80 protein-coding genes, 2 tRNA genes, 4 rRNA genes and 3 pseudogenes (1 of these 89 cut by a window edge) are annotated in these 115,343 nt (G+C 59.5%); 26 read left to right on the top strand and 63 right to left on the bottom strand.

What is annotated here, in order from left to right:
• From NIBR502773_RS31315 to drt3b, 4 genes and pseudogenes are all read left to right on the top strand, one after another.
• Positions 1 to 689 (top strand): annotated as a pseudogene (locus tag NIBR502773_RS31315) (chromosome segregation protein SMC) (it extends 153 nt beyond the left edge of the window).
• 64 nt (positions 690 to 753) lie between these two features.
• Positions 754 to 963 carry a hypothetical protein gene (locus NIBR502773_RS16285; protein WP_257227953.1) on the top strand — a complete coding sequence of 70 codons (210 nt, stop codon included), beginning with the start codon at positions 754 to 756 and terminating at the stop codon, positions 961 to 963.
• Between the two features lie 594 nt (positions 964 to 1,557).
• Positions 1,558 to 2,904, top strand: a complete 1,347-nt coding sequence (drt3a, locus tag NIBR502773_RS16275; RefSeq protein WP_141156448.1) for an antiviral reverse transcriptase Drt3a — start codon at positions 1,558 to 1,560, stop codon at positions 2,902 to 2,904.
• Entirely contained in the window at positions 2,897 to 4,945 is a 2,049-nt protein-coding gene (gene drt3b, locus NIBR502773_RS16270; protein ID WP_141156447.1) for an antiviral reverse transcriptase Drt3b, read from the top strand. Before drt3a ends, drt3b begins: the two co-directional genes overlap by 8 nt.
• 318 nt (positions 4,946 to 5,263) lie before the next feature.
• On the opposite strand, the gene NIBR502773_RS16265 is transcribed toward drt3b, so the two are convergent.
• A complete protein-coding gene (locus tag NIBR502773_RS16265; protein ID WP_141156446.1) occupies positions 5,264 to 9,046 on the bottom strand; it encodes a hypothetical protein in 3,783 nt (1,260 codons plus the stop codon).
• Positions 9,047 to 10,410: 1,364 nt separating this feature from the next.
• Complete coding sequence (locus tag NIBR502773_RS16260; protein WP_130211615.1) at positions 10,411 to 10,653, bottom strand: hypothetical protein; 243 nt, start codon at positions 10,651 to 10,653, stop codon at positions 10,411 to 10,413.
• A gap of 640 nt (positions 10,654 to 11,293) precedes the next feature.
• Between NIBR502773_RS16260 and NIBR502773_RS16255 the strand changes: the two genes are divergently transcribed.
• From NIBR502773_RS16255 to NIBR502773_RS16245, 3 genes are all read left to right on the top strand, one after another.
• Positions 11,294 to 12,070 (top strand): AraC family transcriptional regulator, encoded by a 777-nt coding sequence (locus NIBR502773_RS16255; protein WP_141156445.1) that lies wholly within the window; start codon positions 11,294 to 11,296, stop codon positions 12,068 to 12,070.
• 103 nt (positions 12,071 to 12,173) lie between these two features.
• On the top strand, positions 12,174 to 13,079 hold the full coding sequence (locus tag NIBR502773_RS16250; RefSeq protein WP_141156444.1) for a DMT family transporter: 906 nt from the start codon (positions 12,174 to 12,176) through the stop codon (positions 13,077 to 13,079).
• 130 nt (positions 13,080 to 13,209) lie between these two features.
• Entirely contained in the window at positions 13,210 to 14,907 is a 1,698-nt protein-coding gene (locus tag NIBR502773_RS16245) for a B12-binding domain-containing radical SAM protein (RefSeq protein WP_257227952.1), read from the top strand.
• Positions 14,908 to 15,019: 112 nt separating this feature from the next.
• Here NIBR502773_RS16245 and NIBR502773_RS16240 read toward each other — a convergent pair whose 3' ends face one another.
• Positions 15,020 to 16,084: a 2,3-butanediol dehydrogenase gene (locus tag NIBR502773_RS16240; RefSeq protein WP_227432305.1), complete on the bottom strand. Its 1,065-nt coding sequence runs from the start codon at positions 16,082 to 16,084 to the stop codon at positions 15,020 to 15,022.
• Positions 16,085 to 16,850: 766 nt separating this feature from the next.
• Between NIBR502773_RS16240 and NIBR502773_RS16235 the strand changes: the two genes are divergently transcribed.
• Positions 16,851 to 17,486, top strand: a complete 636-nt coding sequence (locus tag NIBR502773_RS16235; RefSeq protein ID WP_027607878.1) for a LysE family translocator — start codon at positions 16,851 to 16,853, stop codon at positions 17,484 to 17,486.
• Between the two features lie 181 nt (positions 17,487 to 17,667).
• On the opposite strand, the gene NIBR502773_RS16230 is transcribed toward NIBR502773_RS16235, so the two are convergent.
• From NIBR502773_RS16230 to NIBR502773_RS16200, 7 genes are all read right to left on the bottom strand, one after another.
• Positions 17,668 to 18,273 (bottom strand): hypothetical protein, encoded by a 606-nt coding sequence (locus NIBR502773_RS16230; protein ID WP_141156442.1) that lies wholly within the window; start codon positions 18,271 to 18,273, stop codon positions 17,668 to 17,670.
• Positions 18,270 to 18,842 carry an RNA polymerase sigma factor gene (locus tag NIBR502773_RS16225; RefSeq protein ID WP_141156441.1) on the bottom strand — a complete coding sequence of 191 codons (573 nt, stop codon included), beginning with the start codon at positions 18,840 to 18,842 and terminating at the stop codon, positions 18,270 to 18,272. Before NIBR502773_RS16225 ends, NIBR502773_RS16230 begins: the two co-directional genes overlap by 4 nt.
• A gap of 92 nt (positions 18,843 to 18,934) precedes the next feature.
• Positions 18,935 to 20,557 (bottom strand): VWA domain-containing protein, encoded by a 1,623-nt coding sequence (locus NIBR502773_RS16220; protein ID WP_141156440.1) that lies wholly within the window; start codon positions 20,555 to 20,557, stop codon positions 18,935 to 18,937.
• Between the two features lie 145 nt (positions 20,558 to 20,702).
• Complete coding sequence (locus NIBR502773_RS16215) at positions 20,703 to 21,353, bottom strand: DUF799 domain-containing protein (RefSeq protein WP_027608085.1); 651 nt, start codon at positions 21,351 to 21,353, stop codon at positions 20,703 to 20,705.
• On the bottom strand, positions 21,350 to 21,712 hold the full coding sequence (locus tag NIBR502773_RS16210) for a DUF4810 domain-containing protein (RefSeq protein ID WP_027608086.1): 363 nt from the start codon (positions 21,710 to 21,712) through the stop codon (positions 21,350 to 21,352). The genes NIBR502773_RS16215 and NIBR502773_RS16210 overlap by 4 nt, the downstream gene beginning before the upstream one ends.
• A 29-nt stretch (positions 21,713 to 21,741) precedes the next feature.
• Positions 21,742 to 22,422: a CsgG/HfaB family protein gene (locus NIBR502773_RS16205; protein ID WP_027608087.1), complete on the bottom strand. Its 681-nt coding sequence runs from the start codon at positions 22,420 to 22,422 to the stop codon at positions 21,742 to 21,744.
• Positions 22,423 to 22,461: 39 nt separating this feature from the next.
• A complete protein-coding gene (locus NIBR502773_RS16200) occupies positions 22,462 to 23,043 on the bottom strand; it encodes a hypothetical protein (protein ID WP_141156439.1) in 582 nt (193 codons plus the stop codon).
• 173 nt (positions 23,044 to 23,216) lie between these two features.
• On the opposite strand from NIBR502773_RS16200, the gene NIBR502773_RS16195 reads away from it, so the two are divergent.
• Positions 23,217 to 23,828, top strand: coding sequence for a hypothetical protein (locus tag NIBR502773_RS16195; RefSeq protein WP_141156438.1), 612 nt, complete (start codon positions 23,217 to 23,219; stop codon positions 23,826 to 23,828).
• 16 nt (positions 23,829 to 23,844) lie between these two features.
• A complete protein-coding gene (locus tag NIBR502773_RS16190; RefSeq protein ID WP_065941031.1) occupies positions 23,845 to 24,432 on the top strand; it encodes a hypothetical protein in 588 nt (195 codons plus the stop codon).
• Positions 24,433 to 24,523: 91 nt separating this feature from the next.
• Here NIBR502773_RS16190 and NIBR502773_RS16185 read toward each other — a convergent pair whose 3' ends face one another.
• On the bottom strand, positions 24,524 to 25,144 hold the full coding sequence (locus NIBR502773_RS16185; RefSeq protein WP_141156437.1) for a hypothetical protein: 621 nt from the start codon (positions 25,142 to 25,144) through the stop codon (positions 24,524 to 24,526).
• A 212-nt stretch (positions 25,145 to 25,356) separates the two neighbouring features.
• A complete protein-coding gene (locus NIBR502773_RS16180; RefSeq protein ID WP_174562754.1) occupies positions 25,357 to 25,749 on the bottom strand; it encodes a DUF2846 domain-containing protein in 393 nt (130 codons plus the stop codon).
• A gap of 508 nt (positions 25,750 to 26,257) precedes the next feature.
• Here NIBR502773_RS16180 and NIBR502773_RS16175 point away from each other — a divergent pair.
• Positions 26,258 to 26,515: a hypothetical protein gene (locus tag NIBR502773_RS16175; protein WP_065948568.1), complete on the top strand. Its 258-nt coding sequence runs from the start codon at positions 26,258 to 26,260 to the stop codon at positions 26,513 to 26,515.
• Positions 26,516 to 26,548: 33 nt separating this feature from the next.
• Here NIBR502773_RS16175 and NIBR502773_RS16170 read toward each other — a convergent pair whose 3' ends face one another.
• The 27 genes from NIBR502773_RS16170 to NIBR502773_RS16040 form a co-directional block, all read right to left on the bottom strand.
• Complete coding sequence (locus NIBR502773_RS16170) at positions 26,549 to 26,983, bottom strand: RDD family protein (RefSeq protein WP_141156435.1); 435 nt, start codon at positions 26,981 to 26,983, stop codon at positions 26,549 to 26,551.
• Positions 26,984 to 27,073: 90 nt separating this feature from the next.
• A complete protein-coding gene (locus NIBR502773_RS16165; protein WP_141156434.1) occupies positions 27,074 to 27,490 on the bottom strand; it encodes a hypothetical protein in 417 nt (138 codons plus the stop codon).
• Positions 27,487 to 28,272, bottom strand: coding sequence for a signal peptidase I (lepB, locus tag NIBR502773_RS16160; protein ID WP_141156433.1), 786 nt, complete (start codon positions 28,270 to 28,272; stop codon positions 27,487 to 27,489). The genes NIBR502773_RS16165 and lepB overlap by 4 nt, the downstream gene beginning before the upstream one ends.
• A 121-nt stretch (positions 28,273 to 28,393) precedes the next feature.
• Positions 28,394 to 28,936 carry a hypothetical protein gene (locus tag NIBR502773_RS16155; protein ID WP_141156432.1) on the bottom strand — a complete coding sequence of 181 codons (543 nt, stop codon included), beginning with the start codon at positions 28,934 to 28,936 and terminating at the stop codon, positions 28,394 to 28,396.
• A gap of 159 nt (positions 28,937 to 29,095) precedes the next feature.
• The gene (locus NIBR502773_RS16150) at positions 29,096 to 29,494 is read right to left on the bottom strand and encodes a hypothetical protein (protein ID WP_373682349.1); all 399 of its coding nucleotides are present in this window, start codon (positions 29,492 to 29,494) and stop codon (positions 29,096 to 29,098) included.
• A 3-nt stretch (positions 29,495 to 29,497) separates the two neighbouring features.
• On the bottom strand, positions 29,498 to 38,077 hold the full coding sequence (locus NIBR502773_RS16145; protein WP_141156430.1) for a hemagglutinin repeat-containing protein: 8,580 nt from the start codon (positions 38,075 to 38,077) through the stop codon (positions 29,498 to 29,500).
• A 29-nt stretch (positions 38,078 to 38,106) separates the two neighbouring features.
• Positions 38,107 to 39,828 carry a ShlB/FhaC/HecB family hemolysin secretion/activation protein gene (locus NIBR502773_RS16140; protein ID WP_141156429.1) on the bottom strand — a complete coding sequence of 574 codons (1,722 nt, stop codon included), beginning with the start codon at positions 39,826 to 39,828 and terminating at the stop codon, positions 38,107 to 38,109.
• Positions 39,829 to 40,283: 455 nt separating this feature from the next.
• Positions 40,284 to 40,766 (bottom strand): poly-beta-1,6-N-acetyl-D-glucosamine biosynthesis protein PgaD, encoded by a 483-nt coding sequence (pgaD, locus tag NIBR502773_RS16135; RefSeq protein ID WP_108574897.1) that lies wholly within the window; start codon positions 40,764 to 40,766, stop codon positions 40,284 to 40,286.
• 2 nt (positions 40,767 to 40,768) lie between these two features.
• On the bottom strand, positions 40,769 to 42,109 hold the full coding sequence (pgaC, locus tag NIBR502773_RS16130) for a poly-beta-1,6-N-acetyl-D-glucosamine synthase (protein WP_027608081.1): 1,341 nt from the start codon (positions 42,107 to 42,109) through the stop codon (positions 40,769 to 40,771).
• Positions 42,110 to 42,111: 2 nt separating this feature from the next.
• Positions 42,112 to 44,109 carry a poly-beta-1,6-N-acetyl-D-glucosamine N-deacetylase PgaB gene (gene pgaB, locus NIBR502773_RS16125; RefSeq protein ID WP_141156428.1) on the bottom strand — a complete coding sequence of 666 codons (1,998 nt, stop codon included), beginning with the start codon at positions 44,107 to 44,109 and terminating at the stop codon, positions 42,112 to 42,114.
• 12 nt (positions 44,110 to 44,121) lie between these two features.
• Positions 44,122 to 46,602 carry a poly-beta-1,6 N-acetyl-D-glucosamine export porin PgaA gene (pgaA, locus tag NIBR502773_RS16120; protein ID WP_141156427.1) on the bottom strand — a complete coding sequence of 827 codons (2,481 nt, stop codon included), beginning with the start codon at positions 46,600 to 46,602 and terminating at the stop codon, positions 44,122 to 44,124.
• A 300-nt stretch (positions 46,603 to 46,902) separates the two neighbouring features.
• On the bottom strand, positions 46,903 to 48,399 hold the full coding sequence (locus tag NIBR502773_RS16115; RefSeq protein WP_141156426.1) for a YdgA family protein: 1,497 nt from the start codon (positions 48,397 to 48,399) through the stop codon (positions 46,903 to 46,905).
• Between the two features lie 148 nt (positions 48,400 to 48,547).
• Positions 48,548 to 49,180: a hypothetical protein gene (locus NIBR502773_RS16110; RefSeq protein ID WP_027608077.1), complete on the bottom strand. Its 633-nt coding sequence runs from the start codon at positions 49,178 to 49,180 to the stop codon at positions 48,548 to 48,550.
• An 81-nt stretch (positions 49,181 to 49,261) separates the two neighbouring features.
• Positions 49,262 to 50,704: an efflux transporter outer membrane subunit gene (locus NIBR502773_RS16105; protein ID WP_141156425.1), complete on the bottom strand. Its 1,443-nt coding sequence runs from the start codon at positions 50,702 to 50,704 to the stop codon at positions 49,262 to 49,264.
• On the bottom strand, positions 50,701 to 51,591 hold the full coding sequence (locus NIBR502773_RS16100) for an efflux RND transporter periplasmic adaptor subunit (RefSeq protein ID WP_065941017.1): 891 nt from the start codon (positions 51,589 to 51,591) through the stop codon (positions 50,701 to 50,703). The genes NIBR502773_RS16105 and NIBR502773_RS16100 overlap by 4 nt, the downstream gene beginning before the upstream one ends.
• A complete protein-coding gene (locus NIBR502773_RS16095; protein ID WP_012721577.1) occupies positions 51,588 to 51,797 on the bottom strand; it encodes a DUF1656 domain-containing protein in 210 nt (69 codons plus the stop codon). Before NIBR502773_RS16095 ends, NIBR502773_RS16100 begins: the two co-directional genes overlap by 4 nt.
• Positions 51,794 to 53,872: an FUSC family protein gene (locus tag NIBR502773_RS16090; protein WP_141156424.1), complete on the bottom strand. Its 2,079-nt coding sequence runs from the start codon at positions 53,870 to 53,872 to the stop codon at positions 51,794 to 51,796. The genes NIBR502773_RS16095 and NIBR502773_RS16090 overlap by 4 nt, the downstream gene beginning before the upstream one ends.
• Complete coding sequence (locus tag NIBR502773_RS16085; protein WP_065941015.1) at positions 53,869 to 54,279, bottom strand: MarR family winged helix-turn-helix transcriptional regulator; 411 nt, start codon at positions 54,277 to 54,279, stop codon at positions 53,869 to 53,871. Before NIBR502773_RS16085 ends, NIBR502773_RS16090 begins: the two co-directional genes overlap by 4 nt.
• A gap of 516 nt (positions 54,280 to 54,795) precedes the next feature.
• On the bottom strand, positions 54,796 to 55,212 hold the full coding sequence (locus NIBR502773_RS16080; protein WP_141156423.1) for a hypothetical protein: 417 nt from the start codon (positions 55,210 to 55,212) through the stop codon (positions 54,796 to 54,798).
• Positions 55,209 to 55,862 (bottom strand): hypothetical protein, encoded by a 654-nt coding sequence (locus NIBR502773_RS16075; RefSeq protein WP_141156422.1) that lies wholly within the window; start codon positions 55,860 to 55,862, stop codon positions 55,209 to 55,211. The genes NIBR502773_RS16080 and NIBR502773_RS16075 overlap by 4 nt, the downstream gene beginning before the upstream one ends.
• 74 nt (positions 55,863 to 55,936) lie before the next feature.
• A complete protein-coding gene (locus tag NIBR502773_RS16070; RefSeq protein WP_141156421.1) occupies positions 55,937 to 57,430 on the bottom strand; it encodes a Fic family protein in 1,494 nt (497 codons plus the stop codon).
• 100 nt (positions 57,431 to 57,530) lie between these two features.
• Complete coding sequence (locus NIBR502773_RS16065) at positions 57,531 to 57,776, bottom strand: DUF2789 domain-containing protein (RefSeq protein ID WP_141156420.1); 246 nt, start codon at positions 57,774 to 57,776, stop codon at positions 57,531 to 57,533.
• A gap of 9 nt (positions 57,777 to 57,785) precedes the next feature.
• On the bottom strand, positions 57,786 to 57,980 hold the full coding sequence (locus NIBR502773_RS16060; protein WP_373682348.1) for a hypothetical protein: 195 nt from the start codon (positions 57,978 to 57,980) through the stop codon (positions 57,786 to 57,788).
• Positions 57,964 to 59,481 (bottom strand): TolC family protein, encoded by a 1,518-nt coding sequence (locus tag NIBR502773_RS16055; RefSeq protein WP_141156419.1) that lies wholly within the window; start codon positions 59,479 to 59,481, stop codon positions 57,964 to 57,966. Before NIBR502773_RS16055 ends, NIBR502773_RS16060 begins: the two co-directional genes overlap by 17 nt.
• 40 nt (positions 59,482 to 59,521) lie before the next feature.
• Complete coding sequence (locus NIBR502773_RS16050) at positions 59,522 to 66,478, bottom strand: Ig-like domain-containing protein (RefSeq protein WP_141156418.1); 6,957 nt, start codon at positions 66,476 to 66,478, stop codon at positions 59,522 to 59,524.
• Positions 66,479 to 66,525: 47 nt separating this feature from the next.
• Positions 66,526 to 67,371, bottom strand: a complete 846-nt coding sequence (locus NIBR502773_RS16045; RefSeq protein WP_083236473.1) for a sulfotransferase — start codon at positions 67,369 to 67,371, stop codon at positions 66,526 to 66,528.
• Between the two features lie 149 nt (positions 67,372 to 67,520).
• Positions 67,521 to 69,074: a glycosyltransferase family 39 protein gene (locus NIBR502773_RS16040; RefSeq protein ID WP_257227951.1), complete on the bottom strand. Its 1,554-nt coding sequence runs from the start codon at positions 69,072 to 69,074 to the stop codon at positions 67,521 to 67,523.
• Positions 69,075 to 69,317: 243 nt separating this feature from the next.
• On the opposite strand from NIBR502773_RS16040, the pseudogene NIBR502773_RS16035 reads away from it, so the two are divergent.
• Positions 69,318 to 69,907, top strand: a pseudogene (locus tag NIBR502773_RS16035) (phage tail protein).
• A gap of 58 nt (positions 69,908 to 69,965) precedes the next feature.
• Positions 69,966 to 70,277 (top strand): hypothetical protein, encoded by a 312-nt coding sequence (locus tag NIBR502773_RS16030; protein WP_065941008.1) that lies wholly within the window; start codon positions 69,966 to 69,968, stop codon positions 70,275 to 70,277.
• Here the strand turns inward: NIBR502773_RS16030 and NIBR502773_RS16025 are convergent.
• The 4 genes from NIBR502773_RS16025 to NIBR502773_RS16010 are packed head-to-tail and all read right to left on the bottom strand — an operon-like array spanning position 70,270 to position 74,928.
• A complete protein-coding gene (locus NIBR502773_RS16025; RefSeq protein ID WP_115487799.1) occupies positions 70,270 to 70,764 on the bottom strand; it encodes a GNAT family N-acetyltransferase in 495 nt (164 codons plus the stop codon). The genes NIBR502773_RS16030 and NIBR502773_RS16025 overlap by 8 nt on opposite strands.
• A 17-nt stretch (positions 70,765 to 70,781) precedes the next feature.
• The gene (locus NIBR502773_RS16020; RefSeq protein ID WP_141156416.1) at positions 70,782 to 72,878 is read right to left on the bottom strand and encodes an efflux RND transporter periplasmic adaptor subunit; all 2,097 of its coding nucleotides are present in this window, start codon (positions 72,876 to 72,878) and stop codon (positions 70,782 to 70,784) included.
• A complete protein-coding gene (locus NIBR502773_RS16015; protein ID WP_115487797.1) occupies positions 72,878 to 74,200 on the bottom strand; it encodes an efflux RND transporter periplasmic adaptor subunit in 1,323 nt (440 codons plus the stop codon). Before NIBR502773_RS16015 ends, NIBR502773_RS16020 begins: the two co-directional genes overlap by 1 nt.
• Positions 74,197 to 74,928 (bottom strand): efflux RND transporter periplasmic adaptor subunit, encoded by a 732-nt coding sequence (locus NIBR502773_RS16010; RefSeq protein WP_371914634.1) that lies wholly within the window; start codon positions 74,926 to 74,928, stop codon positions 74,197 to 74,199. Before NIBR502773_RS16010 ends, NIBR502773_RS16015 begins: the two co-directional genes overlap by 4 nt.
• Before the next feature lie 205 nt (positions 74,929 to 75,133).
• Here NIBR502773_RS16010 and NIBR502773_RS16005 point away from each other — a divergent pair, with 205 nt between their 5' ends.
• Positions 75,134 to 77,296 carry an outer membrane assembly lipoprotein YfiO gene (locus NIBR502773_RS16005; protein ID WP_141156415.1) on the top strand — a complete coding sequence of 721 codons (2,163 nt, stop codon included), beginning with the start codon at positions 75,134 to 75,136 and terminating at the stop codon, positions 77,294 to 77,296.
• Positions 77,293 to 77,997 (top strand): DUF3142 domain-containing protein, encoded by a 705-nt coding sequence (locus NIBR502773_RS16000; RefSeq protein WP_065941002.1) that lies wholly within the window; start codon positions 77,293 to 77,295, stop codon positions 77,995 to 77,997. Before NIBR502773_RS16005 ends, NIBR502773_RS16000 begins: the two co-directional genes overlap by 4 nt.
• Before the next feature lie 105 nt (positions 77,998 to 78,102).
• On the opposite strand, the gene NIBR502773_RS15995 is transcribed toward NIBR502773_RS16000, so the two are convergent.
• The 11 genes from NIBR502773_RS15995 to NIBR502773_RS15945 all read right to left on the bottom strand — a co-directional run bounded on the left by NIBR502773_RS15995 (position 78,103) and on the right by NIBR502773_RS15945 (position 91,029).
• Positions 78,103 to 80,553, bottom strand: a complete 2,451-nt coding sequence (locus NIBR502773_RS15995) for a TonB-dependent siderophore receptor (RefSeq protein WP_141156414.1) — start codon at positions 80,551 to 80,553, stop codon at positions 78,103 to 78,105.
• A 92-nt stretch (positions 80,554 to 80,645) separates the two neighbouring features.
• On the bottom strand, positions 80,646 to 81,596 hold the full coding sequence (locus tag NIBR502773_RS15990) for a FecR domain-containing protein (protein WP_141156413.1): 951 nt from the start codon (positions 81,594 to 81,596) through the stop codon (positions 80,646 to 80,648).
• Entirely contained in the window at positions 81,593 to 82,102 is a 510-nt protein-coding gene (locus NIBR502773_RS15985) for a sigma-70 family RNA polymerase sigma factor (protein ID WP_027608065.1), read from the bottom strand. The genes NIBR502773_RS15990 and NIBR502773_RS15985 overlap by 4 nt, the downstream gene beginning before the upstream one ends.
• Before the next feature lie 73 nt (positions 82,103 to 82,175).
• Complete coding sequence (locus tag NIBR502773_RS15980; protein ID WP_141156412.1) at positions 82,176 to 83,621, bottom strand: efflux transporter outer membrane subunit; 1,446 nt, start codon at positions 83,619 to 83,621, stop codon at positions 82,176 to 82,178.
• Positions 83,618 to 84,676, bottom strand: a complete 1,059-nt coding sequence (locus NIBR502773_RS15975) for an HlyD family secretion protein (RefSeq protein WP_092358600.1) — start codon at positions 84,674 to 84,676, stop codon at positions 83,618 to 83,620. Before NIBR502773_RS15975 ends, NIBR502773_RS15980 begins: the two co-directional genes overlap by 4 nt.
• Before the next feature lie 15 nt (positions 84,677 to 84,691).
• The gene (locus NIBR502773_RS15970) at positions 84,692 to 86,227 is read right to left on the bottom strand and encodes an MFS transporter (protein WP_141156411.1); all 1,536 of its coding nucleotides are present in this window, start codon (positions 86,225 to 86,227) and stop codon (positions 84,692 to 84,694) included.
• Positions 86,228 to 86,401: 174 nt separating this feature from the next.
• On the bottom strand, positions 86,402 to 87,322 hold the full coding sequence (locus NIBR502773_RS15965) for a LysR family transcriptional regulator (protein ID WP_115487789.1): 921 nt from the start codon (positions 87,320 to 87,322) through the stop codon (positions 86,402 to 86,404).
• 59 nt (positions 87,323 to 87,381) lie between these two features.
• On the bottom strand, positions 87,382 to 88,230 hold the full coding sequence (locus tag NIBR502773_RS15960) for an ABC transporter permease (protein WP_065940996.1): 849 nt from the start codon (positions 88,228 to 88,230) through the stop codon (positions 87,382 to 87,384).
• A gap of 12 nt (positions 88,231 to 88,242) precedes the next feature.
• The gene (locus NIBR502773_RS15955; RefSeq protein ID WP_092490008.1) at positions 88,243 to 89,094 is read right to left on the bottom strand and encodes an ABC transporter ATP-binding protein; all 852 of its coding nucleotides are present in this window, start codon (positions 89,092 to 89,094) and stop codon (positions 88,243 to 88,245) included.
• 1 nt (position 89,095) lies between these two features.
• Positions 89,096 to 90,121, bottom strand: coding sequence for an ABC transporter substrate-binding protein (locus NIBR502773_RS15950; protein ID WP_115487788.1), 1,026 nt, complete (start codon positions 90,119 to 90,121; stop codon positions 89,096 to 89,098).
• A gap of 14 nt (positions 90,122 to 90,135) precedes the next feature.
• Positions 90,136 to 91,029, bottom strand: coding sequence for a TauD/TfdA family dioxygenase (locus NIBR502773_RS15945; RefSeq protein ID WP_065940993.1), 894 nt, complete (start codon positions 91,027 to 91,029; stop codon positions 90,136 to 90,138).
• A 265-nt stretch (positions 91,030 to 91,294) separates the two neighbouring features.
• Between NIBR502773_RS15945 and NIBR502773_RS15940 the strand changes: the two are divergent.
• The 5 genes and pseudogenes from NIBR502773_RS15940 to NIBR502773_RS15920 all read left to right on the top strand — a co-directional run bounded on the left by NIBR502773_RS15940 (position 91,295) and on the right by NIBR502773_RS15920 (position 97,891).
• Positions 91,295 to 92,001 (top strand): annotated as a pseudogene (locus NIBR502773_RS15940) (GntR family transcriptional regulator).
• A gap of 338 nt (positions 92,002 to 92,339) precedes the next feature.
• Positions 92,340 to 93,098, top strand: coding sequence for a DUF3050 domain-containing protein (locus NIBR502773_RS15935; protein WP_141156410.1), 759 nt, complete (start codon positions 92,340 to 92,342; stop codon positions 93,096 to 93,098).
• A complete protein-coding gene (locus NIBR502773_RS15930; protein WP_141156409.1) occupies positions 93,095 to 94,033 on the top strand; it encodes a diiron oxygenase in 939 nt (312 codons plus the stop codon). The genes NIBR502773_RS15935 and NIBR502773_RS15930 overlap by 4 nt, the downstream gene beginning before the upstream one ends.
• Positions 94,030 to 97,407 (top strand): amino acid adenylation domain-containing protein, encoded by a 3,378-nt coding sequence (locus NIBR502773_RS15925; protein ID WP_141156408.1) that lies wholly within the window; start codon positions 94,030 to 94,032, stop codon positions 97,405 to 97,407. Before NIBR502773_RS15930 ends, NIBR502773_RS15925 begins: the two co-directional genes overlap by 4 nt.
• Before the next feature lie 19 nt (positions 97,408 to 97,426).
• Positions 97,427 to 97,891 (top strand): SRPBCC family protein, encoded by a 465-nt coding sequence (locus tag NIBR502773_RS15920; protein WP_065940988.1) that lies wholly within the window; start codon positions 97,427 to 97,429, stop codon positions 97,889 to 97,891.
• A gap of 38 nt (positions 97,892 to 97,929) precedes the next feature.
• Here the strand turns inward: NIBR502773_RS15920 and NIBR502773_RS15915 are convergent, their stop codons facing one another.
• The 9 genes from NIBR502773_RS15915 to NIBR502773_RS15875 form a co-directional block, all read right to left on the bottom strand.
• Positions 97,930 to 99,810 (bottom strand): methyl-accepting chemotaxis protein, encoded by a 1,881-nt coding sequence (locus NIBR502773_RS15915; protein WP_141156407.1) that lies wholly within the window; start codon positions 99,808 to 99,810, stop codon positions 97,930 to 97,932.
• A gap of 377 nt (positions 99,811 to 100,187) precedes the next feature.
• Positions 100,188 to 100,303 (bottom strand): 5S ribosomal RNA (gene rrf, locus NIBR502773_RS15910).
• A 109-nt stretch (positions 100,304 to 100,412) separates the two neighbouring features.
• Positions 100,413 to 100,528, bottom strand: a 5S ribosomal RNA gene (gene rrf / locus NIBR502773_RS15905).
• Between the two features lie 152 nt (positions 100,529 to 100,680).
• Positions 100,681 to 103,572: ribosomal RNA gene (locus tag NIBR502773_RS15900) — 23S ribosomal RNA — on the bottom strand.
• Between the two features lie 249 nt (positions 103,573 to 103,821).
• A tRNA-Ala gene (locus NIBR502773_RS15895) sits at positions 103,822 to 103,897 on the bottom strand.
• Positions 103,898 to 103,927: 30 nt separating this feature from the next.
• Positions 103,928 to 104,004: transfer RNA gene (locus NIBR502773_RS15890), tRNA-Ile, on the bottom strand.
• Between the two features lie 82 nt (positions 104,005 to 104,086).
• Positions 104,087 to 105,623: ribosomal RNA gene (locus NIBR502773_RS15885) — 16S ribosomal RNA — on the bottom strand.
• Together the 16S, 23S and 5S rRNA genes with 2 tRNA genes alongside form the textbook arrangement of a ribosomal RNA operon.
• Before the next feature lie 620 nt (positions 105,624 to 106,243).
• Positions 106,244 to 107,464, bottom strand: coding sequence for a CaiB/BaiF CoA-transferase family protein (locus NIBR502773_RS15880; protein ID WP_141156406.1), 1,221 nt, complete (start codon positions 107,462 to 107,464; stop codon positions 106,244 to 106,246).
• 12 nt (positions 107,465 to 107,476) lie between these two features.
• Positions 107,477 to 108,658 (bottom strand): acyl-CoA dehydrogenase, encoded by a 1,182-nt coding sequence (locus NIBR502773_RS15875; RefSeq protein ID WP_141156405.1) that lies wholly within the window; start codon positions 108,656 to 108,658, stop codon positions 107,477 to 107,479.
• Positions 108,659 to 108,815: 157 nt separating this feature from the next.
• Here NIBR502773_RS15875 and NIBR502773_RS15870 point away from each other — a divergent pair, with 157 nt between their 5' ends.
• From NIBR502773_RS15870 to NIBR502773_RS15845, 6 genes are all read left to right on the top strand, one after another.
• Positions 108,816 to 109,715: a LysR family transcriptional regulator gene (locus NIBR502773_RS15870; protein WP_141156404.1), complete on the top strand. Its 900-nt coding sequence runs from the start codon at positions 108,816 to 108,818 to the stop codon at positions 109,713 to 109,715.
• Positions 109,716 to 110,167: 452 nt separating this feature from the next.
• Positions 110,168 to 111,289, top strand: a complete 1,122-nt coding sequence (locus tag NIBR502773_RS15865) for a Re/Si-specific NAD(P)(+) transhydrogenase subunit alpha (RefSeq protein ID WP_115488281.1) — start codon at positions 110,168 to 110,170, stop codon at positions 111,287 to 111,289.
• Between the two features lie 15 nt (positions 111,290 to 111,304).
• Entirely contained in the window at positions 111,305 to 111,625 is a 321-nt protein-coding gene (locus NIBR502773_RS15860; RefSeq protein WP_003187417.1) for an NAD(P) transhydrogenase subunit alpha, read from the top strand.
• The gene (locus tag NIBR502773_RS15855; protein ID WP_027608003.1) at positions 111,625 to 113,061 is read left to right on the top strand and encodes an NAD(P)(+) transhydrogenase (Re/Si-specific) subunit beta; all 1,437 of its coding nucleotides are present in this window, start codon (positions 111,625 to 111,627) and stop codon (positions 113,059 to 113,061) included. Before NIBR502773_RS15860 ends, NIBR502773_RS15855 begins: the two co-directional genes overlap by 1 nt.
• Before the next feature lie 179 nt (positions 113,062 to 113,240).
• Positions 113,241 to 114,734, top strand: a complete 1,494-nt coding sequence (locus NIBR502773_RS15850; RefSeq protein ID WP_092488073.1) for an acetyl-CoA hydrolase/transferase family protein — start codon at positions 113,241 to 113,243, stop codon at positions 114,732 to 114,734.
• Positions 114,735 to 115,052: 318 nt separating this feature from the next.
• On the top strand, positions 115,053 to 115,268 hold the full coding sequence (locus tag NIBR502773_RS15845) for a DUF1127 domain-containing protein (RefSeq protein WP_003187413.1): 216 nt from the start codon (positions 115,053 to 115,055) through the stop codon (positions 115,266 to 115,268).
• The last annotated feature ends 75 nt before the right edge of the window (positions 115,269 to 115,343 follow it).

Here is a 115,343-nt window from a genome sequence, read left to right as displayed (position 1 = left end):
GATCACAAAAGACGCATCGACTCGCGAGACTTTGAGATCCACCGTCTGAATCAAAAGATTGATCGCCTCGAGGCACTGGCGAACCGTGAGAGCTTGGCTGCGGGCTACATCAGCGCGATGGCGACTTGGAAAGCCGACGAGATGGAACTCAACGAAAAGCGCAGCAGCATCGAGACCCGGTTGCAGCAGGTACGCCAGAGCGATCAGGAAGACATGGCAAAGGCGCGACAAGCTGAAACGGACGCGGCCACCGCTTATGAACAGGCTGTGGCCTGGGGCGATATGGAAGGTGAGAAAGCCGCTAATGCGGAAGCTCAAAAAGCAGCAAAAACCTCACGGCTGCCGTTGAGCATCATCGTCGTCAACAACTGCTGATCACCGCTTTGGAACAAGAGCTGGTGACGATCGATCTGCACATCACCGAGGCGCAAAAAGAACATGCCAAAATTGAAAAAGAAGCAGCACATCTGGCAAACATAGTGCTGGAAGAAAAGTGGAACGCGACCGCGAAAGCGCTGCTGGAAACAGGTGGTAAATTGTGGGCAGCACGCAATCTGATTAGTCGTGACCCGGTTGCACTGATGAAGCTGAATATCCCTGAACAGGGCGAGCACTTTGGAAGCTGGACCTGGCGCGAACTCCTGAAACGCTCACACCAACACAGCCTGCTTGACCTGTTGGCAGCTTAACTCAAACCTTACCCGAAGCAGCCTGAGAAACCCAGGTTGTTTCGGGCCTACCATCGGTCTCAACATGAATACACCACCACAAAACAGCGCTGAGATGCCTGATTACCTAAAAGCCCGGAAGCTGCATTTGAATGGGATAATTACCCTCATGGGCGATATGAAAAAGCTCAACGCAAGAGCAAAAAAAGACGCAAAAATCGAGATGCTCACGATTGATGCAATCGCGGCAGAGCTAGATTTTATTGACCTTCAACTCAAAAGAAAGGGCAGGTGAAGAAGAGGCGGAAGCCTAAATAGCTTCCGCTTCGCTAGATCCCCCATTACAGCCAAGGCATCAGATTTTTCGGCTTCTGATCTGTGGCGGCTGTGGGCTTATGACCGCTTTCGGCCGATTCTGTTGAAAAAGTCGGCTTCGGTTTCCCAGGCACAAAAGTACGTGTCTGAGATTAAAATCTGTGTTTTGCGCAAAAGGTTCAGGACCCGGATTTCACGTAGCTACGTGCAAAAGAGATGTTTTCACCCATCAGTATTCGAGCGTTTCGGGCAAACCGACTTTTTCAACACAATCGGCCAGAAGCAGACATCCCTATCCGACAGCTACCGTCCAATAGCAGCCAATAACGACCGGCAGCAACAGTGGAAAAAGGCCAAAAGCCCCCCTCGGATTACTAGAAAGTCAGAGACTCTTCAACCAATCGCGGATTCGTTCAAAATTTTGCATTGGGAGGGTGAGCTACTCAAACGAGCATTGCCTAGCTAAATCTATCTTAAGACCGGTATTGTGACTCGCAAATCGGGTACAGTCCGTTAGTGAGCATATCGAAATAGACAGTTAGTGAGAATAAATTATGGAAGGGTTGTTTTGTCTATGGATCAGTCTTTTTCAATAAAAAATCTTAATGACTTGCTTAAAGGCGATAGGGAGAAAGGAGGGGATCTTGAAGAACGATATATTCCTGCTGCCTTCGATATAAGAGTTAAACTCTACGAACTGAACAAACTTAAATCATTTTCGAGGTACCGATTCCGCACTGGAAAAATTACGCCAGCGTTCTATGAGAAGCGTATGTCGCGCCTGACCATGGTTATAGACAAGCGCAAAATTCAGCACGGACGTTTAGTTGACTTTGAGCTTGAAAGAGTCTCTAAAATAATTACTGGAAAGGAATTCAGAATAAATGTAGCTCTCCTACCTGCTCTGGTTGGAGGGAAAAAAGTTTACGGAGTCGGGAATAGTTTAGAGCAGGTTCTTGCAATTAGATTTGTTCAGCGAGCACTGAAGGTTCTGTACGAACTCCGCATGCCGCCACGCGATATACTAGTTAGTCAAATAAAGTCATTAGCTTTAGATGGCGTGCCCAAATATATAATAAGGTCGGATGTCGAGTCGTTTTATGAGTCAGTCAGACACAAGGAATTGCTTGATGGAATTCACCAGGCTCCAGAGCTATCGGTACTGATTAAAAGAATTTTAACGCGGCTTATGAAAGATTACGTTGTCGTTTCTGGGGACGAAAACGGATTGCCGCGCGGCATAGGAATAAGTGCATATCTATCTGAGATATATCTGTCGAGTATTGACGCTGAAATTAGACGGCAAGATAATTTATTTTATTACGCCAGATATGTTGATGACATGGTGCTTATGTATGCCCCCCAGCGAAAGGAGCTTGCAGCGAAATATTTAGAAACTCTCAGCGAAATACTTTATGGAAAGGGGCTAAGATTCAACGATAAAACGAAACCTATTGATTTGCTAGAAGAGTTCAAAGGTAAATTTGATTACCTTGGATATACATTTGACGTATCTAGTAGCTCTTTCGGCGTGCAACTGAGCCAAAGAAAAATCAATAAATATAGATCGCGTATCGACAAAGCTTTCTCAGATTACAACTCAAAGTTTACATTCATTCCAAAGAAGTCTGAAGAGGAGTTGATGCTTAGGTGCCTTTTCTTAACCGGAAATATGCGCTTGTTCAATAGGAAAAGCAACGCATTCATCGGTGTTTATTTCAGCAATAAGTATATAACTGATACTAGCCAGCTTTCAGGGTTGGATCACTACTTTCGCAATAAAATCAAAGGCGTAGCTAGTCCATCATTGACGCGAAAGCTCTCGAAGCTATCTTTTGAAAAAGGTTTCAAAGAAAAACTATTTAGGAATTTTGATTCCAAGCAGCTTTCAGAACTTTCGCGAGGTTGGAAGCATGCCTAGAAAAAAAGCATTATCTATAAACTTTCCTGTAGAGCGGGTAGTGTTGTCTGATGTGCTTCCATATGAAGTTCCGATAGTTTTTTCGAATAGATATTTTTATAGATTCCTATGTGAGCACGATATAAAGTTTAACGGAAACAGAATTTCATGGCGCTATAGCGATGAAGTGCTAGACAACCTTGTAAAAATGGTTCTAGGTGTTCAGCCTACTACGGCTGTTCGACATGCTGACGATAACGGCAGACCTGTATCCATAATAGAACTAGACAAATCAGATCTTGTCCATACTGTTCCTTTCATTTTCTCAACTACGCATAAGCAGGATCAGTTGCGCCAGTTGTCCCTAATGCATCCAAAGGGTCAGTTGCTGGTGGTAGATTTCTATGACCAATTTAAAGACCTGATGATTTATTACACTGGTCGAAGTGAATTCAGCCTGCGATCACCAAGGCGAGTTGCTGGGTGTACGTATATTGACTTTCGCTCGCAAATTGAGCGGCAGGATAAATCTGACACTTTGGTAGAAGTAGATGGCGAAAATTATGAGAACTTAAAATCTTTTTTTGTATATGAACGGTTCAGTAATGTTTTCAAATTTTACGAGTCGAGAGAGCACCTCCGTAGCGAGCGCGATTTCAGAACACTTACGAAATTTGATGTTTCAGGGTGTTTTGATAGCATATATACTCACTCGCTAGCATGGGCGATATACGGAAAAGATTTTGCAAAGCAGAATCTTAAAGCTATATTAGGGTCATTTGCGGGTAAGTTTGACTCATTGATGCAAAAGTTGAACCATAACGAAACGAATGGAATACTAATCGGCCCGGAGGTTTCAAGGATTTTCGCTGAAATAATCCTCCAGGCAGTTGATATCGATATCGCAGGCAAGTTGCTTGAAAAGGGATATGTACATAACTCAGACTTTAAGATTTATCGCTACGTAGATGATTACTTCGTCTTCTACAATAGTGATGAAGTCTGTCATCAGATAAAAATGACACTTCAGGAAAGCTTAAAACTATATAAGCTATCATTAAATAAGGGGAAGGAGGAAACTCTAGGGCGCCCTATAATTACGCCTATATCTATCGCAAAAAAGCGTATCTCTGATCTTTTTGATCGTGCGCTAGCTTATGAGGTCGCTTCAGAAATTAAGGAAGGTGAAACATTGCCAAGGGGTCAGATTTATATAGGCAGGTCTTCACTTATAACTGACTTTAAGTCCATTCTTGCAACCTCTGGAGTCAACTATGGCGAAATTCTTAATTACTCTCTTTCAGTAGTCGAGCGAAAAATTGGCTCTTTGATTGAATCTTACAAAAAAATAGAAAAAGTTAGCGGTGTCGATAAAAGCTTTTCAAAATCAATGGAAGCTCTTCTAGGTTTTGTATTTTTTATCTATGCAGTATCGCCAAAAGTCAACACAACGATTAAACTTTGTCGAATATGCCAGCGCGTTCTTTCTTTTTATAAGCTTGAGACCATAGGGCTCAGCTATGAGGCATTAATCTCGCAAGTGATATACGAAAGATGTCGGAGCGTTATGGATCATAATTCAGATGGCAAAAGCGCGAAAATTGAGGTCATGTACCTTCTGGTTTTAATGCGTCAGCTTGGTAAAAACTATCGTATAGATGAAAAAGTGCTTGGCCATAGCTTCGGCTTTGAACTTTTAGACGGGGGTTATCAAGCGAAATCCAATTTGAATTATTTCTCCATAGTAACTCTTCTTTTTTATATAGAGAACAAAGCTCGTTATTCATTGCTAAGAAACGCTTTGGAAAAACATATATTGGAAAGATTTAGGCTGAAGCAGGACTCGTTGGTCGGTGACTCTGAAATGATTCATTTAGCGTTAGATCTTATCGCATGCCCCTTCGTGAGTAACGAGACCAAGATTAGAGTTTTACAGTTGTACGGCGTGCCTGCAAACAACCTGCTAAGAATTCAAAAATATAGCGAATATTGGTTCACCAAATGGGGCGAATTCGACTTTTCTAAAGAGCTAGACGCTAAGGTCAGTCAGGAAGTATATTGATCGGGATGCATCACGCACATAGAAGACCGTTTGCGGTCGCACACACCAGCATCATGGCCCGGTTGTTCTATGCACGAAAACCTTGCCTCGTTGAATCCTCGTGAGTTCTGCGGTCTTGACTCCTTCACTTTCCTCATAGCTTTAGGCCTACCAGGGGAGTGAAGGATGCTCGATTATCTCAGCAATCATCCCGGATGGCTGCATTTGACCGATTGCTGCCCATCACAAACGGCAAAAATCGGCCAGAAGCGGATGTTCACCAGTCATGGCCTCTATGGTTTGGGGTATCTACGAAATCTGGGACGATTCACAGGGCTGCTAGAAGCTCTCCTTTCTGAGATTCGCTTCTATATCTTCACGTTTCCCATGACTTTCGTAGCTTTTAGCGATTCCCTCCAACATTGTTGCTACAAAGGGATGAGAGTATTGAACTCGCCTCGCCTGATCATGGAAGTACGTTGCCAACGTCCGCTCTTGATCGCCCCCATCCCATGGTGATCGGCTGGTGGCTCCCCGCTTATTCAACGTGCCAATGCAGAATCCGCTCCTCATTTCCTCTAGATCAGGACTATCGAGTAGCTCTCTTACGGGAGCAAAAGGCCAAGTACCATCTTCATCTGCGGGGGCATGAGCAAGGATTTGTCCCAGGGTTTGATCACACATGGTTGGTCGATCAGCAACGCGGCACAAGTCACGTACCTCTTTGATGAACTTGTCAAAAATATCAACATTGATACTTTCGTCAGGTTGAGTCCCTGGTAGGCGCTTGCAACAGTGCAGAATGCTCCATGCACGTTCTGCAGCCGCTTTAGATGCTTCAGTCGGCTCTTCTCTGTCTCCATGCTCTGGTTTGTACAATAAACAAATTAACTCTTTGAAGAGTTCTGGCTCTGACATGACTCCTTCGTACAAGGCATTGGCCTTAACTTCTCGCCCGTATCGGAGGAACGGAAACAACCCGAACTCGAGCTGTATTAGTGCCATCCTGTCAATCTCACCAGACTCCTCCAGCCGTCCTAACATTTTCTCTAGGTGCCAAGACTCCAGTTGCAAGCCCTCCTCTACCTCTCCATGTAGTAGCTGCTGAAGAGCTGAAAAGAGCTGAGTAGGGTCGGTTTGCTCGAGAGAGTATTGGCAGTATTGAAGCGCGCTCAGTGGTCGTTTAGCCACCAAGAGACGCTCCAATACAAACTTCAGTTCCTTGTCGTCACCTCGGGCATACAGTCGCACGCCATGCCAATAGGCTGCAGAAACTTCCGGGCCACATGCCTCGACCAGTTGCCAGGTCTCCTGATTTGGTGTTGCCAAAGCCAAGGCCCGGGCCAGCTTTTCAGGTCGTCCTGCGTCCTGTTTACTTAGTCCAATAACCGCTTGAAGAAGCTCGCCCGAAACTGATGCAGGGAGTGTCTGAAGGAACCCTGCAATACACAGACTCATAGGCATACCAGTAGAGAAGTCCTCGCCCTTCGTAGTAATCCACTCAGGCCAGAAAATATCGTCCCAGACAACCCGGGCCAATGTGGCCCCGACAGTACTGGGCTCAGCGCACACCCTGATTAGGTTCTCAATACCAACCATGCATTGAGCTTGATAAATTTCGGTCAATGCCGAAATTCTCCTTTGAGTTATGGCATTACCGCGCTCCCAAGAGTCGTCATCACGATCTCGGCTAGGTAGCTCTAGCCAATGGCTGTCGAAAAGCCAGCGATGGCGAGTGACTAAGCCCTGTGGGGCAAGCAGCTCGTATGATGCCTCTGCGGGCGACAACCATTCATCCAGCTCGTTAGCTGGTGCGTCGTCGTAATTACGATGCCAATGAATAATCTGCCGTAGCGCAATTCGTATTATTTCCCGATCTTCATCTTTCGCAGTTGGCAGGGTGAAGGGCTTAATCAGTGCCAGCACCCTGGATAGCTCCTCTATATCTCTAAGTGTGGTTTTTTGCAGCAAAGAGACGATTCGAGAAGCGTTGCCTTCACTCAGTTGGAGTAGCTTTCTCTTGGCGAAATCCAACATTTCATGCATTTCATCGTAGGTAACGCCACGGCCGGCCCCAGCATCGTCTTCACGCCACTTTGGTCGGTGGGCAGGGAAGGCCGCCTGTTGGCCGCCTGCTGCAATTTTTCTCAATACACGAAAAGCGGCTTCAGCATCCCTATCAATCAGTAAGTTGAGCACTTTGATACGCTCCGGCAAGCTAGCTGCGGTCTGTGGCAGCCAGGAGCGAAAAAGGCCGAACAAACTCCCGCTAGGCTTATTGCCCCAGTTCCCTCTCATGGGAACATGGCTGAGCTGGGCTAGGATGAGGGCTACTGGGGCCAAGCGTCGCGGAGCCCAACTGAGGGTTTCCAATGCCCAAAGCAAGCCGGAGTGCCAGCAGCGCCCCCCAAAACCAGAATCACTGTTTTCGGAAATAAGCCTTGTCACCGGTGCATCCGGCATCCGTAAACTGCTCTGTACAACACGAAGAAAGTCATCTGGCGCGGCCTCTGCTAGGGTGGGCAAATAAGAGGCCAACGAAAGCCAGCGTTGGCCATCTGCCTTATCGAGCAACTCATGGATCAACCTTGATACGCGCTCTTCTATGTCTAGTGCTTTGAGTCCCACTTGTTCTGAGCCACGCACAGCCAGTTTCATAAGTGAGTCGCAGATCGACTCAAACAGCAGTCCTGAATGGGGATGAACCTTGCCATGGACTTGTGCCATCCACCGATGGTCTTCTGGTAATTCCAGCTGAGGATCAGGTGTCGAGAGCATCTCCCGAGCAATGGCTAAAAAACGATCCAGTTGGCCGCTGGTTATTCGGTTTCCACATTGGTCCAGCAGCTCCAATGGCGATTTAGCTTTCCATACCGCGCCGATATTCAGCACTGGGGCATCGTCAAGTTGGGCTAGCTGGCGTAAATCGCGCTCGATTTCTTCATAGGGTCGAGCAGCCAGTCGCTCGGCTACTTGTCGATCCGCAGCTGTGTCTGCAGACCAAGCTCCAAGCAGACAAAGCAGAGGCAGGCTGGCTGATTGTGGGGTAAGCAACCAAGGGGGGTGCTGGATAGCAGGGTTTAAGGCTCTTTGCCGGCGAAGTACGGTCCAAGAGCGTCCAGTGCTTAGGGCATAACGTTTGGCATCGGACTCTTCCATACCGATAGCGATGAGAGCTTTCTCGAACTCGTAGATGTTCGGTCGCTCCAATACAAGTTCATCACCCTCCGGTTTACCGACCAAATCACCTGTGGCGTGGGGCACGATCACACGTAATTTATCGCGAAATATCGGATTAAGGGCTGTTTCAGTTCTTGCCGCGATGGCAATCCGCAGTTGCGGATTCGCTTCCACATAGCGCCACCCCTGAGGCTCGGTCACAACCATGGCATGGTCTTGCAGGTCACGGGAGGCCATTACCATCGCCACCGTAAAGGCTACGGCTTCTTCCACGCTGTCAGCACGTATAACCAACGGATGAGCCGAGCTCGACGAGGTATTTGTCGTCTGGATTTTTTCACCCAGAGCCTCAAACACTTGAGTACGGTCCATGAATAGGGCTTCGGGAGTGATGGGCGGTCTGCATTGCCGCGCCCACGAATCCCAGTAACGGGATAGGCTTACAACACCCCAGCCACTTAAACCCAGCTCTTCGGCAAACTGCAAAGCCACTGCCGGCTTTTGCTCGAGCCACTGCTCCAGGTCGTCTGCATCATAGGCCCGGACACCCGCCCATTCTTCTTTGTTGCACTGCTCCGCTACCCAGTCGAGTTTCTTCGCCCAGCGCCGTGGAGTGACAAAGACAAAGGTGCATGCTGAGCGTTCTGCCTCGCTTATTTGTTCTGTCCGTTTTTGGTAGTCGCCGTTAGCTTTGCCAAGCACATTTTGATCGCATCCGATTTCCCAGCGGGATGCTCCTGACGGCACCCAGGCATTCCCCCTTTCACTGAAAAGAGTACCGTCCCAGCCAGGTACATAGGTGGAGTCACCTGCAGGGAATGAAAGTTGGCGGGTCGTTTCGGGGTCGAAGCAAAGCCGCCTCACCCAGCGCGGCAGATCAGTTTGCGCTTCCTTGGCCTGAGTACTTGCCCAGTTGACGATATGGGAGGCTGTAACCCGCATACTTCACCTCAGAAAATGGAGCTCCCTCATCCCAATCGATTCATGATTGGGGAAAGCCTAATTGACGGCCCATCTATGGAATAAAAACATCGTAAAAAATCACGGCATCGCCAGGAGAAGCTGCCCTCGGTCACGGGGAGCTGAGAGGGGATGTTACAATTCGGATAGCGATTCGCTGTGAGTAACTCTCTGATCAATAAGCATAGAGCTCTCACCATGAGGCATGCGTTACAGGCTTTCACCGCTGATCGCCCCCGCGGAATAGCATGATCAGGGTTAGAGTATCATGGCTGCTTTTGGCCGGTTAACGGCACCTCTAAACGAAAGACCCTAGCTCGATGACGCCTGCCTTAGCCATCACAAACCGCTCCTCCTAGAACATTCATTGATGTAACACCTATTTGCCATGTAACACGCATATCGGCAAACCAGTCACAGCTGTGTAACGCCATATAAATCGTTTAAAATCATAGACCTATCTACTTAAGTAACACCCTTAACACGGTTTTATCAGGGTATCCCCCTAGCCCCATTAGTATTGCTCCTCCAGCGAAGCGAGGCAGGTCATGCTCTTGGCTTTGGTTCGATAGTGGGGACCCTGGGGCATTCTTAAAGGTACGGGGCATAGAACCCACGGGATCGTGTTAGCGGAAACTCACCCAGCTTAGTGAACTGGTGAACCTGGTGAACTCCAGTTCACTTGTGCATATGCCCTACCGTTTTGCAGCTCTACGAGCACCATTACCAATACGGTAACGATGCCCCCTTTTCTTCAAGGTCCTTTCAATTTCAACATTGAAATTTCAGTAAGCTGGCACGGCTGCCGCTAACGCGGTCCCGCGGGTTTCATGCCCCGTGTGAAGCTAAAGCTCTCAGGGTCCCCAGCGTGATTTCCTCTCATCGAAAGGCGTAGCCCGCGAAATTCGCTTGGTAGGCTCGAGCGCAACGCGCCTGCCCACAACACCCGGATGCTGACTTTAGCGTTACACGCAGGGGCAGCGTTACATCGGGGGTACGCTATGTAGCTCAACTGTGTAACAGGCATGAAAGCCAATGAAACCGGGCGTTTGGTGAAGGGCGTTACACTCGTAACACCGGTTACACCAGTTTTGGAGGGGGGCTGGATATGTGCTCTCATGCTGCCTTTCCAAAGCGGCCCTACGCCACATTGTTGGTGGCCTCTAGGGTGGGTAATTGCACTCAACCTGACCACCCATTCGCATTGCACTTGCCCACTCATTTGCATTCGACTTGGCAAGTCGTTCGCATCGGACTTGACCAGCACACTGGCTGGCCCTGATTGGCAGAAGTCGACCCAAAGCGGACGTCGAGGGCGAGCTTCTGAGAATGCTCGCTAAGACGATTTACGCGGCAAAAGTAAGCACTCTTGCCTCTTGAGTGTCCGCTATGAACGCATTGACTTGCTCTTGCGGATGCGGGGAAAGTTCTGGGTATTCATCTGCAAGGTATTCAATGACCGTATCTTCCTCCCAAGGGCCGAGCGAAGTCATGTAGTCAGGGTACTGATTTTGAATTTCTCTCCATGATTGGTAAGGATGCTTGGAGAGCAACATGACTGTTCGGGTGTAGATAATATGAATCTGCACGAATCTATTTCCGTATGTTGACGTCTGGGACACCGCCAGGCGAGTTTATATCCTTTTCAAGATTGCCTTCCTGTTGGCAGCTTCTGCCTGAAGAAAGTGGTGGGCTGGACGTCCGCTTCTGGCCGTTTGTTGCCGACCAAGGCCACTCAGTGTGATGGTCAGATCCGATGCAAACGACTGGTCAAGTCGAATGCCTGGATACCCTGGATGAAAATGCAAGATTCATCACCCTTGCGCTCGCCTCACTGGCGGCAGAAGGTCGAACGAAGAAGTAACTACTCAGCTGCATGGCAACACATCAGCCACCATTGGGTGTTGCTTTACCCTACGGGGACACTTCGAAAAAGAGGCCAGAAGGAAGCGCCGTGTATGCCCACGTGTATGCCTAACCGAAGAAACACCAAGCATACCCAATGAATACTGGGTTCTTACTATCCAGTTCAAACGACGCAGGGACCACATACTAGTTTCTGGCTGTCTCAGACAGTCTACAAAACACCCCAAGAAGCCCGCCCCGTGCGGGCTTTCTTGTTTCTAACGGTTTACCGCTGTCTTCCCCCCACGAATCCCCCCAAATACAGTCTGGCATCCAAACACAACAGTAACGTACGCTAAGCCCCTCACCCCCGGAGACTCACGGATGAGCACCCCCACCCCCCAATCGTTCTCTCTCTCATTGCGCTCCTACTCCGGTCAGGTCGAGCTTCACCAACATGACTTCCATCAAATCGTGCTCCCTCAATCCGGGTCGATGGAGATTGAGGTCGACGGGCGAGGTGGAAAGGTCGATGCGAGCCAGGGGGTGGTGATTTCTGCTGGGGCTCGGCATACGTTCCTGGCCAATACCCATAACCGTTTCCTGGTGCTGGACGTCTCGACCGAGCGTGGCGAGGCGCAGAAGGGTACGGTTGCGTCATTTGACCCGCTCAACGACAAGCGCTTTTTTGCGGTCAGGCCCGATATACGGCATTTGCTCGATTACGCCAGTTGCAACGGGCCACAGTTGGTCGGGTCGCTCGCGATGGCCGAGTCCTGGAGTCGGTTGTTGTTGTGTTCGTTATTGCAGCCCGAGGTTGCGCGGAGCGATCCTGGTCAGTTCATTCTTGCTCGCGCGCTGGCCTACATCGAGCAGCACTTGGGCACGGCCCTGACGGCGCATGATATTGCGCGTTATGCGGGCACCAGTGAGCGGCGTTTGTATGTGCTGTTTGGGCAGCACCTGAACACCACGCCGTTCTCGCATATCGCGAATTTGCGCCTGAATCTGGCCATTGACCTGCTGCGCCAAACGTCTTTGTCGATTATTGATATTGCGCATCGCGCCGGGTACGCCGACCAGAGTGCGTTAACCCATGCCCTGAAGAAAGCCCGCCATCTGACGCCGGCCGTGGTGCGTAAACAAGGGCGCGCGCCCTGAAAAAACAGCAGTCCCGAACAATTCTTTGGCGGGCCTGATCAATACTCGCTCTCTCGACCTTTCTATTGTTCCCGCTTGAGGATTATCCGCAGACGGGGCTTGCATGAGCACTTCCAACCCATCCATCACCCTTGCCAAGGGCGCCGCCAGTGCGACGCTGATCGGGGTGATTGCCGTGTTTTTGTGGGCGTGCCTGGCGCTTCTGACCACCTTGACCGCCGGGATCCCGGCCTTTCAGTTGCTGGCTTCGAGCTTCGCGGTCGCGTTCTTGGCCAGCCTGTGCGTGCTGGGGCTGCGTGGCGCTGCTGGGTTCAGCAGCTGGCGCCAGCCCTGGCCTGTGTGGGCCACGGGTTTTGCCGGGATCTTTGTCTATCACGCGTTGTATTTCTTTGCCCTGAAGGCCGCGCCTGCGGCTGAAGCCAGCCTGATTGCCTACCTGTGGCCGCTGCTGATCGTGCTGCTGTCGAGCCTTGCCACCGGCGAGTCGCTGCGCAAGCGCCAGCTGCTGGGCGCCTTGCTCGGCCTGGCGGGGACGGCCTTCATCATGCAGCTGCGGGCCCGGAGTGACAGTGCGTCGATGCCGGTGGTCGGTTACGCCGCAGCCTTTGCGTGTGCCTGGGTCTGGGCGATGTATTCGGTGTTCAACCGGCGGTTCAGCCATGTTCCGAGCAGCATAGTCGGGGGTATTTGCGGGTTGGTGGCTGTGGCCGGGGGGCTCTGTCACCTGGCTTTCGAAACCACGGTGCGGCCTGAGCCGGGCCAGTGGGCCGCAATCATTGCCCTGGGGCTGGGCCCGGTGGGCCTGGCTTTTTTTGCCTGGGACCACGCGACCAAGCACGGAAACCTCTCGATGCTGGGCGCCCTGTCTTACCTGGCGCCGCTGTTCTCCACGCTGCTGCTGATTGCCGTGGGGCAAAGCGATGCCAAGCCGATCCTGATGATTCCCGCGGTGTTGATCATTACGGGGGCGGTCATCGCCACTTCACGCTCACGCACGACCTCGCGGTGATCTCGACGGGTAAGGAGACAGGGAAATGAACTTGATAGCTTCGCAGGGAACCATGAGGATCGAGAGCGACGGGCCGAGTTTTTCGGTCTCGCCCACGCGGCCCTTACTCAGTCATCTGGGAAAGCCATCGTTGCTGAACAGCCGAACCGGCATCCGTCGTCGCGCCCATGGCGAGGCGCCTCGTGTGCTGCTGTTTGTGCCGCCCTATACACGTCTGATCGAGCCCACGTCCCACGACAGCGCATTTGCCCGCATCGGCATTGATACATTCGAAGTGATGAAGCGTGCCGGTACGCCTATCGGCCTGTTGCGCATCGCCACGGTGGCCCGGCGGGCCGGTTATGACGTGCAGATTGTCGATTCGCCCTTTGCCGGCTGGTCCCAGGAGCACAGCCTGGTCAAGGTCGACCAAGGGCATCTGATCCGCTACGGCCTGACCGATACGCAGATACGCGAGATCATCGAAACCGCGCAGCCCGATATTGTCGGCATCCAGTGCAACTACACCGTGCAATGGGGCAACGCACGAGCGTTGGCCGAGCTGGTGAAAACCCTCGATCCCAACCTGGTGCTGATCACCGGCGGCGCTCACTCCAGTGGTGACTGGAAGAACGCACTGCTGGATTCGGCCTTCGACTTCGCGCTGATCAATGAAGCTGACCGCGCCTTTACCCTGCTGCTCGATGCCTTGACCCACGAAGGCACAGACATCAATGCCGTACCTGGGGTGGCGTACCGCGACAGCCGCGGACAACTGATCCGGCCCACCCAGAAGTCCAGCTACCTGAGCATCATCCCCAAGCGGCAGGACCTCGAAGAGCGGCTCGGCGTCATGCCCTTGCCGGACTTCAGCTTTCTGGACATGAAGCATTACCTGCAGCCTTATCACTCCTCAGGAGCACGCGTACGCAAGCATGGCGCCTGGGCGCAGATATTCTCCACGATTGGCTGCAACGTGAACTGTAACTTCTGCTACATCCCGAAAATCAACGGCCCTTGGCGCGCACTTGGCCTGGACTGGTTTGACTTGCACCTGGCCGATCTGGTGAAACAGGGGGTCACTGAAGTGCTGATCGAGGACGATCACCTGATGCATGACCCGTTGTATGCGATGGAGGTTGGCAAGCTCCTGAAAAAACATGACTTGCCCTGGGTCGAAGAAGGCGGGTTGAGCCTTTTCAACCTGATCCTGCTGCATTTGGGCGAACGCTTCATCGACCAGATGGATGAGAAGGAGCGCAAGAGCCCGCAATATCGCAATGTGATCGAGGCAGTAAAAGGCGGGCTCACGGCAAGGAAGTTCATTCGGTCGATTGCCGAAAATGGCTGCTACAACATCTACCTCGCGGTGGAGAGCGCGAACGAAGACAGCCTGGTCAATTCCAACAAATCCCGACTTAACGCGATCCAGCACTCGACGTTCGAGCTCATCGAGATTTTTACCGAGCACGGCATTCAGGTCACCGGCGGGTTTATGCTGGGGTTCGTCAATCCCCCCGGCGGACCTGGGCAAAAGCCTTTTGTAGAGAGCCTGGAGCTGATCGACCGCACCATCGACTACGCGGTCAACCTCATGGGCGCCGGCATGGCGTACGCCAACCCGTTTATCGTCACGCCGATTCCCGGGACGTCGATGTGGGAATACCAGCAGCAGTATGTGGTGCGTCACTACGACAACGGTTGGTCCCATGAAAAAGCCACGATGGCGACCGACCAATGGAGTGCCGAGGACATCGAGAAAGCACGCATGGAGTTGCTGGTTCGGGCCAACGGGGCTGATCGTGTCCGGGAGATGGTGCGTCGCGGTACCTGGCCTGTGGATGCGTGAGTGAAGGACGCTGGCTGCGAGGATTTTTAGCGCCGTGTTGCCTCCGCTCCTCTCCCCTGTTTTGCTTGGGGAATCAGGAGCGGGGCAAAGACTGCGGCGGTCAGCGTGCGCGTCAGACCCTGGCAGGCGACACAATGATCTTCACATTGTGTTCCTTGTTTTTAACCAGTTCCTCGAAGCCCTGGCCCACGATCTGTTCCAGCTGAATGCGCCCCGTCACCAGTGGCGAGATGTCCAGCCGCCCATCGGCGATAAACGCGATCACGTCGGCGAACTCCCCGTTGTAGGCCAGCGCGCCGAGTACCTGTTTTTCCGTGGCCACCAGCTCGAAGAAGTTGAATTCACTGGGTTCTTCGAAGATGCCCACCAATACGCACTTGCCGGCCTTGCGGATCAGGTCGATGGCGAGTTTGGCCGTGTGTTTGTTGCCGATGCATTCGAAACTGACGTCCGCGCCGAGCCCGCCGGTCAGGCGGCGGACCTCGGCCAGGGCGTCGCATTCATTCGGATCGAGCACATGGGTCGCCCCCACTTCCCGGGCCTTGGCCTTGCGCGCGCCGGACATTTCCAGCGCGATCACCTGGGCCGCGCCCGCCGCCTTGGCGCACATGATGGTGCACAGGCCGATGGTGCCGGCGCCGACCACCACGACGTTTTGCCCGAGCAGGCTTCCGGCTTTTTTCACCGCGTGCATGCCGACGGCCAGCGGCTCGATCAGCGCCCCGGCTTCAGCGGGGAAGTTCGCCGGTAGCTTGTACAGCAGGTTGGCGGGCACGTTGACCAGTTCTGCGAAGGCGCCGTTGTTCATCAGGCCGGTGAAGGCCAGGTTTTCGCAAATGTTGTACAGCCCGTGGGTGCAGTAGTAGCAGGTGCCGCAATGTTGGCAGGCGTCGGCCGCCACAGGCTCGCCGACGCTGAAACCCTGTACGCCGGCACCGAGTTCGACGATCTCGCCACAAAACTCATGACCGAGAATGCACTGGCCCTTGATCCCGGTCAGCGGGTGCGGGGCGTCGACCGGAATGAACACCGGGCCGGCCACGTACTCATGCAGATCGGACCCGCAAATGCCGCACCATTGCACGCGGATCTGCACCCAACCGGCAGGCGGCGAAACGGGCAGCGGCACGTCTTCGACGCGGATGTCGTTACGACCGTGCCAGACAGCGGCACGCATGCTGCGTTGCGAGTTGCTCGAAAGGCTCATAGCGAAGTCTCCTTGAAACGGTTGGCACTGGCGCGCCGGGTGGGTTGCAAGGGGCTAGAGCAAGGCCGGTGCCAGCTGTGCAAAAACGCCTGGACGCCCCTCTCCTAGAGCCACCGAATGAACACCCAAGGGTGGCCGGCATCGAGGTCAAACGAGACGCGCCATGCCAGATCGCGCATGGTAGCGACGAGACCGTGAGACGTTGCGTCTCACTGCAAGCGTTGATGCCAGGGGCGTGCCTGATACACCGCAGTCGTCTTCATTAGGGGCGCTTCGCACCCCAACGCGGGGCAAGCCCGCTCACCACAGCAAGCCCGATCACCACAGCAATTCCGCTCACCACAATAAGCTTGCGCAGGCTCACCCGATAACGCATTCGAGATTGCACCTCCACGCCCCACGTGATCGAGGACTACTCGTAACTTGTGGTGAGCGGGCTTGCCCCGCGCTGGGCTGCGGAGCAGACCCAAAACCAGGCGCTGCGGTTTACCTGACAGAACACAGGGATCCTGATTGGGGCTGCTTCGCAGCCCAGCGCGGGGCAAGCCCGCTCACCACAAGTAGGGTGTTCGCCCTTAACTGACGGGCCCGGCGCCAACCAAGGGTGCTCAAGCGGCCCAAGCCCCTGTATGACGTTTTGTCAGCCGATCTGTATCTAACGCGCGCCCTGCTCCCGCCCTACCATCAAGCGCATCCAACCTGCGCAACGACGCGCTCAACCTACAGGAGTTAACCCATGCCCGAACTGTCGAGCCTGCTGGCGTATGGTCTGATTTCCCTTGGCATGGTGCTGACGCCCGGCCCGAACATGATCTACCTGATTTCGCGCTCGATCTGCCAGGGGCCGCTGGCCGGGTTGATTTCACTGGGCGGCGTGGCGCTGGGTTTCGTCGTGTATATGCTGTGTGCGGCGCTGGGGATTACCGCGTTGCTGATGGCGGTGCCGTATGCGTATGACGCACTCCGGCTCGGCGGTGCGCTTTACCTGTTGTACCTGGCCTGGCAAGCGGTCAAGCCCGGCGGGCGCTCGGCGTTTCATGTGCGCGACTTGCCCAGGGACGGCCCACGCAAGCTGTTCATGATGGGCTTTGTGACCAACCTGTTGAACCCCAAAGTCGCGGTGATGTATCTGTCATTGCTGCCCCAGTTCATCTCCCCCACTGGCCACGGCAGCGTGCTGACACAATCCATCGTGCTGGGGTTTACCCAGATCATGATCAGTGTGAGCGTGAATGCGGTGATCGCCATCATGGCCGGTTCCATCGCGACCTTCCTGGCGGCCAAGCCGGTTTGGCAACTGGTGCAGCGCTGGCTGATGGGGACGGTGCTGGCTGGCCTGGCGGTGCGCATGGTTTTTGATGCGCGGCGTTGAAGACGGGGTTTGAGGGCACTGTGGTGAGCGGGCTTGCCCCGCGTTGGGCTGTGCAGCATCCCCAAAACCAGACGCTGTGCGCTATCGGGTATACCGCATGTGTCTTCATTGGGGGTGCTTCGCACCCCAGCGCGGGGCAAGCCCGCTCACTACAGGTTACCGGTGGCCCATTCTTTCTTGGTCAATGCTTGCGCAGCGCCTCCAGCCGCGCCGGCAGGTCTTCCTCGGGGAAGCGCGCGTGCAACGCCAGCAATTTTTCATCCGCGGCTTTGCTTTCACCCGCTTCACGCAAGCGCACTATCGCCTGTAACTCTTGCTCCAGCGACGGCAACGCTGACGGTGCGCGCTTGCTGAGTCTGGCGCTCGATTCATCTGCCAGCGCACCTGCCATCTCAGCCTGAACCGGCGCACGTTCAGCCTTGGGCGCGGCGTCGATGCGCGCCATCGGCGCCGGTGCGGACAACGCTTGCGGCGCTGGGCGGGCAGCTTGCTCGTGCATGGCGGAGAAGGTCGCCGTGGAGATTTCGGGCTGCGGCACTGGCGAGCGCGTGACCACGCCGATCATCAGCGCCAAGCCGGCCACGGTGGCGAATGCCATTTGCCAGCGCGGGCGTTGGCAGGCGTGCAGCCAGCGTTGCCACAGGCTCGGTTGCGGCGCCGGGGCCTCGCGGCGGGCGGCGCTGAGGATGAAGGCGTCGAGGGACGCGGGCGGCTCGCCGCTGCTGTGTTGACGGTAATGCTGGATCAGCACGTCGTCGGTGTCGGGCGTATGTCGGGAGTCGGTCATGCAAGTATCTCCTCGGCCAGCAGGCGGCGCAGTTTCTGCTGGGCGTAACGCAGGCGGCTTTTGACGGTTTCCAGCGGGGCTTGGGTGAGGGCGGCGATTTGCGGCACGTCGAGGTCGCCGTGCAGGCGCAGCAGGAAGACTTCGCGCTGGTCTTCGGGCAAGCCTTGCAGGGCGGCGTCGAGGCGCGCCTGGTCGCGGCTCAGGCTCAGCTGTTGCTCGGGGCCGGCGCTGTCGTCGGCCTGGGCGTGCAGTTGCTCATCGTAGCTGTCGTGCAGCGGGTTGTGGATGCCGTGCTTGCGCCAGTGGTCTATCAGGCGGTTGCGGGCGATCTGGAACAGCCATGTACGAAAACTCGCCCGGCCTTGTGGCTGGGTGTTGCTGCGGATCAGGCTGAGCCAGGTGTCCTGGTAGATTTCCTCGGCCAGTTCGGCCTTGTTGCTCAGGGACACGAGGAAGCGGTAGAGGCCTTGGCGATGCCGCGCGTACAAGGCTTCGAACGCGGCGGCATCACCGGTGCGGTAACGGGCCAGCAGCGATTCGTCGCTGGATGGATCATCTGGAACAGCCATGCAGGGGGCGAACTCCTTTTATAAATTTAACGCTGTTCAAGTGTGGGAGGGGGCAAGCCCCCTCCCACACTTGATCAGTGTCCTGTTTGAGATCAAGGTTTCAGGCTTTGGGCCAGTTCCACCAGTTGCACGAACTCGTTGCGCAGGCCGAACGGGTCATCGCCCCGGGCCGAGCGGGCCAGTGCGGCGGTGTCCTTCAAACTCATCCTGCCAGTGTAGCGGCCATCGCCCTTGAGCTGTTGGGCGAAGGCGGCCACCGCCGCCGAGAAGCGCAGGTCGTCGCTGGCCTGGGTGGTTTCGTGGCGGATGGGCCGTTCGATCAAGCGGCTGTCACCGCCCGTGGCGGGCTTGTAGCGCACGCGCAGCATCGCCAGTTCATCGGATTTACCTTCGGCCGCAGGCGCAGTGGCGTAGCGCAATGGCTCCAACCAGCCCTTCTGGCCCTTCGGCACAATTTCATACAGCGCGGTCACGGTATGCCCTGCGCCAATCTCACCGGCATCGACTTTGTCGTTGTTGAAATCCTCACGCTTGAGCGCGCGATTTTCATAGCCCAGCAGTCGATACTCGCTGACCTGTGCCGGATTGAATTCCACCTGCACTTTCACATCCCGCGCGACCACCGCCAGGGTTGAACTGAGCTGGTCCACCAGCACCTTGCGGGCTTCGCGCAGGTTGTCGATATAGGCGTAATTGCCATCGCCGGCATCGGCCAGTTGTTCCATCAGGTGTTCGTTGTAGTTATCCACACCGAAGCCGAGGGTGGTCAGGGACACCCCGCTTTTACGCTGCTCGGCGGCCATTTGCTTGAGGCTGTCGAAGTCGCTGACGCCCACATTGAAGTCTCCGTCGGTGGCCAGCAGGATGCGGTTGATGCCCTTGTCGATAAAGCCTTCGCGGGCCATCTGGTAGGCCAGTTCGATACCGGATGCGCCTGCCGTGGAACCGCCGGCGGTGAGTTGATCGATGGCATTGCGGATCCTGGCCTTGTCGCGCCCCGATGTGGGCTTGAGCACTACGCGGGATTCACCGGCGTAGACCACCAATGAAACCCGGTCCTGATCACGCAACTGGTCCACCAGCAATTTCAGGGTGCTTTGCACCAGCGGCAAGCCTTCGCGGCGGTCCATGGAGCCGGACACATCCACCAGGAACACCAGGTTGGCCGGCGCCAGGTCCGCCACGGCGCTGTCGGACGCCTTGAGGCCGATGCGCAGCAGTTGGGTATGCGGGTTCCACGGCGTGGCGGCGACTTCGGTGGTCACGCCAAACGGTGAACCGTCGGTGGGCAGCGCGTAGTTGTAGGGGAAGTAGTTGACCATTTCCTCCAGTCGCACAGCGCCTTCGGGCGGCAGGCTGCCTTGGTTGAGGAAGCGTCTGACGTTGGCGTAGCTGCCTGTGTCGACATCCACACTGAAGGTGGACACCGGCGTTTCGGCCACGCGATGCACCGGGTTGTCCGGCAGGTTGGCGTATTGCTCGCGGGGTTCGCTGCGGTAATCCATCGCCGCTGATTCCTGCATGCGCATTGGCGCGGGCATTGCCATGCGTTTGACCATGGCGCCCTGGGGCGACGCGCGTTGCAACTCGGCAACGGGCTCGGCCGGTTTGGCCAACTCAGGGGATGAGGACAGCCCACAACCGGCCAGCGCCACCACCAGGGTGACGGCAAAGCCTTGGGCGGCAGGACGCAGGAAGAGCAGAGGACGGGACATGGGCTGAACCTCGTGAGTGAATGATCCGTTCACAAGGTCAGACGCACGGTGCGGGATGTTCGGGTTAACCCTGATTCAAATAACACAGACATTCAAATGTGGGAGGGGGCTTGCCCCCTCCCACATTTGAACCGAGGCGATGAACTCAGTCCGTGCCGTACTTCGGGTTACGCGGGCCGTACAGGATCCCCGCGCGTTGGCCCGGCGACAGCAGGCGTGCACTGGTGATGCCGGCAATCGGGTGCGCTGCATCGGTGGAGCTGTTGATCACTTGCTTGACCGCCGCGGTGATCAGCATGCCCACCAGGCCGCCGCTGTTGTTGTTGCCTTCCTCGCTGGAGGCCCGAGCCGAACCGGTCCACAGGGTGGTGCCGGTGCGCAGGTCCACCAGTTTGGCCGAGGCCGTCACGGCGGTGTCGCTGGAGATCAGCATGTACTTGGTGCCGTACTCGCTGACGGTGATGTACAGCGCCGCGTCCGCGCCGAAGATGTCATGCAGCTTGGCCGGTGGCACGCCCTGGATATCGTTGGCGGTGGTCAGGCCGTTCTGGCGGAAGGTTTCGTCCACCAGGGCAATCGGCAGCACGTAGTAGCCGGCTTCGGCCAGCGGGTAGGTCACTTGCGAGACCAGGCTGTACGAGGCCTGCACTTCCGGCGACTCGTTGATCGGCGGCAGTACCAGGATCGACTTGGGCCGCGCCTGCTTGTACGCCGTGTAGTCAATGGTCTTGGGCGCTGCGCAACCGCCGAGCAAAGCCAGGGCCAGCAAGGCACCGGTGAGTTTCAACAGGCTCATTTAGTGGCCACTCCGGTCTTGGCGTTTTTCAGCAGGAAGTCCATGTACGAGGCAGACTCGGGGAACAGCGCCTTCTCGGTGCGGAACTCCTGCACCATCTGGTCATCCTTGCCCATGCTCAGGTACAGCATGCCCAGGTGCGCGTGGTAACCCGGCGGCGCCTTGCGGCCGCTGGCGTTGATCTTTTGCAGATCACGCTCCAGCGCCTCGACCTGCGCTTCCTTGGGCTCGCCCTTGAAGTACTCGTAAACCTGCGGCTGGTAGCTTTCCCATTGATACAGGGGCTGGGGCGCCGTGTGGCACCCGGCGACCGCCGCGATCGCTGTCAGCATCAGCGCCAACTTCACTGCCTTGCTCATCCGTGTACTGCTCCTTGAGGTGCTGTTGATCAGTTGCGCGGGTTCCAGGCGCCGGCGTTGATGCCGTCGACCAGGCGGTTGATGGCTTCGCGCATGGCCAGGTCGAGGACCTTGCCATTGAGGGTGGAGTCGTAGCTGGCGGTGCCGCCGAAGCCGACCACTTCACGGTTGGACAGCGCGTACTCACCGGCGCCCTGGGTGGAATACACCACTTCGGAAGTGCTGATGTTGACGATGTTCAGTGCGACCTTGGCGTAGGCCACTTGGGTCTTGCCACGGCCGAGGATGCCGAACAGCTGGCGGTCGCCGGTCTCTTTGCGGCCGAATTCGGTCACGTCGCCGGTCACCACGTAGTCAGCGCCCTTGAGCTTCTGCGCGGTGCCCTTGATCGCGGCTTCCTGGGAGATTTCGCCCATGTTGTCGCGGTCCAGCACGCTGAAGCGGTTGGTCTGCTGCAGGTGGGTAATCAGGATGGTCTTGGCCTGGCCACCGAGGCGGTCGACGCCGTCGGAGAAGATGCCGCGCATGTAGCTGGAGCGGTTGTCGAACTTGCCCACGGCGATGGGCACACGCACGCCGGAATAGGCGACGTTGGCGCTGGCGACCTGTTCCACCGGCATGGCGCGGTTGCTCTCCGTGGCGCAACCGGCCACGGTCAACAGCGCTGCGGCGGTGAGGCCGGACAGCAGGATTTTGGACAGTGTGTTCACGGGGTGCTCCTGGGGGTGGTAAATCGGTAGTGGGCAACGTTAGCGAGACGGGATGTCGCGCAGATCATCGACGATGTCGCGGCTCAACACGCCGGTATAAAAACGCTCGACGCTCGAGTTACCGGAGTTGGTGATGATCCCGCCCATGGTTTTCCATTTTTGCGCTTCACCCATCACGCCGGCAGGCACAAGGTTGTTTCGCGTCTTGGCAAAATGCAGGACCTCGCCAGCGCCCTTCTTGACCTTGACCCGATAGCTGAAATCGACAGCGGCCAGAATGGTGTTGTCATCAACGATCAACGTCGAGAGACCGCCTTTTGAGTCGGCGATATGGCGCGTGTAGACGATGCTGATATCCAACAGGTAATCGGCTTTTTCCTTGCTGGATGCATAACGCTTGGCGCTGAGCAGGCGGTCGACCAGATCGACACCGAGTTGCTGGCGAACCTTGTCATCCGGCAGGAAGCGCTCATTCTTGCCCACCACCTCAACATCAAACGTGTCGAGCCAGTACGTGGCGTTCTTGGGAATGGTGACCGGTGCCGGCGAGATGTAGTACTCCGGCTTGGAGGCGCAGCCCGCCATCAGGCAGGCGACGAGGAATACGGCAAACATGCGCATGTCTGGATTCGTCCCTGAAAAGTATCGTGCTTTAAACAATCGCGGCATTTTACGGAGTTGAGAGCGGTTCTCAAGGTGTTTCGTCGGTTGCCGTGCGGTGGCGCACATTCCCTCAAGTTATGGGGATACGGGTCGAGACAGTAACTTGGCTTGCTCACTTATAGGGACATTGCGTGCTTAATACTCTGCTTCGGGCTACGGCCCTGATCGCTGCGCTGTCGATGACCGGCTGCGTTTCCTACACCGTCACCGGCCCCATCGCCGCCCCGCTCCACCCGGTCGCTGTCAGCAGCCCGCGCAGTGCGCAAATCGCCGATGTGACGGTGAGCGCCGCCGACGTCAACGAAGCCAACAAGGCCGCCATCAGCAGCTCCCTGACGGCCCAGATCACTCAGTACGTGCGCACCGGGGGTTACTTCAAGCAGGTCACCGACTATCCGGTGCGCCTGGGCGAGCAGGACGTGACGCTCAGATTCAACATGACCGCCCTCAAGGGCCATCGCGCGCCACACCCGGCGTACGTACCCGGCGCGCTGCTGACCCTGACCATCTGGATCTGGGTCAACGGCCCGATCTACGTGGACAGCTTCGAGGTGGCCGGCGACCTGGTGATCGTCGACCGCAACGGCAAGGAACTGGCCAAGGCCAAGGATTCGATCAAATTCGAACACAACGTCGGGCTTTACAGCGGCCAATACTGGGCACCGTCGATGGGCGGCCAACAGCTGACCAAACTGGTCGGGCAACTGCTCGACACCGCCACCGCCAACCTGGCCAAACCGTAATTTCAAGGAGTGATGCATGAAAGGATTGATCAAACACAGCCTGGTACTCGCCGCCGTCCTGCTGACTGGCTGCGTGTCCTATTCGCAGCACGAATTGCCCGCCGTACAGACCTGGCCACCGACCGCCAACGCGCCGGCGCAAAAGCCCACGGCGTACGTGCACACCACCGCGCAGAACCACGTCAACGGCGGCCCTGGCAACGCGGCAGTCGGCGCCCCGGTGGCGCTGTGGGAAAAGGCCGTGGCCGATTCGTTTCGCCAGTCCAACCGTTTCTCGCGAGTAAGCACTGACAAGGTCGACTCGGATATCTACGTCGATGCCACGCTGCACAACAACGAACAGTTCAGCATGGCCTCGGCGATCATCACCGGCGCGACGTTCTTCATCATCCCGAGCACAGCGAAAAACACCTTCACCCTGGAGACAGTGTTCAAGGACAAGGATGGCAAGGAGCTGGGCCGCGTCAAAAAGAGCGAATCAGTGCGCACCTGGATGCATCTGGTACTGATCGTGGGCATCCCGTTCCAGGCGGACACGCGGGAAGTGGTCGAGGCGCTGACGCGCAGTACGCTGGATGAAGCGGTGCAGCGCAAGTTGCTGTAACCCCGCCCTCTGTAGGAGCGAGCTTGCTCGCGAAAAACCGGAGAACACCGCAGGCATTCAGCATGCCCGCGGTATCGCTGCCAGCCTCAGCTCACTTGATCAGGTCAGGTCGAGTGGTCTTGAGCATCGCCGCGCTCACCGTGCCCTGAACCGAGCAGGTGATCATGCCATTGCTGGTCTTGGCCAGGTCACCGGGTGCGGGCTCGACCATCAAGATGCGTTCGGCCGTATCGGTGACCAGCTTGCCCGCGTTGTCATCGCCGCCTTCCGGCACCCAGGCTGATTGCTTGTGCGACCAGATCTGCGCACGCGCGTAGATACCGTTGGCTTTCTCCAACGCCGTACCCGGTACTTTACTCAGCTGTGCGTAAAGCGCGTCGGGCGCCTGTTCGGTGTAGAACCCCCAGTTGATGATGCGCGAGCCCATCAGGTCCTGGTCTTCGGCGAAAAAGCCGGTCAAGGTCATACCGTCAAGCGTCAGTGGCGTGTCGAACATCCAGCGCTGGCCCATATCGGACTTTGTGCCGCCGCTGAGCGTGATCTTGCCGTTCTCCAGCTTATGGGCAACACGCTCCTTGAGCCCTGCCTGGCTTACCACCGCCATGGAGTTCTGGTCGCAGGCGAGAAAACTTTGCAGGGCAGGCGCCGCGGCGAAGCTGCTGGTGCAGGTCGCCAGTGCAGTGAGTGAGATAAACAGACGATGCAGTTTCATTGACAGCTTCCTTGGGTCTAAATAATTGCGGGCCGGAAAGGTCAGGCGCATAGCGGGGGATTTGCGTCCATACGGTGCCACTCCGGCTTATGTCGTGGTCAATCAACGAGAGTTGAAGAATCGCGTGTCAGCCCCTTACCAAGCTAAGTGTGCAGGGCGGATGAACAGCGACAACGGCCGAGCTCGGGCCCGGCCGTCTTAAGCGTTTTTAGTTACTTGCTTTCTTTTGCCACGGTGCCCAAGGACGCATCCTTGACCAGATAACGGCCTTCCAGATCGCTCAGCACTTTGAGACTGTTGCGCGCCACGGCGAAGCCCATTTCGACTTCCTGCTTGAGGTAAACCACCTCACCCGCCTTGACGTCGATTGGCATGTCCGCCCAGTTTTCAGCCTTGGAGCTGATCACGTGCTTGCCCGGCGTCACGAAAAAATAGATGTATTGGTTACCACGGTTGTAACCCATCTCCGAGTCGGCTTCCTTGTCATCCAGGAACACGTTGAACCGTACCAGCATCCCGACGTTGCTAGGGCGTACGACATACACCAGGCCTTTATCGGCCACGGCAGCCTTGGGCAGCGCATAGCTCGCCACGTCAGCCTGCATCTTCTCTACCGACGGCGTCGAAGAACAGCCAAACAGCGTGGCCAGGGACACAACGACAGCGGCTTTGCAGAACAACTTGATCATGTATTTCTTCCTTGTGGGTAGCGGTGGGGCGGTTTCGAAAACGCCGGCGAAGGCCGATTCAGATTTTTGATGCGTCTGGGCATCGCCAGTGTGTCGGCAGTGGATGGCATTGCATGAGGCATTGTGCCACTACCCTGATGCCTTGCGCTGTTTTGGGTGAGGGGCTTATAGTCCGGCCGTCGTCCAAATGGCGATCAGGTTTGGCGACCTGACAACAGAGTGCAAAAGCAATCCGCTTTCATGCAGGTGTTTTTGCACCCGCAAAGCCGTGCCTTTTATGGCGGCTGTGCGCGGGAGACCTTCGGGTCTGCCGGTTTACTCTGTTGCCGGTTCGCCAACCTGCGTACAGCTGCCACCCATTCGTTTGGCGACGATTGAGTGGTGGTCTCAACCACTTAACAGAGTGCCAATTATGAACCGCTACATGCCCCTGACCGGCCACGACTGCACCGTCCCCGCCCTGCTCATCGACACCCAAGCCCCCCTCGACGTCCTCCACGACGCCGCCGTGCACCGCATCCAAGCCGTCACCCAATTGCTGGAAAACCTGGCCTTCCGCGATCAGCTCAGCAGCGATGCCGTGGTGCTGCAGGACTTTGCCCATCTGCTGGCGATTCCGCTGCGCGACGGCTGTGATTTGTTGGATGCGATCAGTCGCAGGCTGAACGCCAATCCGTCCTGAGTTAAACCGGGCGGCCCGTCCAGGCCGCCCTGCTCAGGCATTGATGACAATCGTCTTGGCCAACATATCGCCCAAGCGACGACGCAGGCCGAACAGTACAAAAAGACCGTCCAGCACACTGAACACCATCTTCGGAACATTGCGTAGGAACGACTGGAACAGCGTGCAGTTCGTGGGGTACGGGTAACCCACCACGGCCGTGCGGCACACCCGCTTGCCCAGGCTCTGGCCATTGGGCAAGGCATCGCAAAACAGGTAGTACCCGAAGGCTGAAAACAGCAGCACATAGTGGAGGCCATCAAACAATGCCGGGCCTCCTGCAGAGCCCAGATAGAAATAGGCGTAGTCCAGGTTTCGGTTCAAAAACAGCAGGAAAAGCACCACGGCCATATCGATGAAATAGCCGAGCAGGCGCTTGCCTGGGCTGGCGAGGTTCCAGGTGCCTGCGGCCGATACTGATTCGCTCATACCGTCATTTATCCAAAAGTCGAAGAGATGTCATTGAGGCCGGCACACGTTGTACATGCCCGCTCGCGTCCATACGCGGTGGCTTTAACCTCATGGCGTTTGTGGCTGTTCCGAATGGGAACGGGCGCAGATTTGCTCCCACCCTTTCTCAATCGTGCCCGTGTACTTACCGCACGACGCGCCCTTTAACTGAGCGTCCATAAAGTCCTGCTCCGGCCCGACCCACAGCAGGCCAACCAGATAGGCCACCCCGGCCGCAAACACCAGCAACGCCGATGTCCGAGTCAGCATGAATCGCAGCGTGGCGGCGGCGGTTCGAGACCGTTCAAACACACACGCGAACAACAACCCGATCCCACCCCAGACGAAACCCGCCGCGGCCGTGCCCAACCAAGACGAATCACGATAGAGGTAGGCCCAGGCCAGGATGAACGCGATGGCGCTGACGCACATCAGCAGCAGGCACAGCCACTGGGCGATCCGACAGCCGATACTCGAAAAGCTCATGGAAACGTCGTCCCGATACGCGCTCGTTCATTCGAGAACCAGATGCCGGAGACCTTGCCCACCACATCATCAAGCGCAACCTGCCCCATGAAGCGGCTATCGTTGCTGACATCACGGTTGTCGCCCAACAGGTACACATGCCCCGGCGCTACCTGGAGTGGCGCCAACTCCAGGGAGTAGTCCTTTTTGACGCGCTCAGCCGGTGCGTGAAACAAACCCAGGTTCTCACCGTTGCGGATCAGCTCGCCATGGACGATGGCCAGAGTGTCACCACCGATTCCCGCCACCCGTTTGACCGCCTCGGTGCCATTCCAGCGATACACCACGATATCCCCCACTTTGGGCACGCCAGCCCGCAGGTCAGACATGATGTAGTCGCCAATCGACAACGTCGGAACCATCGACCCCGACGGAATGTAATAGTTTTTGAAGCCCAGCAACGGCACCCGGAAGACGTCGAGCGTCAGCACCAGGATCAGCACCACGCCGACGTAAAGAGCATGGAAGCGTTTACGCGGCACATGGGGCGGACCGCTGTAGCGACGGGCCAACACGGCGGACACGATGGCAGAGGTCAATTTGACCGTGATGACGAAAGCGAAGAATGCATACAGCCCAAGGGGTGTGGTGACCAACCCCAAGGCGCCCATCAGCGCGACCCCGCCGAGCAACAACGCTGCGACCCGGATGCCCCACTGCGTACGGCCTACATACACCAGGCCCCAGCCGGGTATGAGGCAGGCCATCAGGAAGGCCTGGAGGGAGAATTTTGCGGGTTTCATTGATCATCCTTAATAATGCAAATGCTGGCGCCGCGCATATTACTGCTGGGCTCGCCAATCCACATAACCTTTAATCGCTGTTAGCTGGCTAAGGATTGTGACGGTGGTCTGACCCTGATTCTTAAAAAGTTATATACACCCCTTTTTTTTCGTCTATCGCCTGCTCAAGCATTTTTTTAAATTCTCTAACAGCCTCAAACGCATCATCTGAAACTTTTCCTTCGACCTCCAAAACCCTACTTAGGCTTTCGCTCACTTCATGTTGAGCCTGGAAGTAAGAACCCATTTTCCCAGGATCAAAGAAATTTGATCCCGAACCTAACGGCGTACCTAAAAAAGGCGAGAAGCCTAATTTACCTTTATCAGAAAACAGCTCTTGAGAAATACTCCACCATAAGCCAAGCCCTCGGTCATCAGTAGGCGAATAATATTTCGTAAGTGCGAAATCCCCATACTGATGAATGTCCTTGCTTTCAATCATATCTTCCCAGCTATCCTCTAACGCAAAACCCTCATATGGATCAACTAGAGACTGCCTATTAGAAACAATGAAATCCCGCATCTGGTCGATACTTCCCGAGCGCAAACAGCTCTCCAACAACGGCTTAAGTTCACGATTGAAACTATCAATATCAAAAATAAATGCTTTATGCTCATAACTCATAACTACCCCCCTGATTTTATGGCAAAAAATCACTTTGCGAGTGAAAATAGGGGCAGACCACCAATATACATTGGTGCACTAGTCGTGGTCTGCCCCCTATTTTCCGCTGCCATCAGTTCGAAGGTGCGTGCGTGTCGAGAAGCGGAAATCTACTCATAATCAGCCGACAAATAGAAACTGTCCATTACCTTGGTCAAGCAAGTGACCTTTCAAACACAATTCACGCAATAACGATGACACTTGGCTTTCATCCATGTTTACCCCACACGACTCAAAAAAATGAAGTACTCGCCAATTATCGATTATTTTCGGCTCATCAAAGCGTTTATGAACATCCACAACCCAATGGGGTTTACGCGACACTCTTTCAAAACGTATACCTGCACCATGTCTGAGAAATTGCCATTGTTCACCATCAACAAGCATGTCTCCCCTCTTCGGAAAGTCGAGGAGCCAGGTAGAATCTCTTGCATTGGGATATAGCTCCGCGAACGCAAGAACCAACTGACTTTGAAGCGTTGCAAAGAGAAACGCACAATCCACATTAGCTGGCCTCATAAATTAGTACCTCACCCGAGCTTCAGCAGCTTCTCGCATAAGTTGATCAGCCTGTTCCTTGGTCACGCTGTGCACATTGACGGGTACATCTTTAATCCCAGCTTTCGCAGCGGCCTCCGCGCGATGGTGGCCATCAAGGATGATTAACTTCCCGTTCACGTTAGCCACCTCGATAGGGTGATTTACATCAAACCCATTGGCCTTCATGTCCTTTGTCATTCGCTTCACCTGTGACCCGGATATTTCATCTCGGCCCTGCCTTCCAATTAAGGACTTCGGATCTACCACCTGTGGAACGCCGCTAACAACATCCGCCCCAACCGCTCGGGGCTCACTACCTGCATACCGCTGCCAATCCGGATGGTAAGGATTGGCCTTCATCTCGTCCGTAACCGTGGTAAGTCTCGTCGGCTTAGGTGCTTCCGCTGTCGGCTTTTCACCCTGGAAGCTAGCACCATTCGCCGCTGGAGCACCATCACCCACGACTTTCGTTGTCCCAGAGGGCAAATCGCTCGGAGGTCCTTTCGCACCTGTAAGGCTGGTATCACTCGCCGCTGCCTTACCGTCACCCGCGACTTTTGTCTCTCCCGACGGTAAATCGCTGGAATGGCCTTTGCCACCCATTGACGACCATGCGGCCCCCAGCACCATCATCGCGTTGTCTATCAAGTGCTGCGTACCGCTGGCAACCTCTCGCTCGACCGGGTTGTCGTAATCCAAAGGTACCGGAACAACTTCCTTACCCACTTCATCCAGGTGTAGAAACTGCTTCCCGAAGTCGATGATCCCATTCAAGGCATCGCTGGGATAGTTCACAACGCCTTTGCCTAAGCCTCCAAGGGCAGTGCTGCGGGTTGCATCCCATATTTCGCTGTCTTTTTGGGACTGTTTTTTGTTTGAGGCTGCACCCAGCATCGCCTGTTGCTCAGTCGTAAACTGATTCCAGGTATGACCATACATCCCCGCATCTTCGTAGGCGTCTTTACCGCCAGGGGCGAACATCAACATCGTGCGCCCGCTTTCGTCTACAAACGTAGCTGCCTGGGAGCGCAGAAAAGACATCGCACTGAGGTCGACCATCGCATGGTCAGTCGCAAAGTCCTTATCGACATTCTGCTGCGCCTGGGCGAGAAGCCTGGCTTCAGCAGCCTCCAGGGATATACCTTTTTCTTCCGCGAACTTTCCTGCCAGCGCCTTGATTCTATTGATTTCAATGGCGTGTAGCTGGCGGTTATTGAGGTCAACTGCCGCTGCTCCGCTACCGGCTACAACCGAGCCACTGACTCCGTTGGCTGAGCCAATCGAAGCCCCCAAACTCGTAGCAATCAAGGTCGAAAGGGCGCCTTGCTCTTCCTCACTCAACTCGCTTCCTTTCAGAGCCTCACCAATGGACGGCATAAGCGCAGCGGAGGCCCCGACGCCTAGCGCGGCACTTTGTACATTCCCGCTGGACAAGCCAAGCGCCGCACCGGCCAGTGCGTGTAGTAAAACGCGCGCAGCGCCACCTTCTGCCCATGCAGCTCTTGTCGCGTCATCAATACCTTTACGATTTTTTTGCGCATCGGCAAAACTGCCGATTTTGTTGAAAATATCACTGGACGATGTGTTCGCAACGATCCCGACAGCGGTACTCCCAGTCGCGCCACCCAATCCGGCGGCAATCAAACCGGAGGTAATATCTGCCATCAACCGTTTATCACCACCCACCTGCCAACTTTTGGCATCCAGATACGCCGCGTTCGCCGCCAGAGCCGTCCGCTCAGCATCAGGTGAACCAGCCTCTGCCTGTTCGCCTGCTTGCTTACTCAATGCTGCGGCTTTACTCGCCTTGGCTTCGGCAACCTTGTTGATTACGCTGCTCGACAGCTGCGCCGAACTTTGGATCAGGTCAATACGCTCTTGCATGGCCTTCTCATCAGGCCGGTCGAGCAGTTTGTTGGCATTCGCGGTGTCGCGGTTCAGGCCGATCAGATCATTAGCCCCGTCCGCGCTTCTTACGTCGATCGTTCCAGGACTGATCGCGCTGCGAGTCTTGCTGCTATCAGACTCCTTGAGCAACAGCGGAATCGTGCCACCAACCCCTGAGCGAGCTTTTTCGAAACCGGCGGTTGCGCCGGAATAGCTCAGGCTCGCGGACTGGCTTTTGATATCGCTTTTGTTTTTGATGTCGCTGACCAATAGTCGGTCAGTACTCAAGTAGTTCTTGTCGTTGCTGGCTTCGCTGGCGATCACCGCACCTTGAAGGGTGGTGTTCTTGCCGACATTGATGTCGTATCCACCTTTGCCCGCATACAGACCGGACTGTTGGGCGACAGCCTTGTAATCGCTGTTCATTTTGCTGCCAGCAATATTGGCACTACCCGAAACCATGGACCCCAGACAGAAAGGTGGCACGCAAATACTCACGCCCGCGCCGCCACTGGTTTGCTTGTTCTTCTGGCTAGCTTCGTCCTGACGCGAGGCAATATTCAGATTGCCGCCAACCTGCGCCTTTATCGCGTCTGCATGTACCTGCGCGCCTGCCAGGGTAGCGTCCTGACCAGTTTTAAGAACGAGCAGTCCGGTATCCACCGTGCTATTGACTTGCGTGATTTCATGCCCGGTACCCATACCCTTGGCCATCTGAGCACCCAAGTCGAGCACAAAGCCGCTCTGCTCACCGAAGCTGAGGCTGACGCCGACACTGGTCTTGTTATTTTTATTCTGGTTATCCCAGTTTCTCCGATCCTGGGCGCTTTCCAGAATCGCGTTGTTCTTGGCCTGCAACAGTGTGTCTTTAGCCTTGATGCTGCTGCCGATGATATGCAAGTCGCCTGCGGTGCCCTGCGCATTCCCGCTTGCGACGATTGTTAAGCTACCGCCACTGTTCAGGGTCGATTGCTTCACCGTTTCGGCGTTGTATTCGCTGGTGCTTTTTTTCTGCGTAGACGCGAGTTCGGTCCCAATCTTGAACACCGAGCCAGCGCTGTTGGCAGGCTTGCCATCTGACTCATTGGCCGCGTCATTACTGCCACCCAGCGCATCGTAGGTCGACAGTAACGCCTGGGCACCTTTGACGGCCTTCAGACGACTGTCGTCAGCCTGTTGGGCGGCCCGAACGTCATTGCGAATGCTCTTATAGGTATCCACCGCCACGCCACCAATAACCCGGCCTACTGCCAAGCTCCTGGAGCTGTCCTTACTAGTTTGGGTAGCCGTTTCTGTGCCGGCGGCAATGGTGACATTCGAGCCGCTTAACGACATGTCCTTCGTACTCACCAAATCACTGGCGACTACCTTCAGTTCACGTCCGGCGACCAGATTTACATTGCCGGCGCTGGACCCAACCGTACTCCCCAGCAAAGTTGTCTCGTTTGCAGTGCCGTTGTGTTTCGAGCTGTTGATGTACAGCTTCTGGTTGCCGGTCATGTCATCCAGACCGAGCTTGTTGCCGGTCAGCACGCCGGTGAGGTCGCGATTTTTTTCCTTGTGCATGTCGGTGCGGGCGAAGGTGTTCTGTGCCGCGTCGATGGTCAGGTCGCGGCCGGCCTGGACGGCGAGTTCGCCGGTGCTGACCAGGTTGGAACCGGTGACCGTGGCGTCACGTTTGGCGGCGACGGTGACGGTTTCGCCGGAGACCATGCTGCCCAGGGCGGTGGTGCGTTTTTCGTCGACTTTGTCCTGGACTTTGCTCGACTTCAGGCCGCCCCAGCTGCTTTTGCTTTCCTTGCGTTCGTGGCGGGCGCTGTCGGCGTTGCTGACGGCGAGGATGTTCACGTCCTGGCCGGCGACCAGTTGGGTGGCGCCTTTTTCGGCAGTGACGGCACTGCCGGCCAGCAGCAGGTCTGCACCGGCGACGACGGCGCTGTTCGTCCCCGCGCTGACCAGGCTGCCGACGTTATTCACCACGTCGGTTTCATCCAGGCGGAATTTCTTGCCCTGGGAGGTTTTCTTGGTCTTGCTGTAGAAGCTGTAGTCCTGGTTTTCGGCGGCTTTGAGCTCGAGGTTTCTGCCGGATACCAGGTACGCCTCGTTGCCGGCATTAACCTGGCTGGCGACCAGTTGCAGGTTCTGCCCGGCGCTCAGGGTGGCGTCGCCGCCGGCCTTGATCACGCTGGACACTTGCTGCACGTGGTCTTCGATGCTCTTGACCTTTTTCGTGTTGCCCGTGGAGTGTTGCTCGTTGGCTGCCGCGATGGCGTTGAGGTCGCGGGTGGCAATCAGGTTGACGTCGCGCTTGGCTTCGACGTGGCTGGCGATGGCGCTGATATCGCGCCCGGCGATCACATGCAAGTCGCGGCCAGCATCGGCCACCGAGCCCTGTTGGGCGATGGTGGTGAAGCTGGAACGGTTGCCGATGGCGCCGCTGTCGAGGGTTTTCGAGGCGGTGATGTTGACGTCGCCCACGGCTTTGACCGTGGTGTCGGCACCGCTCTTGAGCACGCCGCCGACGTTGTTGACGTTGCCACCGGCTTGCATGGCCAGATCGTTGGCCGATTCGATGCGCGCGGCGCTGTCGACGAAGTCGCTGCGTTCGGTGCGGTAGCTGCTGGCGCTTTCGTGGGTGGTGACGCTGCGTTCGTTGAGCAGGTCGGCGCCGGAGGCGAGGTTGACGTTGCCCGCACTGATCACACCGCCTGCGCGGTTGGTCAGGTTGTTGCCGCTGAGCAGGTCGATGCGACCACCGGCTTCCATCAACCCACTGTTGGTGAGGTTGCTGCCGACGTTCGCCAGCAGGTTGCCGGTGGCGTGCAAGGTGCCGGCGTTGTTGAGGTGGCTGCCGGTGATCAGGTTGACGTCGGTGCCGGAAATCAATGCACCGTTGGGTGCCAGGCGGTTATTCGCCTGGGCCAGGTACAGCACCGGCACCAGCACTTGTTGCCCGGCGACGGTGGCGTTTTCCAGCCACACGATGTCGTGGGTCAGGGCGGCGACTTGTTCGGCGGTGAGGCTCACGCCTACGGACAAATTCAGCGCGCTTTTGCTGCTGATGGCGTTGTCCATCAGGTGCTTGAACAGGTCGGCGTCGCTGGTCTGGCCGTCGATGAAGCGCTGGCCGGTGCGGGCGAGTACGGCTTGCTGGATCAGGCGCTGTTCGTAGAAACCATCGCCCAGGCGCTTTTGCGCGGTGTCGGGGTCATAGCCGAGCTTGGTCAGCATGTAGTCCGAGCCCAGGAACTTGCGCATATCCGTGAACAGCGGGTTAGTTTCGATCAGGTATTTATGCGGGCTGGCCGCGAACTGGCTGGTGGGCAGGCCTTTGGCGCCATCGCTGGCGTTAAGGTGGAACAGGCCGTTCTGGCCGGTGGGCAGGTCGAAGCCGGGCAGGCCAAGCGGGTTGACCTGCTGCTGGGCAACGTCCGGTGGCAGTTGCGCGTTGAGGCTGACCAGGGTCGAGTAGCCCGGCGCCTTGGTATTGGCGCCGCTGCCGACGTAGGTGTAGCCACCTTGCACGACGCTGTTGTCGACGCCGGCCTGGGCTCTCACGTCTACGCTGCCGCCGGCCTGGATGACGGCCGCGTAGCTCTGGTCGGGCACCACCAGTTGGGTGGTTTTGCGCAGGTCGGTCTTTTCGCTCTCCATTTTTCCGATGAACGAGGCCAGGCCCGCTTCGACGCCGCTCATGTCCTGGCCGGCCGAATAGCGCTGGGTGAACGCAGCGGCTTCGCGGTACCAGCCTCCGGGCTTGCGCTCACGGGCGGAGGTGAAGATGCGATCGTACTGAGTGTCGTGGGTCACTACACCGACATTGGTGAGTTGGTTGACGACGGCCGTGAGGTTGCCACCGGCGGCGATGCTACTGCTGCTGTTGAGCAGCTCGCCGCCGGTGAGCAGCATGTTGCCGCCCGAGGTAATGCTGGACGCTGCCGTGGCATCGCTGACGATGAAGTGATCCCGCTGGGTAATCTGGAACGGCCGGTTCTGCTTGCCGCCTTCGCAGTCGCCACCGGTCACGCGAAAGATGCAGGCCGTGGGAGTGATGGAGGCGCTGTAGATGCCGGACTCGGTGGTGAGCACAGTACGGATGTTCTGGATCGTGCTGGCGGCCAGGACCAGGTTGCGCTCACTCTCGATGGTGCCCGAGCTGTTGATGATGCTGGTGACCAAGCCGCCCTGACCGTCGCGGTCGACACGCAGGTTGCCCATGGCGTAGATCGCGGCGCCGAGGTTTTTCAGGCGGTCGACCTTGAGGTTCATGTCGCCGCCGCTGAAGATCAGGCCGTGGTCGTTGAGCAGGTTGCCCACCGAAAGATCCAGGCTGCCCTGGCTGGCGATAGCGCCGCCCACGGTCCAGTCCTGGCCGCTGCCGACCAGGGCGCGGGTGCCGAGCAGTTTGCCGGTGGCGGTCTGTTGCAGGTTATCCACGTTGACGGTCAGGCGCCCGGCCTGGATCGCGGTGCTATTAATCCAACTGGCTTTGTTGAAGGTCAGGTCGCCGTTGGTGGTCAGGCTGCCGCCCACGTCATCAAGGCTGATTTCACTGAGGTCGAGCAGGCCGGTGCCCACATGCAACACCTTGCCACCGGTGTTCTGGAAGCGGGTGGCGGCGAGGCTCAATTGGTCGTTGGCGGTCTCCAGGCTACCGCTGTTGTTGAGCAGGCCACCGATGGCGTAGCGGGTCTTGCCGGTGGTGCCGAGGGCGCGCATCTGGCCGCTGTTGGTGAGGCTGGCAGTGTCGACGTCGAGGGCGGTGGCGCTCTCGATCAGGCCACGGTTAACCAGGGCCCCCGTCAGGCTGACGTCGATCCGGTTGCCGGCGATCTCGCCGCCGTTATCCACATTCATACCGGTCAGGTGCACGCGATCCCGAGCAAACAGCGCGCCGCTGCCGTTGTTGAAATCCGTAGCGTCGATCTGCGCATCACCGGCTTTGGCGGCGATGCGGCCACCGTTGTTGTCGAGGGTGCCGGCGGTGATGGTCACGCCAGACTTTTCACTGTGGATCAGGCCGTTGCCGCCGTTTTGCAGCAGGCCGCTGGTGGTCAGGGTCAGGCCATCGTTGGCGGCCAGGGTACCGGTGTTACGGTTGTCGATGCTGTTGGCGAATACCGTCAGCAAGCCCTGGCTGGCGAGTTTGCCGCCCTGGTTATCGATGTGCGCGACGCGCTGGATCAGCAGCGGCCCGGCGCTGGCCAGCTTGCCGTTGCGGTTGATCAGGTCGCCGATCAGATCCAGGGTGATCGCCCCGCCGGCGGTCAGGTTACCAGCGCTGTTATCCAGGGTATTGCCGTTAAGGGTGAACGCACCGGTGCTGTCGATGATCCCGCCCTGGCTGTTGTCCAGCAGGCCGCTGACGGTGAGGGTCTGTGCGCCATCGCTGAGCAGGCGACCGTTGTTGCGGTTGTCGACGCTGGCGGCGGTGACGTTCAGCGCCTGCTTGGCGCTCAAGGTAGCGCCGTGGTTATCCAGGCTTTGCGCGGTGGCGGTGAGGTTGCGATTGGCGATCACCGTACCGGTGTTGGTGAGGTGCTGGCTGTCGAGGGAGACGTCGCCACCGGCATTGCGCGTGTTGTCGGGGTTGACCCCGGCTTCGATGATGCCGCTGTTGGTCAGCTGGCCGTTGCTGGTCAGTGTGATGCTGTCGCGGGCGGCGAGGGTCTTGCTGTTTTTCAGGGTGCCCTTGGTCTGTGCCTTGAGGGTGGTGCCCGCGTACACGGCGCCCTTGGTCTCCAGGCTCGCGGCCTTGATGTCCACCGCACCGCTGGCGGCGGCCTGGGCCATGCTCAGGTGGCCGTTGGCGTCGAGCTGAATATCGCCACCACTGGCGGCGAGCGTGCCGTCGAGCTTCACACCCACGCCGGCTTCGGTGCCCACCAGTTTGATCGCACCGGCGTACATGCCGCCCAGGGCCGAGGAGTCGATGGCCAGTTCCGGCTTGGTGCTGCCGTCGTCAGCGCGCGCGGTGGTTTTCAGACTTTGGGCGTCGACGTCATTGCGCCCGGCGATCACCGTGAGTTGTTTCGCGTTGATCTGCGCATTGATCCTGGCCGAACGGGTGATGATCTCGAAGTGGTCGACGTTGCTCGCGTTCAGGCCTTTGCCGTCGATGGTCACGGCGCCGCCGTCGACTTGGTAGCTTTTCAGTTGCCCGGTCTGATCAATCACCGGTTTACCGGTGGTCAGGGTGACGTTCGGGGTGTTGATGAACCCGCAACCGTTGCAGCTGATGCCGTAGGGGTTGGCGACGATGACCTTGGCCGACTGGCCCGCCACTTCGGTGTAGCCGCGCAATTGGCTGGGGCTACCGCCTTTGACTTCGTTGAGGATGACGTTCGCCGCGCCGCCCTTGAGGTTCGGGTTGCCGACAATGATCCCGCCCAGTTGCGTGCTTTGCACAATGCCGTTGGCGTTGTTGAGGATCACGCCGTTGGGGCCGACGTTGTAGTCCTTGAACTGGTTGTGGGACAGGCCGCTGCCATTAGGGGTGGCGATATTCACCACCGGCACGCCATTGCCCGCCTGGCCGACCGTGGTGCCCGGGCCACTGACCACGATGCCGTCGGCCTGGGCCAGCAGCGGCTGCCAGAACAACGCGTTGGCCAGGATCAGGGCCAGGCCGCGTTGGCTCAAGCTTTTCAGGGCAGTAACAGGGCGAACGTCCATATTCAAAATCTCAAGGCAGCGGTGTTGAATTACAGGTAGAAATCCAGGCGGAAATAGATCGGCGCTTCGCGCTCAGTCATCACGCCAGGTCGCTCGAGGGAGTGGGCAAAGGTCACGCTGGTGCTGACGTTTTTGCCGCGGGCGAACAGCTCGAGGGAGTTACTCGACACCCTGCCGTGCTGGTCATCGTTGTAGCGATCGTTGCGAATCACGCCTTGGTCGTAGCCGACGCTGGCGCCGTACTCGGCGAAGGCCGGTCGCATCCAGTCGAGGGTCACCGGGCGCGCCCAACGCACTTCGTTGCGCCAGTAGCCGCCACTGTCGCCGGTCAGTTGCTGGTCCTTGAACCCACGCACCGAGTACGAGCCGCCGAGGCTCATGCGTTGCGCCGGATACAGCACGTCTTCACTGCGCTGTCCGGTGGCCAGGCTGGAAAAACTCAACGATTCGCCCCACAGCGTGAAGGGTTGCAGGTAGCTCACTGTGGCGGTGTATTTGCGGTAGCGCGGGGTTGGGGTGAGGTTGCCGCGAATGCGTTCCTGGTCGTCCTTTTGAGCGTCAAAGGCACCGGTGCCGTTCTGCATGCCGACATCCAGGTTGACGAAGGCGCTACCGATGCGGCGCCCGTGGTTGATGCCCACCTGGAACTCGCTGAGGCGGTTACTGCTGACGTCCAGGCGCTCGTCGTTGAAGTAGTTGTTGGTGCGCAGATGAGTCAGGCCGACGTTGACCGAGGTCTTGCTCACGTCATCGCGATGCACCACGCGCTCGGCACGCACCTGGTGGTTCTGGCTGTCGCCCGTTTGCTTGTACTTGTAGCCGTCAAGATCGCCCGGGGTGCGGTAATCGCTCTCACTGTAGGTGTAACTGAAGTTCCACCAGCCCCACGGCACGTTGTAGTAGAGCATGCTGTTTTTCGAGGTTTTCTGGTGGTCGCTGATAGCGTCGTGGCCGCCGCGCAGGATCAGTTGGTCGGCCAGGCCCAGCGGGCTGTCCCATTCCAGGCCCGCGCCCCACTGCTGTTCGCCGGTGCTTTTCTGGCCATCGTTGTTGCGCGACAGGCTGGCGCGCCAGGGTTTTTGCGGCTGGTTTTTGACCAGCACTTCACTGCCGCCGATCTGCGTGCCGGGGGTCAGTTCCATTTGCGCCTGTTTGGACGGCAGGCGGCTCAGTTGATCCACCAGTTGCTCGACCTCACGCAGGTTGAGGGCCTCGCCGACCTTGCCGGGAAACGCCATGGCCAGCTCGCGGTCGGTGACCGTGCTGCCTTGGGCGCCCTTCAGGCCTTCGAGTTTGCCTTCGACCACCAGCACTTGCAGGTGGCCGCTAGAAAGGTCCTGTTGCGGCAGGTAGGCACGGCTGGTGACGCGGCCCTGGGCAATGTAGTAATCGGTGATGACCTTGAGCAGCTCATTGAGCTGCGTAACGCCCAGGCATTGGCCGATATAGGGTTTAAGCAGGCGGTTACGGTCGGCAGCGGAGAGACTGTCGGCGCCCTTGAGTTCGATGTCCTGGATGGGGAAGCAGCGTGAGTCCGCAGGCTGTGCCGGGGCCTGTGGCTGATTGCTCTTGCCGGGCAGGTCCTGGAGCTCTTCCAGGCGCCGACGCTGCTCTTCGAGAAGCCGGTTCTGGCGGTCGCGGATCAGGTCCTGATCCCCCGGCGTAGGGGCGGCCAAGGCACTGTTGCCGCTCAAATAAGCAAGCAGCAAAGTGCATAGCAAATACCGAGTCCGTGGCAATAAAAAAGACATGTTCGGTCCGTCGAAAATCAGGGGCCGCGAAACTAACATCGAACTAGCAGTAACCCAAGAAACAGGGCCAGTTGCATGTTCGTGCTAGTTATTCACGCAACACATTGATTAATAACAATAAAAAATCATCAAAAAGATACACGACCTGAAACTGGAAATATTATTCCGACAGGTGGCAGCTGTTCTGATAGCGATTCGTCGGAGAACTTATAAGTTGCCATTACTTGGCCATCAAGTTCTTCCGAGAGAAGTTAGTACCGAAAAAAGCAGATAAGTTCGCGGGAGTTTTGTGAATTGGATCCCAATAATCGGGATCGGCAGGGTAAGAGTCCCATGTGGGGGGCGGTGCGACGATTCGACTTGCTCCCGATAGGGGGTGTCAGCCAAGTATTCATTAGCTGATCGACCGCAATCGGGGGCAAGCCCCCTCCCACATTGGATTGTGGTTTACACCACTAGCTGGCGTCTTTGTTCTGAGACGCGCCAGGCACGAGGGTCAAGCCTGGTTTTTCCACGTCGCGGGAGACGTGGGCTTTGACTTCCGACACGCCGCCGTCTTCGTCGTTGTGGATCACCAGTACGCCCGGGCGGCGCAGTTGCTCCAGGTCGCCCTCGGCGAGGCTGAAGCTCTCGCTCAGGTTCTTGTCGGTGAGGGCCTTGGCTTCGGCACGGCGCTGGGCGAACTTGCGCCCCTTGCGTTGCTGGTAGCGTGCCCAGGTGACCAGGATCACCGCGTTGAACAGTGCGATCCACAGGTAGATCTGCAAGGTATTGAGCGCCGCGAAAATCGGCGCCTCGATACGCGGGCCGCCGTGGGTTTCAAGCATCGAAGTGATCCCGCGCGCCAGCAGCCAGACCAGTCCGGCCCAGGCCATCAAGGTCAGGATCACGTCGATGATCCACATCACGGTACTTTGGCGAGTTCTGACCAGTTTCATGCTCAGGCCTCCTCTTCAACAGGTTTGATACCGCGATCCGGGCTGACCCAGCGCGCGCGCTTCTGGTGCTGGTTGAACAGCACCTTGGGGAAACTGACCAGGGTGGTGAACAGGCTGACCAGCCAGAACACCATCGGGTACCACACGGTCCAGAACAGGGTTTTCCACAGGTCTTTCTCGTAGCGGCGGTCGATCAGGATGCTCACCGCGAACTGCACCAGGCACACCATCGCCAGCACCAGGCCGGTAAAGGCCGGCGGGACCAGGGAGTCCACCGTGATTGCCGGCGGCAGCACGATGAATTTGCCCAGGCCCCAGAAAATCACCGAGAGCAGGAAGGTGAAGGCCCAACCGGTGGACAGGCAGTATTCGAACAGCAGCGGCCACAGGTAGCGATGGCGCCATTGCCAGATGCCACGAATATTCTTGAACAGCACTTCGGCACCGCCCTGGGCCCAGCGCAGGCGCTGTTTCCACAGGCCGCCGACGGTCTCGGGCATCAGGATCCAGCACAGCGCGCGCGGCTCGTAGAAGATGCTCCAGTGATCGAGCTGCAGCTTCCAACTGACATCGATGTCCTCGGTGATCATGTCGGTGCTCCAGTAGTCGATGCGGTCCAGCGCCTTTTTACGGAACGCCACCACCACACCCGACACCGTGAAGATCCGCCCGAATACGCGCTGGGTGCGCTTGATCAAGCCGATGATCGAGGAGAACTCGCCCACCTGCACGCGGCCGATCAAGGTCGAGCGTGTGCGGATGCGTGGGTTGCCGGTGACGGCGCCCAGGCGCGGGTTGTCGAGCATCGGCGCGACCATGTAGGCCGCCGCGTTTTTATCCAGCAGCGCATCGCCGTCGATGCACACCAGGTATTCGCTGCGCGAGGCCACCGCCCCCATGCGCAAGGCCACGGCCTTGCCCTGGTTCTGCGCCAGGTGCAGCACCCGCAGGCGCGGATGTTCCAGCGCCAGGGCATCGAGGACGGCGGCGGTGTTGTCCTTGGAGCCGTCGTTGACCGCGATCACTTCGATGTTCGGGTACAGCTGGCCCAGCGCCGCATGAATGGTGTCGGCGGCGTTATCGCCCTCGTTGTAGCAAGGGATGATGATCGAGATCAGCGGGTTGCCGGCCAGGGTCGGTGCCGGAGTGTCTTCCTCCCAGGGCCAGTGGCGCTCCCAATGCAGCCAGAAGTACAAGCCACCGGCGATCCACAGCGCCGACATGAACAGCGGGTAGAAAAACACGAAGTCCATCAGGAACTGCCCGGTGACCAGGAAGATCAGGCCCAGGGGCACGCCTAATACGAGTGCCAGCACGAATAACGCCAGGATTCTGTCGAACATGGTCAAGGATTCCATTGGTTGGAAAGGGCCGGACGCACAGTCTTCAGGTCCGGGGAATTTTCCAGGAAGTTGTCCGGGTAGTAGCCAAAACTCGTGACACCCTGGCGCTTGAGCACACCCATCCATTCAGCCATCTGTACAGCGTCGATATCCGGCGCGGCCTTGGTGCGCCAGTCTTTGGCCTGCAGTTCGAATACGGTGCGTTCCATCGCGCCGGGACGCGCCTTGACCGTCGCCACCAGCTTCTCCAGCCAGGCATTGGAGGTCTTGTACTCCTGGCCTTCCATCAGCGGCATGGCCATCGGCGCGGTCCAGTCATAGGTCTGGAGGAAATCATCGAGGTTCTGGGCGAACCAGGCCTCGCTCGCCGGGTTGAGCATCGGCTCGGCGAAGATATTGCGCGCGGTCTGCACCTGCGGCCCGCCGATGGCGTGGACCTTGGCGGTCAGCTCTTTGGTGAAGTCGATCAGGTAGCGGCTCTTGAAGCGCGTCCAGCGTTGCATCACCGCCGGGTCGGCGCGCAGGGCCTGGATGCTGCCCGGCAGGCCGTTGGCGGCATAGGCCTTGAGCGCGGCGGGGCTGGCGTCTTCGAAGTCCGAGAGCACTGCGTCGTCGTGGTACAGCACGCCGTCGATGGCATTGTTGCGCGCCAGGTCTTCATAGATCTCGCCAATGATCTTGCGCACCTGCGGGTCGAATGGCGACAGGCGTTTGTATTGGTCAGGGTCGGTGGCGACCTGGCCGGTTTGCGGGTCCCAGCGCGTCACGCGGGGCAGCTTGGGATCGAGGGCAAAACTCAACACCGGCATCCACGCATACACGGCGGCATGGGCACGGGTGTGCAACTGCCAGGAGACGCGGTTGAACAGGTCGGCGCGCACCGGCAAGTGACGGTTGGGGAAGTACAGTTCGTGCACCAGGCCATCACCCTTGGGATCGGCGAAGGCTTGCAGGAACACCGTACCGGCGCCCATGTCCACCACGCGCTGCACCAGTTGGTCGAGGTTGCGCGCCTGCTGGGCCGGGTCCGGGTCGTAGACGTTGTCCAGGTCCACATGCAGCACCCGCAGCGGTGCCGGGGTTTGCACGGCGACGATGCTGTTGGCGAAATGTTCGCCGTCCGGGTCGGAGGCCACCAGGAAGCGGGGGCTGTTCATCAGGTCACTGGAGCTGTCGAGGCCGTCTTCCAGGGTCAGGGCCATCTGGTAGCCCTGCTCGCTGACGATCGCCAGCGAGGTGCCCTTGGCGGCGCCGTACGGCCACACCCATACCCGTGGTTTCTTGCCGGTCACGGTTTGGATCTTGTTGGAGATCGCCGAGACATCCGCCCGCATCCGCGCCTGGAACTGGGCCTGGCTTTCATAGCGGCCCGTGGCCGGGTCATAGCGCAGCGAGGTCGCCGCCGGCTCGAGGTTGCCCTGGGGGTTGGCGAGGATCCCGGTGTGGCTGGCATCGGTGTGTGCGGCGATTTCCACCAGGCCGGACTGGGACACTTCGCGGATCTGCTGCCAGGTGAGGAACTCGCCGCGCGGCCGTGGCGAGCCGGCGAAGTCCACCGGTTTGTTCATCGGCGTGTCGATCCAGTAGCCCACCGGCGCCAGCAAGGCCGGCCAGCGATAGGCGCGCAGGATCGGCATCACGCGGGTATAGAAGCTCGAATAGCCGTCATCGAAGCTGAGCATGATGGCTTTGGGCGGCAACGCGGGGCCGCCATTGCGGGCGGCCAGGATCTGGTCGACGCTGACCGCCTGGTAGCCGTTCTCCCGCAGCCAGGCCAGCTGTTCGATCAATCGCTCGGTGCGTACCGCCACCACGGCCTGGTCAGGATCACGGTCCGACACGTCATGGTAGGCAATGCCCAGGAAATGGTTTTTCGGCCACGCCGTTTCGTTGGCCGGTGTCGGCCGCTCGGCGGGTGGAGTGAAAGGCGCGGGTTGCTGGGCGCAGGCACTGGCCAGCAATACGCCCAGAACCAACAAGCAACGGCTGAGGAAGGTCATGGTCAGGCTCTTTTAGAAACGGTAAGTGAGGTCGACGAGCAGACGCAGATCGCGTTCGCGATCCCCGTCATAAGGTCGGCTGATCAGGCTCAGGTTGGCGCCGGCGTCCAGCACGTCATTCCAGCGAAAGCGTTGGCCGTAGCCCACCAGACCGATGCCACCGGTGGAATAATCCCGCTGGCTATAGGTACCCGCACCGACCTGGAACTGCTGACTCCACTGGGTCTCGTAGCGGTGATAGAGCACATGGTTGATGTTGAGGACGGGCAGCACGGTGAAATCCGACTTCGGGTTGAAGTACACCGTGTCTTCCTTGCTGTTGCGGCTGGCGCCGACTTCCAGGCCCAGGTCCACTTGCACCTTCGGTGAGCTGTAGAGGCCTTCGCGGCCGCTGAGTAAGGCTTCGAAGCGGTCGTTGCCATCACTGAAATGGGAGGGGCTGAGGGTCAGTTTCCATTCGCGGCTTTCGTTGGCGCGCCAGCGGATAAAGCCGCTGCCACCGTTGGCCGTGACACCGTCATTCAACGCCCGCAGCGGCGTGGTGCTCAGGAGGTAGCCCAGGCTGCCGCCGTATTGCCAGTTGTCGTTGATGTCACGGGCAATCGACACCGCGGCGCCTTGTTTGGAGCCATCGCCGTAGGAGTGGTTGGACACCTCGGCTTCAATGGTCATGTCGCGGGTACGCCGCTCCACGCCCACGACCTGCCAGCGATGCTGGCCCGTGCCTTCGCTGAAATCGGCCTTGGCGTACCCGGCGCCGGCGAATACACGCCAGTCTTCGTCGATGGGCGGCGTGTAGATCCGACTCTCAATGCCCCAATCGCGGCTACCCGCGACGGCACCCGCGTCACTGTCATTGCCGCCGCCAAAGCTTTTGCCGGTGTACGCCTCGACGCGCAGTTCGGCCATGTCATGCACGTCGCGCAGGCGGCTCAGGCGCTGCACCTGGCGGTTGTCCGGGTTGCGGGCGAGCACATCGTCGGTGAGCACGTCGAGCTGGCGCCACTCCTGCAGGTCCATGGCGGTGTAGGCCTGGCTCACTTCCAGGCCGATATCCCGAGGGGCCTGGGCTTCGGTTTCCTTCAGAATGCCTTCGGCACGCCGTGGCAGTTCGCGGGCGCGGTACATGTCAGCCTGGGCCAGGCGCAGGCCGACGTTGCCAGGGGCTTTCGCCACCAGCGCTTCGAGGCCGGCTTCGCTGCCCGGCAGGTCGCCGCCGTAGACGCCGGCCTGGGCCGACAGTTGCTGGGCGTCCATCCACGCATCGTTGGGGTTGCCGATGGGCAAGCCCTTGAGCTCGACCCGCGGGTTCTGGCTGTTGGCGAGGCTCTTGGCGACCTCGTTGGCGTCCTCGGCTTTATCGCTTTCCTGCAAGGCGTAGAACAGCGCAGTGGTGTCTTCGACCCGATCATCGGGCTCGGCGTCGGGGGCGCTCAGGGCCTGGCGATACAGCGGCTCGGCTTTTTCCGGCTGGCGCTGGTCCAGGTAGGCCGCAGCCACCCAACGCACGGCGTAGGTCGGCAGTTGCACGCCTTCGGCCTTAAGCGTCTCGTATTCGCGGATCACCTCGGCGGTACGCGCCCGCGCCTTGAGTGCACCGAGACGGTCGATGCGCCAGCGCACCACATCGTCATGGGCGCTGGCGTCCGGGGTCCAGCGGGCGAGCAGTTTGTCGTAATCCGCCAAGGCGCGGTCGGCAATCACGTAGCGTTCTTTTTCGCTGCGTGTGGCGAACTCGGCCATGCGCACACGCTCGGCAGCGAGGTCGCCTTCCAGGCGGCGCTGGGTCACCGGGTCCAGCAGGCCAGGACGCTGGGCCGACAGGCGCAACGCGGCTTCCGGCAGGCGGGCCTTTTGCAGGGCGACGATGTATTCGCGGGCGACGTCAGGCTTGTCGCCGGCGCGGATAAACGCCTGGTCGAACTCGAACAGCGCGTCGTAGTTCAAGCCGGCGCGGGTCAGTGCATAGCCCAGGGCCATGCGACGGTTGGGGTCATCGGGCTTGGCGGCGACCAATGCGCGGGTACGTTGTACCGCTTCGTCCGCCTTGCCGCCGTCGGCCTGGGTCAGGGCCAGGCCCAGTTGCAGGTCGACGTTATTCGGTTCACGCAGCAACGCCTGGCGATAGACGGCCTCAGCCTGGGCCCATTGCTTCTGGTTGCGATAGGTCCGCGCGACGGTGGCGAGCGCCTGGGTGCTGAGGTTGCGATGTTTACCCTGGGCCTCGTACACCTTCAGCACTTCGGCGTCCTGGCCGGCCCAACCGGCGATCACCACATGATCGCTGACCTGGCCTGGCGTCTGGCGCTCGGCGGACAGTTGGCGCAATTGAGTCAGGGCCGGGGTGAAGTTGCCGTTGCGCGCCTGAATGATCAGCGCGTCATAGGCCGGATCGGCCATGGCGAAGGCGGGCATCAGTAATTGGCTGCATAAGGCGGCCCCGACGAGCAGTCGCAACCGGCCTGATGCACTGAGTGGTAGGTTTCGCAACATATCGTGAGCTTCCTTACACACGGAAAGCTGTAACGATAGGTGGTCCTGAGCGAATTGCCGCAGGGTGCCGGCGTCCAATGACCCGGCCTAGCTTTCCTGTGTGAACTATCTCTCAGGAAAGTAGGGAAAAGACCAATCCGGAACAATTGTTCAGAATTGCGCGGCCCGCCTGAAATGTGAATGTGGGAGCGGACTTGCCTGCGATAACGGGGTGCCAGTCAGTACGTGCGTCGACTGTTTGACCCTTATCGCGGGCACTCCCGCTCCCACATTATTTATTTCCGGGCGATGGCGAACGCTTTACTGGCCGCCGCTGACCGCGCCGAACTTGGCCATCACAAACCCAATGAACTGCTCGACGGTCATCTTCTGGCCGTTGAAGGTCACTTCATTGTTGGCGTAGTGCAACTTGGACACCACATCGCTGCCGACCAGGGTCGCCAACTGAGTGCCGACCGCCATGCCGCTGACCATCTCGGCGGCCATCTGGGACTGCTGCTCGATGGCTTTCGGGTCGGTCACGCCACCGAGTTGCGCCTGCAGGGCAGCCACGTCACCGATCATCGGCTTGGACAGGGTCAGGTTGGCATCCAGCAATGCAATCATCTGCTTGCCCAGCTCAACCGGCGGCAACTCCATGGAGGCCGGCTTGGCCAGGTCCACCAGCAGGTTGAATTTGCTTTCGCCATGGGTGGTTTTCAGCGACAGGTTTTCCACGGCGATCTGCGGCTTGGCGGCCAATACCTGGTTGACGTTGGCTTCGGCCAAGGCCTGCTCGGCTTCGGTCAGTTGCAGCTCAGGCGTGGGCTGGCCCGCTGCGGCAGCGGCTTGCACCGGCTGCATCTTGTCCTGGTACAGCTTGGTCAACACCAGCATGGCCGGGATGTCGACGTTCTTCATGCTCAGGGCCATGGCCGCCGAACCCACGGGTTTGCCCTGGTAACCGATCTCGTCGATCTTGTAGTCGACACGGCCGGCCAGGTTGTTGTCCTTGGTTTCGCTGGAGTCTTTCTGCTCGAAGCCTTTGACCGTCAGCACGGCTTTCTGCGGGCCGAAGGTGAACGTGCTGTCGGTCAGCTCAACGGTGTTTTGCCCGGTGTAGAAGCCAAAGGTGGATTTTTCCAGGTTGCTGGCGATGGTCAGGCCAGCCAGTTCGGCCTCGAAGGCGTCGCCCTTGGCATCTACCGCTGCGATCTTGAGGCTGTTCATGAAGCCGTCGGCCTTGACCTTCTGGCCTTCGGCGGTGCTGTCGAAATTCAGGTTGGCGCCGGAGAAGTTCACCGAAGACGTGTCGTCCTTGAACGCCAAGGGCAGCAATTCGATGTTGCCGTTGACCGAGCGGCTGTAGCCGATATTGGCCACGCCCTTGAGCGGCGACACGTCTTTGGCGGCGGCGAACCACTTCTCGGTGGTGGGGTTCTTTTCCAGTTCGTAGTGACTGGTGGCCATGACCGGCAGCCATTTGAGCGTCACCAGGCGCGAGAACGGCAGCGGGCCGTGCTCGATATGGTCGACGAAGAGCAATTCGGGATTGGGGTTTTCTTCGCCGAACACCGAGCCTTGGCCCTTCAGGCGGTAGTGCGCGGTGCTGCTGAACACGCCACGCTCCAGGGACACCAGCTCCAGGGCCACGGTGCCATCGACGCCGGCCATGGAGGTCTGCAGTTCCTTGTTGGCGTTCTGGATCGCGGTTTGCAGCACCGGTTCCAGTTGTTTACCGGTGTACCAGGCGCCGCCTGCACTGACGACGCCTACGGCGACAACTAAACCCAAAAGAACGACTGCTGGCTTATTCATGAAGTGACCTGATCAAATCCTGTGAGAAGTGGGCTGTCTTCCTTGAACCCCGTAAGGGTTGGCTCAAGCCCGCCGAAAACGGGGGAAGATTAGCACTGGCGGCCGCAAACGGCCCAGCTTTCTCAGAGGGGTCAGGCGTGCAGTTGGTTCACGAATACTCCAACTCGATCTCGTCGAGCTGGTGGTCAAAACTCTTCAGGCGCGCCGTCCAGGTGTACACCAGCACCTCAAACTCGCGGTGTATCACCGCATTGCCGGGCGTGTCGGACTTGGGGTCGCAGAAGTCCAGCTGGTAGCGCTCCCGGGCCATCTGTGTGGCGACGTCGGACAATTCCCGCGCATTATTCAGCCAATGCCGGCCATCGGCGACCTGCCGATCGAGGGCCACACACTGTTTTTTCAGGACTTCGAGGCTTTTTTCCAGGGGCGTGCCGGTAAGGTCGCCCATGACTTCCTGGAAGGTGCGCCCCGGCTGCCAATAGCTGCCCCAGAAATAGCGGTCGAACACGGTTTCGACCCGACGCAGGGCGACCTTGGTGTCCCAGATCGCGACGCGGGTCTTGCCTTGTTCGAGGAGTTTTTTCTTCACGCGCTGGTTCTGGTAGGACGCCCAGGCCACCACGCCGATGGACAGGGAGCCGATCACCAGGCAGGCGCTGTCGAGGAACACCATGGCCTTGTCGAGTTGGTGGGCGAGCATGACGCCGTAGAAATACGCGGCCGATAACAACACCAGTGCGAAGAGCACGCACCAGAAAGCGGGAGCATAAGGGTTTTTCATTATTGGAATCCCCATGAGCAAACGCGAGCAGTGTCAGGCGAGTCGTCACGGCGACCCGCCTGTCCAAGCATAGCTATTCGCTCAGGGTTTGCCGGGCTGTGACGCTTGCGTTCGTCCGCTTCCCCAGCCGCCGCCCAGGGCCAGGAACAGATCGATCTGGCTCATGGCAACCTGGGTATTCGCCGCCGCCAGTTGCGCGCGCATCGCGGTGTAGGTGCGGGTGGCTTGCAGGTCGGCGAGGAACGATTCGCGGCCGGCCTGGAAGAAGCGGTGGGTCTGGTCTGCCGCCTCCTGGGCCGATTGCTCGGCGTCCGCCAGCGCTGCGCGCCGTTGCAGCACGGCGGTGTATTGCGCCAGGCCGGTCTGGGTTTCGCGGATGGCGTTGAGGACCACCCCGTCAAAATGCGCCAGGGCGCCCTGGGTCGCGGCTTCGGCCTCGTGGATGCGTGCACGGGCGCCGTTGGTCGGCACCGTCCAACTGATCATCGGGCCGAAACCCCAGCGGTTGGTCGCGGGCTGGCCGAGGTTGTCGAGCAGGCCCACGGTGCCCACCGTGGCGCCGATGGCGATGTCCGGGTACAAGGCGCCGGTGGCCACGCCGATACGCGCGGTGGCGGCGGCCAGTTGGCGCTCGGCCTGGCGCACGTCGGGGCGACGTTTCAGCAGCGCCGCACCATCGCCCACCGGCAACAGCTGGGCGATGTGCGGCAGCTCGGCGCAGGTGCCGGTGCCCGCCGGCAGTTGGTCCACTGGCTTGGCCAGCAGCATCGACAGGCGAAACAGCCCGGCCTGGCGCGCCGCTTCGTAGCGCGGCATGTCCGCGCGCAGGGATTTGTACTGGGTTTGCGAGCGGGTGACCTGGGTTTCATCGCCACGGCCCGCGTCACGCAGGCGTTGGGTCAGTTTGGTGCTCTGGGCTTGCAGGTCGAGGGACTCGTTGGCAATCGCCAGTTCTTCGTTGGCCGCGCAGACCTGGGTGTAGGAGCGCACCACATCGGCCACCAGGGTGATGCGCGCGGTATCGGCGGCAGCCTGGGCCGCATCGGCGCTGGCCTGGGCGCTTTCGATGCCACGTTGCAAGGTGCCGAACAGGTCGAATTGATACGAGGTGGTAATGCCGACGCTGCCGATGTTATCCACCGGCACTTTGTCCGCCTGCAAAAACGCTTCGCCGGATTCCTGCAGGCGCTGCACTTCGGCCTTGGCGCCGGCACTCCAGCCGCCGGCGGATTCAGCCTGTTGGGTCTGATAACGGGCACGCTGCAGGTTGGCCGCAGCCACCCGCAGGTCGGTGTTGGAGGCCATGGCCTGGCGTACCAGCTCGTCCAGGCGCGGGTCTTTGTACAGCTTCCACCAGTCGGCCGGCACCGGCGCCGACACCACGTCGTTGCCCTTGCCCGCCAGTTGCCCTTGCAGGTCAGCGCGGTTGACGGCAGACGTTTGCGGCAGCTTGTAATCCGGCCCCACCACTTGGCAGGCCGACAGCAACAACCCCAGCGCAGCGGTTGCCCACAACTGCTTCATGGCTTGGCTCCCTCATTGGGTTTGTCGCCAATGATCGACACCGTGGCCGTACGCCCGGCGATCATGCGGAAGTCCGCCGGGACATCGTCAAAGGCAATACGCACCGGAATCCGCTGGGCCAGGCGCACCCAGCTGAACGCCGGGTTGACGTTGGGCAGCAGGTTCGAGCCGCTGCTGCGGTCGCGGTCTTCGATACCGGCGACGATGCTCTGCACATGGCCGTGCAGGCGAGCGTTGTCGCCGATCACACGGATGTCCACGCCCATGCCGACGTGGATGCCGTCGAGCTTGGTCTCTTCGAAGTAGCCGTCGATATGGAAGGAATTGCTGTCCACCACCGACAGCACCGGCCGCCCGGCGGTGACGAACTCCTGGGTACGCGGTGCGCGGTCGTTGACGTAGCCGTCCACCGGGCTGCGGATCACAGAGCGGTCGAGGTTGAGTTGGGCCGAATCCACCGTCACTTGCGCTTCGGCCAGGGCCGATTGGGCGCGGGCAACGCGGGACTGGCTTTCTTCCAGCTGCTCGCTGGGCACCAGGTTGCCGAGGCCACGGTTACGCTTGTACTCGCGGCTTGCCTGGGCCAGGGTTTCCTGGCGGTCGGCCACGGCGGCCTGGGCTTGGCGCAGGGCCAGCTTGAAGCGGTCCTGGTCGACGGCAAACAGTACCTGGCCCTTGGTCACCAGTTGGTTGTCGTGCACATCGACGCGCTGGATCAGCCCGGACACGTCCGGCGCGATCTGCACGATGTCGGCACGGATGTGACCGTCACGGGTCCAGGGCGCAAACATGTAGTACATGACCATGCGCCACACAACGACGACCGCGAAGCTCACGATCAACAACGTCAGGACTACACGGCCGATGGTCAAAAAAGGTTTTTTCATGTCATCAGGTATCGACTGAGTGAGTCCACCGCGCCCAGCAACAGCGCGTAGAGCCCCACATTGAACAATGCCCGGTGCCAGACCAGGCGATAGAAGTGGACGCGGGTCAACAGCCCGTGCACCACCAGGAATAACACGTACGTAATGCCCATCAGCACCAGCAGCGTGGGCAGGAACACCCCGCTGATATCCAGATCACCGATCATAAAGGCGCTCCATCGGGTAGCGGCGCTTCCATCTCCGTGCCGCCAATGAATTCCACACCCGGCAACAACGCCAGGCGCAGGCCGGCCAGCGCGTGCAGCAGGTGCAGGCGAGTATCGTCTTCGTCTTGCAGGCCTTGGCCGTTGAGGGCGCGACGCGTGCGGTCGAGGGTCATCAGCAGACCGCTGGGCGCGGGCAAGCGTTCACCCGCCTTGAGGCAGGCCTTGAAGTAACCGCCCACGCCCTCCACCACCTGGTTGAGCAGCACCCGCGGCACGCCGAGGATGCGCGGCGAATAGGCCAGCAGGTCGAGCAGGTTGAGCGCGACGCGCAGGTCGCGCAGGGCGATGCCGGTGTCCTGGCCGATCATCGCCAGGCGTGGCAGGTGCTGCATCAGGCGGTCAAGCATTTGCACGGCCAGGTAGCGGTGTTCGTTCAGGGTGGCGGGCTCGGTCAGGCCGACGATGTCGCGCCAGCTGAAACGGGTCAGGCGCTTGGCCGCCAGTTCGGCGCCGAAGGGCCGGGCGATCAACGTCCACACAAAGGCGAACAGCAGGCCCACGGGCCCGGCCAGGTTGACGTTGGCGAAGTTAAGAAAGTCCGCGTCGTAGGCGCCCTGGATGCTGATGAACGACGAGGTGTTCACCAGCGTCAGCAGCATGCCCAGGTAAAAACGCGGCTGCACGGTCAGCGTGCCGATGCAGATGAACGGCACCGCGAACGCCAGTACCAGCATCGGGAAATCGTGCAGGTTGGGCAGTACCAGGAACAGGTAGAGGCTGGCGAACAGCACCGACATGGCGGTCCAGAAAAAGAACCGATAGATCTGCGGTGCCGGGTCGTCCATCGAGGCGAAAAAGCTGCAGGCCACGGCTGCCAGGATCACCGCGCTGCCGCCATCGGTCCAGCCCAGCAGGATCCACAGCACTGACGCGACGATGATCGCGGTGACGGTGGAAAACGCCGAATAAAGCATCAGGCCATGGTCGAGGAACGGCGTGAGCCGGCCCAGGCGCCAGTGACGGTACACGGCACGCCAGGTGTCCTGGCTTTCGCACTGGATGGCGGCTTGCAGGCTGCGGCAGTCCTGCCACAGGTCGATCCACTCGCCCAGGCGGTAGAGGGCGTTGGAGAACAACAGCGTGTGGCGCTCGTCCAGGGCTTCGCCTTGGGGTTGCAGGGCGTCGACCTGGTCACGCAGGGCGCGCCAGCGTTCCAGCGGTGCGCTTTCGGTGGTGTTTTCCAGCCACTGCCGGGTGGCTTCCAACAGCGGCGTCAGTTGCTCGAGAAACTGCGGCGCACGCTGTTCGACGGCATACAGCGCATCGTCGAGTTCCTCCACCAACGGCAGCAGGTGGATCATGCGCCCGCGCAATTCCTTGGTATTGCGCACCGTCTGCGGCCGCGCGCCTTCGTGGGGCAACTGGCCGATCATCAATTCAAGGGTATTGAAGGTGGCGACCATGCCGCCGCGCAGGGCGCTGACTTCTTCCGGCTGCACATTGCGGGAAAGAAAACGCTGGCTGTAGACCTGGGCGTCGCCAAACCACTTGGCCACCGCGCCATCGAACACCGGCATCAGCCGCCGCGGCCAGAACATCGCGCCCACCACCGCCGCGACCGCAATGCCGAGGAAGATTTCCTCAGTCCGCGCTTCGGCCACATCCCACACCGCCAGCGGGTTATCCACCACCGGCAGGGCGATCAGCGGCAAGGTGTAGCCGGCCAGCATCAAGGCATAGTTGTTGGCGGTGCGCAGGTGCATGGAGAGGAACAGCAAGGTGCCCGTCCACAGTGCGATCACCACCACCAGGATGTACGGCGACTGCACGAACATCGGCACAAAAAACACCGCCGCCGCCGCCCCCATCAAGGTGCCGATGGCGCGGTACAGGGCCTTGGAACTGGTAGGCCCGACAAACGGGCTGGAGACGATATACACCGTGGCCATCGCCCAGTACGGACGCGGCATTTGCATCAGCATGGCGATGTACAACGCGATCATCGACGCGGCGAAGGTACGAACCCCATAGAACCAGTCACGGGCGGGCGGAAAGCCGGTAAAAAATCCGTTCAAAGCGTCGCCGCCTCAAAGGCCCGCAGTACGCGCAGCGCGGCTTCCATGTCGGCGGTCGGAAGGTCCGCCAGCACTTCGCGGCGCAGGCGCACCAGTTGCACCTCCACCGCCTGCACCAACTCGCGACCACGCTCGGTGAGGCTCAGGGCCTTGGCGCGGCGGTCGTGGATGTCTTCGGTACGGCACACATAGCCGTCATGGCACAGCCGGTCGAGCAGACGCACCAGGGACGGGCTTTCCATCCCCGACGCTTGGGCCACTTTGACCTGGTGCACCCCGTCGCCCAGGCGGCCGATCATCAACAGCGGCACGGCGCAGGCTTCGGAGATGCCATAGCTGACCAGCGTGCTCTGGCAGATTTTGCGCCAGTTACGGGCGCCCACCACCATGCTGCTGCTGAGGTTCATCTGGAGTTGTTCGAGGGATTGAGGCACTGGATAGTTCGCATACAGTTAGTTTGCTAACTATCAATATGGCCGAGGGATCGAATTGCGTCAAGTTTTGAAACAATTTAGCGATGGATGGAGCGATTCAGTGACAACACCGCAGGACGAATGTGGGAGGGGGCTTGTCCTAAGGCCAGTCAGTTAGGCGCACATCGCCTCCTGTAGGAGCGAGCTTGCTCGCGAAAAACGCCAACGATAACGCGGGCTTCCTGAATGAACGCGGCGCCTATGAGTTTTTCGCGAGCAAGTTCGCTCCTACAAAAAGCCTTCACTGACTGGCATTAGGACAAGCCCCCTCCCACAATCGGATCGGTGTCGGCTTCAGGATTGCTGTGCGGCCTGGCCATCCAGGCGGCGCTGGTTTTGGTCCATCACATCGTGCAGGGGGATCCGTGTGGCCGTGACCAAGTGGATGGTTGGGTCTGTGCAACCGGCTTATTGCCCGCTCAGTCTCCTAAGCGGCCCTGCTGGAAAACGTCAGCACCTTTTGCTCCACCGCCAGACGCTCCAGATTTTCACTGCCTCGGACGCAACGACTAACGCAGCCATTAACACCAAGTTGTAGTCAGGAAAAAACTGAGCACCTACCAGCAACAGCGAAACAGAAGGCACAATAAAAGCCAATCGCAAGGGTGTTTGGAGGTAAGTAACCCACCTCACCTGTTCACGTCCAAGAAAGAACAGTAAGCACGAGATTACGATGGAAGCTTGCAGCAGCATGGCAAAGCCGAACATGTATAACTGCACAACACTATGATCACGCAGCACCCATAAAGCACTTTCAAAATCGCTTAAATAAGGAATCCTTCCCTCTATTGCGCTGGCCACCGCATACCGAATCAGATAAATGGCATCCATGACTCCCCAAAACCAAAAAACATGCTTGCGCGTCATCTTCCTGCTTCCTTGTACTCATAGGCCACATCTGGTGTTACAGGCTGCCAATGCCATGACTTACCACCCACCTGCCAGTTGTCATCGCCCTCCAGATAACGTTGTTTTATATGCCGCAGCTCTCCATATCGACGCTCAACTGATCGGTGGGTAAATTGATCATCTCGACTATCATGCCTTACCCACCGTTGAGTCATAACTCTAGTGGTGTTCGCGAGATCTTTCCCATCCGAGAGAAATACTCTTCCCTCATCAGCTGCTGAAACTAACCGATTAGCAGCGAGTATCGCGGTATTTTTAATTCCATCGTAATCGATGCTTACCTTCTCCCATTTGCCAGGCCCAACATACAGTCGGCGTCCCATTAGATGTCCATATTTGACGCGACATTCGCGACTTAAAGGGAGAAAAGGATAGTCCATCACAAACAACCACTCACCGGCTGCCAGTTTATCCAAAACCCGCCGTTGGTCTTTTTCAGCGGAGCAGCAAACGGGAGAAAGACCGCACTCACTGAGCAGTTCACTCAACCCGGGCAGCGCATACGGGGCACGAAAAAACTCTCGGACTTTTAGTCCTGCAAAATAGGGACTCTCGATCTTTGTGAGTTCATAGCTTTCAATTTCGTTGCGTGGGACCAAGCGTTTCATGTTGTGTCCAGAGCAGGGAGTTAGCGCCTGTTAATAGCGAGCTCCTCCCACCGGCCACTATCGTCCACTTCCGCTTAGTCGATAGGAAATTTCCCAATGTCGCGCAGAGCATTCCCCACCTCCTCTTCAATAAACTCAAACACCTCCTCCGATACGCTGTACTGAAACTGCTTGCGTCGGTGCTTGGAAACCTTGCCCTCGTTATCCAGGCACATCATCACCAGCTTCGACAGATCACTGCCGCGCACATCAAAGCGTTGGTTCACGGCCTTGATCACGCGGTCGTAGCGGTCCAGAAATTCGGTTTCTTCGCGCAGTTCCACTTCCAGCGCGCGGCGGGCCATTTGCAGGGTGAATTCGACGCAGTGGGTGGCGTCCCAGTAGCGGTAGATCGAGGGGTGGCCGATGAAGTCGAAGGCCATTTGATCGCCGTCCAGCCACGTGACGTTCCAGAATTCCCGCGTCGGTTGGGAAAAGGCTTTGAGTGCCGCCAGATAGGCTTGCTCTTCGTGTTTCATCGCGACGGACACCGGTAGCAGCAGACCGTTTTCCAGTGCACCGTAATGGCAGAGCGTCTGATGGATCAGGAAGCGCGACAATCGCCCGTTGCCGTCCATAAACGGGTGCAGGAATACGAAGCCGAAGGCAGTGACTGCCGCAGCTACCAGGGGGTCGACTTCACGTAATGGCTGATTGGCGAAAGCCATCAGCTCTTCCATCAGTTCCTGGCAAAGTTCAGGGGCTGGAGGAACATAGCTGACGCCCGCCGCGCCGCGCAGGCCGTTGTGCAGATGATTCTGCTCATGGCGAAACGCGACAGCTTTGTCGAAGGGGTTGGAGACGGTGCTGTTCTGCAGGTCTACCAGGTAGTCCTCGGTCAGCAAGCGGCCTTCGTGGGCCTGGCGTAACAGTTGAACGAAGCGGCGGGATTTTTCTTCGCTGGGTTGTTCTTTTTCGATGGCAAACGAATCACGGGTTTCGTGGAGGTAGGCACACTGGATGGCACGGTCCATCATTTCGGGTGGGAGGGTGGCCATGAAGGATTTGGCGCGGCCCAGCACATTGAGCGCCAACAACGCGTCCAGCTCAGGCGTTCGCTCCACGGTGGCGCAGTAATGCAAAGAACCCAAGCCGTTGAAATCCACGCGCCAGCGGCTGTTGCGGATGCTGGGTCCGGTTACGTAGCGCTCGGGATCGAATAAGGCAACGACGCGGCCTCGAACGGGTTTTGAATAATCCAGGGCCTGCCCAGTAAATCCCTCCCATAGAAAACAAGCTTTGCGAATGAACGCACCATTGGGCGAATCCGCCAAGGCAACCAAAAAGGGCTCAGGACCAAGCCGTTCAAAAACCTGGGCGAGCACGGCCAGGTTCACGCCTTCATGCTTGAGAGCAAATAGCACATGCTCAAATAACGCAGCATGCGCGGGCGCCACAGCGGCCGGCACAGCCAGACAAGTGCCGATTCGAGTGATTCTGGTCACGGGTTTAATCATCGCAACACGGGAGGGCGCAATAATCTTTAGGTCCAGTACTTCACATAGATGGGCATATCCGACTGTTGCCAAGGTGAATCCCCCAAGAAAAAATAACCCAGGCGATTAGAGCCCAGATTTTTTTACTGCTCACCTTTTTTTTTTACAAAAACACAATTTCCAAAAGATTTTTTTACACCCCTCGCCCACCCCGCAACATCAGATTCAACTCATCCACCACTTCCGCCCAATCGGCATCGTCCAAAATTTCCTCGCGCAAAAACGTTTTCTGGCTGTCTGTCCAGAAAAACGCATCTGCCAATTTAAGATCCGGCTTGAGTGGCGAGTGGGTGGTCACAAACTGATCAATACTGACCGGGTCATCCGGCAGTCCAAGCTGTTTGAACAGTGACGGCAAGCTGTGCACGGGCGATTGCATGGCGGGCTCCTAAGAAGAGGATTTCCCAGAGTCTAGTTCAGGCGCCAGCCAGGCCAACAATCGCTCGACACTCTGCGGTGCCGACAGCGCGCCGGTGTCCAGTACCAGCGCAGCGGGAGGGGGTGGCTCGTAGGGCGAACCAATGATCACGATCTGCCCGTTGTCCACCCGCAGCGCCGCTACCCGGTTAGTGGGCGACGGCACGCGGCACCGGTGCGGTAACAATGTTGCCGGCGGCCCAGGCTGACTCACGGCTGGCCAGCGCTGTGGCGATGGTCTGTACGCGGTCGGAGTCCAGTTGTTCCGGCAGCGGGTCGAGCCCGGCGCTGGCGAAGATCTGGCCGTAGGCGTTGCGCAGGTCGGCGTAGGCCAGGTCGCGGCGCAGGTCGGCTTGCAGGGTGTTGAGCTCGCCCTGGATCAGGTCGAGTTCGCCCAGGCCCGCCGCCTGGTGGCGGTTGCGCAGTTGGGTGAGGATCTGCCCGTCGATATTGGCCAGTTGTTCGTTGGTCTTGAACTGGCGTACGGCATCCTGGAAGTTCGCGTTGGCCACGTAGATCTGCGCCAGCACCGCGATGGACATCGCCTGGCGGCGGGCGGTGGCGACCTCTTCCCCGGCCTTGGCGACGTCGATGGCGGCCGGGGCCGAGATCACGTTGAACAGGTTCCAGGTGATCTTGGCGCCGTAGTCGGCCCAGCGGTTGTCCACCAGGAACGAGTTGCTGTCGTAGTGCCCGCCGGCGCTGAATTCCAGGCCCGGAAGCAGGCGCAGCATGGCTTTGCGGGTTTCGGCGGCGCTGATGCGGGTCTGGTAGTCCTGCTCGCGCAGTTCAGGCCGGTTGGCCAGGGCTTCCTGTTCCAGGCTGGCGAGGTTGACCTTCAATTGCGGCACGCTGTAGTCGTCCGGCGTGGCCAGCTTGAGGTCGGTGCCCATCGGCAGGTTGATCAGGGTCGCCAGTTCGGTCTTGGCCAGGGACAAGGCACGGCGCTGCTCCTGCAGCTGGCGCGTGGCTTCGATCAGCGAGCGCTGGTAGCCAAGGGCCTGGACCGGGTCGCCGATGCGTTGTTCGCTCATGCTCTGGCTGTCGGTCTGGGCTTGGTCGACCCGCGCCATCAGGCTGTCGATCTGGCCGAGCAAGCGTTCGGCCGCCACGGCGCGCCAGTAGGCCGAGCGCACGTCCTGAACGATGGTGTTGATCACCTTGCGGCGGCGTTCCTGGATGATCAGGCGCTGATCGCCTTGCTGCTTGGCGCTGATGTAGCTGACGCCAAAGTCGAGCACGTTCCACACCATGGTCAGGTCCGCCACGCGGCGGTCGCGATCCTGGGAGGTGGACGGTTCCAGGGACTGGGTGCCGGTGCGCACGCTCTGGCTGCTGGAGGCGTTGGTGTTGTTGCGCCCGGCGTAACCGGCCGACAGCGCCATGCGCGGCAGCATGTCAAAGCTGGAGAGGTCGGATTGACGCTTGGCCAGCGCCTCTTCCATCACCTTCAAACGACCTTCGAGGTTGTACTTCACCGCACGGGCCATGGCCTCGTGCAGGGTCAGCGGGCCGCTCAGCGGTTCCTGATCCTTGTACATACCCTGCAGGTCACTACGAGCGCGCTGCTCGCTGACGCTGCGCTCAATCGGCTTGCTGGTGACCGCACAACCGCTGATCGCCAGCACCAGCAGGCTGGCGCCGAACAACTTGTGACGTGTATTCATCCTTGTACTGCCCCTGTTCCTGCGCCGAAATTAAGTATATTCAAGCCTGCATTTCGCTGATGCCGACTTGTTGCAGTGCCTGTGCCAGGTCGATCACCTGGCGATGCTCCCTCTCGTTGATCTGTTGCAATTGTTGCCCAAGGGTCGGTGCGCCAAAGACGCCACGCAGGCCCTGGGCCGCATCGCCGCCGCCCTTGATGGACTTGCTGTCGAACGCCTTGAAGCCACTATCGTTGCCACCGGTGTCGCGATTGAACAGGCCCGACAACGTGCTTGAGCCAAACACCCCGCCGTCTCCACCACCGAAGCCGAGGAAGCCATTGCCACTGCCGTCACCACTGCCATCGGTGCTGAACACCTGGGCGATAAAGCTGGGAGACGAGGCACCGTTGCTGATGAAAATGCGGCCGATCGGCGGCAGGCCTGCGCCCATTTCACGTTGCTCAAACAGCGGCGGGAAGCCGATGGATGAACCCAGGTCGCCAGTCGGGCGGCCGAAGATAATGGGCTGCAACGGCGCGTTCGGCGCGCCCTGAGGCGCAACCGGGTCGGTGACGCGAAACAGCGGGTCCCCGGTCAGTGCAAGGGTGTTGACCCCAAAGTTATTGGAGTTGGCAAAACCGCTGCCGGCGTTGCCTGCCAGGTCTGCCACCAGGCTGGTGTCGAGGGTGATGAAATTACTCGGGTCGTTGATATTCGCCGTCGGCGTCAGGGTCGCGGTCCAGGTCTTGCCACCATCGCTGGTGGCCAGGTTGGACAAGGTGCCGTTGGCGACGCTGAGGTCATCCAGGTCGAAGCCGGTGACTTTCTCGCTGAAGGTGAAGGTTACGGTCGTGGTCTGACCGACGACCAGGTTCGGGTTGGCGACCGAAATAGTCGCCGTCGGCAGGTCGCCGTCGATTGCGTAGTTATTGGAGATGGCAATGCCCGAGCCGGCATTGCCTGCGCCATCGCTGACCAGGCTGCCGTCGAGTACCACCAGGTTGGTGGCATCGGTGATGCCGGCGGTGGGGGTGAGGGTCGCGGTCCAGTGGATATTGTCGCTGGTGGTCAGGTTGGACAACACACCGTTGGCCACGCTCAGGTCCGACAGGTCAAAGCCGCTGACCGCCTCGGTGAAGGTGATGCTCACGGTGGTGGTCTGGCCGATCCCCAACAGGCCGTTGGCCACTGTAATAGTCGCGCCTGGACGCTGGGTGTCGATGCTGTAGTTACTGGAGGTTGTGGTGCCGCTGCCAGCGTTGCCGGAGGCGTTGACGACACCGCTGTTGTCCAGGGTGATGACGTTAGTGGTGTCGGTGATATTGCTGGTCGGCGTGAGTGTCGCGGTCCAGGTGATGCCACCGTCGCTGGAGGTGACGTTCGTCAGTGTGCCGTTGCTGAGGCTCAGGTCGGCATTGCTGAAACCGCTCACGGCTTCGCTGAAGGTGATGGTCACCGTCGAGGTTTCGCCAGCCTTGAGAGCCGTATCCGCCACTACGATAGTTGCGGTTGGCCGCACCGTGTCGATGGTGAAGTTGGCCGAGTGGGTCACACCGGTGCCGGTATTGCCTGCCAGGTCGGCGTAGCCGGTGTTGTTCAGGGTGATCAGGTTGGTAGTGTCGTGAACATTGCTGTCCGGGGTAAAGGTCCCGGTCCAGGTGATACCGCCGTCGCTGCTGACCAGGGTGCCCAAGGTGCCGTTGGGCACGCTCAAGTCGCTGCTGTCGAGGCCGGCCACCGCTTCGCTGAAGGTGATGGTCACCGTCGTGGTTTGCCCGACGAGCAGGCTCGCGCTGCCAAGCACAATGCTGGCCGTCGGCGCCACGGTATCGACGCTGTACGCATTGGAAACGGTATTCCCCGCACCGGCATTACCGGCACTGTCGCTGACCAGGCTGTTGTCCAGGCTGATGACGTCGCCGGCATGGGTGGTCGCGGCGTTCGGCGTCAGGGTTGCGGTCCAGGTGATGTTGTCCAGGGTGCTCAGGTTGCTCAGGGTGCCGTTGGGGGCTGTCAGATCGCCCAGGGTGAAGCCGGTCACGGCTTCACTGAAGGTGATGGTCACCACCGATGAACCCGCTGCATTCAGGGCGTCGTTACTGACCACGATGGTCGCCGTCGGCCGCTGGGTGTCGATGCTGAAGTTGTTGGAATCGGTACTGCCGATGCCGGTGTTGCCCGAGGCATTCGCCACGCCGGTATTGTCCAACACGATCAGGTTGCTGATGTCGGTGATGTTGCTGGTCGGCGTTAAGGTCGCCGTCCAGGTGATGCCGCCGTCGCCGCTGGCAAGGTTCGTCAGCGTGCCGTTGCTGATCGTCAGGTCGGCGCTGCTGAAGCCGCTCACCGCCTCGCTGAAGGTGATGGTCACCGTCGAGGTCTCTCCGAGCGCCAGGGCGCTGTCCGCCACCACGATCGTCGCGGTCGGCCGTACCGTATCGATAGTGAAATTACCCGAGGTGGTGGAGCCGGTGCCGGCGTTGCCCGCCAGGTCCGTATAGCCTGCGTTGTTCAGGCTGATGATATTGGTGGTGTCCTTGATGCCGCTGGTCGGCGTGAACGTTGCGGTCCAGGTGATGCCGCCATCGCTGCTGCTCACCGCGCTCAACGTGCCATTGGGCACGGTCAGGTCGCTGTTGTCGAAACCGTTCACCGCCTCGCTGAAGGTGATGGTCACCAGCGAGGTTTCACCCGCCGCGAGCACCGGATCGGCTATCACGATGGTCGCGGTCGGCCGTTGGCTGTCGATGGCATAGTTGTTGGAGTCAGTGGTGCCGGAGCCGCTGTTGCCAGCAATGTCGACCACGCCGGTGTTGTCCAGGGTGATCAGGTTGCTGGCCTGGTTGATGCCCGCCACCGCCGTCAGGGTTGCGGTATAGGTGATGTTGTCGCTGGTGCTCAGGTTGCTGAGGGTACCGTTGCTGACGGTCAGGTCGGACAGGTTAAAGCCGGTCACCGCTTCGTTGAAGGTAATGGTCACCGTTGACGTGCCACCGACGCCCAGGTGCTCGTTGGCCACCACCACGGTGGCGGTCGGGCGTTGGGTGTCGATAGCGAAGTTGTTGGAGTCAGTGGTGCCGCTACCCACATTGCCCGACACCATCGCCTGTACGCCGCTGTTGTCCAGGGTGATCAGGTTGGTGGCGTCGGTGAGATTGTTGCTCGGGGTGAAGGTGGCGGTCCAGGTGATGCCACCGTCGCCCGTGTGCACCGCGCTCAGGGTGCCGTTGGCAATGGTCAGGTCGGCATTGCTGAAACCGGTGACCGCCTCGCTGAACGTGATGGTCACCAGCGACGTGCCACCGATATTCAACGCGGGGCTGGCTACCACGATGCTGGCGGTGGGTAACACGGTGTCGATGGTGAAGTTGGCCGAGGTGGTACTGCCGGCACCCGCGTTGCCGGCAAGGTCAGCGATACCGGCATTGGCCAGGGTAATGGCATTGGTTGCGCTGCTGGTGTTCGTGCCTGGCGTGAAGGTCGCGGTCCAGGTGATGCCGTCAGCGCTGCTCAAGCCGCTCAGGCTCCCGTGGCTGGTACTCAGGTCGCTCAGGCTGAAACCGCTTACCGCTTCGCTGAACGTGATGGTCACCAGCGAGGTTTCCCCGGCCGTCAGTGTCGGATCGGCGACGACGATGGTCGCCGTCGGACGCTGGGTGTCGATGCTGTAGTTATTCGAGCTTGTGGTGCCGGTGCCGGCATTGCCAACAGTGTCACTGTAGGCTGTGTTATCCAGGGTGATCAGGTTGGCGGTGTCGGAGACGCTCGCGCTCGGGGTGAAGGTGGCGGTCCAGGTGATGCCGCCGTCGCTGGTACTCACCGCCGTCAGCGTGCCGTTGGCAACGGTCAGGTCGGCGTTGCTGAATCCGACCACGGCTTCGGAGAAGGTAATAGTAACCAGCGAGGTGTCGCCGATTTTCAGCGAGTCGTTGGCGACCACCACGCTGGCGGTCGGGCGCACGCCATCGATGGCGATGTTGTTGGAGGTGCTGCTGCCGCTGCCGGCGTTGCCCGCCCCATCCTGGACACCGGTATTGTCCAGGGTGATGTGGTTGCTCGCGCTGACGACAGCCGCGGTCGGGGTGAAGGTCGCGGTCCAGGTAATGTTGTCGCTGGTACTCAGGTTGCTCAGGACGCCGTTGCTCACCGTCAGGTCGGCCAGGGTGAAACCGCTCACGGCTTCGCTGAAGGTGATGGTCACCGGGGAGGTCTGGCCGATCCCCAGGTTGGTGTTGCCGAACACGATGGTCGCGGTAGGGCGCTGGGTATCGACGGCATAGGTATTGGAGTTGGTGCTGCCGCTGCCGGCGTTGCCCGCACCGTCGGTAATCAACGTGTTGTTCAGGGTGACCAGATCACCACTGTGGGTAACCCCACTGTTGGGGGTGAGGACGGCCGTCCAGTGGGTGCCATCGACCTGGACCAGGTTGCTCAGTACGCCATTGGATGCGCTCAGGTCGCTCAGGTCCAGATCGTTGACCGTTTCGCTGAAGGTGATGGTCACCTGGGACGAACCGCCAATGTTGAGCGCGGTGTTGGACACCACGATGCCCGCGGTCGGCCGCACGGTATCGATCACGTAGGTGTTGGACGTGCTGGTGCCGGTGCCCGCGTTGCTTGCGGTATCGGTATACAGCGTGTTGTCCAGGGAGATGCTGTTGCCGCTGCTGTCGTTGCCGGCCGCCGGGGTCAGGGTGGCGGTCCAGTGAATGTTGTCGCTGGTGGCCAGGTTGCTCAGGGTGCCGTTGGTTGCCGTCATGTCCGACAGACTGAAACCACTCACTGCCTCGTTGAACGTGATGTGCACCTGGGACGAACCACCGACTTTCAACGCCGGACTGTCGACCACGATGGTCGCGCTCGGGCGTTCGGTGTCGACGGTGTAGCTGTTGGACGCGGTGGTGCCGATGCCTGCCAAACCCAGCGACTGGCTGGTGACACCGGTGTTGTCCAAGGTGATCTGGCCGGCACTGCTGGCGACGTTCGCGTTCGGGGTGAAGGTCGCGGTCCAGGTCTTGTTATCGCTGGTGGTCAGGTTAGTGAGAACCCCGTTGGCAGCTGTCAGGTCAGCCAGGGTGAAACCGTTGACGGCTTCGCTGAAGGTAATGGTCACCTGCGACGTGCTGCCGATATGCTGGGCTGGGGTTGCAACCACGATGGTTGCGGTCGGGTTCGGCACATAGGCATTGTTCGACGTACCGCCGATATCGTTGAACAGGCCATTGACCGCCGTCGGTTTGTTGCCGGCCGTGCCGGCACTGGCCAGGCCTCCATTGCCGCTGGCGCCGGAGTTGGCGCTACCGCCAAGGCTGGCGAAGTTGGCCGCCGTGATCAGCACCGAACCCTTGTTCCAGATTGCGCCGACGCCCAGGCCACCGTCTCCGCCATTGGTGGTGCTGCCGCTGTTCAGGGAGCCACCACCGCCGCCACCGCCGCCGGCACCGATGTTACCGGTAATCGCCGAGGTGCCGATGATGGTCAATTTGGCGCCAGCGGCGTTGTAGATACCGCCCGCAGCACCACCCCCCTTGCCGCCGAGGGCGTTCCAGCCGGCACCGCCGCCACCGCCGCCGATCGATATTCCGCCGACGGACGCAGCGCCGCCGGCGCTGCCGTTGGAGTAGCCGTAGGGGTTGGTCGAGCCGGCTCCGGCGCTGCCCGAGCCGCCCTTGCCGCCCATCACCGCCAGGTTATACCCGCCTCCCGTACCGCCCTGGTTGGCCGAGCCAGCGGCGCCAGCGTAGTTGCCAGTACCACTGCCGGTGCTGCCGCCATGCCCGCCGATGCCGTTGCCCAATGCCCCGCCACCACCCCCGGCGCCGCCGACCGCGCCACCGGTGACACCGCCACCGCCACCGCCACCGGAAGCCGCGTTTGCCGTGACGCTGACGTTTCTCAGCGTCAGGTCGCCGAAGTTGCTGAGCCCCGCGCCCAGCGAGTTGCCCGCGCTGGTACCGCTGCCGCCATTGCCACCGTTACCGGCAATCAGGCCACGGGTAATCACCAGGCCGTCGAAGGTCACGGTGGTACCGCTGTTGACCTGGATCACGCTGGTCTTGTACTGCCCGTCCAGGGTTACCTCGGCAACGCCGTCATTGTTCAGGTCGCCGTCGAGGGTGATGTTCTTGGTGACCACCAACTGGCTGTTCAACAGTACGGTCATGCCGGTGTTGAAGGTCACGATGTCGCCGTTCTGCGAGGACGCCAGCGCCGCGCGCAGGGAGCCGACCCCCGAATCATTGCCGTTGGTCGCGGTCCAGGTCGCCAGGCCCCATTGGTAATCGTTCATTACCTGTTGCGACAGCAGGGGCGTGCTTTCGATGGCGCCGGTTGCGATTTCCAACGTCCAGTCGCCGCCCAGGCCGGTGCGGTTGGTGGAGGCCGCAATGTCACGCCCGGTGTACTGCGCCAGGGAATCGACGAAGCTCACGCCGCGCTCGCCTTCGGCAGTGTTGCAGGCGTAGATCAGGATATCGCCGCCCACGTTCATGTCTTTGCCGATCTGACCCAGCACATCGGCGCGCGCCGCGACGTTGTCCGCCGACAGGTACGTGCTGCCCAGCCACAAATCACCGGTATTGCCGTGGGCAATGATCTCCACGGTGCTCACGCCCTGGTGGCTGCCCAGGTAATCGGCGATCTGTTGCAGGCCGTCCTTGCTGCCGTCCAGCACCACAACCTGAGTGCCGGGAGCGACGCCCTTGAGCAGGCTGTCGAAGTCCTTGACCCGCGAGTCGACAAACACCACGGCCTGGCCGGGCACGGCAACAGGTGCGGTCGCCGGGGCGGCATCCGCCTGGCCATGGGTGTCCTTGGCAGCAGTGGGCTGGTCTGCGGTGGGTGGCTTGGCCGCGTCCACGGTCGAGTGGTTATCGGCCGCCGTCGCCACAGTCGCCGCCACGGCGCCGTCGAACAACATGCGCGGTTCCAGGGACATGATCATGGGCGAACCCAGGGACCGGGCTACGGCTGTTGCCCGCGCTACTCCACGCGACTTCTGTTTATTCCACCACATGAGACTCACCCGGGATCGAACGTCTGAAACTCAGGAAAAAACCGCGGTCAATGACTCGCAGGGTTGTTTTTGATACGAATCACATTGGCGGCGCTGGAGGCACCATCCAGCCAGAACGACAGCTTGGAGTACTGTTCGAACAAGTCCGGCGGCAAAATCGTGGTGCGTGTCTCGAAGGCCACCTTGCGCTTGACCTTATGCAGCCCGGCCACGCCCAGGGCTTCATCGAAGGCCGGGGCGTCATAGGCGAGGTTGTCGAAGTCGTGCTCGAACCAGGGCTCGCCGATGAACTCGTAGACCAGGCGCAGCACACGCTCAGGCGCCTGGCTCAGCAGGTCGTAGTCGATAATCAGCAAAGAGTCGGCCTGTTCGCCGTAATAGGCTTCCTTGAGCGCCGCCCAGGCAAACCCCACTAGGCGATTACGCTGGGCCAAGGTTTCGACCCGGCTGTAGACGGTGTTGCGCTCACCGTCATCATTGAACAGCTTGGTGTTCTCGAAAGGATTGGCGCGGTACAGACGCTCGATGCTGTCCATGACCCAGGCGACATTGCGCACACAAGCGATGACCTTGGCCTGGGGAAACAAGTCGCGAATAGCCGGGAGACGAGCGGACCACTGCCGATTGGTGTCGAACACCACGGACTTGTCGACCTGGTCGGCGTAATAGGCGTCGAACAAACCGCCCAGCAGGCGGCGACGTACATCCGTGTTGATGACCGCGCCAAACTCACTGCCGGCACTGCACTGGCCAAGTACACCGGCAAACAGCGCACCGACAGGGCTGGTCATGCCCGCATGAAAACGCGGATTCTGTAAAAGAATGGCGGACAACAGGGTCGAACCGGAACGCGGCAACCCGGAAATGAAGTGAAAACGGCTCAATCCTTTCACCCTTACTGGCAGTCCTTTGTAGGACAAAGCGTAGCGTAAGGAATCATTTCCAACCAATATTACTTTGCCATCAATTGGTTTAATTCGACATAAATGCCCTTTATTTTCGGGGCTTTGCGATATATCCGACGAACGACAGCTACCGCGTCTCAGGGCCGGGTGCAGGTGAGATGACACACCTCATATAAAACTGCCTGGGTATCCCCCCCTGCATGCTGGTCAATGGCTCGCCAATTCTTCGGAATCGAGGGGAACTCGTCAGGGGCCACCCGGCTCATCACCAGCCATACCCGGCTGTTGCCAATGGGAAGATCGTTCAAGTCGTCCAGATAAACCCCGGCGTCGGGCTCGATCAAGGTACCGAAGCCGTAGGCATTGGGCCGGGTTGACGCACCATTGGCCGCCGGCGGGGTGTAGAGGCGGGGTGCGGTTGCGCTTTTATCGTAATAACCCCAGGTGAGGTACCAGAACATATCCCCCAGGACTACCTGGTCACCGGCCACGGTGTGTTGGTTCATATAGTCGACCATGTTGCTGAATTGATCATCGGGGTCGACCGTGTAGTTGTTCTTCAGCCCCACGACCGAAGCGCCCAGTACCACGGCCAGCAGCACTGCCGCCAAGGTTCTGTGGCGCAGGGCCAGGCGGTCGATGGCCAACGCCAGGGCAATCGGCAAGCCCAGGGCGGGCGCGGTCAAATAGCGGTCGATAAACACCGGCGAAATAAACGATATGGCAAACACCAGCAGCACCGGCAAGGTGCAATAGATCACCACCAGCGTGGCGAAGCGGTAGCGACTGCGGTCGTTCCACAGCACATAACCGAGTACCGCCGTGATCACCGTCGGCAACGTGAGCAACAGCCACGGCGACATGGTTTCTCCATCATCCAGCGCCAACAGCTGCCAGACCATCGACGGCAGTGAACGCCAGGTGACCGGCAACTCCCACCCCACATCGTTGCCGGCCTTCAGCTCGTCCATGTGCAGTACCAGGTCGATCAGCCCGGGCAGCCAGGGCGCAAACAGCAGCACAATCGCGACGTTGGCCAGCCACCAGTCGTGACGGCCGATAAAACGCTGGCGTGCACCAGGCACGGGCCCGAGCAGCGCCACATACAGCCAGTGGGCAAGCACACACAAGGCGGCGAAATAATGGGTGTAGAACGCCGCCGTCATCAGCAACGCGTAGACCACCAGGTAACGCGAACGCTGCGGCGCCTTCACCCAATACACCAGCGCGAGGGTCGCCCCCAACAGCCAGACACCCAGCAACGAATACATGCGGATTTCCTGGCTGTAGCGCACCGCCGTGGGCAGCAGGGCCAGCAGCAGGCAGGCCAGCAACGTGGCCCGGCGCGTGGCGATCAGGTGCACCAGCCAGGTGCCGAGAAACACCGCGGCCACCCCCGGCAGTGCGCTGAGCAGGCGGATCGACAGGATGGAATCGCCAAACACCGCGATCCAGCCGTGCAGCAGCATGAAATACAGCGGCGGGTGCACATCGTGGGCCGCATGGAACCAGATGCCGGGCAACGCGTAATGGGCCAGCAAAAGGCTGGAGCCTTCATCGCCCCAGATCGCCGCCGCCGTCAACTCATAGCAGCGCACCCCCAGGGCCAGCGCCAGGAGCGGCAGTAACCAGGGTTCGCGAAGCAATTGGAAAAGAGAGCGTGCAGGTGGAACAGGCTGACAAGTGCTCATTGTTTCATCACGACTCGGAACGCCCATTACCACCCTCTGGAATCGACAGCAGCACCCGGCTGGGTGCTCGAACGCGCTGATTGTAGGCCGAAAGCAGGCCCAGCGGCCGGTGTAATCCCACCCCTACACCACAGCGAGGCCAAAAAGCGGACGAAGTGCGAACCCGCGTCTAGGCTGTGGGGCGGTGCGCCAGGTTTGCATCGCGCGGCGTATCTCATCCGACACTTGGCAGGAGAGGTTTTCATGGAAGTTTTTCTCGGTACGGTTCAGATGTTCGCTTTCAACTACGCCCCCAGGGATGGGCCTATTGCAATGGCCAGTTGGTATCGATCGCGCAAAACAGCGCACTGTTTGCCTTGTTGGGCACGGTCTATGGCGGTGACGGCCAGAACACTTTTGCCCTACCCAACCTGCAAGGCCGTGCACCGATCCACATGGGCAATGGCGGCGGCCTGACGCCACGGGTCATCGGTGAAGTCGGCGGCACCGAAAAGTCGAGCATCCTGAGCGGCAACCTTCCGACCCAACTGATCCCCACCACCGGCCTGACGGTCACCACCACCATCAACCTGGCCAACGAACCCAGTGCCGCCGCCACCACACCAACCAGCACCAATGCCTACATCGGCGCCTCCAGCACGGGGGGCCCAGGCTCGGCGGCGATCTACTCCGACAAACCCGGCAGCGCACCCGTCGCCCTCAAAGGCGCCAGCAGCACCTTGGGCGGCAACTTGACGGTTCCAGGCGGCAACCAACCGTTGCCAACAATGGCACCGTACCTCGCGCTGAATTTCAGCATCGCCCTGACAGGGATTTTCCCGCCCCGCCCGTAAACCGCTCCAACACCGGGGCAAACACCCCGGTGCCCGCCGCAAACATCGGAGACGCCCCATGCTGCAACAGGTCTGCAACGAACACTTCCAGCCCCTGATCAACCAGTCCTGCCCGCTGCAACTGCCCGATGGCCGAGTGCTGCACGTGCACATCGAGGCCGTCGACCTGCGCCCGCAATCGCGCCTGCCGGACAACCCCCGCACGCCCTTCAACGTTACGCTGCGCAGCCTTGCGCCCACGGATTTCGTCGATGGACTGTGCGCCCTTGCGTTACCGCAACTGGGCACCGTTGAAGCCATTTTTGTCTCACGGGAGCCGGCCATGGGCCGCGACCCGAACCTTGGCTATTTCAACATTGTGTTCAACTGAGCCCCGGGTACCACACCAGCCGCTCGGCCCCCGGCACGGTTTCCTCGACGCGAAACCCCAGCGCCAAGTAATGCTGGCGCGCACCGGGGTTGCTGGCCCACACCACCGTCGCCACCGGACAGCGCACTTGGGCGGCGGCTTTTTGCACGCCTTGCAGCACTGCGCGGCCAAAACCCTGGCCGCGCGCAGCGGGGACAAATGCCAGGTAGAGCACGCGCACTTCATTCGCACCGAAGTCCGCCGTCAACACGCCGATCGGGGTGTCGAGTTTCTCCACCACGTAGTGCATCGCTCCCGGAAAATGCTCGGCGATCCCCTGTTCCTGAACCTGATACTGCTGGGCGACAATCTGCTCGATCACTTCGGGATCGGCGTCGACCCACTGCAACTCCGGCCGTGCGCTGCGGTACAGGTTGTGCAAAAACGGCGCATCGGTGGGCCGTGAAGGGCGCATGGATAAACCTGCGCACGACGAACTGTCCAGCATTGATCATGCTCCTTGGATCAAAAACCACTTTCGCGTACACCCAACGCCGCCATGCGCCGCCAGGCCGTCCCCAGCAATGATTCACTGCGCCCCTGCAAAACCACCACACCGCGCAGTGGATGGGGGGGCGCCGGCGCGTCGTCGAGCAGTTTCAGGCGCGCGCCATACTGCGCCTGCACCGGCTCCGGTCGACGGCTCTCGTCACGGCGTACGGCAATCGGCCCGTGCTGGTCCGACGCCAAGGCTTCCTGGTCGAGGACGGCAACGCCGTTGGCATCCACGTCCAACAGTTCCACCGGCCACGCCGGGCGCATCGGGTCGTCGGCGATAAACCGCCCGCCGGCACCCGGCGCCACGCGCCACAGGTCCGCCTCAGCCAGGTAACCGCGCAGGCGTGTGCCGCCTTCGACAATGCGCGCCAGTGGGTCACGGGTCGACACCCAGCGGCCAGCCACCAGTTGCGGCATCAGGTCACGCACCTGGCCGGCCTCGGGTGCGCGCAGTAGCAGGCGCTCACGCCGGGCCTGCAAGCCGCGGTATTCGGCGACGGCTTCGGCCAGACGTTGCTCCAGAATGCCGACATCTGCCGCCGTTTCGCTGCGTCCGGCCTGGCGGCGCATCTGTAATTGCAGGATGTCGATTTCGCGGCGCACGATCAGCAGCCGCGAATCAATGTCCGGCGACTCCAGTTCCACCAGCACCGCGCCCCGCTCCACGCTTTGGCCATCGACCACATTCACCTGCTTGACCCGCGCCGCCACCGGTGCATGCAACGCCGTGACCCGCGCCGCCTCAAGCATCGCCGGCACCTCCACGCTGCTGCGCCACGGCACCGCCACCAGCAACAACAGCGCCAGCAGCCCCAGACCCGTCACCAGCACACGCGGGGTATGCGCCTGCTCACGCCGGGTCCACCACTCACGACCTTCCTTGAGAATCGGCAGGACGATAAACCAGCCCAACTCCACCACCATCAGAAAGGTCCCCAGCAGCTTGAAGAACAAGTGGTAGACCGCCAGCGCGATCCCGAAGAACAATGCGGCGCGCCACAGCCACGACAAATAGCCCCACCACAACAGGCGCCGGCGCATGGCGGGCGACCACGCCTCCGGCGCGGGTTCGCCGTAGCCGAACAAGGCCTCGCGCAGACGCCAGCGACACAGGGCGAAGGCGCGTCCTTGCAGGTTGTCGACCTCCCATAGATCGCTGATCAGAAAATAACCATCAAAACGCATGAATGGGTTGAGGTTGACCACCAGCGTGGTGATCCACGTCGCGCTGGCGAGCATGAATGCGGCGGTGCGCGCCGGCCCGTCCGGCAGCAACGACCAGGCCAGCAAGGCGATGCAGGCCAGCAGCAATTCGGCCATGACCCCACCGGCACCGATCAGCAGCCTCGCCTTGCGATCGTTGACCCGCCAGGCATCACTCACATCGGTGTAGAACAACGGCAACAGCACCATGAACGCCACGCCCATGCTCTGCACCCGACACCCCGCGCGCTTGGCCATGAACGCATGGCCGAATTCATGGCACAGCTTGGCGAAGAACAACGCCACACCAAACGCGAGGGCACCGCCGAGGCTGAACAGATGGGGAAAGGTCGCCAGGAACCGCTCCCAGTCACGGGACACCAGAAACACACCGAGCCCGAGCGTCGCCGGCAACCCGTAGCGCAACAGGCGCGGGCCAAATCGCTGCAGCCACGGCCAGGCACGATTGAGGAAGGCGTCGGGGCGCCACAGGGGAATGCGGAAAAACAGGTATTGGTGCAACGCTTTTTGCCACAGGCTCTGGCGTGATGCGGCGGACTTCAAGACGTAGCTGGCGCGCTGCTGCGGGTCCAGCGCGGCGATCAGGTCATGGGCGCGCAGAAACGCCAGCAACTCTTCGAGCTCTGTCTCACCCAACTTCAAGCCCGGCTCGCAGTTAGCCGCGTGCAGCACTTGGGCCGCATCCCCCAGCGCCCAATGACGCAGCAGGCGCATGGCCTGGGCGCCCAACTTGAAGTAGCGGCCGCGCAGCGGGTCGGCCAGGGTCCAGCGTGGCGAGCCGTCCAGGGCCGGGGCAGCAGCGGTCAGCTGCAGGTCTTCGCGCAGGCCGGGCAACCCCATTAAAGGCCCACGCTTTGGCGCAGCCCGGCCAAGGGGCGACGCAGCAGGTACAGGGCCAACGGCGCGCGCTGGCCAAACAGCTTGGCGGTACCGCGCAGGCCGATGCGCGGTGGGGGCGATTCGTTGAAGGCTGCGTCGACCCGATAGGCCAACTGCCCGGACGGCGTCGGCTGCGCTTCATAGGCGACGCGCTCGACCCGAGCGGCATAGCGTTGCAGCGGGTCACTGTCGAGAAATAGCGCCACCTCGGCGTCCGTCGCCAGGGCGATGGCGTCACCCACAGCCAACTCGATGCGCAGTTCGGCCTGAGCAGGGTCGGCAATATCCATCAGCCGCTCGCCGGTCTGGATCGGCTTGCCGGTCCAGCGCTCGGCATCGGCGAACACTGCGATGCCATCGCGCTCAGCGCGCACTTCGCTGCGCTTGAGCAACTGTTCGGCATAGTTGCGTTCGGCGCGCTTTTGCTCGACGCGGGCGGCGAGCAAATCGATTTTCGAATTGGACTCGGCATCGGCGAACGCCCGTTGCGCGTTGGCCTTCAATTCGGCTTCCGCCACCCCCAGCGCACGCTGGGCCACATCGGCCTGGGCCTTGAGGGTGGTGCTTTCAAAGCGCACCAGCAGATCGCCACTTTTCACCGCCTGGTTGGGCTTGACCAGAAACTCGGCAATCACCCCATCCAGCGGTGCAGCGACCACCCGCCCCCCCAGCGGCACCACTTGCGCCGGTGCCAGCACTGACTGACGCACCGGAATCAACAGCCCCAGCACGACCGCCGCCGCCAGCAGTAACTGGCGCTTGCGGGTAAACCGCAGGCGCCACGGGCGTCGGGGCTGCAAGGCCAGCCAGGCGTGGCTATAGGTATCGCCCAATTGCGCAAGCAACACCTGCTCCGGTGGGCTCCAGGGCGTATCGCGAGCCAGCCAGACGCCGCCGAACACCTCGCCGTGATGATCGAGCAATGGCAGCCAGAACACGTGGGGCGCCGACAGGCTTTGCCAGTCCTCACGCACTGCCGTACTGAAAGCCTCTATCGGCAGCACGGTCGCAGGTGCAGACCGCCCCTGCTTGAACGCTTCGGCTACGGCATGCTCGACAAACGCCACAAACGGCGCATTCGGCTCGACCATGCTCACCCCGGTCACCGCACGCACTTTGCCGGCGATCAACAGCGCAGCATGGCGAAAGCCGAACAGCGCCTGCCCATCGTTCACCAGACTGTAGGCCAATTGATCGAGGGTGCGAGCGGCGCGGGTGAGGCGTTCAAGGTCAAGGAACCGGGCAAAGAAACGCTCGGCGCTACCCGTCATGGGCGCATTCACTTAAGTGCCTCGAAATGCGCGGTGCCACTCATGCCGGCCAGCAAACCCTCGGCCTTGGGCATGCTCGCTACCAGCAGCAGCGTCTGGCTGCCTTCATCAATGCGCGCACCGAGGCGTTTGACCGTGGCGCTGAACGCTTGGCCGGTTTCGTCGGGGGTGAAACTGAAGGTCTGCCCGGGCTTGAGCTTGCCCATCCAGCGCGACGGCACCAGCAGGTGGATTTCCAGGCTGCGGTTATCGACGATTTCCAGCAGCGGCGCACCGGCCGACACGCTTTCATAGCGCTGGACCTTGCGCTGTACCACCTGGCCGTCATACGGCGCCAGCACGCTGCAGCGCTTGACCTGCACCTGGTAGACCTGGGACTGGGCCTGGGTTTCGGTGAGTTTGGCTTCGGCGCGGGCCACTTCGAAGCGCCCGACGGAGTTCAGCGCAGCCAATTGCTTGTTATGGGCCAGTTCTTCACCAGCACCGCGGCTGGCCGCCGAGGCAGCATTGAGTTGGGCCTGGTAGGCCGAACAATCAAAACGCGCCAGGGTGTCACCCTTCTTGAAGGATTCGCCTTCGCTGAACGGCAGGTCGACGATGCGCCCGGATAATTCGCTGGCCAGCATCGCCTGGTCGCGGGCACGCAATACGCCGCGCGCCTCACTGTCGTTGCTGACGTTCGCCGCAGGCGGATGATCCAGTAATGGGTCGTCAGCCATTACCATCGGCGCCGCAGCCATCAGGCAGGAAAAACTCAATATCCATCCATGCCACTGCTTCATACACAAAGTTCTCCCTAACGATGAGCGCAGTCTAGGGCAGCAAGATTAAATTGCCACTACCCTCAATCGGACAAATCTACGATTTGTGTAGGGCTTCACCGACGCGATTGTCAGATCAAGCTATGATTGCCGCCCTCCAAGGACCCAGGATCAAGGACACGTCATGCGCATCGGTTTTCTCTCCCCCCTGGCACTGGCCCTGCTGGCCGGTATTTCCCAGCAGGCCCAGGCCAGTTCCGACGATTCGTGCTACCCCGATTGGCGTGTCTCGCGTGACAGCCTCGACCCTTGCAACAACGTGCCGTTCCTGAGCCCGGGCAATGACAGCCGGGCCAACCTGCGCCTGTTGCTGGCGGACAAAAAGGCCGCGCCGTTGGCGCCCAAGGCGTTGAGCGAAGATGACCTGGCCCAGGGTTTCGGCCCGGTGCCGTTCCCGGTGTATCGCCTGGCCGCTGCCTCCAGTGCAGAGACCGAGCCCGACTCGGACGATTCGCCTACCGCTGAGCTGGACACCCTGCTGACGCCCCTGGGCATCAAGCGCGAGGCGTACAAAACCGCCGGCGAAGCCTTCCTCAATGGCGAAGGCAGCCGCTGCCGCAGCAACGACGATGACAGCGCCACGGCGTTTATCCGCCAGGTGGTCAAGGCCGACATGCCGGCGGCCGAGCGCGCGCTGCTGGCGAAGGCGCGGCTGCAACTGCTCACCACCTGCACCTGGGATGGCCCGGTGATCGCCGAGCCGCAGCAGATCCAGTCAGCCGACGGCCAACTGTTTCGCACCTACCTGCAAGCCGCCGCCGATTTCTACAGCGGCCGCTTCGCCGAGGCCGCGCAAGGCTTTGCTGGCGTCGGCAGTACACAGTCGCCGTGGCTGAAGGAAACTGCGCTGTACATGACCGCCCGCACAGCGCTCAACCAGGCCCAGGCCGACACCTATGACGAAGACGGCGTGCCGCACCTGGACCGTGTGGATAAACCCGCATTGGCCACGGCCGAGCAGGGCTTCAAGGCCTACCTGAAGACTTATCCACAGGGCGAATACGCGGCCTCGGCCCACGGCCTGCTGCGCCGGGTGTACTGGCTGGCCGACGACAACACCCAGCTCGCCGACGCGTTCGCCTGGGCACTGACGGCCACCGACGAGCAGCGCAATGTGTCTGAGGATGAGCTGGTAGAAGAAGCTGATCTCAAGCTGTTGATGGTCAACAGCGATACCGTCAAGACCCCGATGATCCAACTCGTCAGCGACCTGATGGTGATGCGCGGCGGCAACCAGCCGGCCCTCAGCCGCGCCGACCTCGAGAAGCAAAAAGCCGCGTTCGCCAGCGAGCCGGAGCTCTATGAGTACTTGCTGGCCGTGTGCGCGCTGTACATCGAACATCAACCGGATGCCGCCTTGAAGCAGTTGCCGCAGAGCGTGCCGGCAAGCCTCAACTACTTCGCCTTCAGCCAACAGACCCTGCGCGCCCTGGCCCTGGAAGCCAAGCAGGACTGGAAAGGCGCCGAAGCGCTGTGGCTGCAACTGTTGCCGCTGGCAAAACTGCCGCTGCAACGCGACCAGCTGGAGTTGGCCCTGGCCATGAACTACGAGCGCAGTGGCCAGTTGGCCAAGGTGTTCGCCAGCGATTCGCCGATCAGCGCCAAACAAGTGCGCTACATCCTGCTGCGCAACATCGCCGGGCCTGAACTGCTGCGCCAGCAGATCGCCCAGGCGAGCGATCCGCTGGAACGCCAGACCGCGCAATTCGTGCTGCTCTACAAAGACCTGCTGCACGGCCAGTTCGCCACCTTCGCCGAAGACCTCAAGCAGCTGCCGGCCCAGGCCCCCGAGGACAAGCTGGGCACCAGCCTGGGTTATGTCTACAGCGCCAGCCAGACGCTTAAGCTGTTCCAGTGGAACGGCGACAAGGCCGAGTCCGGCTACGCCTGCCCGAGCATCGCGCAAACCGCAGCGACCTTGCAGACCGACGCGAAGAACCCCCAGGCCCTGAACTGCTTCGGCGAATTCATCCTGCGCAACAACCTGGACGGCATGCCTCTGGAGCAGGCCCGCGCCGCCGGCAGCCTGGGCAGCACCGCTTCGGACTTCAAGGGTGAAACCTTCTCGCGGCTCGACGGTTACCAGCAGGTCATCGGCAACGCCAAGGCGCCGAAAAACGACAAGGCCTACGCCCTGTTCCGCGCCATCAACTGCTACGCGCCGGCCGGCTACAACAGCTGCGGCGGCAAGGACGTCGAACCTGCCGTGCGCAAAGCCTGGTTCCGCCAACTGAAAAGTGGTTTCGCCGACACCCAGTGGGGCAAATCGCTGCAGTACTACTGGTGAAACACCTGTGGCTGGGCATGCTGTTGCTGGCAAGCCCGGCATTCGGTGCCGTCGATGCCCGCGACTACGACGCCTTCTGGCTGTGGAGCGGCGTCACGCCACAGCCGGTACTCAAGCAGGCCAAGACCCTGTACATCCTCCAGGGCCAGATCAACGCCACCCGCCGCGCGCCCCAGCGCGGTGTGCAACTGATCGCCCAAGGCATCAGCGTACCGCGCCTCACCCGCGGCGACGTCTGGGTGGTCTACCGCGCCCACACCCTGCACTGGCCCGAACAGGTCTACACCCAACTGCTCGGCCAGGTACAACGCTGGCGCGACGCAGGCAACCCGGTGGTCGGCATCCAGATCGACTTCGACGCCCGCACCCAATACCTGCACGAATACGCCGACTTCCTGCGCGACCTGCGCCAGCGCCTGCCGGCCGATCTGAAACTGAGTATCACCGGCCTGATGGACTGGAGCAGCAACGCCGACCCCACCGCCATCAGCCAGCTCAAAGGCGTGGTGGATGAGGTGGTGGTGCAGACCTATCAGGGCCGCCAGAGCATCCCGGATTACGCGGCGTATCTGCCACGGATGAACCGGATGGGGCTGCCGTTCAAGATCGGTTTGATTCAGGGTGGAGAGTGGGAGGAGCCAGGGTATTTGCAGGGGAGTGAGTGGTTTCGGGGGTATGTGGTGTTTTTACGCAATCCTTGATGGATGCTTGCTCGCGAAAACCTCAGATTGCCGCGAGCATTCAGAAAGACCCGCGTCATCGTTAACGTTTTTCGCGAGCCAGCTCGCTCCTACATTGGAAGGTGGTTACCAGTCATAGGTCAGGCTGGACACCACCGTACGCCCTTCCCCGTAGTAACAATCCAGGTTGCTGGTGCACTGCGAGACATAGGTCTTGTTGGTGAGGTTCTGCACGTTCATCGCCAGTTTCACGCCCTTGAGCTTGAGCGGCGAAGCGCCCAGGTCGTAGTTCAGGCTGGCGTCATAGACGCTGTACGACGGCACGCTGAACGCGCCTTCGTAGTAATCGCCCAGGCTTTGGCGCGCGTAGCGCACGCCCAGGCCGGCACCGAGGCCGGCGAGCGGGGTGTCGCCGAGTACGGTGTAGTTGACCCACATCGACGCCGTGAGCGGCGAGATGCCAGCGGGGTGGCGGCCTTGGCGGCCTTCTTCGTCCTTGGTGTACTTGATGTCGTTGCGCGCGGCCGAGGCGATGATCTCCCAGGCGTCGCTGAGGGCGGCCTTGGCTTCCAGCTCTACGCCGCGGGAACGCATGGCGCCGCTCTGGGTACTGAAGGTGTCGTTGGGGTTGGTGGTGAGCACGTTTTCCTGGTCGAGCTGGTAGACCGCGACCTGCACGAAACTCTTCTGGCCCGGCGGCTGGTACTTCATGCCCACTTCGTATTGCTTGCCGGTGGAGGGGTCGAACGGTTTGCGCTGGGCGTCGGTACCGGTCAGCGGCAGGAACGATTCGGAATAGCTGACAAAAGGCGCCAGGCCGTTATCGAACAGGTACACCAGGCCCGCACGGCCGGTGAAGGCTTCGTCCTTGCTGGCGAAGCGGGTGCCTTGCAGCGGCTCCTTGTTCACCACGCTGGCCCAGTCATAACGCCCACCGAGCACCAGGGCCCACTTATCCAGTTTGATCTGGTCCTGCACATACAGGCCGGTCTGGCTCAGGGTGCGGTCCCAGCGGTACGGTTGGCCGAAATTCAGGCGCTGGCCGTAGACCGGCTTGAACAGGTCGATTACCGGTGGGTTGCGGTCATACAGGCCATGGAACAGCGAGCCGGAGTGGTAGTAATCCAGGCCGACGATCACCGTATGGGACAACGCACCGGTGTCGAATTCGGCCTGGGCGATGCTGTCCACGCCAAACACTTTGTTGTTCTGCGCCCAGTCCACGCCGAAGCGCTGCAGGTAGCGTTGGTCCTGCACACCGGTGGCCGGGTTGGCGACGAAGCGGTAGCCGTGCAGCGGTGCGGTATAGCGGTCGTCCACTTCGGCGTAGCGCGCGTTCTGCTTGAGGGTCCAGGTGTCGTTGAGGCGATGGGAAATCTCGTAGCCCAGCACGTACTGCTCGCGGTTGTACTGGTTGACGCCGGGCTCGCCGATAAACACATCGCGCTTGATCTTGCCGTTGGGGTTGGCCCACAAGGTGCCGGACGCCGGCAACCCTTGGGCCTCGGGCACGCCCTTGTCCTTCTGGTATTGGGCGAACAGCGTCACACGGGTGTCGTCGTTGGGGCGCCAGGTGAGGCTGGGGGCGATGAACTGGCGTTTGTTCTCGACGTAGTTGATCTCGTCCTGTCCGTCGTTGGCCAGGCCGGTGAGGCGGTAGAGGAATTGCCCCTGTTCATCCAGCGGGCCGCTGAGGTCGATGGCCGCACTCTTGTGCTCGTAGGTGCCGGCTTCCAGCACCACCTGGTGCACCGGGGTTTCGCTGGGGCGCTTGCTGACCATATTGACGATACCGCCCGGCTGGTTCTGCCCATACAGCACTGAGGCCGGGCCCTTGAGCACTTCGATGCGCTCCAGGGAGTAGGGCTCGATCTGCAGCGCTCCACCGGTGCTGCCGCCGCCGTAGGGCAGGTGCAAACCGTCAAGGTACAAGGGCGTGGGGGTGAAGCCGCGCGAGGTGGGTTCGTCGAATAACTTGACCCGGTCGGCAAAGCCACCGGCGGTCATGCCCGGGGTGTAGAGCAACGCCTGGGTGACGCTCTGGGCGCCGCGAGCCTTGATCTCGGCGGCGGTGATCACGTTGATGGTCTGGGGGATTTCCACCAATGCCGAATCGGTCTTGCTGCCGGACGCACTGCGCGTGGCGACAAGGCCGTCCACCGGGCCCCAGGCGCTTTCCTCGGCCTGCTGGGCGCTGATCTGAGTCGCGCCGAGCTGCAACGGCCCGGCGGATGGCATCGCCTGCAACGACCAACCGCCCTGGGCCTGCACCGCCACCAGGCCGCTGCCCGCCAGCAGCCGCTCCAGGCCGGACCCGACGCCATAACTTCCCAGCAGGCCTGTGGTGCGCTTGCCTTGGGTAAGAGAGGCATCGACCGACAACAAGATGCCCGACGCACTGGCGAACTGGTTCAAGGCCTGATCGAGACTGCCCGCCGGAATGTTGTAGGCACGCAGCGCTTCGGTGCTGTCTTCGGCATGCACCTGGGTCGGCAGCAGCGGCACCGTCGCCAGCAGGCTGACAAACAGGCCACGGCGCAAGGCGCGGGCCAAGGGTTGGATTGGGTGGTGCGGCATTGCAGGACTCCCCGTGAGAACGCTTCTTGATTGGCTTTCAAGAGGTATCCCGAACGGGGCGCGCAAACCGACAAGCATCGATAAAAAAATTTTCAGGCCCGTGCCTTGATGGTCACCCAGTAGCGCGTCACCGACTGCACCTGCACCGGCAGCGAACGCTCCAGGGCCGCGAGGATCGCGTCGGTATCGTTCAACGGGAACACTCCCGTCAGCAGCAGGTCAGACACCGCCTGATCACAACGCAACAGGCCTGGACGATAGCGGCTCAGTTGCGCGACAAACTCGCCCAATGGCTGGCGCTCGGCGATCAGCCGATGCTCGGTCCAACTGCTGGCATTGGCACTTACCGCAGGCAACGCCGAGCTTTGGCGCGAGTTGAACCACAGGCTGTCGCCGGCATTCATCTGCACCGCCGGGCCCTGCAACGGGGTGACCCGCACGCGGCCTTCATACAGGTCGACGCGGCTGCCATCGGGCAGTTCGCACACGGCAAAACGGGTGCCCAGCGCCTGCACGTCACCGGCCGGGGTTTCGACGATCAAAGGGCGCACCGGGTCGTGGCCGCTGGTCAACAGGATCTCGCCACGGATCAGGCGAATGCGCCGCTCGCTGGCGCTGAAACGCAGGTCCACTGCACTGTCGCTGTTGAGGTCCAGGCGCGTGCCGTCGCTGAGGGTCATGTGGCGAATCTCGCCGGTGGTGGTGCGGTAGTCGGCAAAGGCTGCCTGCCAGGGTTCGCTGCGCTGCACCAGGTAGCCGCTGCCACCCGCCACCAGCAGCAGGCCGAGCAGTTTCAACGCGGCGCGGCGCTGGGTGTCCGGGGTGTCGCGCAACACCGCACGGGCGCTGTCGATGGGCACGCTGCCAAGGGTTTGTTGCAGGTGCTGCAGACGTTGCCAGGCGCGACGGTGTTCCGGATCCGCCGCCTGCCATTGCACAAACGCCTGGCGTTGCTCGCCTTGCAGCTCGCCGCTCCAATGCAGCATCAGCCATTCGCTGGCTTGCTCGACAATGGCCGGGGCGATGGGGGCGTCGGGCCTCATTCTGCGTACGCCACCTGGTAACAGGCGACGATCGCGCGGGTCATGTACTTCTGCACCGAACTGACCGTGACGCCCAGGCGCTCGGCGATCTGCGCGTAGCTCAGGCCTTCGAACTGCGAGAGCAGGAACGCGCGGCGTACGTTGTCGGGCATGCGGTCGAGCATGGCGTCGATCTGCATCAGGGTTTCAAGGATCAGCGCACGGGTTTCCAGGCTCGGCGACTCGGGCTCGGGCAGGTGCGCGATGCTTTCCAGGTAGGCGCGCTCGATACGCAGGCGGCGCCATTGGTCGATCACCAGGTTGCGCGCGATCTGCACCAGGTAGCTGCGGCTTTCCTTGTCACCGGGGTAGCGACCGGAGACCAGTAGGCGCAGGAAGGTGTCCTGCGCCACATCGGCGGCGTGTTCGCGGTCGCCCAGGCGCTTGCGCAGCCAGCCTTGCAGCCAGCCGTGATGGTCGCGGTACAGGAGGTGAAGCTGTTGCTGGCCGTCAGTCGCGGTGTCCATGAAAAGCTCAGATACATTATTGAGAGCAATTATCATTACACCTTGTTTCGCGGCTGGCAAAACTCTTTGTGGTTCAGCGCTCCGCGGTTTGCAGCGGATACACCGATTCCCACCCCCCGCCCAACGCCTTGTACAAGCCGACCATGGCCAACGACACGCTGGTAGAACTCTCCACCCACTGCTCCTGCGTGGCCAGCAGCGCGCTTTGCACGGTGAGCACGTTGACGAAATCCACCACACCTTCAACGTATTGGTGCTGTGCGGTGGTCAGGGCGATCTGGTTCTGGCGCACAGCTTCGGCGAGGCTGTCACGACGCAGTTGGCTGGCGTTGTAGCGGGTCAGTTGGTCGTCGATTTCATGCCAGGCGCGCAGCACGGTGTGCTGGTAGGCCAGGGCCGCTTCCTGTTGCTGGGCTTCGCGCAGGTCCAGCATGCCTTGCAGGCGGCCGCCGTTGAACAGCGGCAGGCTCACTTGCGGGCCGAAGGCAAACGCGCGGGAGCCCCAGGAGCCGAAATCCGACAGTTGCATGGCCTGGGAGCCGAGGTTGCCGGACAAGGTGATGCGCGGGTAAAAATCGCCCTTGGCCACGCCGATGCTGGCGGTGGCGGCGTGCAGGCGCGCCTCGGCCTGGCGGATATCCGGACGGCGTTCGGCGAGTTCCGACGGCAGGCCGATGGCGACCTGGCGTTGGGTCTGCGGTACGGCGGCGTCCTTGGACAATTGCGCGTGCAGGGCCTGGGGTGGCTCGCCCATCAATAGGCTGAGGGCGTTGATCAACTGGTCCTGGCGTTGCTGCAGATCCGGCAGGCGCGCTTCGATAGCGGCGACCTGGGCGGCGGCTTCGGCGACGTCCAGGTCGGTGGCCACACCGTCAGCCAGGCGCAGTTGCGAGAGCTTGAGGCTGTGGCGGGCGACGTCGAGGTTTTGCTCGGTCACCGCGCGGGTGTTCTGTACGCCACGCAGCTGGATGTAGTCCTGGGCGGTCTCGGCCAGCACGGATAACAACACGGCGCGGCGGTCGTTTTCCGCCACTTGCAGGGTGGCGTCGGCGGCTTCGGTTTCGCGTTTGACCCGTCCCCAGAAGTCCAACTCCCACGACGCCGAGAAGCCCGCGTCCCACTGGTTGAACGCGGAACGGCCGTTTTCGCCGGAGGGGTCGTTCAAGCCTTTGCCGCTGTTGCGTTTGCGCTGGTAGGCACCCGTGGCGTCGACAGTGGGATAGCGCTCGGCGGTGGTCACCTGGCGCACCGCGCGGCTTTGTTGCAGGCGGCTGCTGGCCAGTTTCAGGTCGAGGTTATCGGTCAGCGCGCGGCGCGTGAGGGCCGACAGTTGCTCGTCGTGGAACACGTCCCACCAGCGCTCTTGCAGCGGATCACTCACTGCTCGGCTGGCGGCTTGTCGCCCTTGAGGTTCGCTCCACCGCGTGGCTTGCGGCGTGTGCGGGCGCTGAAAATCCGGCCCTACAGTGCAGGCACTCAGACTGATAACACTCAGGGTGAGCCAGGCAAGGCGTCTCATTGCTGGGCCACCTCACGCTGCGGCGCGACCGGCTGGGTGTCGACGCTGGCCTCGACCGACATGCCGACCCGCAGGCGCTCGGTCAGCGGTTGGTTGGGTTCGAGGACGATTTTCACCGGGATACGCTGCACCACCTTGGTGAAGTTGCCGGTCGCGTTGTCCGGCTTGACCGATGCGAAGGTCACACCCGTGGCAGGTGCGAGGCTCTCCAGGTGGCCGTTGAGCAGCTCCCCGTCGAGGCTGTCGACCCGCACCTGCACGGCCTGGCCGGCGTGCATATGGGACAGCTGGGTTTCCTGGAAATTGGCGACCACGTAGGCCTCGGCCAACGGCACCACCGCGAGGATCTTGCTGCCCGGGGTCACATAGGCACCGACCCGCACCGCGCGCTCACCAACCATGCCATCCACCGGCGCGACGATGCGCGTGTAGGACAGCTGATAACTGGCCATTTCCAACGCGGCCTGGGCACGCTTGAGCCCACCTTCGGCGGCATCGCGCTGGGCCGTGAGGATTTCCACCTGCTTGCGCTCGGCCGCCAGCACCGCCGTGGCGTTAGCCAGGCGCGCGGTGGCCTGGTCGATGCGGGTCTTGGCTTGCTGGGCGTTCTGCACGGTGCCCGCGCCCACGCCGGCGAGGTGGTTGTAGCGGTTCAGTTCATGTTCGGCGAAGGCGACTTCGGCGCGGTCTGCCGCCACGGTGGCCTGGGCCTGGGCGATCACCGAGGTTTGGCGCTCCAGGGTCGCGGTGGCGTTTTTCAGCTGGGCCTGGGCGACCAGGGTGTCGGCGTCGGCGGCCTGGGCGGCGGCGCGAAAATCGCGGTCGTCGATCAGCGCCAACAGTTGGCCGGCCTTGACGCGCTGGTTGTCTTCCACCAGCACTTCCTTGATAAAGCCCGCCACACGTGGCGCCACCAGGGTGAAATCGGCGGCGACGAAGGCGTCGTTGGTGGCCTGGCGCTTGTTGCCCAACAGGCCGGGCGCGACCAGGTAGACCAGCACGCCGACGGCAAACACGGCGATAACGGAGACGGCGATTTTGTCTTTGCGTTTCATGGGAAGTCCTTGTGGCTAGGTCGGTGCGCGAGGCGGAAAAATCCGCGTGGGCATCCAGAAAATCAGCAGGATCAACGCCACCGCGACAGCGGCCATGACGTAATAGAGGTCCGAAGAAGTCAGCACCACGGCCTGCTCGTGCAGGCGGTGGGCCAGGCCCGGCGCATCGCCGTCGGCCAGCGGCGAGTTACCCAGGCGGTCCACCAGCATGGTCGAGTGAAAGTGCAGGCGCTGGGTGGTCAGCGCATCCAGCACGCCGGTGGCAATCACGGCAGCCAGGCCTTTGACGGTGTTGAACCAGGCCGAAGCGAACGGCCCATCCGCCGGTTGAATGCTGCCGGTGGAGAGCATCAGCAGCGGCAACACCGCCATGGGCTGCCCGAAGATTTGCAGCAGGTACAGGCCGTAGAAATCATCGCGAATCCATGCCGAGGTCAGGTGCGCGCTGCCCACGCAGCACAGCACCAACATCCCCAGCCCGATCCCCAAAACCCAGCGGCAATCGACCCAGCGCAGGTTGCACAACGCCGCCACCAGCGGCAGCGCGATCAATTGCGGCAGCGCCATCAGCAGCATCACCGGCGCGGTTTGCAATGGGCGATAACCCTGGACCTGGGCGAGGAAACTCGAGGGGATGATGATCACCGAGGTCAGCACCATCAGCACGCCTGCCAGCACGATCAGGGCAAACGCGAGGTTGCGCAGGCCGAGCATCTGCAACTTGAAAAACGGCATCGGGTGCGACCATTCATTGAGCATGAACAGCACCAGCAGCACACTGCCGCCGCACAGCAGGAAGGTGATCAGGCCCGACTCGAACCAGTCCAGGCGATTGCCCTGCAGGATGCCGATCACCAGCATGCAGATCGCCGGAAACCCGAGTAGCAGGCCGCGCCAATTGAATTGCTTGAAGCGCTCCAGGCGCAGCGGGTCTTGCGGCAAACCGTAGGCCACGGCGGCCATGGCCAGCAGGCACGGCCCGACGATCTGCCAGAACGCCCACTGCCAGCCGACATACTCGGTCCACAGCGCAGCCAATGGCGTGCCGAGGCTCGGCCCGAAGGTGGCGGTGAGCGCATAGCCGGCCAGGCCATACAGCTTGACGTTGGCCGGCAGGAAGCGCAGCGCCACGGTCATCAGCATCGGCGGTAAGGCACCGCCGGCCAGGCCTTGGACGGTACGCAGCAGCAGCAGGCTTTGGTAGTTCGGCGCAAACGGGCACAGGATCCCCAGTACGGTGAACAGGCCAATGGCGCACAGGGTGAAGCGCCGCAGGGAAAACGTCACCGAACACCAGGGCGCAAAGGCCATGGCCGACACGGAAGTGGCCGTGTACGCGGCCACCAGCCAGGTGCCTTCGTCAAAACCGATGTACAGCGCACCGCGAATATCCGCGAGGGCCACCTTGGTGACCATCTCGTTGAGGCCGGAAACCAGCACCGCGAGCAACACGCCGACCAGGCCGATGATGATGCGCGGGCCAAATACAGGCGGGGTGATGGCGGTGGGTTTGGCTGCGGCCGCAAGGGTGGGGGCAGCGAGGGAAGTCATGAACAGGCAGCTCGGGATTAGAAATACCCGAGCAGTTTAATCAGGCACATGCATGACAAAAAGTTACTTATTGGCAGCTTATAACTGCACGAAACACAATCCTGAATCCCGTTAAAAATCCCATGTGGAGGGGGCTTGCTCTCTCCCACATTTTGGCCGTGCATGGCTTGTAGATCAGGTGGGTTGGGCTTCCAGCCAGGTGGCGTGGCAGCTCTCACGCATCGTCTCGCGCAGCCACTTATGAGCCGGGTCTTTGTCGAAGCGCGGGTGCCAGGATTGGGCCAATACCAACGTCGGCAGCGAGATCGGCAACGCAAACGCGCGCAGTGGCAGCTTCAAGCGGTTGGCGCTCAACAGGGCTTCCTTGGGCACCGGCAGAATCAGGTCGGAATCGGGCAACATGAACATCGCACCGTGAAAACCCGGGGCGATCATCGCCACCCGCCGCTCCAGGCCCTGGGCATTCAACGCGGTGTCGATCGGCCCACGGGCGATGCCACGCCGCGAGATACTGATATGGGAATAGCTGGCGAAGCGCGCGGCGGTGATCTCTTCGTCAAACAACGGATGGTCCTCCCGCGCGAGGCCCACGAAGGTGGTGGAAAACAGGTTCTGCACCTTCACTTCCGGGGTGACCGGCATGGTGTTGCTCACGCGCAGGTCCAGCCGCCCTTCGCGCAGGGCTTCATCATCGGTGTCGCCTTCAGGCACGAAACACAGCTCGCACAGTGGCGCCATGCGCTCCATTGTGTCGAACAGCCGACCGCCATACACGCCGATGAAAAAGTCATTGGCGCGCACGCTGAAGCGACGGCGCAAGGTGCTTAAATCAACCTGATCCGCCGAGCGAAACAGCAACGCCGCCTGCTCCACCACGTTGCGCACCTGGCCTTGCAACTGCAAGGCCTTGGGCGTCGGCACCAGGCCGCGACCGGCGCGCACCAGGATCGGGTCGCCTACCGCTTCGCGAATACGTGTGAGGGTACGGCTCATGGCCGCCGGGCTGAGGTTCATCCGCCGCGCGGCGCCCACCACGCTGCCCTCGTCGAGCAAGGCGTCGAGGGCGACCAACAGGTTCATGTCGGGTAGTTGCATGCCAAGCACTCGTGGTCAGTCGGGAGTGAGCTGGCCGCAATCGTAGCAGGCTGGGTGTATCAGCGCTGCATGCCCCAACGCTTCACGGTGAGCCGCTCGAAGGTGTCGAACACCAGGTTTTCCACCAGCAGGCCGATCAGGATCACCACCGCCAACCCGGCGAATACCTTGTCGGTGTACAGCTCATTGCGGTTCTGGAAGATGTACCAGCCCAGGCCGCCCTTGCCGCTGGTCGCACCGAATACCAGCTCGGCGGCGATCAGTGTGCGCCAGGCGAAGGCCCAACCGATTTTCAGCCCGGCGAGGATCGACGGCAGTGCCGCCGGGATCAGGATGAACAGCACGAAACGCATGCCCTTGAGGCCATAGTTGCGACCGGCCATGCGCAGGGTTTCGGACACGCCGAGAAACCCTGAATACGTGTTGAGCGCCAGCGCCCACAACACCGAATGCACCAGCACGAAAATCAGGCTGTTCTGGCCCAGGCCGAACCACAGCAGCGCCAGCGGCAATAACGCAATGGCCGGCAGTGGGTTGAACATCGAGGTCAGGGTGCTCAGCAGGTCACGGCCCAGTTGCGTCGACACCGCCAGGGTGGTCAGGGCAAACGCCAGCACGATACCGATCAGGTAGCCCTTGATCAGCACCACCAGCGAGATGCTCACCTTGCCCAGCAGTTCGCCACTGAGCAGGCCGTCATAGAGCGCGTGAAAGGTCTGCAGGAAGCTGGGCAGCAGCAGGTCGTTGTTCTGGTAGCGCGCGACGGCTTCCCAAAGGATCGCGAGCACGATCAGGATCAGGCCCTTGCGCAGCCAGCCTTGCTGCCACAGGCGTTGGCGCAGGGGCAATTCGCGTTCCACGGGGACGCTGAGCAGCGGCTCAAGGTTGATTTCGTATTCCTGGCGCATTGGGTTGTCCCCTTAGTAAGCGATGCGGATGTCGGCGAAACCCAACTCACGTTCGGCCTCGGGCGCTTCATCGAACAACAGGCGATGAATCCGCCGCGCCGACGCCTGGAACTCCACGCCACCGAGGCTGTGCAGGTCGTATTGATGGCTGTGGATTTCCGCACGCACGCGCCCCGGATGCGGTGACAGCAATAGGATGCGATTGCCCACCACCAGCGCTTCTTCGATGGAGTGGGTGACGAACAGCAGGGTGAAGCGCACTTCTTCCCAGAGCAGCAGCAATTCTTCCTGCATCTTGCGCCGGGTCAGGGCGTCGAGGGCGGCGAAGGGTTCGTCCATCAGCAGAATTTTCGGCTGCATGGCCAGGGCGCGGGCGATGGCCACGCGGGCTTTCATACCGCCGGAAAGGGTGTGCGGGTAAGCGTCGGCAAAGGCGCTGAGGCCGACTTTGTCGAGGTAGTGCAGCGCCCGTTCTTCGGCTTCGCGACGCGGTAAGGTCTTCGACGCCAGCAGCGGAAACATCACGTTCTGCTTGACGGTTTTCCACGGCGGCAGCTGGTCGAACTCCTGGAACACCACGATGCGGTCCGGGCCCGGCTGTTCGACCTTTTGCCCCAGCAGGCGGATCTCGCCTTCGCAGGGCTTGATAAACCCGGCAATGGACTTGAGCAGCGTGGATTTGCCGCAACCCGATGGGCCGAGCAACACGTAGCGATCCGCCGGGTCGATCTCGAAGCTGACTTGGTGAGTGGCGCGCACCACGCGCTCGGGGGTGCGGTATTCCAGGCTGACGTTATCCACCGCCAGCAATGGTGCGGCGGTGTGCAGGTTGCTGGCCGTGTGGCCTTGCAAGGGCGCGTTCATCTCAACTTCCTTGCAGGGGCTTGGCATCCTGGAAGAAGTAGTCCTTCCACGATTCAGGCTTGTTTTTGATGGCGCCGACGCGGTAGAGGAATTCCGCCAGCGGGTAGGTGTTTTTTGGCGTGACGCTGAATTCGAACTGAGGGTTGTCGATGATCTTCAGCAATTCGGCGCGGTCGATCTTGGCCTTGGTGACGCGGATGTAAGTGTCGGCCGCAGCGCCTTTATCGTTCTGGGCGAATTGCGCGGCTTCGGTCAACGCGTCGACAAATGCCTTGTAGGTTTTCGGGTTGTCGTTACGGAATTTTTCGGTGGCGAACAGCACCGTTGGCGAGTTCGGCCCCAGCAGGTCGTAGGTGTTCAGCACCACATGCACGTTCGGGTTGGCCAGGGCCTGGTCCTGGAACGGCGGGTTGGAAAAGTGCCCGGTCAGTTCGGTGCCGCCGGCGATCAGGGCAGCGGTGGCATCCGGGTGCGGGACGGCGACGGTGTACTTGTCGAGGCGATTGAATTCCTTGTCGCCCCATTGCTTGGCGGCGGCGTATTGCAGGAAGCGCGACTGTACCGACACGCCCACCGCCGGCACGGCGATACGGTCCTTGTCGGTGAAGTCGGCAATGGTCTTGACCTTGGGATTGTTACTGACCAGGTAGTAGGGGAAGTTGCCCAGGGAGGCCACGGCCTTGACGTTCTGCTTGCCATGGGTGCGGTCCCAGATGGTCAACAGCGGGCCGACGCCGGCACCGGCGATATCGATCGAGCCGGAGAGCAGTGCGTCGTTGACCGCCGCGCCGCCGGACAGTTGGGTCCAATCGACCTTGATGTCGAGGCCTTCCTGCTTGCCGTATTTTTCGATCAGGTTCTGGTCGCGCACCACGTTAAGCAGCAGGTAGACGATACCGAACTGTTCGGCGATGCGGATCTCGCCTTCGGCCTGCGCAGCCTTAGGCGCCACCAGGCTGCCGGCCAACAGGCTGATACCGAGGCCGACGGTCGCGGCCAGCCGCGCAAATGGGGTTTTCCTGGACATGGTCATGCTCCGAATCAGAAAGGCGCGTCGCCCTGGATGGTGGTGCGAAACAGCTTGCGGCGCAGATGGCTCGGGCAACCGGCGGCCAGGTGGATCAGCGAGCGGTTGTCCCAGAACACCAGGTCGTGGGGCTGCCATTGGTGGCGGTAGATATTGTGCGGCAGCACGCTGTGGGCGTAGAGCTGGGCCAGCAGGTCGCGACTTTCGTCTTCCGGCAGGCCGACGATGCGGGTGGTGAACCCTTCGCTGACGAACAGCGCCTTGCGGCCGTTTTCCGGGTGGGTGCGCACGATGGGGTGAACCACTTCCGCGACTTGGGCAAGCTGCTCGGGCGTCAACGTCGGGCGCCAGTTGCCTTCGAATTTGGTTTCGCTGTAGCGCGCGGTATAAGAGTGCGCAGCACTGCGGCCTTCAACAGCTTTGCGCAGGTGCTCGGGCAGTTGGTCCCAGGCTTTGTGCATGTCGGCAAACAGGGTATCGCCGCCTTCGGACGGCAGCTCCTGGGCGTGAAGCATCGAGCCCAGGCTCGGCAGCTCTTTATAGGACAGGTCCGAGTGCCAGAATTTGCCTGCGTCACCCAGGCCGATGGATTGGCCGTTTTCGATGATGTTGGAGACGATCAGGATTTCCGGGTGGTTGGCCAGCAGGAACTGCTTGAGCACGTGGATCTGCAGGACGCCAAAGCGGCGGCTGAAAGCGATCTGTTGTTCGGGGGTGATGCGTTGGTCGCGGAACACCACGACGTGGTGATCCAGGTGCGCGCGATGAATGCGGGCGAAATCCTGGTCGTTGACTGGCCGGGACAAATCCAGGCCGACAATCTCGGCACCGACGCTGCCGGGCAGTGGTCGAATCTCGAACGTTTGAGTGGCAAGGGTCGCTGTTGGAACAGTAGAGGTGGCGGACATGAGTTCACTCCCGGTCAGACAGGAGAGTGACTTTATAGGCATAAGAACGGTAATTTAAATACCGTTAGGGAATATATATATGCGGTAATGTCGCAATACGTCAGCGGCGTGTCAGACCTGGCAAAACCCGCGCGTGGGCCGCCGGAGTCGCACGTTGAAACGCTTACAAGCCGAAACCGTGCCCGTTTGACAAGCCTATGGGCAGCCTCTAGTGTGCATTGGATCCAATTAGCCACCCTATTTTAATAAGGAGGATAGCGTAACCGTGACGCAGAAGCCGAACCCGTTGAACAGCATCAAGATCACCGGCCCTATTCCTGCCCATCTTGCTCGCTCCGTGATTGAAGAAACCTTGCGCAATGCCATCCTTGATGGCCGCTTGCCCTGCGGTACCGCCATGCGTCAGCAGGAGCTGGCCAGCCTGTTCGGGGTCAGCCGCATGCCGGTGCGTGAAGCCTTGCGCCAGTTGGAGGCGCAGTCACTGCTGCATGTGGTCACCCACAAGGGCGCCGTGGTTGCACCGTTGATCGAAGACAATTCGGCTGAGACCTATGAGCTGCGAATGTTGCTGGAGTCTGAAGCCCTGCGTTTGTCGATTCCCTTGCTGACCGAAGCCGATATCACCGAGGCAGACACGCTCATCTGTGCCCTGGAACAGGAAAAAGACTACACCGAGATTGGTCGTCTCAATCGCCTGTTCCACATGACCCTGTATGGCAAGGCCCCAACCAGCGGCTGCTCAAGCTGGTGGAGCACGGGCTGAATGAGGAGGAGCGCTTCCTGCGTTTCAACCTCGAGGCGATGGGACTCGGCGAGACCTCCCAGGAAGACCACCGTGAACTGCTGAACCTGGTGACACAAAAGAAGGTCGAGGAAAGCATCCTGACGCTGCGTAATCACTTGATGCGCGGGATGGACGTGATCACAACCTATCTCGATAATCTCGACGCCGCCGCAAAGAAGACGCTTTAACAAGGCGTCAGGTCGCTCGGCTTGCCCGTCGAGCACTGCGGGGTGCCCTACCTGGCCAAGTAGCGCCCCGCGCAGAAGAAACTTCCCACTCTTATAAAGTAAGTTGCCGACAGCTTATATTATTTAGAAAAACATCTAATGCATTCATATACTGGCCAACTTGTTTAACCCGCTTATTATCTTTCATCACTAAACCAGCCACTTAATTCGACCGTGCAGTCCCACTTGCGTGAGCGCTCGTGCGCGCAAAGCCTGGTTTACATCTTTTTTATCTTCTTGCGGCACACAAAAGCCCAACGTTGTTTTAGCGGCGACGCAATAATTTATAGGCATCAACTATGTACCCACCTTTACTGGAACAAAGAAAACGGCTGTTGTGCAGCCATCCGTTATTTCTGGAAATAACTTCGCTGGAAAAGTTACGGCTGTTCATGGAAAACCATGTATTCGCTGTCTGGGACTTCATGACGCTCACCAAACGCCTGCAGCAGGACCTGACCTGCACTCGCCTACCTTGGCTGCCACCGGCCGACCCGCAAGCTGCACGCCTGATCAATGAGATAGTGCTGGGCGAAGAATCAGACTCACACCCCAGGCAAGGCCATTGCAGCCACTTCGAGTGGTACCTGGAAGCCATGGTCGAAGTCGGCGCCAGCACCTCGGCGATACACCGTTTCATTGCACTGCTGCACCAGGAGGTGGAAGCAAGCACAGCCCTGCGCATGGCCGATGTTCCTGCTGGGGCCGCGCGCTTCGTCAGCGACACGCTGCACATTGCGCTGCAAGCCCCTACCCATTGCGTAGCAGCCGCATTCCTTCATGGGCGTGAGCGTGTCATCCCAAGTATGTTCGAACACCTCCTGCAGCCCGATACGCTCATCCATCGCCAGGCACCGGCCTTGTGTGGCTACTTCAGGCGCCACATCGAGTTGGACACTGAACATCACGGGCCAGCAGCTGAAGAACTGCTCGAACGCCTGGTGGGTGCAGACCCGGCTTATCCGCAACAGGCCCACAACGCAGCCCTTGCCGCCGTCGAAAGCCGTATCACGTTCTGGGACGAGGTGCGCGCCGCGCTGCACGAGGTGTACCCATGAATACCGCCGGCTACACCACCATCGCCGACGACTGGGAACGCCGCGCCACCATCCGAACCCGTCCTCGTCGCCTGTTGGAAGACGACGACAAGCTGATCTACCCACTGTGCCGTCAGCCCTTGGTACTCAACGCGACCTTCATGGAACATTGCTCGCAATGGCGCGACTTCGTGCTGGTGCAAAGCTTCTATAAGTTCATCCACGATGTGGTGATTTTCGAAACCGAAATCGTCGACAAGACCGCGCGCAGCATTGCCAAGAATCGCTTCTCGGTGCCCTTCCCGCTTGCCTGTCGCGTTGATGCGATGACGGTTGTGGTGGACGAGGACTACCACGCCTTGGTGGCCTTGGATTTCATGCAACAGACTGTCGCAATGACGGGCATACAGCCGATTGACCTGCCCGGGCATATCGAACTGAGTCGCGCGCTGCCGGCGGCGCAGGCGCAGGCTCCGGAACACCTGAGCGATGCTGTGGAACTGATTGGCGTAGCCATCGCCGAAAACACCGTGACCCACGATGTCGCAGCGTTTTCCAAGGACCGCAGTGTCAAGGCCTCCATACGAGGCTTGATGGACGACCACCTGTTTGACGAAGGTCGCCACGCGCAGTTCTGGACACGGCTGGTGCGCATCTACTGGCAAGCCGCGAGCCCGGAGGACCGTGACAGCATCGCTCACGTACTGCCGACATTCCTGGCACATTACCTGACCAACGACCTACAGAAAAACTTCGACCTGCGCCTGATCGAACACCTGGACATCAGCGAGCGCCTGCGCGGTGTGCTGCGCGATGAAATATCAGCGCTGGCGTTCCCCATCACCCGCCAGCACCCGTTGATGGCCAATATCATGGGCTTCCTGCAACACAGCGGCTTGCTGCAAACGCCGAGTGTGGGGCAAGTGCTGAACGACTACCTGTCGGTGTCGCCATGAGGTGCCTGACCATCGGCTGGTGCGGCACAAGCAAGGCACTGGGCGAAATCAGGCCAATGCTGGAACAGTACGGCCATGTTTCAGGGGATGAGGCCGCCGACCTGTGGATTGAAGACGGCAGTCTGCCGTTGCCGGATGACGTGGGCGAAACCACCTGTATAAGTCTGCGCCTGGGGATAGGCCCGTTGAGCGACGGTGGGTTGCCTGCGCTGCAAGTGCGCGCCTATGGCCATGGCCGACGCTTGTTCGCCGTGCTGGACATCGCCGAGGAGCCCAGTGGCAACGGCCAGCGATTGCGTCGGCAGGCAACAACCGCGCTGGTGGATTGGGTCGCACTGCTAGTCAGTGGCTTCTCACGTGACCCCGAGTCTCTCTCTACACGCGCGATTGCCACTGACTGGCCCGACCACGGCCTGCACGGGCTTGAGCCGTTGGCATTTATGCATCGATTCAATCGTACGGCAAACCCTGCCCTGATCCAGGAAGCCCAGGTACCAGTGATCGAACGGGTGCAGGCCAGCCTTGTCCTGTTCGCCGACCGGCAGGCGCTGAACATTGCGGGGCACACCGTGACCTACCGCCAACTGCACCTACAGGCCATGGCGATTCAGCTGCGATTGCGCCCGCTGCTGGAGGCGTTTGAGGCGCCACCGGTGATCGCTGTATGCCTGGAAAAATCCATGGAATTGTATGCCAGCATTCTTGCCGTACTGGGCAGTGGCGCGGTGTACCTGCCACTGGGACCTGAGCAACCCACACAACGCCATCGGGCCATGCTCGAAAACGCCGGGGCCCGCGTATTGCTGGATGCCGGCCAACATCCATTACGGGAGTGTTTCATTTCACTGGATGTCAGCACAGTCGAGACGCACAACGCCAACTCCTCATCCTCGCTGATGCACGATCGCCCCTGCTCGGATATGCCGTGCATGGTGCTCTATACATCGGGCAGTACGGGCCAGCCCAAGGGTGTGCTGCTCAGCCAAGGTAACCTGGCGCATTTCACCGCTTGGTTCGGGTCCTGCATGACACTGGATGAACGGAGCCGCGTCCTGCAGTTTTCGCCCCTGGGTTTCGACTCGTCATTGATCGAAATCTTCCCCGCCCTGATTGCCGGCGCCGAGTTGATCGTACCCAGTGAGGAGCAGCGACGCGACCCTGGGCAACTGGTGGAATTGCTCCGCCGACAACGCGTCACTCATGCCTTCCTGCCGCCTGCGCTGCTCAACATCCTGCCGCCGGATCCCCCCCTCGGCCTGACGCACCTGCTCACCGGTGGCGATGCCTGCGAACCCCATGTAATCGAGCGGCTGGCAGGACGGTGTCAGTTGCACAACCTCTATGGTCCCACCGAAACCACGGTACTGATTACGCACCGGACGTTCGCCCCCGACGACAATAATCGCAATGTCGGCCACCCCATCGCCAATAGCCAGGTTCTGATCCTCGATGACGATCTGCAACCGGTGGATGAACAGGTGATGGGCGAGTTGTACATCGTCGGGCCCGGAGTGAGCCTGGGGTATGTGAATGCGCCGCGGCAGGCTGACAGCCCGTTCGTCGAACTGCTGGTGCCGGGCGGCCAAAGGCTGCGGGCCTACCGCAGCGGTGACTTGGCGCAGTGGACCGCCGCAGGGATTGTGCTGGGTGGGCGTCGCGACGATCAGGTAAAGATCCGCGGCTTTCGGGTCGACCCCCGGGAGATTGAACAATGCCTGCGCAGCAGCAGGTTGTATCGCGAACTGGCCGTGGTGATCGACCATGGAAGCAGGATCTGCGCCTTTGTCGCCCAGCCCGAACACAACGCTTCGCTGGTGGCCTTGCAGCAGCATGCGCGCCAGTGGCTACCGGACTACATGCAACCTGGTTTCTGGGTGGAACTGCCAGCCATTCCGCACAGCGACAACGGCAAAGTTGACCGCAAGGGGCTGCTGTTGCGACCCTTCCTTCCAATTTTGCAGGCCACTCCCCGCGCCGCGCATACGCCGCTTCAAGCGCGATTGAGCGACCTTTGGGGTGAGCTGCTGGGCTTGCCCACCAGTCAGTTGCCCATCGATGAAAGCTTCTTTGCACTGGGCGGCCATTCGATTTTGCTATCGACGCTGTTGTTGCGCGTTCGCGAGCAATTTGGCCGTAGTTTCGCGTTGAGCCATTTCATTGAAGTACCGACTATTCGTACGCTCGCAACGCTGATGGAGGATGGTGAACTGCCAGACGCATCCTCTGCCCAAGCGGCCATGGACGCTCAACGGGAGTGGGAAATCAATCCGTTGCAAGGGGACCGCGCAGGCAATCCGCACAAGGTGATCGTGACGGGGGCGAACAGCTTCGTCGGCGTCCATATTGTCGAGGCGTTGTTGAACGCCGGTGCCACCGAGGTGGCCTGCCTGGTGCGTGACTTGCCGGGGAGTCCTGCGATGGCTCGTTTTACCCAGGCGTTGCGTGACTACCAACTGGAACATCTAGACTTGAGCCGGGTGCGAGTATTCGCCGCCGATGTCAGCCTGCCACGATTGGGTTTGGCCGGTGACGCGTATGACGCACTCGCCACAGACTTTGGCGCCCTGGTGCACAACGCAGCACGGGTCAACCACGTGCTGGACTACGCCTCACTGACCAGGGACAACGTCGACCCCATATTCGAATGCCTGCGCCTGTGCGAAACCCGCTGCAAGAAAGTCTTCAACTTTGTCTCGACGTTGTCGGCCGCCAGCAGCATCGGCACGACGGGGCATGTGCTCGAAGCTCCGGCGGCAGCCACCCTGCCGCTGTACATCCGAAATGGCTACAACCTGTCCAAGTGGGTCGCCGAGCGGGTCCTGGGACGTGCAGCGGAGCAAGGAGCCTGGGTGAACATCCATCGCCCTGGAAATATCAGCTTCAACAGCCATAACGGTATCTGCCAGCCACAAAAGAATCGCCTGATGTTGATGCTCAAGGGGTCGCTGCAGTTGGGCTTGCTGCCGAGGTTGGACCTGAATTTTGACCTGATGCCCGTGGACTTTCTGGCTCGCTTCATTGCGTTCCACTGCAATCGCTTTCAAGCCGATAGAAGCGTATTCAACCTGCATAACCCACAACCACTGAGCTGGGAGCACTACCTGGATGCATTCAACCGGGCGGGCCACCGGTTCGAGCGGGTCAGTACTGCGCATTGGCAGCAGGCGTTGCGAACGGTAAGCCTGGACAATGCGATGTTTGGTGTCCTCGGGTTTTACCTTGATCGACTGGATGAAGACATCGGTGACACATCGATGATCCTCCATGACAACGCGCAACGCGGCGTTCAGCAGATGGGTGAGCAATACCCCGAAAAAGACCCGGCACTGCTGAGTAAAGGCTGCAACTACCTCAAGGCCATCGGCTTTCTTTGAACCGCTTCAGGACAACTTCATGAAACCGCTGCAACCCGATACGTTAATTCATAACCCGAACGGCCAGCCGATAGTGTCCTCTGTGGTGATCGACTGCCATGCCAATCGTCTATGGAACATGGTGGGGCAGTTTGCAGGCTTCGATGCGTTCATCCCTTCCTTGACGCATATCGAAATGATCGGCACCGGAGTGGGCGCTTTACGCACGAAATTTTTCCGCGATGGCAACCGCGTCGTAGAACAGCTCAATAGCCGGGATGAGCAAGCGATGCACATGACCTGGACCACGATCTACAACACCCTGGGCGTGGCCAGGTTGTGGGCCGCAATCAAAGTGGAAGCGCTTGGAGCACACTGCTCCAAGGTAACCTGGACCATCATTGCCGACCCCCTGGAGACGGCGCAGGAAGGATTTGAACAGTTTGTACAAGGCTTCGCAGACAGCGCGCTGGACAATGTTCGCCGTTTGCTGGGTAAGCAGTAGGAGCGAAACGGCTCGCTCCTACTCGTACACTCAGCGGCTCAGATCTTGAAGCTATCGACCAGTTGCTTCAACCGATTGGCCTGTTGCGACAACGCATCGCAGTCTTTCAGGGTTTCGTTGAGGTTGGTCACACCCTGCTGGTTCAGCAGGTTGATCTGGTTGATATCGACGTTGAGGGTTTCCACCACAGCAGTTTGTTCCTCGGTGGCCGCAGCGACGGACTGGTTCATGCCGTCGATCTCGACAATTCGCTGCGTTACGCTGACCAGGCGCTCACCGGCCTGGTTGGCCACCTGGACACTTTCCTCGCTGGAGGTCTGGCTGGCATTCATGGTGGTCACTGCTTCACGCGACCCCACTTGCAGCGAAGTGATCATTTTATGAATCTCCTCAGCCGACTCCTGGGTACGGTGAGCCAGGTTACGCACCTCGTCGGCGACCACGGCAAACCCGCGTCCGGCTTCCCCGGCACGTGCTGCTTCAATCGCAGCGTTCAGTGCCAGCAAGTTGGTTTGCTGGGAGATGCCTTTGATCACATCAAGGATGTGGCCGATATTGTCGGTGCTGGCGTTCAGGGTTTCGATCTGAGTGCAGGACAGGCTGATTTTCTGCGACAGCTCCGACATTGCCAGGATGGTTTGCTCAACCACTTTGCGCCCATCATCGGCCTGCTCGCTGGCACCGCTTGCGTGCTGTGAGGCATCGGCGGCGTTACGCGCGATTTCCTGGGTGGCAGCCCCCAGTTCGTTGATTGCGGCGGCCACGCTGTTGGTGCGTGCGCTTTGCTCATCAGAGCCGATGATCGAGGCGTTGGATGACGCCATCACACGCTGAGACAGGTCATGCACCTGACGTGTTGCAGAAGACACTTCGGAAATCGAGGCGTGGATACGCTCTACGAACCGGTTGAACGCGCTGCCCACTTCACCGAACTCGTCTTTACTGGTGACCGTCAAACGGCGAGTCAGGTCGCCCTCACCTTGGGCAATGTCCTGCATGGCAATACCCATGGTGGTCAGGGGCCGCAGTAACACTTGAATCAGCAGGCTCAAGAGCACGGCAATCGCGACTACGGCGATCAGCATGGCGATCAATGCAGACGTACGGAATTTGCCCAGCGGTGCGTAAGCTTTGTCTTTATCAATCGACAGGCCGATATACCAATCTGCACCGGGCAAGCCACTGATAGGTGTGAACGACAGGATGCGATCCTGGCCCTTGAGAACTACGTCCTGATTAACTTTTTCAATACGGACGTTAGTGCCTGGGTAGATGTCCTTGAGGTTTTTCATCACCTGGTCTTCGTCAGGACTTACGATGACTTGGCCGTCGCCGCTGACCAGGAACGCATGGCCGATGCCGCCGAAGTCCACCGAATTGATGATTTTCACCAGGGTTTGCAGGCTCAGGTCTCCGCCGACCACGCCGAGCAACTCGCCGTTCTTTTTCACCGGCATAGCAATAGTTACGATCTGCCCACCTACGGCGGCCATATAGGGCGGCGTGAGCATTGGTTTATCGGCAGCCACGGCTTGCTTGTACCAGGGACGCTGACGAGGGTCGTAGCCGTCAGGCATTTTTGCGTCCGGGCGCTGGGTGAACACACCGTTGGTTTGGCCAACGTAGGTGAACTGGAAGTTCGAGGTGAACGCCGGTTGATCGACCAACCCTGGAAGATCAGCAGCACTACCCTGATAGGCAACGTTTTGCGTCAGACTTTCGAGCACCAGTATTCGACCGCTAAGCCAGTTCTGCACACTACTCGCGGTGAGCTCACCGGACTGCTGGATAGACGACTCCAGATTCTGTTTGATGGTGCTGCGCTGCAGGTAATCGTTGTAAAGCGTGAATAACGCGAAGGCCAGAACCACAACGCCTGACGCGGCCAACAGAATTTTATGACTGAATTTGAGATTCATTTCATCGACTTCTTTTTGCCAAATGGGGGTGAGCGTGCCGAGAGAAACATTCCATGTAACGGTATAGGCGGCGTCTCGAGCCGCTCTATTTCGGTGCACGCATGGCTCATCAGGCTTTCGGCCAAGCTGAAGGAAAGCTTAGGAAATTGTGGGATGAATCGCCCTTTTACGTAGGAAACCGACCAAAGGTTGTCGTACAAGATTTAAAAGTAAAAAATTCTTTCCTACTACCTGTGTCGTGCTCTTAAAGCAGATCAGTGCCATGAACATGATTTGGGAGTTGGGTAGGCGCAGTTGCTGCTCGCTTACAGAGTTCATAAACCCTCTAAACGACAAAACCCCTGTCTACATGAGCAGACAGGGGTTCTGGAATTTAATCTTGACGATGACCTACTCTCACATGGGGAAACCCCACACTACCATCGGCGATGCATCGTTTCACTGCTGAGTTCGGGATGGGATCAGGTGGTTCCAATGCTCTATGGTCGTCAAGAAATTCTGTGTACCGGAGCGTTGCTTTAGCAACGTGCCGATGAAATTCATGGACTTCTACATAAACGAAACCCCTGTCTGCGTTAGCAAACAGGGGGCTCGGAATTTAATCTTGACGATGACCTACTCTCACATGGGGAAACCCCACACTACCATCGGCGATGCATCGTTTCACTGCTGAGTTCGGGATGGGATCAGGTGGTTCCAATGCTCTATGGTCGTCAAGAAATTCGGGTACTGAGTCGTGGCCAGCTGGCCTCGCTTCAGCAAATTGGGTATGTGACAGCTGTCGGTGTTTTGTAAGATCTCGAACTTTCGGTTCATTGCGTCTTCACACACCGCAATCTGGCCTTTCGACGCAAATTGCTTGGGTGTTATATGGTCAAGCCTCACGGGCAATTAGTATTGGTTAGCTCAACGCCTCACAGCGCTTACACACCCAACCTATCAACGTCGTAGTCTTCGACGGCCCTTCAGGGGACTCAAGGTCCCAGTGAGATCTCATCTTGAGGCTAGTTTCCCGCTTAGATGCTTTCAGCGGTTATCTATTCCGAACATAGCTACCCGGCAATGCCACTGGCGTGACAACCGGAACACCAGAGGTTCGTCCACTCCGGTCCTCTCGTACTAGGAGCAGCCCCTCTCAAATCTCAAACGTCCACGGCAGATAGGGACCGAACTGTCTCACGACGTTCTAAACCCAGCTCGCGTACCACTTTAAATGGCGAACAGCCATACCCTTGGGACCGGCTTCAGCCCCAGGATGTGATGAGCCGACATCGAGGTGCCAAACACCGCCGTCGATATGAACTCTTGGGCGGTATCAGCCTGTTATCCCCGGAGTACCTTTTATCCGTTGAGCGATGGCCCTTCCATACAGAACCACCGGATCACTAAGACCTACTTTCGTACCTGCTCGACGTGTCTGTCTCGCAGTCAAGCGCGCTTTTGCCTTTATACTCTACGACCGATTTCCGACCGGTCTGAGCGCACCTTCGTACTCCTCCGTTACTCTTTAGGAGGAGACCGCCCCAGTCAAACTACCCACCATACACTGTCCTCGATCCGGATAACGGACCTGAGTTAGAACCTCAAAGTTGCCAGGGTGGTATTTCAAGGTTGGCTCCACGCAGACTGGCGTCCACGCTTCAAAGCCTCCCACCTATCCTACACAAGCAAATTCAAAGTCCAGTGCAAAGCTATAGTAAAGGTTCACGGGGTCTTTCCGTCTAGCCGCGGATACACTGCATCTTCACAGCGATTTCAATTTCACTGAGTCTCGGGTGGAGACAGCGCCGCCATCGTTACGCCATTCGTGCAGGTCGGAACTTACCCGACAAGGAATTTCGCTACCTTAGGACCGTTATAGTTACGGCCGCCGTTTACCGGGGCTTCGATCAAGAGCTTCGCGTTAGCTAACCCCATCAATTAACCTTCCGGCACCGGGCAGGCGTCACACCCTATACGTCCACTTTCGTGTTTGCAGAGTGCTGTGTTTTTAATAAACAGTCGCAGCGGCCTGGTATCTTCGACCGGCATGAGCTTACGGAGCAAGTCCTTCACCCTCACCGGCGCACCTTCTCCCGAAGTTACGGTGCCATTTTGCCTAGTTCCTTCACCCGAGTTCTCTCAAGCGCCTTGGTATTCTCTACCCAACCACCTGTGTCGGTTTGGGGTACGGTTCCTGGTTACCTGAAGCTTAGAAGCTTTTCTTGGAAGCATGGCATCAACCACTTCGTTACCTAAAAGGTAACTCGTCATCAGCTCTCGGCCTTAAGATCCCGGATTTACCTAAGATCTCAGCCTACCACCTTAAACTTGGACAACCAACGCCAAGCTGGCCTAGCCTTCTCCGTCCCTCCATCGCAATAACCAGAAGTACAGGAATATTAACCTGTTTTCCATCGACTACGCTTTTCAGCCTCGCCTTAGGGACCGACTAACCCTGCGTCGATTAACGTTGCGCAGGAAACCTTGGTCTTTCGGCGTGGGTGTTTTTCACACCCATTATCGTTACTCATGTCAGCATTCGCACTTCTGATACCTCCAGCAAGCTTCTCAACTCACCTTCACAGGCTTACAGAACGCTCCTCTACCGCATCACTTACGTGATACCCGTAGCTTCGGTGTATGGTTTGAGCCCCGTTACATCTTCCGCGCAGGCCGACTCGACTAGTGAGCTATTACGCTTTCTTTAAAGGGTGGCTGCTTCTAAGCCAACCTCCTAGCTGTCTAAGCCTTCCCACATCGTTTCCCACTTAACCATAACTTTGGGACCTTAGCTGACGGTCTGGGTTGTTTCCCTTTTCACGACGGACGTTAGCACCCGCCGTGTGTCTCCCATGCTCGGCACTTGTAGGTATTCGGAGTTTGCATCGGTTTGGTAAGTCGGGATGACCCCCTAGCCGAAACAGTGCTCTACCCCCTACAGTGATACATGAGGCGCTACCTAAATAGCTTTCGAGGAGAACCAGCTATCTCCGAGCTTGATTAGCCTTTCACTCCGATCCACAGGTCATCCGCTAACTTTTCAACGGTAGTCGGTTCGGTCCTCCAGTTAGTGTTACCCAACCTTCAACCTGCCCATGGATAGATCGCCCGGTTTCGGGTCTATTCCCAGCGACTAGACGCCCTATTAAGACTCGCTTTCGCTACGCCTCCCCTATTCGGTTAAGCTCGCCACTGAAAATAAGTCGCTGACCCATTATACAAAAGGTACGCAGTCACCCAACAAAGTGGGCTCCCACTGCTTGTACGCATACGGTTTCAGGATCTATTTCACTCCCCTCTCCGGGGTTCTTTTCGCCTTTCCCTCACGGTACTAGTTCACTATCGGTCAGTCAGTAGTATTTAGCCTTGGAGGATGGTCCCCCCATATTCAGACAAAGTTTCTCGTGCTCCGTCCTACTCGATTTCATGACTAAGAGATTTTCGCGTACAGGGCTATCACCCACTATGGCCGCACTTTCCAGAGCGTTCCGCTAATCTCAAAGCCACTTAAGGGCTAGTCCCCGTTCGCTCGCCACTACTAAGGGAATCTCGGTTGATTTCTTTTCCTCAGGGTACTTAGATGTTTCAGTTCCCCTGGTTCGCTTCTTGCACCTATGTATTCAGTACAAGATAACCATCTTATGATGGCTGGGTTCCCCCATTCAGACATCTCCGGATCAAAGTCTGTTTGCCGACTCCCCGAAGCTTTTCGCAGGCTACCACGTCTTTCATCGCCTCTGACTGCCAAGGCATCCACCGTATGCGCTTCTTCACTTGACCATATAACCCCAAGCAATCTGGTTATACTGTGAAGACGACATTCGCCGAAAATTCGATCATACTCAATTAAGAGCCACTCACAAATTTTACCTTAGCCTGATCCGTTACCAGTGAAAGTAACGTTCAGTCTATCTTTCTATCACATACCCAAATTTTTAAAGAACGATCTAATCAAAGACTAGAAATCAACATTCACCATCATACCGATGGAATGCTCATTTCTAAGCTTTCATAACGCAGAAGCAGTAGTGGTGGAGCCAAACGGGATCGAACCGTTGACCTCCTGCGTGCAAGGCAGGCGCTCTCCCAGCTGAGCTATGGCCCCGTATTTCTACAGGCGTTTCCCACACAAAATTGGTGGGTCTGGGCAGATTCGAACTGCCGACCTCACCCTTATCAGGGGTGCGCTCTAACCAACTGAGCTACAGACCCAATTTCGGGCTGCTTCTTATCGTCTTCTTCAATGAATCAAGCAATTCGTGTGGGAACTTATGGAGCAGCTGATGTCGTCGATTAAGGAGGTGATCCAGCCGCAGGTTCCCCTACGGCTACCTTGTTACGACTTCACCCCAGTCATGAATCACACCGTGGTAACCGTCCTCCCGAAGGTTAGACTAGCTACTTCTGGTGCAACCCACTCCCATGGTGTGACGGGCGGTGTGTACAAGGCCCGGGAACGTATTCACCGCGACATTCTGATTCGCGATTACTAGCGATTCCGACTTCACGCAGTCGAGTTGCAGACTGCGATCCGGACTACGATCGGTTTTCTGGGATTAGCTCCACCTCGCGGCTTGGCAACCCTCTGTACCGACCATTGTAGCACGTGTGTAGCCCAGGCCGTAAGGGCCATGATGACTTGACGTCATCCCCACCTTCCTCCGGTTTGTCACCGGCAGTCTCCTTAGAGTGCCCACCATTACGTGCTGGTAACTAAGGACAAGGGTTGCGCTCGTTACGGGACTTAACCCAACATCTCACGACACGAGCTGACGACAGCCATGCAGCACCTGTCTCAATGTTCCCGAAGGCACCAATCCATCTCTGGAAAGTTCATTGGATGTCAAGGCCTGGTAAGGTTCTTCGCGTTGCTTCGAATTAAACCACATGCTCCACCGCTTGTGCGGGCCCCCGTCAATTCATTTGAGTTTTAACCTTGCGGCCGTACTCCCCAGGCGGTCAACTTAATGCGTTAGCTGCGCCACTAAGAGCTCAAGGCTCCCAACGGCTAGTTGACATCGTTTACGGCGTGGACTACCAGGGTATCTAATCCTGTTTGCTCCCCACGCTTTCGCACCTCAGTGTCAGTATCAGTCCAGGTGGTCGCCTTCGCCACTGGTGTTCCTTCCTATATCTACGCATTTCACCGCTACACAGGAAATTCCACCACCCTCTACCATACTCTAGTCAGTCAGTTTTGAATGCAGTTCCCAGGTTGAGCCCGGGGATTTCACATCCAACTTAACAAACCACCTACGCGCGCTTTACGCCCAGTAATTCCGATTAACGCTTGCACCCTCTGTATTACCGCGGCTGCTGGCACAGAGTTAGCCGGTGCTTATTCTGTCGGTAACGTCAAAACCATCACGTATTAGGTAATGGTCCTTCCTCCCAACTTAAAGTGCTTTACAATCCGAAGACCTTCTTCACACACGCGGCATGGCTGGATCAGGCTTTCGCCCATTGTCCAATATTCCCCACTGCTGCCTCCCGTAGGAGTCTGGACCGTGTCTCAGTTCCAGTGTGACTGATCATCCTCTCAGACCAGTTACGGATCGTCGCCTTGGTGAGCCATTACCCCACCAACTAGCTAATCCGACCTAGGCTCATCTGATAGCGCAAGGCCCGAAGGTCCCCTGCTTTCTCCCGTAGGACGTATGCGGTATTAGCGTCCGTTTCCGAACGTTATCCCCCACTACCAGGCAGATTCCTAGGCATTACTCACCCGTCCGCCGCTCTCAAGAGAAGCAAGCTTCTCTCTACCGCTCGACTTGCATGTGTTAGGCCTGCCGCCAGCGTTCAATCTGAGCCATGATCAAACTCTTCAGTTCAAACATCTTTGGGTTTTTAAGAAACCCTAAACTTGGCTCAGCAATCGTTGGTTACATCTTTGATTTCTCGCGGAGTAACTTGTGATGCTGATAATCTTGTTGACTATCAGTCTGACTCCACAAGCACCCACACGAATTGCTTGATTCAGTTGTTAAAGAGCGGTTGGTTAAGAGCTTTCGTCTCAACCGAGGCGCGCATTCTACAGCAGCCTCATTTGCTGTCAAGTGATTATTTTCAGAAGCTTTCGAAGATTTCTTCAACAACTTCAACCACTTGCGCTTACGATCTCTCGTCAGCGGGAGGCGAATTCTACAGCGTTACACGCTGCTGTCAACACCTCTTTTCTCCACTTTCGACCGAGAAGATCGAATCGTTAATAGCGTCAAACAACACGACCCTACCAACTCCTTCTGAGCTTCGATGAACTGAAGCAATTCGCTGCCTTATTCTGCATAACTCATTGTTTACCAAGGAGTTTTACGTTTCGACTGCGCCGGAAGTGGGGCGAATTATAGACGTCCAGAATCTGCCGTCAACCATTAATTTGGTTTTCCTATCAATCTACTGAATTGATTAAAAAACCACCAAAACATGCTCCTCTATATATAGAAGAGCTCCCCTAGATGACTCCCGCTTCTTTTAAAGCCTTCACATTCGCTGAGCCCAACCCCAACACATCCTGCAGCACCTGAGCCGTATGCTGCCCCAACAAAGGAGGCGCAGTACGGTACTCCACAGGCGTCTTGGATAACCGAATCGGACTGGCCACCAGCGGCACCATCCCTGCCAACGCATGTGGCAGCTGTATCGCCAACCCTCGTGCCTTTACCTGAGGATCGGCAAACACCTGGGCCAGGTCATTGATCGGCCCGCAAGGCACACCAACCCGCTCCAGTTGTGACACCCACTCAGCCGTCGTCTTGAAGATCGTAACCTGGCGAATCAATGGAATCAGCTCAGTGCGGTTGGCTACCCGCACATTATTAGTGGAGAACCGCGGGTCATCCGCCCACTGCGGCTGTCCAGCCACTTCGGCGAACTTGCGAAATTGCCCGTCATTACCCACGGTCAATATGAAATCGCCATCGGCCGTAGGGAAATCCTGATAAGGCACGATATTCGGATGAGCATTACCCAGTCGTTTTGGCGCCGCTCCCGTGGCCAGGTAGTTCATCGCCTGGTTAGCCAGACAAGCCACCTGCACATCAAGCAACGCCATATCGATATGCTGCCCACCCCCGTCATGATCCCGATGCGCCAGCGCAGCCAGGATCGCCACTGTCGAGTAGAGCCCAGTGAGAATGTCAGTCAACGCAACCCCCACCTTCACCGGTCCGGCGCCCTCATCACCTTCCGGCCGGCCGGTAAGACTCATCAGCCCACCCAACCCCTGGATCATGAAGTCATACCCCGCCCGGGCGGCATAAGGGCCCGTCTGACCGAAGCCAGTGATCGAGCAGTAGATCAACTCCGGATTCACCTTCTTGAGCGACTCGTAGTCCAACCCATACGCCGCCAGCCCACCCACCTTGAAGTTCTCGATCAAGATGTCGGACTTGGCCGCCAGATCTCGCACCAGTTGCTGCCCCTCCGGCCGCGTAAAATCGATAGTCACCGACTCTTTGTTGCGATTAGCCGACAAGTAGTACGCCGCCTCACTCGTGTTCTCGCCATCAGCATCCTTAAGGAAGGGCGGCCCCCAGGCGCGCGTGTCGTCACCGCTACCAGGTCGCTCGACCTTGATCACCTCAGCCCCAAGATCCGCAAGGATCTGCCCGGACCAAGGGCCTGCCAACACTCGCGATAAATCCAATACCCGCAGATGCGAAAGCGCGCCCATGCCGTTCCCCTATTAATAGAACGCCTGAAGACCGGTTTGCGCGCGCCCCAGAATCAGAGCGTGCACGTCATGGGTACCCTCATAGGTGTTAACCACCTCCAGGTTCACCAGATGACGCGCCACCCCGAACTCGTCGGAGATGCCGTTGCCCCCCAACATGTCCCGTGCCATACGCGCGATATCCAAGGACTTGCCGCACGAGTTGCGCTTCATGATCGATGTGATTTCAACCGCGGCCGTTCCCTCTTCCTTCATACGCCCCAGGCGCAGGCAGCCTTGCAGCGCCAGGGTGATTTCGGTCTGCATATCGGCCAACTTCTTCTGGATCAATTGAGTTGCCGCCAATGGCCGGCCGAACTGCTGACGATCCAGGGTGTACTGGCGTGCGGTGTGCCAACAGAACTCGGCAGCACCCAAAGCCCCCCAGGAGATGCCATAACGCGCCGAGTTAAGGCAGGTGAAAGGGCCCTTCAAGCCGCGCACATCCGGGAAAATGTTCTCTTCCGGCACAAACACGTTATCCATCACGATCTCACCGGTGATGGAGGCGCGCAGGCCGACCTTGCCGTGAATCGCCGGCGCACTCAGGCCCTTCCAGCCTTTCTCCAGGACAAACCCACGAATATCCCCAGCGTCGTCCTTGGCCCACACCACAAACACGTCCGCAATCGGGCTATTGGTGATCCACATTTTTGCGCCCGTCAGGCTGTAGCCGCCATCCACTTTGCGTGCACGAGTAACCATCGCGCCGGGATCGGAACCGTGGTCAGGCTCGGTCAAACCAAAGCAGCCAATCCATTCGCCCGAGGCCAATTTCGGCAAGTACTTCTGCTTTTGCGCTTCGGTGCCGAACTCATTGATAGGCACCATCACCAGTGACGACTGCACACTCATCATCGAGCGATAACCGGAGTCGACGCGCTCAACCTCACGCGCAATCAGGCCGTAGCTGACGTAGTTCAAACCACTGCCCCCGTACTGCTCAGGAATCATTGCCCCCAGCAAACCGGTCTCACCCATTTCACGGAAAATCGCCGGGTCGGTCTTTTCATGGCGAAAAGCTTCAAGCACACGCGGCGCCAGCTTGTCCTGGGCGAATTGCTCAGCACTGTCGCGCACCATGCGCTCCTCTTCGGTGAGCTGTTGATCCAGCAGCAGTGGATCGATCCAGTTGAAGCTTGCCTTGCCAGCCATGAATGAGTCCTCGCAAAGAAAATCAGAAATCGTGCATGGAGCCTAGGCCGGGCAGGCAGGGAGAGCAAACGAGGTTTTTGCATAGGCTTGTGATAATTTCTCACTTCGTAACGCCTATAAGCGGCGCAGCTGAACTTTTTATGTGAGGACAAGGTATATGCGCAGGAAAATTCCCAGCACCACCGCCCTTGTCAGTTTTGAAGCGGCAGCCCGCCACGAGAGCTTTACCAAGGCGGCGCATGAGCTTTCCATCACCCAAGGCGCCATTTGCCGACAGATCGCCAGCCTGGAGGAGTTTTTAAGTGTCGAGCTGTTTCGGCGCTCACGGCGCGGGGTAAAGCTGACGGAGGCGGGACTTTCATACAGCCGTCGCGTGGCCACCCAGCTGGACGCTGTGGAGCGCGATACCCTGTCCGTCATGGGGCAGCAAGGCGCAAACACCATTGAACTGGCCGTGGTACCCACTTTTGGTACGCAATGGTTGATCCCTCGCCTCAAGGACTTTCAACGAGAGCATCCGGAGGTGACGGTAAACCTGACTAACCGCACGCGTCCTTTTCTATTTGCGGATACGGAATTCGACGCAGCAATTTACTTCGGCGACGCAGATTGGTCCGGCACCGAATCCCACAGGCTAATGGGAGAAAATCCTGTCCCCGTGTGCAGCCCGCGACTATTGGGCGAACTTGAGCGATTCACCCCCCAGGAGATTGCAGAACTGCCATTGCTGCAGCAGACCACCCGCCCTTACGCCTGGCGCCAATGGTTCAACGCCCAGCAACTGAACGTGCCCCGCGACATGACAGGCCCACGTTACGAGCTATTCTCGATGTTGTCTCAAGCCGCCATGCATGACATGGGTATTGCACTGATCCCGCCATTCCTTATCCAGCGAGAACTGGACGAGCAGCGACTGGTGATCGCAAGCCCGCAGGCACTGACCAGTTCGAAGGCTTATTACCTGATGATTCCTGACAGAAAAGTCGAATCAGCTTCACTGCACGCGTTCAGAGACTGGTTGATAGACCAATCGCAGCGCTACAGCCCCAGCATTTAAAGGACAAGCCTCACATGCTGACTTTGTAGTCAGCTAAATCTCAAGCCTACAGATATACGTATATGTCGCATTTAAGCAGACTGTACCTGTGAGCCTGAAACAAGGCTTAAAGCCATGGTTTTCGTGGCTTGTAGCGACTCCTATCAGCCAATGCCCGACTATTCACATCAACGATGGAAAAAAACACACGAACCAGCTGAATCCCTTTAAACGCCTGTATTTAAAGAGGTTATTTCAGACCGTTGCGACAATCAGTCACAGGGTGACTTGTAGTTAATTTTTCGTCACCCGTCATAATCCCTTGAAGGCCGTAAAGTTCGCCTGCAAAATGCCGCGCCCCGCTGTCATTTCAGCGGGATCGTGCTGATCGGCCGCCCCAGCTGCGCCACTCGCGGTGCACTGGCCTTTTTACAAAAAGATCAAAAGCAAAAAGATCATGCAGGAGATTTGACGTGCACATTGGTGTTCCTCTCGAAACCCAGACCGGTGAAACGCGGGTGGCTGCCACCCCGGAAACCATCAAGAAGCTGATCGGCCAGGGCCATAAGGTCACTGTTCAAAGCGGCGCAGGCCTCAAGGCCAGCATCGTCGACAGTGCCTATGAAGCGGCAGGCGCGACCATTGGCAGTGCCGGCGATGCGTTTGGCGCCGAGCTGATTCTCAAGGTGGTCGCCCCCAGCGACAGCGAACTGGCGCTGATCAAAAGCGGCACCGTGTTGGTGGGCATGCTCAATCCGTTCAGCAACGAAACCATTGCCAAGCTGGCCGAGCAGGGCATCACTGCCTTTGCGCTGGAAGCTGCGCCACGTACCTCGCGGGCCCAGAGCCTCGACGTGCTGTCTTCCCAGGCCAACATCGCCGGTTATAAAGCCGTGTTGCTCGCCGCCCATCATTACCCGCGCTTCATGCCGATGCTGATGACCGCCGCCGGTACGGTCAAAGCCGCGCGCGTGCTGATCCTCGGCGCCGGTGTTGCAGGCCTTCAAGCCATCGCCACGGCGAAACGCCTGGGCGCGGTGATCGAAGCATCCGACGTGCGCCCTGCGGTAAAAGAGCAGATCGAGTCGCTCGGCGCCAAGTTCGTCGACGTGCCCTACGAGACAGATGAAGAACGTGAATGCGCCGTCGGCGTCGGCGGTTATGCGCGCCCAATGCCGACCAGCTGGATGCAGCGCCAGGCCCTGGCGGTGCACGAACGCGCCAAGCAGGCCGACATTGTCATCACCACCGCATTGATCCCGGGCCGCAAGGCACCGACCCTGCTCAGCGCCGAGACCGTCGCGCAGATGAAACCCGGCTCGGTGGTGATCGACCTCGCCGCAGCCCAGGGCGGCAATTGCCCGCTGACCGTCGCCGATCAAACCGTGGTGGAAAACGGCGTGATCATCTGCGGCCCAACCAACCTGGCCGGTGCCGTCGCCGCCGACGCCTCAGCTTTATATGCGCGCAACCTGCTGGACTTCCTGAAGCTGGTCTTCAACAAGGAAGGGCAGTTTGAAATCAACCTCGAAGACGACATCGTCGCCGCGTGCCTCATGTGCCGCGACGGCCAAGTCATCCGCAAAAACGCCTAAGCAGGGATTCAGACGATGGAAGAGCTTATCTCCCCCGGTATCTACAACCTGATCATCTTTGTGCTGGCGATTTATGTCGGTTACCACGTGGTCTGGAACGTAACGCCCGCACTGCACACACCGTTGATGGCAGTGACGAACGCCATTTCAGCGATTGTGATTGTCGGCGCCATGCTCGCTGCAGCGCTGACCGTTACACCACTGGGCAAGACCATGGGCACCCTGGCTGTGGCCCTCGCAGCCGTGAACGTGTTCGGCGGTTTCCTAGTAACTCGCAGGATGCTGGAGATGTTCAAGAAGAAAGCCCCGAAAGTAAAAGAAGAGGCGCCGAAGTAATGAGCATGAATCTGGTGACGACGCTGTACCTGATCGCGTCGATCTGCTTTATCCAGGCCCTCAAAGGCCTGTCGCATCCCACTACGTCGCGACGCGGCAACCTGTTCGGCATGCTCGGCATGGCGCTGGCGGTACTCACGACCGTAGGCCTGATCTATAAGCTCGGCGCTGAACTGGCCACCGCCGGTATCGGCTACGTGATCGTCGGCCTGCTGGTCGGCGGCACCGCCGGCTCGATCATGGCCAAGCGCGTAGAAATGACCAAGATGCCCGAACTGGTCGCCTTCATGCACAGCATGATCGGCCTGGCCGCGGTGTTTATCGCGATTGCCGCCGTGGTCGAGCCACAGTCCCTGGGCATCGTCAAACACCTGGGCGATGCGATCCCGGCGGGCAACCGCCTGGAGCTGTTCCTCGGCGCGGCCATCGGGGCGATTACCTTCTCCGGTTCGGTGATCGCGTTCGGCAAGCTCTCGGGCAAGTACAAGTTCCGCCTGTTCCAAGGCGCACCGGTACAGTTTGGCGGCCAGCACAAGATCAACCTGGTGCTCGGCCTTGCAACCCTCGGCCTGGGCCTGGCGTTCATGTTCACCGGCAACCTCACCGCCTTTGCGCTGATGCTGGCATTGGCGTTCGTGCTCGGCGTGCTGATCATCATCCCAATCGGCGGCGCGGATATGCCGGTTGTTGTGTCGATGCTTAACAGCTACTCCGGCTGGGCAGCGGCGGGCATCGGCTTCTCGCTGAACAACTCGATGCTGATCATTGCCGGTTCGCTGGTGGGTTCAAGCGGTGCGATCCTGTCGTACATCATGTGCAAGGCGATGAACCGCTCCTTCTTTAATGTACTGCTCGGCGGTTTCGGCAATGCGCCGGATGCCGGCGCTGCAGCGGGTTCTAAAGAAGCACGCCCGGTGAAGTCCGGTTCGGCCGACGACGCCACCTTCCTGCTGACCAACGCCGACACCGTGATCATCGTTCCAGGCTATGGCCTGGCAGTGGCACGGGCACAGCATGCCCTGAAGGAACTGACCGAGAAGCTGACCCACCGTGGCGTGACTGTGAAATACGCGATCCACCCCGTGGCCGGCCGTATGCCTGGGCATATGAACGTCCTGCTGGCCGAGGCGGAAGTGCCTTACGACCAGGTGTTCGAGATGGAGGATATCAACTCCGAATTTGGCCAGGCTGACGTGGTGCTGGTGCTGGGCGCGAACGACGTGGTCAACCCGGCCGCCAAGAACGACCCCAACTCGCCGATTGCCGGCATGCCGATCCTGGAAGCGTTCAAGGCCAAGACCATCATCGTCAACAAGCGCTCGATGGCCAGCGGTTATGCCGGGCTGGATAACGAACTGTTCTACCTGGACAAGACCATGATGGTCTTCGGTGATGCCAAGAAGGTCATCGAAGACATGGTCAAGGCCGTCGAATAACACTGCGCCAGAGCAATACCCGAAACCCTGGCCTCCAGTAGGCTGGGGTTTTTTATTACCCCATGAAACCCGACCAAAGGCTCTAAATCGCTGCCCCGCATTCGACCATGGTAGCGGGCCGAAACTTTTTGAAATCACTACACTGCCCACCTTGCTTCCGTAGCCTGAGATAACAATTCATGTACCGTGATCGTATCCGCTTGCCTTCGTTGTTGAACAAGGTCATGAGCGCGGCAGACGCCGCCGCACTGATCGAGGACGGCATGACCGTCGGCATGAGCGGCTTCACCCGTGCCGGTGAAGCCAAGGCCGTGCCCCACGCCCTGGCCGAACGCGCCAAGACGTCCCCGCTGAAAATCACCCTGATGACCGGCGCCAGCCTGGGTAACGACCTGGACAAGCAGTTGACCGAAGCCGGCGTGCTGTCCCGACGCATGCCGTTCCAGGTCGATAGCACCTTGCGCAAGGCGATCAACGCCGGCGAGGTGATGTTTATCGATCAGCACCTGTCGGAAACCGTCGAGCAACTGCGCAACAACCAGCTCAAGCTGCCGGACATTGCCGTCATCGAGGCCGTTGCGATCACCGAACAAGGCCATATCGTGCCCACCACATCCGTGGGTAACTCCGCCAGCTTCGCGATTTTCGCCAAGCAAGTGATCGTCGAGATCAACCTGGCACACAACCCGAATCTGGAAGGGCTGCACGACATCTATATCCCGACCTACCGGCCAACCCGTACGCCGATCCCGCTGGTAAAGGTCGACGACCGCATCGGCAGCACCGCGATCCCGATCCCGCCGGAGAAGATCGTCGCCATCGTGATCACCAATCAGGCCGACTCAGCCTCCACCGTGACACCACCCGACAGCGATACCCAGGGCATCGCCAACCACCTGATCAACTTCCTCAAGCAGGAAGTGGACGCCGGGCGCATGACCAACAAGCTTGGCCCGCTGCAGGCCGGGATCGGCAACATTGCCAACGCAGTGATGTGCGGCCTGATCGATTCGCCGTTCGAAGACCTGACCATGTATTCGGAAGTGTTGCAGGACTCGACGTTCGACCTGATCGACGCCGGCAAACTGAGCTTTGCCTCGGGCAGCTCGATCACCCTGTCGGAGCGGCGCAATGCCGACGTGTTCGGCAACCTGGAGCACTACAAAGACAAGCTGGTGCTGCGCCCGCAGGAAATTTCCAATCACCCTGAAGTAGTGCGGCGCCTGGGCATTATCGGCATCAACACGGCGCTGGAGTTCGACATCTACGGCAACGTCAACTCCACCCACATCTGCGGCACGCGGATGATGAACGGCATCGGCGGTTCCGGCGACTTCGCGCGCAACGCGCATCTGGCGATCTTCGTCACCAAGTCGATTGCCAAGGGCGGCGCGATTTCCAGCGTGGTGCCGATGGTCAGCCATGTGGACCACACCGAACACGACGTCGACATCCTGGTCACCGAAGTCGGCCTCGCCGACTTGCGGGGCCTGGCGCCGCGGGAGCGGGCCCGGGTGATCATCGACAACTGTGTGCATCCGGCCTACCGCGATGCGCTGAACACTTACTTCAACTCAGCCTGTGCTATCGGTGGCCACACCCCACACATCCTGCGCGAAGCACTGAGTTGGCACATTAATCTGGAAGAAACCGGGCATATGCTCAAGGCTTGATTGATACAGATTCGAGCTGACGCAAACACAGTTTCGTCAGCTCGATGCCACACCCCTCGCTTCTTGAAAAAACTGTACTGCTGTACCGGTCATTTCCTACCGAAAATTCCCACACCCACACCATAAAATGCCTATTTCGCACTGTTTCAGTGCGGACAGGTACAGTTGCCCCATTTCCGTACAGTACAGCACCTGTAAACAGTTAACTGGCCCCTCACAAAACAGGTGAACTGTATCTAGAGAGTCTTGCGCCGGAAGAGGATCATTGGCATCAGTTAAACCACTACCTAATCCCGCCACAAGCGGAAGGATGTCATCATGGAACGTACACTCAGTTCCGAACTGTTCTTCGAAGAAAAAGCTGTAAACACCCAGGCTTCCCTGCCTTTGCGCGTTCTCGCCAACCTGATGTTGTGGCAGCGCCGCATCTCCAGCCGCCATCAACTGGCTCGTCTGGATTCGCGTCTGCTGGCTGATGCCGGTATCAGCGAAGCTCAACGCTATGAAGAGCTGAGCAAGCCGTTCTGGCGTTAATTGACGCCCGCTGGCCCTGACCTACCGGGTCCACTGCCAGCACTGATTTGTCAAAACAAAGCCCGCCCCGGGAGA

The organism is Pseudomonas sp. NIBRBAC000502773, from assembly GCF_006517195.1.
GTDB classification, from domain to species: Bacteria; Pseudomonadota; Gammaproteobacteria; order Pseudomonadales; family Pseudomonadaceae; genus Aquipseudomonas; species Aquipseudomonas marginalis.
The sequence above is the reverse complement of the archived record's forward strand: the minus strand, read 5'-3'. Positions and strand labels throughout refer to the sequence as shown.

Coding starts and splice junctions, on each gene's coding strand:
- NIBR502773_RS15970 (WP_141156411.1), bottom strand. CDS start 86,227: ATGACTTCCCTCGCTGCCCCCACCCTTGCGGCCGCAGCCAAACCCACC.
- NIBR502773_RS16145 (WP_141156430.1), bottom strand. CDS start 38,077: ATGGACGTTCGCCCTGTTACTGCCCTGAAAAGCTTGAGCCAACGCGGC.
- NIBR502773_RS15965 (WP_115487789.1), bottom strand. CDS start 87,322: ATGCAACTACCCGACATGAACCTGTTGGTCGCCCTCGACGCCTTGCTC.
- pgaB (WP_141156428.1), bottom strand. CDS start 44,109: ATGACCTTCCTCAGCCGTTGCTTGTTGGTTCTGGGCGTATTGCTGGCC.
- NIBR502773_RS16005 (WP_141156415.1), top strand. CDS start 75,134: ATGCGCATCGGTTTTCTCTCCCCCCTGGCACTGGCCCTGCTGGCCGGT.
- NIBR502773_RS15975 (WP_092358600.1), bottom strand. CDS start 84,676: ATGAAACGCAAAGACAAAATCGCCGTCTCCGTTATCGCCGTGTTTGCC.
- NIBR502773_RS15915 (WP_141156407.1), bottom strand. CDS start 99,810: ATGAATCTCAAATTCAGTCATAAAATTCTGTTGGCCGCGTCAGGCGTT.
- NIBR502773_RS16175 (WP_065948568.1), top strand. CDS start 26,258: ATGCCCCTGACCGGCCACGACTGCACCGTCCCCGCCCTGCTCATCGAC.
- NIBR502773_RS15955 (WP_092490008.1), bottom strand. CDS start 89,094: ATGAACGCGCCCTTGCAAGGCCACACGGCCAGCAACCTGCACACCGCC.
- NIBR502773_RS16215 (WP_027608085.1), bottom strand. CDS start 21,353: ATGAGCCTGTTGAAACTCACCGGTGCCTTGCTGGCCCTGGCTTTGCTC.
- NIBR502773_RS16165 (WP_141156434.1), bottom strand. CDS start 27,490: ATGAGCTTTTCGAGTATCGGCTGTCGGATCGCCCAGTGGCTGTGCCTG.
- NIBR502773_RS15860 (WP_003187417.1), top strand. CDS start 111,305: ATGGAAGAGCTTATCTCCCCCGGTATCTACAACCTGATCATCTTTGTG.
- NIBR502773_RS15985 (WP_027608065.1), bottom strand. CDS start 82,102: ATGGACACCGCGACTGACGGCCAGCAACAGCTTCACCTCCTGTACCGC.
- drt3a (WP_141156448.1), top strand. CDS start 1,558: ATGGATCAGTCTTTTTCAATAAAAAATCTTAATGACTTGCTTAAAGGC.
- NIBR502773_RS16155 (WP_141156432.1), bottom strand. CDS start 28,936: ATGAGTTATGAGCATAAAGCATTTATTTTTGATATTGATAGTTTCAAT.
- NIBR502773_RS15870 (WP_141156404.1), top strand. CDS start 108,816: ATGCGCAGGAAAATTCCCAGCACCACCGCCCTTGTCAGTTTTGAAGCG.
- NIBR502773_RS16200 (WP_141156439.1), bottom strand. CDS start 23,043: ATGCGCATGTTTGCCGTATTCCTCGTCGCCTGCCTGATGGCGGGCTGC.
- NIBR502773_RS16190 (WP_065941031.1), top strand. CDS start 23,845: ATGAAAGGATTGATCAAACACAGCCTGGTACTCGCCGCCGTCCTGCTG.
- NIBR502773_RS16180 (WP_174562754.1), bottom strand. CDS start 25,749: ATGCAGGCTGACGTGGCGAGCTATGCGCTGCCCAAGGCTGCCGTGGCC.
- NIBR502773_RS16210 (WP_027608086.1), bottom strand. CDS start 21,712: ATGAGCAAGGCAGTGAAGTTGGCGCTGATGCTGACAGCGATCGCGGCG.
- NIBR502773_RS15960 (WP_065940996.1), bottom strand. CDS start 88,230: ATGCGCCAGGAATACGAAATCAACCTTGAGCCGCTGCTCAGCGTCCCC.
- NIBR502773_RS15935 (WP_141156410.1), top strand. CDS start 92,340: ATGTACCCACCTTTACTGGAACAAAGAAAACGGCTGTTGTGCAGCCAT.
- pgaC (WP_027608081.1), bottom strand. CDS start 42,109: ATGTTCGACAGAATCCTGGCGTTATTCGTGCTGGCACTCGTATTAGGC.
- NIBR502773_RS15925 (WP_141156408.1), top strand. CDS start 94,030: ATGAGGTGCCTGACCATCGGCTGGTGCGGCACAAGCAAGGCACTGGGC.
- NIBR502773_RS16075 (WP_141156422.1), bottom strand. CDS start 55,862: ATGAAACGCTTGGTCCCACGCAACGAAATTGAAAGCTATGAACTCACA.
- NIBR502773_RS16265 (WP_141156446.1), bottom strand. CDS start 9,046: ATGCGGGTTACAGCCTCCCATATCGTCAACTGGGCAAGTACTCAGGCC.
- drt3b (WP_141156447.1), top strand. CDS start 2,897: ATGCCTAGAAAAAAAGCATTATCTATAAACTTTCCTGTAGAGCGGGTA.
- NIBR502773_RS16095 (WP_012721577.1), bottom strand. CDS start 51,797: ATGATCGGTGATCTGGATATCAGCGGGGTGTTCCTGCCCACGCTGCTG.
- NIBR502773_RS16140 (WP_141156429.1), bottom strand. CDS start 39,828: ATGTCTTTTTTATTGCCACGGACTCGGTATTTGCTATGCACTTTGCTG.
- NIBR502773_RS16150 (WP_373682349.1), bottom strand. CDS start 29,494: ATGAGGCCAGCTAATGTGGATTGTGCGTTTCTCTTTGCAACGCTTCAA.
- NIBR502773_RS16055 (WP_141156419.1), bottom strand. CDS start 59,481: ATGAATACACGTCACAAGTTGTTCGGCGCCAGCCTGCTGGTGCTGGCG.
- NIBR502773_RS16065 (WP_141156420.1), bottom strand. CDS start 57,776: ATGCAATCGCCCGTGCACAGCTTGCCGTCACTGTTCAAACAGCTTGGA.
- NIBR502773_RS16240 (WP_227432305.1), bottom strand. CDS start 16,084: ATGCGTGCCGCTGTCTGGCACGGTCGTAACGACATCCGCGTCGAAGAC.
- NIBR502773_RS16170 (WP_141156435.1), bottom strand. CDS start 26,983: ATGAGCGAATCAGTATCGGCCGCAGGCACCTGGAACCTCGCCAGCCCA.
- NIBR502773_RS16285 (WP_257227953.1), top strand. CDS start 754: ATGAATACACCACCACAAAACAGCGCTGAGATGCCTGATTACCTAAAA.
- NIBR502773_RS16080 (WP_141156423.1), bottom strand. CDS start 55,212: ATGACGCGCAAGCATGTTTTTTGGTTTTGGGGAGTCATGGATGCCATT.
- NIBR502773_RS15995 (WP_141156414.1), bottom strand. CDS start 80,553: ATGCCGCACCACCCAATCCAACCCTTGGCCCGCGCCTTGCGCCGTGGC.
- NIBR502773_RS16030 (WP_065941008.1), top strand. CDS start 69,966: ATGCTGCAACAGGTCTGCAACGAACACTTCCAGCCCCTGATCAACCAG.
- NIBR502773_RS15845 (WP_003187413.1), top strand. CDS start 115,053: ATGGAACGTACACTCAGTTCCGAACTGTTCTTCGAAGAAAAAGCTGTA.
- NIBR502773_RS16235 (WP_027607878.1), top strand. CDS start 16,851: ATGCCCGAACTGTCGAGCCTGCTGGCGTATGGTCTGATTTCCCTTGGC.
- NIBR502773_RS16050 (WP_141156418.1), bottom strand. CDS start 66,478: ATGTGGTGGAATAAACAGAAGTCGCGTGGAGTAGCGCGGGCAACAGCC.
- NIBR502773_RS15875 (WP_141156405.1), bottom strand. CDS start 108,658: ATGGCTGGCAAGGCAAGCTTCAACTGGATCGATCCACTGCTGCTGGAT.
- NIBR502773_RS16085 (WP_065941015.1), bottom strand. CDS start 54,279: ATGAACCTCAGCAGCAGCATGGTGGTGGGCGCCCGTAACTGGCGCAAA.
- NIBR502773_RS15920 (WP_065940988.1), top strand. CDS start 97,427: ATGAAACCGCTGCAACCCGATACGTTAATTCATAACCCGAACGGCCAG.
- NIBR502773_RS16225 (WP_141156441.1), bottom strand. CDS start 18,842: ATGGCTGTTCCAGATGATCCATCCAGCGACGAATCGCTGCTGGCCCGT.
- NIBR502773_RS15930 (WP_141156409.1), top strand. CDS start 93,095: ATGAATACCGCCGGCTACACCACCATCGCCGACGACTGGGAACGCCGC.
- NIBR502773_RS15950 (WP_115487788.1), bottom strand. CDS start 90,121: ATGTCCAGGAAAACCCCATTTGCGCGGCTGGCCGCGACCGTCGGCCTC.
- NIBR502773_RS16020 (WP_141156416.1), bottom strand. CDS start 72,878: ATGGGGTTGCCCGGCCTGCGCGAAGACCTGCAGCTGACCGCTGCTGCC.
- NIBR502773_RS16110 (WP_027608077.1), bottom strand. CDS start 49,180: ATGAAAAACCCTTATGCTCCCGCTTTCTGGTGCGTGCTCTTCGCACTG.
- NIBR502773_RS16255 (WP_141156445.1), top strand. CDS start 11,294: ATGAGCACCCCCACCCCCCAATCGTTCTCTCTCTCATTGCGCTCCTAC.
- NIBR502773_RS16010 (WP_371914634.1), bottom strand. CDS start 74,928: ATGGCTGCGGCGCCGATGGTAATGGCTGACGACCCATTACTGGATCAT.
- NIBR502773_RS15880 (WP_141156406.1), bottom strand. CDS start 107,464: ATGGGCGCGCTTTCGCATCTGCGGGTATTGGATTTATCGCGAGTGTTG.
- NIBR502773_RS15945 (WP_065940993.1), bottom strand. CDS start 91,029: ATGTCCGCCACCTCTACTGTTCCAACAGCGACCCTTGCCACTCAAACG.
- NIBR502773_RS15980 (WP_141156412.1), bottom strand. CDS start 83,621: ATGAGACGCCTTGCCTGGCTCACCCTGAGTGTTATCAGTCTGAGTGCC.
- NIBR502773_RS16025 (WP_115487799.1), bottom strand. CDS start 70,764: ATGCTGGACAGTTCGTCGTGCGCAGGTTTATCCATGCGCCCTTCACGG.
- NIBR502773_RS16230 (WP_141156442.1), bottom strand. CDS start 18,273: ATGACCGACTCCCGACATACGCCCGACACCGACGACGTGCTGATCCAG.
- NIBR502773_RS16040 (WP_257227951.1), bottom strand. CDS start 69,074: ATGAGCACTTGTCAGCCTGTTCCACCTGCACGCTCTCTTTTCCAATTG.
- NIBR502773_RS16115 (WP_141156426.1), bottom strand. CDS start 48,399: ATGAATAAGCCAGCAGTCGTTCTTTTGGGTTTAGTTGTCGCCGTAGGC.
- NIBR502773_RS15855 (WP_027608003.1), top strand. CDS start 111,625: ATGAGCATGAATCTGGTGACGACGCTGTACCTGATCGCGTCGATCTGC.
- NIBR502773_RS16100 (WP_065941017.1), bottom strand. CDS start 51,591: ATGAAAAAACCTTTTTTGACCATCGGCCGTGTAGTCCTGACGTTGTTG.
- NIBR502773_RS16250 (WP_141156444.1), top strand. CDS start 12,174: ATGAGCACTTCCAACCCATCCATCACCCTTGCCAAGGGCGCCGCCAGT.
- NIBR502773_RS16185 (WP_141156437.1), bottom strand. CDS start 25,144: ATGAAACTGCATCGTCTGTTTATCTCACTCACTGCACTGGCGACCTGC.
- NIBR502773_RS15850 (WP_092488073.1), top strand. CDS start 113,241: ATGTACCGTGATCGTATCCGCTTGCCTTCGTTGTTGAACAAGGTCATG.
- pgaA (WP_141156427.1), bottom strand. CDS start 46,602: ATGTTGCGAAACCTACCACTCAGTGCATCAGGCCGGTTGCGACTGCTC.
- lepB (WP_141156433.1), bottom strand. CDS start 28,272: ATGAAACCCGCAAAATTCTCCCTCCAGGCCTTCCTGATGGCCTGCCTC.
- NIBR502773_RS16220 (WP_141156440.1), bottom strand. CDS start 20,557: ATGTCCCGTCCTCTGCTCTTCCTGCGTCCTGCCGCCCAAGGCTTTGCC.
- pgaD (WP_108574897.1), bottom strand. CDS start 40,766: ATGAAACTGGTCAGAACTCGCCAAAGTACCGTGATGTGGATCATCGAC.
- NIBR502773_RS16105 (WP_141156425.1), bottom strand. CDS start 50,704: ATGAAGCAGTTGTGGGCAACCGCTGCGCTGGGGTTGTTGCTGTCGGCC.
- NIBR502773_RS15990 (WP_141156413.1), bottom strand. CDS start 81,596: ATGAGGCCCGACGCCCCCATCGCCCCGGCCATTGTCGAGCAAGCCAGC.